The organism is Paraburkholderia sp. 31.1, from assembly GCF_014397645.1.
In the GTDB taxonomy this organism is placed as follows: domain Bacteria; phylum Pseudomonadota; class Gammaproteobacteria; order Burkholderiales; family Burkholderiaceae; genus Paraburkholderia; species Paraburkholderia tuberum.
Genome location: NZ_VZQN01000011.1, coordinates 56,508 through 168,229, shown reverse-complemented (window position 1 = coordinate 168,229; position 111,722 = coordinate 56,508). Strand labels below are relative to the sequence as shown.

The following is a 111,722-nucleotide window of genomic DNA, read 5'->3' as shown; positions in this document are numbered from 1 at the left end:
CGCGCAGCAGGGACGATGACACGCGCAGGTCAGGTTTCGGGGTGCGTAGCTGAGCATGAGCAGCGCGCGCTGTACAGCGGGCAACTGGTCGAGCCGATAGCGGATACGCGCGGCCTGCGCGGTGGCGTCGGTACCGGTCAGCACGGTGTCGCCCGATGGCGACTGGTGCAGGACTGCGAGCGATGACGTACCGCCGCGCGAAACCGCGTGCGCGAGCGCATCTCGCAGCGCGGCGGCGGTGCCAGAATAGACATCTTTCATGGACGGCGTGAGCAGGACGTGGAAGCGCGTAAACGCAAAAAACCCGCACAAGGCGGGTTCGGGGCGAAGTCGGGGCACTAGCTGACTTTGCGTATATTCGACCGTTTTTGCCGGTTGTCAAGAAAAATCAGCACGAGAGGCCGACGCACCGCGCGTCGGCCTGGAAGATTCGCGTGGGATCGCGCTAGTCGATTGCCCTCAGAATCAGCCGGTTTTCGTCGTGCTGGCACGCGTACTCTCGCAGCGCGTAATACCGGTCCACCAGATCGTCATAGTCGCCGCCCTGATCGTGGATCGTCCATATCAGCCGGTTGAGCACAAACAGGCTGATCGTGATTCCGGCCGCGTCAGCGCTCATTGACGCGTCGAACTGATTGCCCTCAATCCTCAATGTCATCCGTTCCGGCGCGCGGGGAGCCAGATAGAAACTGCCGTTCGATAGCTCGTAAAAATTCCAGGCCCCGCGCGCATACTCTGGCGACAGCTTGCCCGCGTAGGAATACACCAGGTTCTCTGCAACCGGCCATAAAAATTTGCCCAACATTTTCGGGAGAAACCTCGGGCGACCACTCTCAGGGACCAGCTTTGCAGCGATTCCGACCGGCTTTTTCCTCGCCATCTCACGCCCCCCTGGAAGCGACGACAGAGGTCTGCGCGACGCGCGCCAGGGGAACGATCGACGCGAGTACGCCGGAGAGCTCCTGAGTCTCCTGCGCGATCTCGTACGCAAGCTGGTAGCCCATCCAGGTCATCGGATCGTCGGCGAAGAACACCGCAAGACGAACCGCCGTATCAGCCGTCAACCGGCGCTTGCCTTCAATGATTTCGCGAATGCGGCGCGGCGCCACGCTGATCGATTTAGCCAGCTTGACTTCAGTCACGCACGCGTCGGCGATTCGCGCAGCGAGCGCCGCGCCGGCCGTTTGAGGAAGCGCCGTTGCGCTGCTGGACTGGCTCGATGCGGGCGGCGTCGATGCGACCTTCGCGGGAGCCTTGGCGGGGGGCGTCGGCGCGACCTTCACTGCCGGAGCCTTGGCGGCGGGCTTCGCCGCGACCTTCGTCGCCGGAGTCTTGACGGCAGGCTTCGCCGCGACCGTCGCTTTTGCCTTCGGCTGAACCACGCTCTCGGCCACCGCTTTTTTCGCCGGCGTGTTCGTTGCTGCGCGGGTCGTGTCGGTCTTCGTCGATTTCATCTGGATTCCTATCTAATAAGTGGATGATTACAAACAACTGCATACCCACCTTAAGGCGACCGCACAGGCCTGTCCAGAGGCAAACTGCGGCCGGCCGTCGATTTCTCCCGAGGCGGCGAGGATGCCGCGTTGATGGGCGAGGATTGCAACCGGGGCGGCAAGGATCGATCGTCGCCGGGCGAGGATTGCACCTGAATCGGCGAGGATTTAGTGTCCGCTGGCAAGGTTTGATACGCGGCTGATCGCGCCTCCCTGGTCTGCTCCCGAATCCATTCGAGGGCGGCGCGGTGCGCGTCCCGGTACGAGCGCGAAGGATGGTCGCCGCGCTCGATTCCCTGACGGTAGGCGCGGCCGATCCACGCCCTCAGATCGTTCGACAGCGCGTACCAGTGTCGGCGACACCCCCACGTATTGCGCCGGACGATCTGTTCGCAACCGGGCCACGGACAACGGTGCATGGTTATGTCCCGTCCGTTCGAAAAATTTCATCAAACACGGTACGCAGGTCCTCTCCCTTGCACGGCCTGTGTCCAAACCATCTCACCGCGAGCGCCGCACACCTGTCAGCCCGCCCTTTCCACTCGCCGCCGCGGCGGATCGCTTCTGCGCGCACCTGGTCAGCCAGCGTGACGCTCACGAGCGGCGCGCATTCGGCTACCGGGAATCTGTTCATGTTTCCCCCCTCAGTGCGTCGCCGCGCCGGATTGCTGACGCGGGTCGGGCGGTTCGGGACCGACCAACGCAGCACGCGCGATCCTCGCAATGTCCGGTAGCGTCATTGCACTATGCGTGCCTTCCGCAAGGTCGGCGATCAGCGCAAGCGCGTCACGCAGACGTGCCGCGTCATGCAATGCGCGGGCGCGTATCTGGTCGGAACGGATCATCCTTACCTCTCGTTGTCGCGGGTTCATGTCGATTCCTCCTACAACGCGCCGAACCCGAGTGCGCATTGCTGCGCGGCCAGCGGTTCGACAATCACCTCGGTGCGCGGGTTGGTGCGGTCGATACCGTGATAAACGTGTTTCTCGCGCACCTGCCGGTCGTTCATGTACACGCCCGCCTGCGCCAGTTCGCGCACCCGCACGCCGCTGACCTTCACATGCGTATAGCGGTTCTGCAGCACGTCCAGAATCACCGATTCGTCCAGGTCCGGGCGCTCGCTTGCGTAGAAAATCCGCAGCGTGACGCGAACGGGTCCGGTCAGCTGAACGCGGCACAGCGGTGGAATCTGTCGCAGCGCGTAGCGTTCGAACGCGAGTGCCTTCTCCGACCTGATCGACATAGGCCGCGACCTGATACGGCCCGCGTCGTCGCGATAGCGGCGCGACACGATCGAGCGGCTATTTGCCTTGCTCGCGGGCTCACCAAGGATCGTGAAGGCGATAGCGATCACAGTGTCGCCTCCTGCGGTTCCTCGTCGTCCTCCCCAGGCACGCGCGACGGCGGCACACCACCGCGCGCGCGATACGCCGCTTCGAACACGGCGCGATACTGCGCACGCTCCGCGGCCGGCGCGTCGGCCGCGTAGGCGCGGCCCACCGACGACACCACGGCATCGGCCGCGACCCGTCGCGCTTCGGCAGTCAGCGGTCGCCCGTTGCGCGCCGAGCCACGTAGCAGCATCGCGAACGCCCACCGAGGTGAAGGCGTTACGCCCTCGATCGGTGCAAGCGCATCGCGCATGCGCGCCATGCAGGCATCGACCGTTGCCGCGTCGGCCCGCTCGAAAAGAGGCAGACGTGCAGGCCCGAAGCTCGCGCGCTGCACGACCGGTACAGGCTCGCAGAGTTCGAGGAATCGCGGCAGATCAGGCGGCCGCTTCTCGCGCGCCAGCGCGATCACAGCCCGGCGCAGATCGTCAGGCGGAACGTTCGCGAGCGATTCGCCCCACACGCGTTTAACGAGGTCGAGATCGGCATCGGCCCACAGCGCGGTGAAACGCGCGCCGAACGTCGCCTGCATGCGCGCAAACAGGCTAACGATCCACGTTTCGGGAAGTGCCTTCACCGCCGACACGATGCGCCTCCGTAATGCCCCCTTCGATCACTCCGGACGCTGGCCCGCTGGTGCGGGTCAGCCCCTGCGCGACGCGACGGTTTTCCGCTTCGCGCTGCTGCAACGGAGTCAGCGCTGGCGGCGGTGCCTGCGCGCCGTGAGCATGGCCATGCAGCCAGGACGCTTCGAAGCTGCCCCAGCCGCGTGTGCAACACACACGCAGCACGTCATTCATCGAGAGCCCGGCCTTCTGCGCTTCCCGCAGCACGCCTGCAAAGGCCGTTTCGGTCGGCTTGAGCCGTTTCCCGCTGCGCAGCGTGAGCCAGTCACGCGCAATCTGCGGCTCGACACCCAAAGATTCGAGACGCGCCTGCGCGTCGAAGCGCGAAGCGCGTATGTTTTTGGTTTTAGGTTTTAAGGTTTTAGGTTTTAGATTTACTTCATATACGCACTTTTCAAATGTGCTAACGCTTGCAGCGTTACCTTCTGCGTTAGCTTGTGCGTTACCACGAGCGTTAGCATCTGCGTTACCCTCAGCGTTACCCTGAGAGTCCGCATTTTTATGCCGCGAGACACGAATCGCCGTCCGGGCCCGCCGCTTGGCCTTCGCGCCGGTATGCCATTCAAAATGCGGCATCGAAATGCCGTTATCATCGACCGTGAGCCAGCGAACGGAAATCATCGCGTCCGCAAATCCGGTCACGCCCGCTGTCGAATCGACTAACGCTCGGGTAACGCTTCGAGCGTTACCATCTGCGGTGTGTTCATCGAACCACCGCCACACACGAATCAGCTTGCCCATAACCGCGTCCCGGTCGAGCGAAAGGAATGCCGCGATGGCCCATACTTCGGGCTTGTCCGGCGTGCTGGATTCGATCTTGAGCCAACTCATGGCAGGCGCTGTATTCGGGTGTACGCACGCTCACGGCTGTTCCGCGTGCAGCTCAGCGGCGAGCGCCAGCACCATGTCGCTCGCCGGGATGCCTGACGCGTCACGCTGCAATGCGCGTCCGCGTTCTTCCTCGTCGCGCACTACGGCCATACCGCATTCGAGTTGCAGGCGGGTCATTGCCGAATCGCGCAGAAAGACCTTGAAAGCGCGTTCGTAGTCGCGCAGCGTGATTGGTGCGCGATGACGCGGATATAGCAGAGGGCGTAGAACGCACTCCTGAACGAAGCCGCTTTCGGCGCTGAGTCCCACCGGATGTGCCAGATGTTCCATGATTTCATGCTCCTGTGGTTGAGGTGGCCGCGCAATGAGGCACACCCTGCGCATTGAAGTACTTTTCCTCAATCAGTTGGTCGGTCTCGGCGTCAAGCGCGCTGCCGTGTGCAACCTTCGCTTCGCCTTCCTGCCGCAAGAGTGCGGCGTTGTAGCGCCGCTCGGCAAGCGTGAGCAACGCCCGCTTGACGTATTCGGTCCTGGCGTCACGTTCGACCGGATAGCGCGGTTGCAGACCAGCATTGAACAAAGCGCCTTGCTCGGTCGGAACTTCTTCGGTCCGATGCACGTTCGCGCGCATGGTGCTTTCCGCGAGCTTCACCATTGAGGCAGTGGAAACAGACCGCTCAGGATCACGGATCGCGTGTTCGAACTGTTCTTCCGAAAGCGTTGCGATCTTCTGCCAGTCGGACGCCTGCCGCTTTGAAACGCCTTGGTCAGCCAGTGTCGGCTGATCTTTGATTGGCGGTTCCATGTTGGCACCGCCAATAACTCCACGTCCGACAAGTTGGCCGCGAGTGCCTTCGGCCTTGGCCTGCTTTAACAACAGTTCGCCCGCGCGCCGCTCGGCACGCAGGCGGATTTCCGTAGCGCGCTGTTCGGCTTCGCGATTCTTCGCCTGCCGCGTATAGACTTGAAGGGCCAGCGCCTTGTCGCGAAGGTCTTTCACCTCGTCGGTCCGATAGCACTCCGCAATCGCGACGCACATCGCTTCATAGCGCGCATCGACAAGCGCACCGGCAAGCTCACGCCGAACCGCAATCACGGTATCGCGTGATGACTTCATGCGATTCGCGATGACCGTGTTCGTCGCGGACGGATCGGCTTGAATCGCGGCGCGGATCGCGTCGCGGTGTGCCGAATAGCTCGACGGATAACTTTTGCCATCGGTCCCGGCGACGCGTTCGACAGCATCAGGTGTATTCATCGCGGGTTACTCCGTGAGTGCTTCGGATTCGGCTACACCGTCCCTGCTGCCGGGCGATGATGTGCGTAGCTGGCGCGCGAGCAGTGCCCACCCCTGCGCAAAATCGGGCCGCAGCGTCCACGGCGTAACCTCCGGATCGTTCGCCACTGCCACGATGGAGGGCACGTATTCCAGCGGAACCATACGGGAGACGTGCAGCCAGTTGGCAATGTTCTGTTTCCTCACGCCGATGGCCTGCGAAAGCAGCAGATGCGATCCGCAGATTTCCACGGCGCGAATCAATGCATGCATACCGGGATAGCTGCGCGCAATGGCAACAGCTTCTATAGATCGCGTCATGGTTTCTACTCCCGAAAAGAACATCAGTCGTGCTGAACCATAGCCCCGGCAAACGGCCGATTCAAGCCAGTCAGTCCAGCTTTACAGCAATTCCGACTTTCGATATTGCGCTGCGTATTGACAAAATATCGATGGCCTAACACCGCGGGTTTGCGAAGAGAATGAGGGTTGAAATGAGGGTAACGATGAGGGTTGAAATGAGGGTAGCGGTGTGGGTCGAAATGAGGGTAATCGACCTTTTCAAATATTTTCACGAAATTTAGCGCTTGCCCCCCATCGCGCCGTTCTCCTATCGTTTTCTTCACGCCGCCGCCCACCCGGTAGCGGTCTTCTGTCAGTGAGTGAATCTATGAACGCGCGTGAAGAATGGTTGGCTTTGCGAAAGAAAGGTGTCGGCGGGTCCGATGCCGCCGCCGCGCTCGGGCAAAGCCCGTACACCACGGCGCTTGAACTGTACTACGACAAGATTGGGGAACAGGTGCCCCGCGACATCGACGCAGACGGACTTGAGCGTACCGACTTCGGTCGCGCGCTTGAAGGCGTGGTCGCGAGCCGCTATGCACACGTCTACAGCGTACATCTGCGGCGGCGGAACCAGATCATCCGGCATGCGCGATATCCGTTCATGCTCGCGAGTGTGGATCGCACGATTGATGGAATGAAGGCCGGACTTGAAATCAAGACCGTCGACCAGTTCGCGTACAAGCTGAGCGGTCTGTGGGGCGAGCCGGAAAGCGATGAAGTACCGCCGCATTACCTGCTGCAATGCGCGCATTACATGGCATGCCTTGATTACGCCGTGTGGTATCTCGCCGCACTCGTCGGTGGTCACAGGATGGTCCGCTATGTCATCGAGCGCGACCGCGAACTGGAACAGATGCTCATTGACGGTGAATGCCTATTCTGGACGCACGTCGAGACGCGCGAACCGCCGCCGCTCGATTACGAGCATCCGCACGCCATCGGCCTGCTCAGGCGTCTGTACACCGGTACCAATGGCGGGACCATCAATCTGCCCGAGGACGTGTATCACTGGCATCGCGTTCGCATGGATGCCGAGGAACACGTCAAGTCCTATCAGGCGGCGAGCGACGCCGCGCGCGCCCACATCCTGCACGCAATGGGCGAGGCCGCCATCGGCCGCCTGCCAAACGGTGGCGCGTACAAACGCAAGACGGTTCACCGTCCGGCATATCATGTCGAAGACTGCGATTACACGACGCTGACCTACTCCAGACCGAAGGCCGATACACAGGAGAAGGACGCATGAGTACCGACATTCAGCAAGTCCAGAGTGAACGCTTCACGCTCACGCCCAGCCTGTTGCAGCAGGTCGATCACCTGGCCGACATGATGGCGAACGGTGGCGTCGCCGTGCCCGAACATCTGCGCGGCAAGAAAGGCGCGTGCTTCGCGCTCACCATGCAGGCGATCCGCTGGGAAATGGACCCGTTCGCGGTCGCGGCAAAAACGCACGTCACGAAGAGCGGGCAGCTTGGATATGACGGCCAGCTTATCGCCGCGGTGGTCATCGCGCGCGCACCGATCCGCAACCGGCCCGAATATGAATTCGTTGGCGACTGGTCGAAGGTGATGGGCAAGTGCGAGGCCCGCAAGTCCGAGAAGTCGGGCGGCGAGTACTACATCGCGACCTATACCAAAGCCGAGGAGGAAGGGCTTGGTGTAATCGTCAAGGCGACATTCAGGGGTGAGACTGAACCCCGCACCGTACAGGTGATGATGTCCCAGGCCTATCCGCGCTTTTCCACACAATGGGCCACCGATCCGCAGCAGCAGATCTGCTTCCTTGCGATCCGCAAGTGGGCGCGGCGTCATACGCCAGATGTGCTGCTCGGCGTGTACGCGCCAGAGGAACTGGAGTTCGACGCGCCAGGGCCGCGCAATATGGGACCGGTCGATGAGGTCCCGCGCGAAGATGTGGTCGGCAACTCGCGCACCAGTAGCGTGAAGGCGAGCATGAAGAAGAACGTCACACGGCGCGAGAGCGCGCCCACGCTTGATGAAGTGCTGAAGGCCATCGCGGACGCATCGAGCGCCGATGAACTGACCGCCGCAGGCGAGCGCGCAACAGGATTGCGAACACATCAGGAAAAGGAGATTGCCCGCACCGCCTACGCCGACAAGCTGAACGCCGCAAGGGCAGCCAGGCGCGTCACGAAGAAAGGCGAAGGGGAAGATACGGGCGACGGCGCGCCACAGGCAGCAAGCGCCGATTTGCTCGTTGCAATGACCTTCGCGAAAGTGATGGATGCGCTGGAAAAAGCAGACTCGCCCGACGTGCTGGACGTGGCAGCCGATCTGATCCGCAACGTACCCGAAGAAGAACAGCGCGACGAACTGGAAGAGTTCTATATCGCAAAGCGCGACAGACTCCAGGGGGCGTGATGAACGGCTATTACCGGTACCGCGTTCGATGGACACACAAGGAGCGTTCATGATGAATTTCACGAGTCACGAAATTATGCTGGAGCACATCAATACGCGCACCGAGCATCACGGAGACGATGAGGTTCTCACGCTCGATCTGAAAATCACGTTCGACCTTCCGAACACGTCTCTTGACCAGCTATCGCCCACCCTGCGGTCATCGCTCTATGATCGGGACGATACCGGGGACATGATTGACCCCGACAACATGCCAAACCTGCGCAATCCGCAATTGGGTTTGCTTCGCTGGACGGGCAAATGGTCGCCTGTGCTGTTTGTGTTTGATGCGACCGACGACGAGGACGACGACCTGCGATTCCACGATGCAAAGCTGGACCGGCTCACGTTCCTTGCGAAACATGGCGGGACGTGCTCCTATAGCGCGCGCATTCAGGTCCATCCCGAAGATACCGACATAAGCGCCCGCATCCTTAACCGTCTGCATGCGCCCGACGCGCGCGGCACGCTTGAAGCGTCCGACGAAGCACTCAACGGCAGCGACGGGGATGATGGATGAGGGCCTGCCCTAGCTGCGGACACGCGGACAGTAGAAACGGGAGGATGCACCATGACTGACGTAACCAGCCCGATAGATGACCCGCACTCGGAAAGCCGGGCCATCCTGCAACACTCATGTGTTGTCGCTGTCATCTGGGAGCACTACACCATCACGGACACCCAAGGCAAACCGGCCACGCTCGCCATCGTTGATGAGCAGGGTAAAGTGCTCGATAGTGGGCCCGAGGTCCAACAGGAAATCTGGGACCTGGCAATTCTCGCCTACAGAAAATACCTCGTTGGCGAAGGCTATCTGCGGATTCACTCCACGCCTGAGGGTCTGTTTCAGGATAAGGATTGGTAAAAAAATGGTTGCCGCCCGGCAACCACCCACATAAAACACGACTACGCATCCCTATCTAATACGCGGCTTGCGCGACGGTCCCCGCGCTTTCAACATCGTGTCCGCGTGACCCTTGCTGACACCAACCAACTCGCCGGTCTGCCGGTTAATATCGAACCCAACCATTACGCCGCGCTTCGAAGTGAGCTGTACGTGGATGTGATCCCCCGAGAGGTCAAGCCCTTTCATGAACACTTCGATGCGCTCGAAGGTATCCTGTATCAGCTTCCGTGCCTGCATCCGCGCATCTTCATCGAGTTCCATCACCGCATCAACGAGCCTTGCCCATTCGTCCGCGCTCGACGGCTTCGCCTGTGTGTTGATCGAGAGTTCGCGTTCCAGTTCGCTCACGGCGCGTTCTGCGTCTTTCTTCTTTTTCTCCGTCTCGCGCATCAACATGATATAGCTCGCGGGTGTCGCTTCATCATCTTCGAGCAGTGCATCACTGAATCCCTTCAGCTTGGCTTCGAGATTAACCACGACTTTGCGTTTTGCAGCGAGTTGCAACATCAACGGGCTAACGGTATCGATGCCTTGCTGTAGGTGCGTGAGCTTTAGCGGATCAGCGCAGTAATCCATGATCGCCCGCTCGACCGACTCTGCTGAGCAACTTGTCACCGCAGCCAGGCAGTGTTTACCATTTCGCTGATATTGATGGCAGCGCAGACGGCGCGCGTACGCACGGCGCTTCCCTGCATCCGGCCTGTACCGATTCAGGTTCTGCGAACAGACGATTGCGCCGCAGTATCCGCATAGCGTGATACCCCAACCGGTCACGATAGACGTGACGATACCCTTACCCTTCCTGAAGCCCCGCTTCGCAGCCAGCGCCTGCAACTCATCAAACTCTGCTTCGGTCAGCAGTGCTGGATAGTAGCCGCGAAGGGTGTACGTCTGCCCGCCAGTGGTGATCACCTTATCACCGACCAGCGCCCGCGAACTGAGCGTGCGGTTGATGGCGGTAACGGGGTAACGTTCGCTCACCACCAACCCCTCTTCCGCGAGCCGCTTCGCAGTCCCGATACCACCATATCCGGCACGATAGAGACTCAGTGCGCGCCGCCACGCTTCGGCTCGCTCCGGTATAAGTTCAAACTGCGCGAGCTTGCCGGGATTATCGACATAGCGCACCCATGACGGGGCTTGTGTTGGGCTGCCAACCAGCCCGCGAAACGTCCCGTCAATCCATTGTTCGGCCCGCTTGCGAAAGGCATCCCCGACAAGTTGACTTTTACGGTCACTTTCTTCGTGCGCGCGAATCATCGACAGAACGCTATAAATCAGGCTCATCGGATCAGCGCGCAAACTTTCGGCGTTGTATTCGCGATTATCGGCGGCTGTAACAACGGTAATACCCGCATTCACGATATTCGCAAGCTGGGCTTGAGCATCAAGCGCGCTGGCCCGTGAAAGGCGGTCGAAGTTTTCAACGATGAGCACCGAGCCCCACGGAATGCGACCTTCCTCAACTGCTTTCAGGAATGTGCCGAGCGCTCCCTTTTTGACGTGCTTCTGGTGATACGCGCTCAGACCCTCATCGCGCATGGAAAGCGATTCGTCAAGCTCCAGGCCACGCGCGGCGGCCCACTTGGCGGCGTACTCTGCCTGACGCTCTGCGCTCGTACCGAGCGCCTGCTTTATTGAACTGAAACGGGTGTAGCTGTAGACCCTACCAGGGGGAGGCGACGGGTTCGATTTACGCGTGGATTGGTGTATTGTCGACATTTGGTTTCTACCATAAAAACAGCAGGAAACCTAAGTATATATTCGACAACAGCAACCTTCGCCGCGGTGTACCACAGCAGCGACCAGGTGAACACCGCGCGCCGCCCGAAGCGATCCGCGAGGAAACCGCACGCGATCGTGCCGATAAACAGGCCGCTAAACAGCGCGGCGATGAAACTCGCGACGCCGGTCGAGCCGAACAGGCCATGCGTGGTCGCGGTCAACATGCCGCTTTTCACGAGGCCCGGCGCGATATAGCCGGAGTACAGCAGGTCGTAGAGTTCGAAGAAGAAGCCGAGGCTCAGCAGCACCACGAGCTTCCAGACGGAGCGCGTGGCGGGCAAGCGGTCGAGGCGCGCCGAAATGCTGCCGGCGTCGAGCGATGCGTGGCCCGCCACCTGCGCGGGCGTGCTGCGCTCGGCGCTGCCGGCCGCGTCAGTGGAATGCGCCACGGTACCGCCGCTGCGCGCGACGGACCCCGCGGGATCGGGGAATGCCATGTTGTCTGTCTCCTTCTGTTGCGACTGCTTTTACGGCAGGGCTGATCGCTTACCGCGGCCGGTTCGATGCCGGCCTTGCGTCTTGTCGCGCGTCGCACGCGCCACGATGGGTCGGCCGGAGTCCGGCCAGCATTCTAGCCGTGCCCGCGTTGCAATTGTTCGAACGTGGTGATTTTCCCGGCCAGCGCGCTCGCCGCGACCGTGTACGGGCTCGCGAGCCAGACGTCGCCTGGTCCCGAACGGCCGGGGAAATTGCGGTTGATCGCGCTGATCGTCACGTCGTTCGGGTTGGCCGATTGTCCCGGTCCGCAGTTTGCGCACGAGCCGCAGCCAGGCATCACGAGCGTCACGCCCGCGCGCTCGAACACCGGCAGATAGCCCTGCTCCTCGCAATACGCGCGCACCGCCATCGTGCCGAATTGCAGATACAAACGCGTGCGCTCGGGCACCCGTAGGCCGTGCTCGACGCCCCAACGCAGCACCTCGTGATAGAAATCGAAGTCCTCGCGCTTGCCCGCGGTGCACGAGCCGCCGTACGCGATATCGATCGCGACGTCCTGTTCGAGCCGCGTCGCCGGCACGCCGTTTCCGGGGTCGCCCGGACGCGCGAGCATCGGTTCGATCGCGTTCGCATCGATATGGATCGTGTCGCAATAGGTCGCGTCCGCGTCGCTTTTCATCCAGCCTTCCAGCACGAAATCGACGCCGCGCCGCTCCTTCAGGAACGCGACCGTGCGCTCGTCCGGTTCGACGATGCCGGTAAAGCCGCCGAGTTCCGCGACCATGTTGGTCAGCGTCGCACGTTCGTCGATCGACATCGCGCGCACCGCCGCGCCGCCGTATTCGAACACGAGGCCGATCGCGCCGCCCGAGCGAATCGCCTCCATCCGCAGCAGATGCAGCACGACGTCCTTTGCGGTCACGCCGTCGCGCAACTGACCGTCGATCTCGATGCGCAGCGTCTCCGGCACTTTGCAGCGCACGTAGCCCGTGACCCAGCTATTGGCGATTTCGGTCGCGCCCGCGCCAAATGCGAGGCAGCCGAGCGCGCCCGAATGCGGCGTGTGCGAATCGGTACCGCATGCTACCTGGCCCGGCAGCGCGTATTGCTCGGCCATCAACGCATGACAGATGCCCTCGGAGCCGGGCACACCATCGAGCGCGCCGTGCGAGCGCACCGGGTAGCCGCGCGAAAACGACGTGTGGCCTTCCATCAGATTCGCGACGCCCGGCAACAGACCGTCGCGCACGTGAGGGATGCTCTGCGGCGCGAGCACCAGATGATCCTGGAACGCGATGATGTGATCCGGCGCATGCAGCGGCGCGGGCTTGCCGAACGCCCGATGCATCAGATGCGCGCACATGCCGGTGAAATAGTCGTGGCTGAAGCGCCAGTCGGCTGCGATGAACACGCCGTCGCCGCGCTGCGCGCTCGCGGTGCCCGGATGCAGATGACGGTCGATGATCTTCTCGACCAGCGTTCTCGGCTCGGCGCCCGGCGCCTCGTTCGGGGCATCGCTCGCGCGCTCGCCCGGCGCGGGCCACTCCGCAAACCGGCTATACGCGAGCAGCCCGCCGCTGCGGATGATCTGCTGCGTGAGCGAGTCGCGGCCTTTGAGGAATTCGTCGATCGGCACCGCTTCGCCTGCAAGCAGGCGATCGAGCACGGAAAAATCGGTCGTGGTCAGAATGCCGATGTTGTCGCAGTTCTGCTGATAGATACGCTCGAAGCTCTCGGCAACGATCAGGCGAATACCTGCGGACAACTCCGCGAGCGGGCTCGATTCGCGCGACGAGCCCTTGCCGTAGCGCTTGCCGGCCACCGTCACGCGAAAGCCGCCGTCCTTCACCGCATTGCGGCCGATCGGCAGACGCTCGCCGGCCTTGAAGCCGACGTACGGGTACTGGCCGAGGCGCTCGTCGTAGGTGAGCATTACGGTGACGGGCGTGATCTCGTCCGTCGACACGTTGTCGCGCAACGGCCCCGCCGTGTCGCGAGTGAAGTTTTCGCCGGCCAGTTGCGCCTCGATCACGGCCGGGTCTTGCGACAGGTACAGCACGCGGCCGTCCAAACGAATCGTATCGCTCATCACTGCATTCTCCTTGCGCTCACTATACGGCGCGCAAGGTGGATGCCGAAGTGCCGGTGCGGCAACGCTGCCGTCTCGTTTCGCGAATGCTCGATGGCGGAGCCGCGGCGCGCAGTGCGGGTGGTGGAATCGTCTAAGGCGGATTGCCGAGGAACGACACCAGCGCGGCCGCGCTCGCGCTCAACTGCTCGCGCGCCTTGAAGATGATGATCAGATGACGCTCCGCCCACGCATCGGCAAGCGGCAGCAGCCGCACGTCGAGCGTGTTCACGTAGAGCAGGCCGACCGGCTCGGGCACGATCGCGATGCCGAGCCCCGCATGCACCATCCGGCACAGCGCATCGAGACTGCTCACGCGCATCCGCACCTCGAGCTGCTGGCCCGCGCTCGCCGCCTGCTGCGCGAGCAAACGCGTGAGCGCGCTTTCGCTGCGCAAGCCGACGAAGCTGTCGTGCAACAGATCGTCGAAGTTCACCCGCGCCGCGCTGGCGAGCCGATGCCCACCCGGCACGAGCACCGCGAGCCGGTCCTGGCGGTACGGCACCTGCTCGAACGCCTCGCTGCCAGCAACCGGATTGCAGATGCCGAAGTCCGCGCCGTGTTCGTCGACGATACGCAGCACGTCCGCGCTGTTTTCTTCTTCGAGTTCGATCGCTACATCCGGGAACGCGCGGCCGAACGCGGCCACGTCTTCAGGCAGAAACTGCACGATCGACGACAGATTCGCAACCACCCTCACGCGTCCTTTGACGCCCGTCGAAAAGCGCGACAACTCCGCGCTCATCTGCTCGATATTGCCGATGATCGCGAGCGCGTAGCGCAGCACGGTCTCGCCGACCGGCGTCACGGTAATGCCGCGCGACTGCCGTTGAATCACCGGCAGGCCGATCAGCGCCTCGATCTCGGCGATGCGCCGGCTCACCGCCGACGACGCGATGAACTCGCGCTGCGCCGCGCGCGCGATATTGCGCTCCTGGCAAACGGCGACGAACAGACGCAGCGAAGTCAGATCGAGTTTCTTGAGCAGGTTTTCCATGGGACGAGGCGACGGATCTTACGACAATGGCGGCAGATCGCTGGAATCGTGGCCGTTATCGTCTCACGGCACGCGGTGTTGCGCCATTGCGCCGACAGCGGCCCTCACAGCGCATCATGAAAGATGATGCCGACCGTATGCCGATGTCCCGAGCGCAGGCGGCTCACGCCGTGCCGCAGATTCACGCGATACGGCCCGCGCGTACCCTGCACGGGCCGGCTGTTCACAGTGAACACGACCGCGTCGCCCTTCGCGAGCGGCACGACTTCGGCACGCGACTGCATGCGCGGACGCTGCTCGGTCATCACGAACTCGCCGCCTGTGAAGTCGCGCCCCGGCTCCGACAGCAGTACCGCAACCTGCAGCGGGAACACGTGTTCGCCGTACAGATCCTGATGCAGGCAATTGAAATCGCCCTCGCCGTATTGCAGGATCAGCGGCGTCGGACGCACCTGGCCGGCGTCATGGCAGCGTCGAATGAAATCCGCATGTTTCGGCGGATAGCGCACGTCGATGCCCATCGCCATGTTCCAGCGGTTCGCGACCGGCACGAGGTGCGGATAAAGGGCACCGCGCAAGCCGCCGACGAGCGACGGCAGCGGATACGCAAAGTACTTGTATTCGCCGCGACCGAAGCCGTGGCGCGCCATGACGACGCGGCTGCGATAAAGCGCGTCGCGTGTATAGAGCGCGCTCAGCGCGTCGCATTCGCGGGGCGTCAACAGTTGCGGCACGGCGGCGCAGCCGTACTGATCGAGATCGTGTTCGATCCGCGGCCAGTCGAGTGCGTCGACGCGGTGGTCGATCGTTTGGGTGGGAGCGATTGCGTTCATCGTCGATGACTGGGCGGCGCGGGCTCGTCGCCCGCGCCATCAAGGTAGGTAGCTCGATGAACTTAGTGTACGAGTGTGGTGGCGGGAAAACACTCCGGGTCTTGCGGTCAAATTCAGCCGCACTGCACGGACGGACGATTCACGCTACGCTGTCGGTTTCGTTGCGGCCGCACTTGCCGCCGCCGCATCGCACTTCATTCCGCCAGGACAACCATGAAACAGCAGCTCACCATCGATTTTGTTTCCGACATTGCCTGCCCGTGGTGCGCGATCGGCCTGTCGTCGCTGCAGCTCGCGCTCGCGCGGCTTCAGGACAAAATCGACGCGCGTATCGTCGTGCATCCATTCGAACTGAATCCGCAGATGGGACCGGACGGCGAAGACATCGTCGAGTATCTCGGCAAGAAATACGGCCGCACAGCCGCGCAGATCGCCGAAACGCAGGCGATGATCCGCGAACGCGGCGCGAGCGTCGGCTTCGATTTCGGTCCGCGCATCCGCACCTACAACACGTTCGACGCGCACCGCCTGCTGCATTGGGCCGGCCTGAAGGGCCACCAGTTACCGCTGAAGCTCGCGCTATTGCGCGCGTATCATGCCGACGGCAAGAATCCGGGCAATCATGACGTGCTGGTCGAAGCGGCCCAGTCGGTAGGACTCGACGCCAACGAAGCGCGCGACGTGCTGACGAGCGGCGCGTATGCCGATGAAGTGCGCGAAGCGGAAAAGAACAATCAGGAAATGGGCATTCAATCGGTGCCGTCGATCATTTTCAACCGCCGCTATCTGGTGACCGGCGGCCAGCCGGTCGAGCAATTCGTGCAGGTGATCGAGGAGATCGTGGCGAAAGAGACAGCGTAAGGTTCATCGTCGAAGCGAAGCGTGATGGACGGCCCATTCTGAGTACCTGGCTCACGCATGCACTCGCGAATGCTTGCGTGTTGTCTCTTCAACACATCTGAGCAAAGATAGCCTGGGTCCATTGTCCAAGCCGTCCCGGCTGCTTGCAACAGGTCTTTCTTATCCCACTGCACGCGCCTTAAAGCCGCTTACAGATAGCTGCAAACGTAGTCCAGCGTTTCAACCACATCGATATCGAAGCGGCTCTTGCCAGGCACCGAGAACGATTCGCCCGCGCCATAGGTCTTCCACTCATCGCTGCCGTCGAGACGGATGCGGCATTTGCCCGCCTGCACTTCCATCAGCTCCGGCGCGTCGGTGCCGAAGTTCAGCGTGCCGGGCAGGATCACGCCGAGCGTCTTGCGCGTGCCGTCGGCGAACAGCACGGTGTGCGACACGCACTTGCCGTCGAAGTACACGTTGGCTCGTTTGACAACAGAAACCTGGTCGAATTGCGTTGCAGCCGTCATGGCGGTCTTCCTCTGGATCATCGTGAATGGATGCGTTGCGGCCCGGTGGGCGCGGCAGACGGCGCGCGATCCGCGCAAGCCGCCCGCGCAGGGCGCCCTGCCGGGCGCGAGCCCGCCATCATACATGGCTATTGACGGCGCCAATACGGTAAAGTCTGCCAGAATCATATCGACACCCACACAGACTCATTCGACCCATGCGCTCTCCCGCTCCTTCCGCCGGCGCCGTATTGTTGTTGATCGATCTGCAACGCGCGATCGATCATCCGAGTTGGGGCGAGCGCAACAATCCCGCAGCCGAGACGCAGGTGAGCCGCTTGCTCGCGCATTGGCGTAGCCAAGGCTGGCCGGTGTGGCATGTGCGGCACGACTCGACGGAGCCTGGGTCGCACTATCGGCCGGGTCAGGCGGGACACGAATTCAAGGCGTCCAACGTGCCGTTGCCCGACGAACCGGTGATTGCGAAACGCACGAATAACGCGTTCATCGGCACGGGACTCGAAGACCGCCTGCGCGCCGCCGGCCACTCGACGCTGGTCGTGGCGGGTGTCATCACCAACAACTCGGTCGAGGCCACGGTGCGGATGGCCGGCAACCTCGGTTTCGATACCTATCTCGTGGCCGACGGCTGTTTCACTTTTGCACGGACCGACTGGCACGGAACGCCGCGCAGTGCCGACGACGTTCATGCGATGTCACTGGCCAATCTCGATCACGAGTACTGCACGGTCGTCACGACGGACGTGCTATTGGGCAACGGGCAAGCGCAATAGCCGCAACGTCGATCTGCTGCGCGGCGAGCGACAATCAGGTGGGACAGGAGGACTTGTGAGAAAAGACAGCGCGAGCACCCTAATTGGCGCCATTGCCGCGGCAGCGATTGCGATTGGCACTGCGACCTGTGCGAATGCGCAAACCAGTGGCGGCATGCCGAACGATGCTTCCGCGCAAAGCCAATCCATGGCGGCATCGCCGGCTCGCAACAGAACCGATAGCGAACTCGCGCGCGACGTGCGGCGCGCGCTCGCACGCACACCGAACCTGCATTCAACGTCGATTCACGTGCAGGCGCGCCGCGGTATCGTGACGCTGACCGGTTGGGTACCGCAGCGCGCTCAGGTGCAACGCGCGGGCAGTGTCGCGAGGTCGGTGCGCGGAGTCAGACAGGTGAATAACCATTTGAATGTGCGCACGAGAGGTGCCAGCGGTCACTAGCGCAAAACGAATAAAAGAAAGTACTCAGCCCGCCACGAATGCGGCGGGCTGAGTACTTTCTATCGGCCAATCAATCGATGCGTGCGAGTATTCGCCGCGGCGTTCCATTGCTGCACAACGCCGCCACGACTCGCGCAATACCTCAACGCCACATACGATAGCTGTAGACCGGCGCGCGATACGCATACACGCGCGGCTGCGCCCAATAGACCGGCGGACGATAAACCTGATAAGCGACAGGCGCGGCCGGTTGAACCACCGTTTCCACGACCTGCGGCATTTCATCGTATTGCGCCTGCGGATAAACCGGCACGTACTGCACGGGCGGCTGAGGATAGTCCTGCCGCACGTACACCGGCTGGTTGTCGTAGACCGGCTGCATCTGCGCGTAGGCCGGCGCCTGCTGATATTGCATTGGCGGCGGCGCATATTGCGGCTGCTGGTACACCTGCTGATATTGCTGTTGCGGCGGCGGTTGCGGCACCTGACGCTGCGCGTATTGGACCGGCCGCGGCTTCTGAGGCTGCGGCGGAATACTCGTGTACTTCGAGTTATCGTCTTCAGGAACGCCCGGCGGCAGCGGCGGCACGTCGACCCGCGCGACGTCGGTCCTGGCGGGTTGCCGCTGACCGTGATTGTGCGAGTCGATCATTGCCTGGTAATCGGCCTGATCCTGCTTGCCGCGGTTGATATAGCCATTGCGATACGCGCGGGCCACGTCCGACATCTTCGCATTCGGATCTTCTTTCATGCCGTCCGCATTGACCTTGTACTCGTTCGGACTGAGCGAGCCGGCCGGCACCTCGTCGTCGGACGCATAGGCCGCTTCGGGCCCGTCGGCCCACGCTGGATAACACTGCAGCGTTAGCACCGAAGCGACCGTCGTCACCCCGAGCCCCCAAAGCGTCGTTGTTCTCATGATCCACCTCGCGGCCGATTAAGAGTATTGAAAGCCGAAATTTTTACTTGCAGGCGTGGCTATTTGTCTGCGCGTGCAATTGTTATTTTCTAGCACATTCCTTTGACGTCGGCATTATTTTTTCTTTGCAAATGAGCGGTGTAGCGCACGAGTGACACGGCGGGTCCAAAGGCGAGTCAGGAGAAACCCTGAGAGTCAGAGTTGCCGAAATGGACCGTTTGGTACGGCGGCTCCGCACGCCGCCGCGGAGCGATTCTTTTCGCCCTGAATGACGTAGTAGCAACGCGGCCTTTTAGCGCGCCATGTCGTATCAAGCGCCACGCGACAACTCGGCTTTCCCTATTGCGCGCACTACCGTTCTCTGCTCGCGCGAAAGTCAAACAATTCGCATAAAGGACGGTCCGCAATTCACGTTGAATACCTTCCGAAAGATTCGCGGATTACGATTCACTTTATCTTTGCACGCGGCATTCGCTTTGCTGAATACGGACATTTCCGTCCTGTCCCGGAGGCAGCCCATGAAAGACACCGCCACGCCAACCGCCGCGGATCGGGTTCCACTGACCGCCGCGCCTGCATCGAGCGCCGGTGACGACGGCTCGCTGCCCCATCTGCGCGAGATTGCGTCGTTCGGGCACCAGGTGACCGGCGTCGCCGTCGCCGCGGACGGACGCATCTTCGTCAACTTCCCGCGCTGGACAGAAGACGCGCCGATCTCCGTCGGCGTCCTCACGCCCGATGGCGACGTCCGTCCTTATCCCGACGATCGATGGAACGGCTGGCGCAATGCCAGGCGTGACGAGTTGAACCCGCAGGATCGCTGGGTCTGCGTGCAGGCGATGCTGTGCGATTCCCGAAACAACCTGTGGGTACTCGACCCCGGCGCGCCGGCCCAGGCGTTCGTCGTGCCGGGCGCCCCTAAGCTGGTCCGCATCGATCTTGCGACGGATAGCGTCGTCGGCTGCATTGCGTTCACGCTCGAAATCGCGCCTCAGGGCAGCTACCTGAACGACGTGCGCATCAGTCCGGACGGCCGTTTCGCCTACATCACGGACTCTGGAACACGCGGCGCGATCGTGGTGGTCGATCTCGGCACCGGTCAAGCGCGCCGCCTGCTCGACGGGCATCCATCGACGCAAACGGATCCGGGCGTCACGGTCCATGCAGGCGGCGCACCATTGCGGCGTCCCGATGGACGCGGCGTCGAATTTGCGGCCGACGGCATCGCGCTCACTCGCGATGGACTGTATCTGTACTGGCAGGCGGTGAAGGGCAAAACGCTTTACCGCGTGCCCACCGAAGCGCTTCGCGATACCACGCTCGCGACCGATGAAGTCGGCAACCGCGTCGAGAAAGTGCTCGAGCATCGCCCCGCCGACGGGCTGCACATCGACCGGACGGGACGCCTGCTGATTACCGCAGTCGAAGAACACGCGGTGAAGGTATGGGACGGCGCGACATTGACGACGTTGCTGCACGAGCCCGGCCTGCGATGGCCGGATACGTTCGCGGAAGGGCCGGACGGCACGATCTACCTGACCGATTCACGCATTCCCGAGATGAACTGGTTCAAGCCGGGCCATCCCGACGCGCTGTCTTCGAGGTTGCTGATCATTGCCGACGCCGCTCCGTCAGCGGCGCCGAACACCAAACCGGGCACGCCGCCCGGCTCGCAAAGCGAAGCGGATCGGAACCGCTCACCCGACTGACGCCACACCGCCGCCGACCGTCCGCGCTGCCCGACGCACCGAGGCCGGGCCGGGAACGCGCCATGCTAGTGCAGGACAAGAGCTGGCGCGCGCCAGCGCGTCTGCCGTACATGCACGCGCCAAACGGCGCCAAGGGTCGAGGGATGATCGGCGAAACCTCATTCGCAACGCGCTGCCCGCCTGAAAACGGACAGCCGATGGAGAACGTCGCATGACGATCGGCTGCCCCGAATGCGGCGCGCTCGAAGACATCCCGCCGCTCACCGCCCATACCTACGCGCGTTGCCGCGCCTGTCACTTTCCGCTCGAGCGGCGTAGCGGCCGAAGCCAGACCGCGGCGCTCGCCTGCGCGAGCGCGACCTTCGTATTGCTGTTTCCGGCCAACCTCGCGCCCCTGATGTATGTCCATATGCTCGGCGTCGAACGCTCATCACTGCTGTCGTCGGGCATCGTGCAGATGTGGAACGATGGCTGGTTCATTCTCGCGGTACTGCTCGGCACCTTCGGTATCGTGCTGCCATTCATCCGCTTTGGCGGCCTCGTGATCGTCCTCGCCGCGCTGCGGCTCGGCCGGCGTACCAGAGGAATCGGCGCGCTGTTTCGCTGGACCACCTCGCTCGATATCTGGACCATGCCCGATGTCTATCTGGTCGGCTGCTTCGTCGGTTACGCGCGCGTGACGCAGAATCTGACCGGCACGATCGCCCCCGGCGGCTACTGCTTCATCGCCGCGGCGCTGCTGTCGATGCTCACGCGCGCGTCGCTCGACCGGAGAACGGTGTGGCGCGCGATCGCCGCGGAAAACGAGTTGCCGGAACATGAAGCGCCGCTGTCCTGCACGGTTTGCGATCTGGTCGTGCCGATGTCGCAGGAGGGGCGTCCGTGCCCTCGCTGCGCACTGACGTTGCGCGCTCGCAAAACCGACGCCGTCGTGCGCGCGGCCGCGCTGTCGCTCGCCGCGCTCGTTCTGACGATCCCGGCCAACCTCTTTCCGATGACCACTTCGATGCAACTCGGGCGGACCCACTCAACCCGGATCATCGACGGCGTCTACCAGCTGTTTCACGCTGGCCTGTGGCCGCTCGGCATTCTGATCATCTGTACGAGCATCGTCATTCCGGTGGCGAAGATTCTCGGCATGGCATGGTTCGTCGTCTCCGTTCGGCGCCGTTCGCGCCGGCATCTGCGGGTCAAGGCGCATCTGTACCGCCTGATCGACGAACTCGGCCGATGGTCGTACGTCGACGTGTTCACGATCGCGGCGTTCGTGCCGCTGATCGAGTTCGACGGCATCGCCTCGGCGAGACCCGCCATTGGCGCCACCGCGTTCGCGCTGGTCGTGTTTCTGACGATGGCCGCTTCGCGCGCATTCGACCCGCGCCTGATGTGGGACGTCCACCCGCGGAGCAAGCGATGAGCGGCACGCGTCCCCGTCGTTCGCAAGCTCAGGTGCGGCGCAGCGCGTGGCCCGGCTGGATCTGGGCGGTGCCGGTCGCAGCCTTCGCGATGGCCGGATGGCTCGGCGTTCGCGCGTTGATGCATCAGGGCGAGACGGTCACGGTAACCTTCGACAACGCGTACGGCATGAAGCCCGACGACACGATCGTCACGCTGCGCGGCGTGAAGGTCGGCGCCGTCTCGGAGATTACGCTCGCGCCCGATGGCCAACACGTGAAAGCCGAGCTCAAGATAGATCGCGCTGAAAAAAAATATCTGCGCAGCGAGACCAGGTTTTTCCTGCGCGGCGCCCACGTGGATCTCAACGATCCAGCGTCGATCAAGGCAGTGCTGTCCGGCCCCGAGATCGTGATGGAGCCCGGGCCCGGCGAGCCGGCATCGCGTTTCGACGGTGTCGATCGCCGCCCCGCGCTCGCGCCGGGGCACGGCCCGGTCGTCACCTATCTGGTGCGCTTCGACGGTGCGGTCGGCGACCTGAAGAGTGGTGCCGATGTGCAATTGCGCGGTTTCGACGTGGGCACCGTCACCAGCGTGCGCCTGAACTACGACGCACGCACGGGCGCGCTGAGCACCCCGGTGCAGATCGCGCTGAACCCGTCGCAGCTTGGCATCGTCGGCGCGCCGCCACCGGCCAACGGGGACTGGCGCCCGCTCGTCGATGGCATGCTCACCCGCCTCGTCGCCACAGGCTTGCGCGCGCGGTTGTCGCAAGATCCGCCGCTCGTCGGCGCGGACAAGATCAACCTCGACTTCGTGCAAGGCGCGCCGGTGGCGACGCTCGCCAGCGAGGACGGCCTGCCCGTCATTCCGAGTGTCGCCGCCGCGAATCTCGACACGACGATGGCCAAGGCCAACGAGGTGATCCAGAAAATCGACGATCTTCCGATCCGGCAAACCGGCGAACAGGTCCGCAGTATCGCCGCGCATATCGACGCGCTCAGTTCCTCGCCTCAGATCAAGGACAGCCTGACGCACATCGACCACTCGGTCGCGCAGATCGATCACACGTTGCAGCAGGTCTCGCCACAGATCGGTCCGCTCGTCGCGCAATTGCGCGAGACGGCGAACGCGGCCGATCGCACCGTTGCCGCGGCGAACCGGACGCTAGGCGGCGACGCGTCGAGCCAGAACGACCTGCCTGCCGCCATGCAGGAGCTGACCGACACCGCACGCTCGATTCGGGCACTGGCCGACTATCTCGACCGCCATCCGGAGGCGCTGATCCATGGCAGGCAGCAGGAGGCTCAATGATGACGAGGTCCACGTTCCCCGTCGGACGCGCCGTCGCGGCATCGCTCGCGACGAGCGTCAGGACGGCGGCGTTTGTCGTAACCGTCGCGGCAATGACGCTCGCCGGATGCGGACACAGCATACCGACACGCTATGTGACGTTGAACCCGATGCCCGCCGACGCGCCGCCCGCCACGGCGCCGATCCCACCGATTCAACTGACCGCCGTGCATATTCCCGCGGTGCTCGATCGGCTCGAAGTCGTCACGCTGGCTTCGCAGAACCGGCTGACGATCGACGATAGCGACCTGTGGGGCGCACCGCTCGCTCTGATGATGCGCAAAACGCTTGCCCAGGACTTGCTCACGCGGCTGCCCGCCGGATCGTTCGTCGTTCCGGATGCACCCGCGCCGCCCGGCACGCGCAGGCTGGTCGTCACCGTGCTGAATGCCACGGCCGACCCGAGCGGCACGCTGACGCTGCAAGCGGAGTGGACGCTGCTGGCCGGGCACTCGGATCAGGCGTCGCTGCGGCAGCAGGTGACGCTCGACTCCGCGATCAATGGACACGATGCGCTCGCGCAGGCGGCCGCGTTGAGCCGCGTTCTCGGCGATTTGGCCGACCGGATCGCGGCGTCGGTCCTCGCGCACTGACCGACGGCGTCGAGTTCGCTGCCGCGCCGATCACGCAGTACCGTTATCGCCTTTCCTTGTGGAAAGCCGGTTGAAACGCTGCTCGACCACGCGTGTTCCCCATTGCGTGCCTTCCGATTGTTCACTTAGCCGAAAGCCGAATGACTCGTACAGATGACGCGCCGCGTCGAGCCGCAGGATGGTCGCCAGATCTTTGGCGCTGATGCCCGGCGACATGCCGATCTCGATCACCGCATGCACGGCCGATGGCGCCAGATCGCTGTCGGCGATGCTCGTGCGCATGAAACCGAGTTCGCGGACCAGCCGACGGGAAAACTCGCGGAGTTCGAGAATCGTCGTGTCGCGGGGGTTGGCGGGGGCGTCAAATCGGATTGCCCAGCGGACAGCGCTGCCTTGATGCGCGCCTTGATGCGCGGCCTTTAAACGGCGTCGGGTACCTGACGAGTCTTCAGAAACGCTTCGAGCGTTTCGCCGCGCATGCTCGCGTACACGCCGAGATTGGTGATCTTCACCACACGCGCGAACTTCTCGAGCACGAAGAAAGACACCCCATAACGGATCAGACCGAGAATGACCTCGGAGAATCCGGGCGTGCGCGTGGTCACCGACGAAAGCGCATACGAGACGCTCGTGGCCGGTCTGCGAGCGGGCGACATCGATTTCATTCTCGGCGCGCTGCGCGACAACGACGCGACAAGCGGCCTGAAAAACGAGCGGCTGATGTCGGAAGACATGGTGGTGCTGGTGCGCCGCGGTCATCCCCTGACTCACGCGCACGATCTGACCATCATGGGTCTGCGCGACGCGCAGTGGATTCTGCCGCGCAGCAACGCGCCAGCGCGTGCGCTGTTCGAAACGCAATTCAAGCGGATGAAGGTGAAACCTCCTCTGCCGACCGTCGAGACCGCCGACCTCGCGGTGATTCGCGGCCTGCTGCTCGGTACCGACATGGCGGCGGCCTTGTCGGCGCAGCAGCTGCATCACGAGATTCAGTCCGGGCAACTGGTGGTGCTCGATGTACCGCTGCACAACACGCGGCGCGAGATCGGCCTGACGATGCGCGCGGCGGGCACGCCGTCACCGGCCGCGCGCGCATTGATCGACGCGATCCGGCTGTCGGTCGTCGATGTGACGCGCACCGTCAGTATCGGCGCGAACTGAGCACTTCCATTGATCAGGGCGACAAAGAGTGGAGGCTTCTTGCGTTGCGCCTGGTTCGTGCGTCCATGGGCATTGGAAAAGGACTTCGTCATAAACCTGCGAAGACGCGCACCGCATTGGACCGCCGCGCAAGGAACCGTGCCGGCTCCGGCACGAACCGCAAGCGGAAATAGCATAGCGAATGACGCGTTAATGAAGCATCGCCGTATCACGTGCGGCGACAATTCTCCGACAATAGAAGAGCGCGCACCTCACCACGCGGCGCCTCGACGACACCTGGAGAAAACGTAATGAACAAACGCCAGTTCCTGACCAGCGCCGCGGCACTGGGCGCGGCGGTCGCGCCCGCATTCGGCGCGAAGCGTGAGCACGCCGAATGCGGGTCGTCTCCGGTCGTCCTGACGATCTCCGGCGCGATCAAGCACAGCAATCGCGGCGCGCTCAATCCGGCTTTCGATCAACTGCTGGCGAAGCACCAGGTGAAGTTTTCGCAAGCGTACGGCGTCGATCTGCCGTGGCTCGCCAGCATGAAGACCGTGACGATCCATCCGACGATCGAATACGATGCGCACATGCATACGTTTAGCGGCCCGCTGCTCACCGACGTGCTCGCAAACGTCGGCGCGCCCGACGCGGGCAGCACGCAAATCGTCATGCACGCGGTCGATGGCTACGCGGTGTTGACGACGCTCGACAAGGTGCGCGAGTATCACTTCATCGTCGCGACACAAATGGACGGCAAGCCGCTGGCGCTCGGCGGCGTGGGGCCGTTATGGGCGATCTACGACGCCGATCAGATTCCCGAACTCGCGGCCAAGCCACTGAAGGACCGCTTCGAATTGTCGCCGTGGGGCCTGTATCACATGCAGCTCACAGAGGCGTCATAGCGCGCCGCCGAATCGCTCGACGCACGCCTGCCGCACGCGCTCGCCCACTGACCCAGCGCGAACGAACACGCACCGGCAGTATTGAACGCTTCGGCCCGCTGATCGTTCGGCAAGGCGGAATCGTCGAGCAGCGGCGCGACGAGGGGCAACGCGTCGGCGAACTGCCCGGCCGAACATAGCGCCACGGCTCGCTGGTTGTCGCCTCGGCCTCAGCGCCCGGGAATAAGCGCTGTTTCACCGTCTAATCCGCCGTTATGCCCGTCATTGCGAATGAAAGGATCGCGCGGTGATGCTAGAATCGCGCCCGTCTTTTCTTCGACGATCATGACTCGACACTCGCGCAACCACCTGACCGCATGGCTTGGCCTCGTCGCCATGTGGCTCGTCGTGTTCGCGCCGCTCGTGAGTCAGTTGCTCGAATCGGGCCGCGCCCACGAGCCGATTGCCGCGCTATGTTCGGCGCTTCACCCGGCTGGTGCAAGCAATGTGAGCGATGCGAGCGTCGTCGCTCAAACCAGCCCCGCGCCCGTGCATCTGAGCCACGACGATGCCTTCGGCGCCTGCGGCTACTGTCATCTGCTCGAACATCACGTCGCGATGCCGACGCTCGCCGCCGTCGAGCCGCCGGCCGCGCTGCCGCTGGCCGGCACCGCGCCGCCCACGTTGTCCACCCGCTTCACCCCGCTTGGCGCCTTCCCGTCGGGACGTCCGCGCGCCCCACCTGCCGTTTCCTGATCGCTACCGGTTCTGATCGCGCCTTCGTCGCTCACATCGACGAGGCCTGCGATCGCCTGTTCAATGCATCGAGGAAACGCTCATGTTCAACTTCGCGCTGCGAAGGCTCTCTTATTGCGTCCGCCGTGACGCTGTCTTTTCCGCTCATCGCGCGGTTCGTCGTTCCGTTCTTTGGCCCGCGCTCATGCCTGCCTTCGTGCCGGCTTTCGTTGCAACACCCACGCATGCCGCCGACGCAAACACCGACGCGACGCTGCCCGCCGTCAGCGTCAGTGCGAGCGCAAGCGCGAGCGCCGCACCGCGCGCCGTCGACCCGAACCTGCCGGCCTCCGTCGAAACCGTAACGCGCGATCAGTTCGCGAACTGGAACGTCGTCAACACCGAGGACGTGCTCAAGTACATGCCGAACCTGGCGGTACGCAAGCGCTTTATCGGCGATCTGAATTCGATCATCGCGGTGCGCGGCACCAGCAATACGCAGAGCGCGCGCGGCCTCGTCTATGCGGACGGCTTGCTGCTGAGCAACCTGCTTGGCAATAGCTATTCGTTTCCGCCGCGCTGGTCGATGGTGTATCCCGACGAAATCCAGCAGGTCGACGTAATCTACGGGCCGTTTTCCGCGCTGTATCCGGGCAATTCGCTCGGCGCGACCGTGCTGATCAGCACGCGCATGCCAAAGCAGTTCGAGGCCAACGCCGACGTGAAGGCATTCACGCAGCACTTCAGCCTGTTCGGCGTGAACCAGAGCTTCAACGGCAGCGAAGCGAGCGCGTCGATCGGCGATAGCATCGGCAAGTTCTCGTACCGGCTCGGCGTCAATCATCTCGAGAACACGAGTCAGCCGCTGCAATTCGCAACCCTCGCTAAATCGACCACGCCCGCCAAGGCCGGCGACACGCCCGTCACCGGCGCCTATTTCTACAACAACCAGACCAATGCGCCGACGGCCGTGCTCGGTGTGAACGGCGAAGGCATCGAGCACACGGTGCAGGACCAGTTCAAGCTGAAGATGCAGTACGACTTCACGCCGACGCTGCAGGGCGGCTTCACCCTCGGCTACTGGCACCAGACGTACAACAGCGAAACATCGACGTTCCTGCGCGACGCGGCCGGCAACCCTGTGTACAGCGGCAACGTATCGATCAACGGTTACCACTACACGATTCCGGCGGCCGCGTTTGCGCCGGGTGTCGGGCACAGCGAGAACTGGCTCTACGGCGTGTCGCTGAAAACGCGCAACGCGACCGGCTGGAACGGCGAGGCGATCGCCTCGTATTACGACATCGGCAATGGCGTCGCACGCACCGCGAATGCCGGCGGCCCGGGCAATGGCCCCGGCACCGTGCTGTTCAACGACGGCACCGGCTGGAAGACGCTGGACCTGCGCGGCACCTATACGCCCGCGACGAACCAGCCAGGACTGGCCAATCACGCACTGAGCGTCGGCTACCACTACGACAACTACTACGTCGACAACCAGACCTACAACACGCTGAACTGGCGCGACGGCGACGCGACCTCGTTCGCCAACGCGTTCACCGGCAAGACGCAGACGCAAGCTCTTTATGCGCAGGACGCGTGGCGCTTTCTGCCGCGCTGGAAGCTCGTCTACGGCGCGCGCTATGAAGACTGGCAAGCCTACGATGGCGCACAGTCGCTGCCCGGCACGACGATCGCGTACAGCGATGCCAGCCAGCGCCACCTTTCGCCGAAGGCGTCGCTATCGTTCGATGTCAGCGACGAGCTGACTTTGCGCGCGTCGATCGCTCGCGCGTATCGCTTTCCGACCGCGAGCGAACTGTTCCAGGGGCAAATCAACGGCTCCGCGATCGTCAACAACAATCCATATTTGCAGCCCGAAGACGATCTGTCGAAAGAGCTGAGCGCCGAATGGGCGCATTGGAATGGCGTGTTCCGCTTCTCCCTCTTTCAGGACGACGTGAAGAACACGATCTTCAGTCAGACCGACACCACCGTGATTCCGAGCGTGACGAACTTCCAGAACATCGGCAAGGTTCGCTCGCGCGGCGTCGAAGCAAGCTATTCGGGCGAGGACGTGTTCGTGCGCGGGCTCGATCTGCTCGCGAGCGTCGCGTACACGCAGTCGAAGATCCTCGAGAACGCACGGAATCCGGCCTCGGTCGGCAAATACTTCTACCGCATTCCGCTGTGGCGCGCGAATCTTGCCGCGACGTATCACTTCGACGCGCGCGCGGCGCTGACGCTCGCTGCGCGTTACTCGGGTCGTCAGTACAACACGCTGACGAATACCGACACGAACCCCAACGTGTTCGGCGGCACCAGCACCTACACGGTTGTCGACGCGAAGTTCACGTTCAAGCCGACGAAGCTCAGCGAACTCGGCATCGGCGTCGACAACCTGTTCGACGCGCGCTACTTCGTCTACCACCCGTATCCGGGCCGCACGTTTTATGTCGAAGCGAAGCTGCATATCTAAGCCTGATGCAAGACGCGGCAAACCGCTTGTCGCACACGAACCATCGACCCATTTGCCCGACGAGGATTTCATGTCCACGACTCGAACCGCCGAACGCGTGCGCGCGCAGAACGGTACAACCGCCGCCACGAGCGGCCCGACACATCCAGGCTATCGAACACTGTGGCGCTGGCATTTTTATGCGGGCCTCTTCGTGATGCCTTTTCTACTCGTGCTCGCCATCACCGGCACGCTGTATTGCTTCCAGCCGCAGATCGAGCCGCTGCTTTATCGACAGCAACTGGTCGTCGCACCACAAGCCGTGCCGAGGCTGGCCGACAACGCGCTGCTCGCGAAAGCGCGCGCGGCGATGCCGCCCGGCTCGATCGCGACGACCGCCGTGATCACCCGCGATCCGCAACGCAGCGCCGAATTCGTATTTCGTCTCGCGGACGGCTCGCAGCAGAGCATCTATCTGAATCCGTATAGCGGCGAGGTGCTGGGCACGCTGAGCGTCGAGCATCGCTTGATGCAGGTGGATCGCATGCTTCATCGCAAGCTGCTGCTCGGCAAGCCCGGCGAACTGCTGATGGAACTGGCCGCATGCTGGACGCTCGTGATGATCGGCACCGGCGTCGCACTATGGTGGCCGCGCGGCAAAACGACCGCGCGCGCGGTGCTGCTGCCGCGCCTGGCGCTGAAAGGACGTCCGCTATGGAAAAGTCTTCACGCGGTGATCGGCATCTGGCTCGCCCTTGGCGCACTTGCGTTCGTATTGACGGGGCTGCCGTGGACCGGCTCGTGGGGCAAACAGTTCAAGGCGTTCGCGACCGCGACGAAGCTTGGCGCTCCGCCGGGCGCGTGGGGCGGTTTGCCGTTGCGCTCCATCGTGCCGGGAACGCCCTCGGACCACCCGGGCCACGCGAGCGCCACGCTCGCGCATGCCAAGCGCGCCGACATGGACTCGATGCCCGGCATGGTCATGGACGACCTGCCGTTGCCGCTGACGCCGTGGGCCGCGGGCAACGCGAGCGTGCCCTCTTCCGCAGCCACCGACGCGGCGCAGCCTCTGTCGCTCGGGCATATCGTCGCGCTCGCCGCGTCGCTCGGTATCGCGGACGGCTACCGCATCGTGCTGCCGAGCTCCGCAGCCGGCGTCTACACGCTTTCCTATTTCCCCGCGAATCCCAAAGACGAACGCACGCTGTACGTCGACCAATACAGCGGCGCGATCCTGAAGGACATTCGCTACGGCGATTACGGCGCGATCGCGAAGGCCGTGTCGTACGGCACCTCGCTGCATATGGGTCGCTACTTCGGCGTCGCGAATCAGATACTGTGCGCGGCTATTTCGCTCGGCCTTGGCGCGCTCGCTGTGACCGGCTTCGTGATGTGGTGGAAACGTCGGCCGCAACGCTCGCTCGGCGTGCCGTCGCGCGAGCGCGCCGCGCCGCCGATGCGTGGCTGGACGACCGGCCTCGCGCTTCTCGGCGTCGTTTTCCCGCTGATGGGCGCAACGCTCGTCGCGGTGTGGCTGCTCGACCGGCTGGTTTTCGGCCGTGACTCACGACCGGAACCGAACGGCGTGGCGTGAGATCAAGACGAGCCGGGGCGCACCGCTTGTGCCTCACGAGCGTTTACGATATATTTTGCCCGCTTATGATCGATTCACGCCGAAATGGAGACGAGACCCATGCAGCGAACCCGGGAAGATGCGATCAACGGGCTACTGCCCGAGCAGCGCGAAGCACTGATTCTGGAGCGATTGCGCACGCATGGTCGCGTGCTCGCGGCCGAGCTGGCCGCCGAGCTGCAGATCTCCGAGCACACGGTGCGCCGTCATCTGCGCGATCTCGCGGATCAGGGGCACTGCAAGCGCGTGTACGGCGGTGCGCTACTGATGTCGCCCGCCGACAAACCCGCGGCGCTGCGCATGCATGAGGCCGTCGATCGCAAGGCACGCCTTGCCGCGGCGGCCGTATCGATCGTTCGTCCGAAGCAGATCGTGCTGCTCGACGCGGGCACGACGAACGTCGCGATCGCGTCGGCGCTGCCCGACAACGCCGGCCTGACCATCGTCACGAATTCGCCCGAGGCCTGCGCGCGGCTGCTGAACCGCCCCGGTATCGACGTGATCCTGATCGGCGGCCGCATCGCCGGCGGCGCGGCGGGCTCGCTCGGCGCGACCGCGCTGCTGCAGATCCAGCAGATCCGCGCGGACCTCTGTTTTCTCGGCGCCTGCGCCTTCGACCCCGACGAAGGCGTCGCCGTATTCGACGCAGAGGACGCCGAACTGAAACGCGCGATGGTCAAAGCGAGTAGCCAGATCGCCATCGCGCTGACTTCGGAAAAGCTCATGACAGCGGCGCCGTTCGCGGTAGCGCCTGTTTCGGCCGTCGATTATCTGTTCGTCGAAGCGGACGTGCCGGACGCGCGTGTCGCGAGCCTCCGGGCCGTCTGCGATAACGTGATGGCGGCGCGCCCATGAACTCACTCGTCAGGGAACGCATCGCAACGCTCGCCGTCTTTCTCGCCAACGGTTTCGGCATCGGCGCATGGGCGGTCGAGGTGCCGCGCATCAAGGAAAGCCTGGCGCTCAGCGACGCCTCGCTCGGCATCGCGCTGTTCTGCTTCGCGCTCGGCGCCATCGTTGCGATGCCGCTCGCGGGACAGCTCGCGCCGCGCGTCGGCAGCGGCCGCGCCACCGCGCTGCTCGGCGCGGCATTCGCGATCGCGTTGCCGTTGCCCGCGCTCGCGCCGGGCATGCTGACGTTGTGCCTGGTGCTGTTTGCGCTTGGCGCGTCGAACGGCGCGCTCGACGTGTCGATGAACGGACATGCGAGCGCGATCGAAACACGCTGGCGCGCGCCGATCATGTCGTCGTTTCATGCCGCGTGGAGCGCGGGCGGCCTGCTTGGCGCGGCGAGCGGCGCGATGTTGCAGAAAAGCGGCGTCGGCGTCATGGGCGGGCTGTTCGCGCCCGATCTGTTGATCGCGGCCCTGATCATTTTCGCCGCGTCGTTTGCGTTGCGCGATATCGGTCCGCGCGCGGCCGCCGCGTCGAGCGGCTTCGCATGGCCCGACAGCAGCGTGATGAAACTGGCGCTGCTCGCGTTCATGTGCATGCTCGTCGAAGGCGCGGTGGCCGACTGGAGCGCGGTGTACCTGCGCTCCACGTTGAACCAGGAAGCGAGCGTCGCCGCGATCGGCTACTCCGCGTTCGCGTTTTCGATGGCGGCCTGCCGGATCGCCGGCGATGCATCGGTGCGGCGCTTCGGTTCGAGCAAGGTGGTCGCGCTCGGCGGTCTGATCGCGCTCGCCGGACTCGCGCTCGTGCTGAGTCTGCCGACGGTGCTGACCGCGTGCGTCGGCTTCGCGATGGTCGGCATCGGTCTCGCGAATATCGTTCCGGTGATTTTCAGCGCGGCGGGTCGCTCGAGCGCGACGCCGGCGATCGGCGTGTCGATGGCGGCCACGTTCGGCTATGCGGGCTTTCTGGTCGGGCCGCCGCTGATTGGTTTCGGTGCCGGCGTGCTCGGCCTGCGCGCGGCGCTGGGCGTGCTCGTGATGGCCACGCTGATCGTGTCGCTGCTGGGCGGCAAGGCGGTGCGCGCCGCGCAACCCGCGTAGCCAGCGTTATTTCGCTTTCTTGTCGAGCACCGCAAGCGGCTTGCGAACGGGTAACGCATCGCGTGCCGCATGCTGACCCAATGGCCAGCTGAACGCGCCGAGCAGCGAGTTCGGCTGCGTACCATCGTCGAGACCGGTGGCGGGCCACTCGTGTTTCGCGGGCACCCAACGCGTGCCGAACACGTGATCCCACATCGGCAATAGCTGCGTGAAGTTGTGATTGAAATGCTCGGCGCGAATCGAGTGATGCAGCCGGTGATACTGCGGATTGTTGACCCACGTGACGTAGCGGCCAAGGTCCATGCGCAGATTCAGATGCGCGAAATAGTTGCCGAACATGAACACGAACGAGGTCGCACCGACGATCCACGGCTCGACCTTGAACAGTACGCCGACGAGCGGATAAAGCAGGCAGCCCTTGAGCAGCACTTCTATCCAATGATGCCGCAACGTGATCGTCACGTTGAAATCCACCGCGCTATGGTGCAGCGAATGCAGCTTCCACAGGATGGGCCATGTGTGCTGCAAGCGATGAAACGCGTATTCGAGGAAATCGATCGTCAGCAGCACGATCACGAACGAAGCGAGCGCGCCCCACCCGCGCGACACCAGCGCCACCATCCCGCCGCCGAGTGCATTGACGATCGCGACGCTCGCGGCCGCCGTCAGCGGCTTCGTGGCTTCCGCCAACGCCAGATACAAACCCGCGTACGCCATGTTCAGACGCTGCCCCGCGCGCGATTGCAGCAATGCGGCCGGCCAGCGACGCTCGAGCAACGCACCGACGCCCATCATGACCAGCACGAGCGCGTAGGCTTGCAGCCACAGGCTCGCGTGGTGCAGCAATGCGGGAAATGGGCTCGACGCTAACATGGAATTCCCTGATGCGGCGGTCGTTAGCATGATCTTCGCAGCCCGCCGGCCCGCGCGCAAGCGCCCTTTAGCGGGGGCCCGCCGCGAATTCGGCTTCACCCGCAAGCACGGAAAAAAAATGGCGGGGTCATCGCTTCACGCCGTCACGATCGCGAGCGGACGTTAGATGCAGCCGTATCGTCCGCTCGCGTCGTCGTTGTTTGTCGACATCCGTTTGCTATTGGCCCCGCCGCACCTCGCAAGTTGCGCCAAGCTCCCCGGGCGCGAATCGCGAAGACTTTTGCTGCCGTCGGCATTTGTTCACTGCGTGAAATCCCGGCTGCAACATATGTAGTTCTTGTGCATTCGTCATTGCAATGGCTATGCCATGCTGGGATGAAGGCTTGCTACGTATGGAGAAATGCCTGCCGGGGCAGTTCGAAGCGGGCCTGATCGCACGCGATGCATCGGAAATGAGACGCCGCGGGGATGCCCCGACGCCTTCGTGCTGGCTCGCACACGTCGTTCGACGCGCGCGGGAATACCCGAACGCGCATTGACGGACCAAGGTTTGCGACCCGTACCAGTCAACATGCCGACACGTCATGCGACGAAAGCGCGCCTGAATCATGCGGACCGGCGTGTCGCAAAGTTGCGACGGCCAGCGGCTTACAGCAGCGCGGTCAATTGCGCGACACGCGACTCGAACTGCCGTAATTCATCGCCGGCAAGCGACCTCTTCCGCGGCAGGTCGACCTTGAGCGGATCCTGCGGCACATCGTTCACGGTGTACGCGGGAGCTTGCGCAGCGGGCATGACCGGTGCGGGTGCCGACGCCGGTATCGGCACGCGGGCAACGGCCTGCGTCGAGTCCTTGCTCAGGAGCGACGCGTCGGGGTCGCCGTTGCGCGACCGGGTTACGACAACGAAGCAAGCATGTTCGACAGCCGTCGGACATGGGCCTTGAACGCGTCGCTCGTTTCGCGGTTCGTGGTGGGATTCAGATGCGAGCTTTCGGCGAGTTGCGCCTGCTCGTGAAAGTCGTTGGCGATCCTGCGCTTGATATCGTCGGGCAGCGACCGCACGATGGAGACCAGCAAAGCCTCTTCGGCATGCAGCATGCCGAGAATCGAATGTGTGTCCATACGGGAACCTCCGTGGGGAACAGCGTCGGTGCCGGCCGGCAGTGGCGCCGGCGCTCCTCATGTTACCCCGTTGGTTCCGCGTCGTTGGTCGTGCGCGTTACTCGGCGATCGAATAGCGCGACGGGCGAGCACGCGGCTGCTCCGCCTCACGCTCGACGCGCGGACTCGCGCCGCGGATGAACAGGACCGCGCAAAACGCGACCATGGCCCAGATGCAAAGAATGACGGTCAAAGCGCTCATGTCAGTTTCCGGTACTTCGGGATAGTACGGTGATGCTGCTGCGTAGGCTGTCAATGCAGCGTGGACCGCTCGGGCGCACCGAACAGCAGCTCATCGATCAGGGCGGTCGTGAACGTCAGCTGCGTTTCGAGCGATTGGCGCGCGGCTTGCGCGCCCGCTTCGTCGCTCCGGGCGACGGCCGCGTGTGCCTGCGTGGCCAGACGCACGATGGCTTCGGAACCGCGTTGCAGTTCGCGCATCGCGCGGTCGTCCGGATCCGGCGTCGGCTGATCCCGTTCCGAGGTAGTGAGTTCCGGCAGGTCGGCGTCGAACCGGCGGGGTTTGTTGTGACGGGAAGACATCCGGGGCTCCTGACGGAAAAGCGCGATACGCGCGACGGGACGAACCCAGTGTGCGCCGCCCCCCCGCGCTTCAAGCTTCAATTCACCGAACAGAAGCCGAATCTGAAGCCAATCCGGGGGGCTTCGGGAAAAACGAGGGTTTTTACCGAGCAATTAGCGCAGGTGGGCCGCAAATCCCGTCGCCGGGGCGTTGGAATTCGCGGCAGCGGCAGGAAAACGTCTACCTTGCCGGCGCGGAAAAGACTTTGAGCGGCCTCAAGCTGCCGGAACAACATCGATGCGCAATGCCTCGCCGCCAGCGGCAATCGCCAGCAGGTGATCGACGTTCGGATGCGCGCCCGGACGGTTGCGCGCGTCGGCCGTATGCTCGGCAAACAGCGCGAGGCCGTGTTCGGCCGCCTTCGCGTCGAGCGTGCCGAACACGCCGCGCAGGTAGTTGTACAGCGCGAGCGAGCCCTGCTTGCCAGGTTTGTTCTCGATGCTAGCGACCACGGTACCGCTGCCATTGACCAGATCGATGCGTGCGATGCCGTCGATCGCCGGCATTCTGGCGAGATTTTCCTTGAAAACGTTGCTCGGTTCGATCATTGAAACCACTCCTTCCGTTCTAAAAAATGCATGGCGGCCCGTATCTTATCCGATGGGCGGCGAGCGGGCGAATTGGTGGCCACGACGGATCGGCACGCGCATCTGATACCTGGTGTACTTCTCCTGTACGACCAACCCGTTCGCGTTGACGGGCGGCGCCAGCCGCACGCTGACGTGGACGCTGAAGTACGCTGATCCGGCCTGATAGCGGCAGGCGCCTTCCTTCCTGTTTTCAGGCAGGAAGGCCTCGTTCGATGGTTGATACGGGTAGCAGCCATACCCGTAGCAGAAGTTGGACCTCGCGAGCGAAGTCGGCGAAGGCAAGCGGCCTCTCGATAGTGCGCGCGCGGCGTTGAATGCCGTTATGCAGCGGGTCAACCCGGCGTCAGCTGAAAAGCGTTGATCGAGAAGTCAGCGTGCGAGCAGCGGTTCGCCGCGCCGAAAAAAAGCCCGCTTCCGCGGGCAACCCTTCTCTACGCAGCAGCGCCACGCGTGAACAGCATCACCCCTTCGTCGCGCCAAACGTCAGACCCGCGACGAAATGCTTCTGCATCGCAAAGAACATCATGACCGATGGCAGCGCCGCCAGAATCGATCCCGCCGAAACGAGATTCCACGCGGTCGTCCACTGCCCTTTCAGCGCGGCCACGCCGACCGTGATCGGCGCGGCGTCATCGCCTTGCGTCAGACACAAGGCCCAGAAATAGTCGTTCCACACGAACGTGAACACGAGGATCGCCAACGCCGCGAGCGCGGGACGAATCAGCGGCAGCACGATCCTGAAGAACACGGTCCACTCGTTTGCCCCTTCGATGCGCGCCGCCTCGACCAGCTCGAATGGCAGCTGCTTGATGAAGTTGCGCAGAAACAGCGCGCAAAAGCCGGTCTGGAACGACACATGAAACAGAATCAGCGCGCTCACGGTATTGAACAGACCGAGTTGCAACGACAGATCCCGCACCGGAATCATCAACACCTGGATCGGCACGAAGTTGCCCGCGACGAACGTCGCGAACAACGTCGAATTGCCGCGAAAGCGATAGATCGCCAAGGCAAAGCCCGCCATCGCCGCGAGTGCGATCGAACCCACTACGGAAGGAACCGTAATCAGCACGCTATTCCAGAAGTAATGCAGCATCGGCGACGTCGTCAATGCCTCGCGATAGTTATCGAACATCGCGAAGTGCTTCGGCCATCCCCAGTAATTGCCCTCGCTCAGTTCTTCGGTCGAACGCACGGACGTGACCAGCACCGCGATCATCGGCAACAGCCAGATCACGAGTGCAATCGGCAACGTCAGTTTGTATGCGCGGCGCGTGGCCGGCCTCCATTTGTCGATCGGAATCGGAAACATCAGCGGCTCCTCATTGCTCGGCGCGCAGCATCCGCCGCAGGTGATAGACGATGTACACGAGCATGATGCCGAACAGCACCACCGCGATCGCCGCCGAATAGCCGATGCGGTAGTACTTGATCGCCTGGTCGTACATGAAATAGGCGAGCACCGTCGAGCTTTCGAACGGACCGCCGCCCGTCATCACCGAAATCAGATCGAAGCTGCGCAGCGCGCCGATGATCGTCACGACGATCGCCATGAACGTCGTAGGCCGCAACTGCGGCAGGATGACATGCCAGAGCATCGACCAGCCCTGCGCGCCTTCCATTCGCGCAGCTTCGATCTGCTCGGCGTTCAACGTGGTCAAGCCGGTCAGATAAAGAATCATGCAGTACGCGGTTTGCGGCCACAGCGCCGCGAACACGATGCCGAGCGTCGCATAGCGCGGATCGCCGAGCACCGGCACGCCGTGGCCGAGCATCATCGCGAGCAGGCCGAAGGTCGGATCGTAGAACCATGAAAAGATCAGTCCGACCACGACGCCCGACAACACGAATGGCGCGAAAAACAGCGACTTGACGATGCGGATGCCCGCCACCGCCTGATTCAGATACAGCGCGACGGCGAGGCCCATCGGCGGTGCGAGCAAAAACAGCACGAGCCAGATCAGGTTGTTCTTGAGCGCCGTATAGAACGTGGGCGTATGAACCAGCTCGATATAGTTCGCGAGGCCGACGAAGGTCGGCTCGGTCATCCCATCCCAGTTGAAGAAGCTCAGACGGATCGTCGAGAGGATCGGCCACACCACGTACACGGCCACCATGAAGCAGGCCGGCGCGAGAAACAGGAACGCGGCGCGCCGCTGCCGCCGTGCGGTCGGCGTCGGGCCGCGCCGGCGCGACGCGACCGACGCGCCGCTCAGCGCACCGCTCGACGCCGGCAAGCCCGGGCCGCCGGGTTCAACAGGACCGTCGACGCTACGACGGCTGACGGAATGCGACACGATCAATCTCCCGATCCAATCCGATGCATCGGACAGCGGCCTTGCGGCCGCCGCCGCTCACTTCTTGTAGATACGCTGACGCGTCTGCTCGAGCTGCGCGAGGATGTCGTCCAGTTTCGACGGATCGGAGACGAACTGCTGCATCCCCTTCATCCCTTCGTCGGCCATTTCCTTCGTCATGTCGCGATCGTAGAACTGCGCAATGCCGCCCTTCGTGTTCGACAGGATCTGGAAGCCGATCTTCGAAATCGGATCTTCAGGCTCCGGCGATTTGCTGTTCGCCGACAACGAGCCGAGTCCCTTTGCGAGTTGCGCACCGATCTGAGGCGTCTCGACGAACGCAAGGAACGTGTGCGCATCGGACTTGTTCTTCGCTTTCGACGGAATATGCAGCGATTCGACCGGTCCATCCTCGGCGGTCGGCACCTTGGAGTCGATGATCGGGAACTGGAAGTACCCCATTTGCGGCTTCACGTTGTCCGGGAAACCCGCCGCAATGAACGTCCCCATCAGCATCATGGCAGCCTTGCCCTGGAACAGGAACGGCTGCACCGCGTCGAGATCGTAGGACAGTGAATTGTTGATGAAGTAGCCGTCGTCGATCAGTTGCTTCCACGTCGTATAGACCTTCTTCACGCGCGGATCGGTGTACGGAATTTCGCCGGCCATCAGCTTCTGGTGAAACGCATTGCCGTTCAGGCGCAGATCGAGATAATCGAACCAGCCGGCCAGCGTCCAGGCATCGCGGCCCGCCACCGCGATCGGCGCAATGCCGGCGGCCTTCAGCTTTTTCGCGGCGTCGAGAAACTCGTCCCACGTTTTCGGCTCGCCCTTGATGCCGGCCTTCTCGAACAGGTCCTTGCGATAGAACATCCCCCACGAGTAGTACACGGTCGGCGCGGCATACTGCTTGCCCTTGTACGACGATGCTTCCTTCGTCGACGCATACATGTCGTTCCAGCCGTTCTTCTGCCAGTCGCCGGTCAGATCCTCGAACAGGCCACGCTGCGCGTAATACGCCATACGCTCGCCGTCGTGCCAGTTGACGATATCGGGCGCGACAGTCGAAAGCCAACCCGGCAACTGAACCTTGTAGGCTTCCTCATCGATGAACGATACCTTCACGTCGATCCCGGGATGCGCCTTCTTGAACTCGTCGACCACCTGCTGCCAAACCGCGCGCTGGCTCGCGCCCTTGTACGCGATGTTCATCGCGAGCGTGGCCGCCTGCGCGGTGCCGACGACCGAGGTCCCCGCGGCAACCGCGGCCAGCGCGAGCGCCAACAGAATCTTGCGTGGTTTCAGTTTCATCCTGACTGTCTCCTTCTTTCCATGGTTTTTACGTCGTTGTCGCTTCTATATCGAATGACTGCGTGGAATTGCCAAGGCCAGACTTCTATTGCGAGCGGTAGACCGCTACCCCTTGCGGCGCCACCTCCCGGGAGCCGATCACGAATGCGTCGTCGGAAATGTCGTCGAGCGTGTGGGTGCTATCGCCATAGTTGAACACATACGTCAGTCCGCCGCGACGGCTGATGCGCACGCTGTCGCCGAGTGCCTGCGTTTCGAGGCCCGCTTCCTGCGCGATGCGCGCGAACAGGCGCACGGTCAAGGCGTCGTCGAACAGGCTCGCAAAGTAGTGATACGCGCCGCTTCGCACGTACGCCGGATGATCGTCCGCGAAACGCGCGCGCACGTCGAATGAAGATGATGCATCGCTGTCGATGAAATCGCGCCAGTGTCGCGCGAAGCCCTCGGCGGCACCGCCCTGCTGTTCGAGCACCACGGCTTCGGTCACGTTCGGCCGCATCGATTCGACGCGCCACACGCGCAGCGGCAGCACCGACGTCAATGCGCCCGGCGGCAGATTCGCCGGAATCCGCAGCTCGCGCGTCTTCGATCCGGTGCGTGGACCGAGCACGACCTGCGCGCCCGAGCGCGCGAGACGTTCGGCGAAATCGTCGGGCACGACCGGCAGCGGCGGCACGACGACGAGGCTATAACCATCGAACGATGCATCGGCCGGCACGACATCGACGTCGAGTCCGAGCGTGCGCAAAGCCGAGTAGTACTCGAATGCGAACCGCGGATAGTGAAAGTCCGCGCCCTGCGGATGAATCTCGAACAACCACTTCGCTTCATAGTCGTAGACGAGCGCGACTTTCGAGCGGATCGACGCATTGGCATCGGCGTTCGCGGCGAGCACCGCGTGAATTTCCGACGCCACCCGCGATGCTTCATTGCCGCCGACGTCGAGCCGGTTGTCGGGCGTATTGAGGCCCGCATGCATCTGCTCCTGCGCGAACGGCGCCTGACGCCAGCGGAAATACGACACGCAGCCCGCGCCGTGGGCGAACGCTTCCCAGCTCCACAGCCGCACCATGCCCGGCAGCGGCGCCGGATTCCACTGCGCCCAGTTCACCGGTCCCGGCTGCTGCTCCATCACCCAGAACGGCAGCTTCGACATGCCGCGATACACGTCGTGATTGAACGACGCGAAGTCCGGATGACCGCTGCGCAACCAGCGCGCCTTGATGTCCGGCGCGAACCACTGCTCTTCGAGCGCGCCGAGCGGATAGCTGTCCCACGTTGCGACGTCGAGATCGGCCGCGACCTTGTAGTGATCGAACTCGGTGAAGAGCTGCATGAAGTTGTGCGCGACGGGCCGCCCCGGCGAATGCGCGCGAATGATCTCGACCTGCATGCGGTTGTAGCGCGCCACTTCGTCGGATGCGAAGCGCCGGTAGTCGAGACGATGCGAAGGATGCGCCTCGGTCACGGTGCCGACCGGCGCGTCGATTTCTTCGAAGCCGCGGTACTCCATGCTCCAGAACACTGTGCCCCACGCCTCGTTCAACGCCTCGATCGTGCGATAACGCGCCTTCAGCCACTCGCGAAAGCGCGCGACCGCGGCCGGCGAATAGCTGACCACCGTGTGATGACAACCAAATTCGTTATCGGTCTGCCAGAAAGCGACCGCCGGATGCTTGCCGTAACGCTCGGCCACCGCCGTGCAAATACGACGCGACGCCTCGAAATACGCGGGCGACGAGAAGTCGTAATGACGCCGCGAGCCGAACGCGCGCGGACGTCCATCGGCGCCGACCGGCAGGATCTCCGGATGACGATCGATCAGCCACTTCGGCGGCGTCGCGGTCGGCGTACACATGACGACCTTCACGCCAGCCGCGCCGAGCACGTCGACGGCGCGATCGAGCCAGCCCCAGTCGTATTCGCCGGGAGTCGGCTCGATCCGGCTCCAGGCGAATTCCGCAATCCGCACCTGCTCGATGCCGAGCGCTTTCATCCGGCGCGCGTCGTCGTCCCACATCGACTCGGGCCAGTGCTCCGGGTAATAACAGACTCCAAGACGCATCCCTATGTCCCCAGTGTTTTTCAAGCGTAGTGTTCGACGGATTCGAGCGACGCGGCCGCGAAACCGTCCTCGGTAAACAGATGACAGGCCGTGCGCGACACCCGCAGGCTCGCGCGATCGCCTGGAGCGAGGCGCGTGTTACCGGGCGCCTTGGCGATCAGAACGGCGCCGCCGGGTTGATCGAGGTGCACGTAGCTGTGTTCGCCAAGCTGCTCGACGAGCGATACGGTGCGCGCGAGCACGCCGTCTTGCGACGCGGCCGCATTCGTCGTGGCCGATGCATCGACGAACTCGAGATGCTCGGGACGCACGCCGAGCGTGACCGGCTGCGCTGGCTGCAATCCGGCGCTGCCGACCGGCACACGCACGTTCTCGCCGGTGTGATCGAGCGTGACGAGCACGCCCTGCGCATCGAGTGACGCCACCTTGCCCGGCAGGAAATTCATTCGCGGCGAGCCGATAAAGCCGGCCACGAAGCGGCTTTTCGGGCGGTGATACAGCTCGAGCGGCGCGCCGATTTGCGCGATGCTGCCGTAACGCTCGGTGTCCTTGCCCGAATGCAGCAGCACGATCTTGTCGGCGAGCGTCATCGCTTCGATCTGATCGTGCGTCACGTAGACCACGCTCGCCTTCGCAAACTGCTTATGCAGACGCGCGATTTCGACGCGCGTTTGTCCGCGCAAGGTTGCATCGAGATTGGACAGCGGTTCGTCGAACAGAAACACGCCGGGCTCGCGAACGATCGCGCGGCCAATCGCGACGCGCTGCCGCTGCCCGCCCGACAGCGCCTTCGGCTTGCGCTCGAGCAGTGCCTCGAGTTGCAGGATGCGCGCGGCTTCACGCACCTTGCGTTCGATTTCATCCTTCGGGGTCTTCGCGAGTTTCAGGCCGAACGCCATGTTCTCGAACACGCTCATGTGCGGAAACAGCGCATAGCTCTGGAACACCATCGCTACGCCGCGCTGCGCGGCCGGCACGTCGTTGACCATCTTCCCGCCAATCGACAGGTCACCGTCGGTCACATCCTCGAGCCCGGCGATCATGCGCAACAGCGTTGACTTGCCGCAACCCGACGGGCCGAGAAACACGCAGAACTCGTTTTCGCCGATGTCCAGATCGACGTTGCGGATCACCGGCACACCGTCGCCATACGCCTTCTGCACGCCTCGTAACGAAATGCTCGCCATTGCATCGACTCCGTGATTTAATCGGTGCGAAGTCGGAGATTAAGCGCTTAATCAGCATGACCGAAAAATCGATCGCAAGGCGATCGTTGGTCTGTCTCCGATATCGTTTTGTACGTTGTTCGATGACAGATGTTGCCGCGCCTCGCGCCGCGACGCAAATGTCGGACAGCCATCCCAAATACTGACCATATCATGCCCACACTCAGCGAAGTCGCGCGTCATGCCGGCGTCACGCCTGCGACGGTGTCCAACGTGCTGCGCAAGCGCGGCCGCGTTGGCGAAACGACCCGGCAACGCGTGCTCGAGGCAGTCGCGGCGCTCGGCTATCGCCCGCATCTCGCCGCACGCGCGCTCGCCGAGGGCCGCGCGCCGACGCTCGCGCTTATGGTGTCGAGCATCGCGAATCCGTTTTATCCGGAGTTCGCGCTCGCGGTCGAACGCGCTGCGCGTACGAGCGGCCACTTCGTGATCATCTGCAATACCAACGACGATCCGCTAAGCGGCCGCGCGTACCTCGACCAGATCGCCGGCACCTTGTCCGAAGGCGTGCTCGTGACCAACGCGAACCTCGATTTCGCCGATCTGCACGAGACCGAAGCGCGCGGCACGCCGGTCGTGCTGTGCATGTGGGAGCGGCCCACCGAGCCGCCCGGGCTGCCGTGCGTCGCGGTCGATTTCCGGCTGGCCGGCAAGCTGGCCGGCGAGCATCTGCTCGAGCTCGGGCATCGGCGCTTTGGTGCGATCGTCGGCAGCAAGGTGTCGGGCATTCACGTGGCGCGCTTCGAAGGTTTCGTCGACGCGTTGCGCGCGGCCGGTGTGACGAGAAATCGCGTGCGACACGCGGCCGACACGATCCACGGCGGCTACCTGGCGGCCCGCGCGCTGCTCGAAGCCGATCCGCAACTCAGCGCGATCTTCGCGACCAACGATTTGCCTGCGCTCGGCGCGATGCACGCGGCCGCGGATCTGGGCCTGCGCGTGCCGCACGAACTGTCCGTGATCGGCATCACCGACATCCAGCTCGCGCGCGAGTCGCGCCCCGCACTGACGACGGTGGCGGTGCCGACGGTCGAGGTCGCCGGACTTGCAGTGGAACTGCTGCGCGAGCTGATCGAGACTTCGTACGGACAGCCGGGACGCGTCGAGCGGGACATGCCGGCGCCCGTGCCGATGCGGATTTCGTCCGAGCCGAAACTGGTCATGCGCGCGTCGACGGCCGCACCGCGTTCGCGTTGATGTGACGGTGACAGCCGCGCCGCAACGTTGCAGTTCGTAGCAGTTCGTAGCAGTTGGACCAGGCTCGGCCAGCTTGCCGCGCGTCAACTCGCGTGACGGGGCCGGCGCGCACCGACCGCCAACGCAATACAGGCCAATCCCGCGGAAACCGCCGCGAACGCGACGTTCGCCCACAAATGTCCGACCCGGGTCGACAGCAGCGCTATGCCGACCGCCGGCAACGAGTTGCCGGTGTAACAGCAGAGCAGATACGCCGATAGCAATTCGGCGCGTTGGTCCGCGGGCGCGATCCGGTTGATCTCCTGCAAGCTGCCGCGAAACCCGAGCGCGGCTGCGATGCCGCACAGCGCCGTCGCCGCGCTCAGCACTACGATCGACGCGACGACCTGCGCCCACAGCAGCAACGCGAGACTCGGCGGCAACAGCCACAGTCCGGCGAGCATCGCGGTGCGAGCGGCGAGTTTCGACGTGACCATCACGGTGATCGTGCTCGCGGCGAACAGTTCGGCGACGAGCGCCCCGCTCAGCGCGGGGCTGTGCAGATGCATGCTGTTCGCGATCAGATTGGGCAACAGCGCCGCGAAAAAGCCGAGCAGCGCGAAGGTCGCGAATGCGGTGACGGCAGGCACGACGAATGCCACGCGCAATTGCGCGGGCACGCCGATGCGTGGCGCGAACGACACCTGTGCAAACGTCCGGGCACGCGCCTGGACCGTTTCGCATGCGAGCGCCGCCAACGCCGCGGTGACCAGAAGCGTCAACAGATAAACGACGAACACCGTGCGCAATGGCCAGGGCGCGAATTGCGCGAGCAGACCAGTCAGCAGCGGTCCCACTCCGAGCCCGGCCAGATTGACCGCCGCGGCAAGACGGCTGGCGGGCGCCTTGTCGGCGCCGGCGTGCAATTCCGCGATCCACGCGGTCGCCGTGGCGGCACCGACGCCGATCGCAAGGCCGCTCGCCGCCCGGGCGACGAAAAGCCACGTCGCATGCGTGGCGAACAGAAAACACGTTGTGCTCGCGGTCGCGGCTGCGAGCACGAGCAGACTGACCGATCGGCGCCCGGCCTGGTCGGACACGCGACCGAATAGAAACAAAGCGCCGAGATTGCCGATCACGTAGGTCGCGTACACGAGCGTGATTGTCAGATCGGACAAGCCGAACCGGCGTTGATAGAGCGGATAAAGCGGCGTGACCATCGTGCTGCCCGCGTACAGAACGCCGATCACGAGGGCGGCGGCGATCAGCGATGCGCGGGAGCCGAGTCGTCGCTGCCACCAGTGCGAAGGCATGGGTCTCTCCGAAAGGTTCGCATTCTGTCGACGCGAGCAAGCGCTGTTCCGCCGCAACCGCTCGCAAACATTCATCGCCCACTGAAAAAGCGCGTTACGCACCACGAATTGCGTTGAAAAACCACCGCTGACATTTCAACCCGCTTTCAGACGGGCCAGGACTTTCCCCAAGCCGAGAAGCGCCGCTTCGCACTGCAGCACAGCGCGAAAGCATTACCACACAAGGCTCTCAGTCTGCACGCGGTTCGCGGCGCGGCGAATTTCCGCGTTCACATTTCCTTGACGAGCAGTCGCGGGCCTGCTGTACTAAATCAACCAAAGTGATTTAGGCGATTTCCTTCGGACCACATTACGTCGAAGCGTCATCGTCAAACGTCAAGCCCGCAGCTTCGCAGTTTCGATCTATCTGCAGTCCCATACGTCGTTGCCAATAACCGGAGGAGCGTCTCATGAATCTGAATTTCCACAGGCGTCCTGTCGCCAGGACAATCGCGTCGATGTGCGCCGCGGCCGCGGCGCTGTGGTGCGCAAGCGCGAGTCAGGCCGCCGACCAGCCCGTCATCGGCCTGATCACGAAGACCGATACGAACCCGTTCTTCGTCAAGATGCGCCAGGGCGCGGACGCGGCCGCGTCGAAAGACGGCGCGAAACTGATCACGGCCGCCGGCAAGTTCGACGGCGACAACGCGAGTCAGGTCACCGCGATCGAAAACATGATGACGGCCGGCGCGAAAGCAATCCTGATCACGCCGAGCGACACCAAGGCGATCGTGCCGAGCATCAAGAAGGCGCGCGCGGCCGGTGTGATGGTCATCGCCCTCGATACGCCGACCGATCCGCAGGACGCAACCGACGCCCTGTTCGCCACCGACAACTTCAAGGCCGGCGTGCTGATCGGCAAATACGCGAAGGCCGCGCTGAACGGCAAGCCCGCGAAGATCGCCACGCTCGATCTCGCGCCGGGCGTGTCGGTCGGCGTGCTGCGCCACAACGGCTTCCTCGAAGGCTTCGGCGTCAAGGAAGGCGACCCGTCGATCGTCTGCAGCCAGGACACCCGCGGCGATCAGGCGAAAGGCCAGACGGCAATGGAAAACTGCCTGCAGAAAGCGCCCGACATCAACGTGGTCTACACGATCAACGAACCGGCCGCGGCCGGCGCGTATCGCGCGCTGAAGGCGGCGGGTAAGGACAAGGGCGTGATGATCGTGTCGATCGACGGCGGTTGCGAAGGCGTGCGCAACGTGAAGGCCGGCGCGATCGCGGCGACCTCGCAGCAGTATCCGCTGAAGATGGCCGCGCTCGGCGTCACCGCCGGCGTCGACTACGCGAAGACCGGCAAGAAGGTGTCCGGTTATCACGACACCGGCGTCACGCTGATCACCGACAAGCCGATGTCCGGCATCGACAGCAAAGACACGAAGTTCGGCCTCGACAACTGCTGGGGCAACAAGTAACGCGCATTGCACAGCGGCCCGTTGCGCGTCGCACCGGGCCGCCAATTGATTTGCAGCGTGACCTTCATGTCACGCTCATGTACCGAGGACTGCCATCATGTCGACCCCTTCCGCGCCCGCCGGCCGGCCGCGCCCGTCTTTCACCGAGCACCTGCCGTCGCTGTCCGAAATCGGACCGCTGATCGCGCTGGTGCTGGCCTGCGCATTCTTTGTCTCGCAGAGCAGCCGCTTTCTATCGTTCCAGAACCTGTCGCTGATCCTGCAACAGACAATGGTCGTCGCGGTCATCGCGATCGGCCAGACACTGATCGTGCTGACCGGTGGCATCGATCTGTCCTGCGGCATGGTAATGGCCTTCGGCTCGATCATCATGACGAAGTTCGCGGTCGTGCTCGGCGTGCCGCCGATCCTCGCGATTCTGTGCGGCATCGGCGCCAGCACCTTGTTCGGCTTACTGAACGGTCTGTTGATCACGCGCATCAAGTTGCCGGCGTTCATCGTCACGCTGGGTACGCTGAACATCGCGTTTGCGCTCACGCAGATCTACTCGAACGCGGAAAGCGTGTCGAACCTGCCCGATGCGATCATGTTCCTCGGCAGCACGTTCAGGCTCGGACCGGCGGAAGTCACGTACGGCACCGTGCTGACGCTGCTGATGTATCTGGGCACGTGGTTCGTGCTGCGCGACACGGTGCCCGGCCGGCATCTGTACGCGCTCGGCAACAACGCCGAGGCCGCGCGACTGATGGGCCTGTCGTCGCAGCGGATTCTGCTGACCGTCTACACGCTTGCCGGCGCGATCTACGGCATCGCCGCGCTGCTGTCGGTAGCGCGCACCGGTGTCGGCGATCCGCAGGCCGGGCAAACCGAGAACCTCGACAGCATCACCGCGGTCGTGCTCGGCGGCACGAGTCTGTTCGGTGGACGCGGCTCGATCGTCGGCACCTTGCTTGGAGCGCTGATTGTCGGCGTATTCCGTAACGGCCTGACGCTGATCGGTGTTTCCTCGGTGTACCAGGTATTGATCACCGGCATCCTCGTGATTCTCGCGGTCGCCGCCGATAAACTCTCGCACCGCGGCCGTTGATCCCGCACAGGAGCCCTGTCATGTTGACCTCCGCCTCCCCTTCCACGTCCGCTGCGATGCCGGTTCTGCAGGCACGCGGGCTCGTCAAACGTTACGGCAACGTGATCGCGCTCGACGGTTGCGATTTCGAAGTGCTGCCCGGCGAAATCCTCGCGGTGATCGGCGACAACGGCGCGGGCAAATCGTCGCTGATCAAGGCGCTCTCGGGCGCCACGGTGCCCGACGAAGGCGAGATTCTGCTCGACGGCAAACCGGTCAAGTTTCGCAGTCCGCTCGATGCGCGGGCACAAGGCATCGAGACCGTATACCAGGAACTCGCCGTCGCGCCGGCGATGAGCATCGCCGAAAATCTGTTTCTCGCCCGCGAATTGCTGAAGCCCGGCTGGCGCGGCTCGCTGTTCAAGATGATCGACAAGCGCCGCATGCTCGACGAAGCGACCGCGGCCATGAAGGATCTGCAAATCGGCATCCGCTCGATGCGCCAGGCGGTCGAAACGCTGTCCGGCGGCCAGCGCCAGGGCGTCGCCGTTGCACGCAGCGCGGCATTCGCGCGCCACGTGGTGATTCTGGACGAGCCCACCGCCGCGCTCGGCGTAAAGGAAGGCAACATGGTGCTCGAACTGATCCGGCGCGTGCGCGAGCGTGGCCTGCCGGTGATTCTGATCAGCCACAACATGCCGCACGTGTTCGAGATCGCGGACCGCATCCATATCCAGCGGCTCGGCCGGCGCGCGGCGCTCGTCAATACGAAGGACGTGCACATGTCGGAAGCGGTCGCGATCATGACCGGGGCGAAGGAAGCCGACGTGAAGGCGATCGCATGACGCGCCGCCCAATCCGCTGAGCCACGAGGCCGGTACACGACAATGGACACCCCCAGCACCAGCAGGCGTTCGCCGGTCAAACGCACGGTCGGTTCGAATCAGGTCGGCATGCGGCAATTCAACGAGCGCATCGTGCTGCAAACGATCCGCTTGCATGGACCACTGCCGAAGGCCGAGGTCGGCCGCCTCACGCGTCTTTCGATGCAGACGGTGTCGATGATCGTCGACCGGTTGATCGCCGACGGCCTGCTCGAAAAGCACGCGCGCGTGCGCGGCAAGATCGGCCAGCCGTCGGTGCCGATCGCGTTGTGCGCGGACGGCGCGTACACGATCGGTATCAAGGTCGGACGCCGCAGTCTCGACGTGCTCGCGATGGACTTCGCCGGGCGCATCGTATGCCGCGACGTATTCGAGTATGCGTATCCCGATCCGCGCGCGCTGTTCCCCGCGCTCGAAAACAAACTCGCGCGCGTGAACCAGACGCTCGGCACGAAGGCGGGCAAGGTGGTCGGCGTCGGTGTCGCGGCGCCGTTGTGGCTCGGCGGCTGGCGCGACTTTCTCGGCGCGCCGCCCGACGCGCTCGACGCCTGGAACGACATCGATCTGCGCGCGCGCATCGCGACGATAACCGGCCTGCCCGTCGAGTTCGCCAAAGACACCACGGCCGCCTGCGCGGCCGAACTCGTGATGGGCCAGGGCCGCGGCATCCACAACTTCCTGTATCTGTTCGTTGGCACGTTCATCGGCGGGGGTCTCGTAATCGACGGACGTCTGCATGGCGGTCCACACGACAACGCGGGCGCGGTCGGTTCGATCCCGCTGCGCGAAGGCGGCGCACGCAAACCTGCGCGGCAGTTGCTGCACGCGGCATCGGGCTTCGTGCTCGAACGACTGTTCAGCGATGCGGGCGCGCCGGCGGCCGCGGCGCATGATCATCGCGCGTTGTCGCCCGAGTTGTGGCGGCATACCGAGCGATGGCTCGACAGCGCGTGCCCGGCGATCGCGAATGCGCTAACCAATGCGGCCGCGTTGCTCGATCTCGAAGCCGTCGTGATCGACGGCGAGTTCGACCGGCTACTGCTGCGCGAGATCATTCGCCGCACCGAGCGCGTGCTCGATCGTTTCGAATGGGAAGGGATGGTGCGGCCGCAATTGCTCGAAGGCGCGATCGGCGCCGATGCCCGCGCGATGGGCGGTGCGATTCTGCCGCTATATGCGCATTTCGCGCCGGTGCATGAGCTGTTCCTGAAGCCGGCGGCGTCGGAGGCAGGTTATGACGAGCGGTGAGCGATTCACTGCGCGGCAACTTTCGTCGCCGCGGGCGTCGATCCCGCCGGCGCCGCCGTCACGGTTTTCTGAACCGGCTTGTCGAGCAACGGCTGCAACGCCGGCGCCATCGACTTGAGCAACTGCACCGCCAGCGCACTCGTGAAGTCGTAACGCGCGGCATACGGCTCGTGCACCCACGCGGTCAACGTGCCGTAGAAGCGGTCGCCGAGCGCGAACACGAAGGTCGCGCTGCGATTCACCTTGCGCGACTCGATCAACCGCGCGCCCTTCGCGTACACGTTCAAGCGCTGATCGCCGGTGCCGGTCTTGCCATAGACTTCGAGCGTTTCGCCGTTCGGGAACGTCATGCCTTGCGCGAGACGCCTCGCGGTGCCACCCGTCACGACGTCGCGCAACAGCATCCGCACCTCCCCGGCAATCTCCGGCGACACCTGCTGCTGCGGCGCGACCACCGCGCGCCTGAAATGCGTTTCGTACGGCGTGTCCTTCGCGAAGTCGATTTGCGTCAGCGTTTCGGTCGGCACCTTGTTGCCGCCGTTCGTGATCACGCCGATCAGTTGCGCGAGCGCCGCCGGACGATCGCCCGACGCGCCGATCGCCGCCGCATACGACGGCGTCAGCGACGCGAACGGATAGCCGAGCGCCTGCCAAGATTTGCCGATCGCGTCGTAGGCGCGCAGCTCGACCATGCGCTTGATGCGGTGATCCTGGGTCACGTGATAGCGCGTCTTGAAGAGCCACGAGTAAGTCGACAGGCGGACGTCCTGGCTCGCGGCTTCGATCTGCGCAAGCGTCGCATCCGGATGCGAGCGCAGGTAGTTCAGCGTCCATAGTTCGAGCGGATGCACACTCGAAATATAGCCGCGGTCGTTCAGATTGAAGCGGTTGATGCCGTACTTGTCGTACAGATTCGCGAGATCTTCGTCGTCGAGCATCGAAGCCGCCGGCGTGTTCTTCAACGCCGCGTACATCAACTTGTTGAACCACGCGTTCGATTGATCCGGCGCGACGCTGCGCAACGCGGTCGCCACTTTCGGGGGCGACTTGCGCACCCCGAGCAGCAATAGCGTGATCTGCTGATCAGGCGTCTTGCCGTGGTACTTCGTGTAGAAACGCTTCATGTACACGCGGCTTTCCTGATCGGCGAAACGCGTCAGGTACATCTTGCGGGTCGCCGGATCGCCGAGCCATTGCGACGACGGCCCGGTGGTCTGCACCATTTCATAGTGCACGATATCGCGCATCAGCCGCACGAACACGAGGTTCACCGAATGCTGGAACGCGCGATGCACGGTCAGGATGCGGCTGTTGTCGTCGGACTCGAAGTTCGTGAAGGTCTGCGCGCCGCCGCCCGTAAAGAACGTTTCGCCCGGGCTCGCCGAGTATTTACGCTCGACCGCGGCGTCGAGCATAGGCTGCAGCGAATGGTCGCGCGTGTGCAGCAGATAGTCGATCGCCCAGCGCGTCAGCCGATCGTTCGGATCGGGCGTGATCGCCTTCAGCTGGGCATTGCTCAGCGATGCGTACCGTGTGTGCAAATCGGTGACGATCTGCAGATACGTGATGACGGTGCGCAGTTTCGCGGTCGAGCCGAGGTTCAGGCGCGCGCCGGAATTGATGTCGAACGGCTGGTTCACGCTATCGGTCTGCACGCGCACGAGGTTCGCGTCGCCGTGCCGCTCGAACAGCGTGAAGCTGTAGGCGATATGCGACGGATCGTCGGACCCGCGCAACATTTCGTAGCCGACGAGACCCGCGGCCTTCGCGCCGTCTTTCGTCGCGGCGGCGGCGAGGCGCTCGGCAACGGCTTGTTGCACGTCATTGTTCAGCGTGCCTGTCGCCTGCACGTCGAGGCGGTCCAGTTCATAGAAACTACGCACGCCGAGCGCGGCGAGCAGATGCGAGCGCATCGACGTGACGGCCTTGCGCGACACGAACGAACCGAGATCCGGTGTGCTGCGCGGCGCGCGATGCAGTTCGACGTGCGCCGCCAGCGCCGCGTCGCGCAACTGCTCGGTGATCACGCCGCCACTCGCGAGCAGCCGCATGTAGCTGTCGGTCAGCCGTTCGAGCTCGGGATAGCCGCGCTGCAGAAAAAACGACGGCGCGCGCTGCGCGATCATCAGCGACAGCACTTCGCGAAACGCCAGACCCTGGTCGGGCAGATTTGCATCGGTCGACGGCGCCTTCAGCAGCCGGTTGGTCTCGCGGAAATCACGCCCATACCAGGCGGCGAGCCCATCGCCGATACCGTTGATTTCGCCGACGCCGGGCTGCGCGGCAAGCGGCACCGAGTTCAGATAATGGACCACGATCTGTTCGCGCGCGGGCAGCGTTTGCGGTCCGTTCAGATAAGCGCGCACCGACGCCGACGCGATTTGCCGCAGCTTTTCCGGGGGCGTCGCGGTGCGGCCCCCCGCCGAGTGACGGAATTTCTCGATCTGCGTCGCGAGCGTGCTGCCGCCGGGCGTCTGCTGATGACGATCGAACACGCGCGCGCCCTGGTCGACGAGCGCGCGGCTGAAGCGCCCCCAGTCGATCGCCGGATTGCGGTTCGGCTGATCCGGATCGAGCAGATAGCGGTCTTCGATGAACAGCAACGAGTTCACCACGAGCGGCGGAATCGCGCCGAAGCTGTCGTACACGCGACCGGGAAACTGAGCGCTGTATAGCGGCACGCCGGTGCCGTCGAACAATTGCAGGCCGGCCGTGTCTTTTTCGTCGTAAGGCAGGAACAGGCCATCATCGGCTAGCGAAAGCATGCGTTCTGAATCGCGCGCCTGCGAGCTGATTTCGAAGCCATGTTGCAACAGACGCTGCTGGATAGCCGGCAACAGCGCGTAGCCGAGGCGCGCGTCGTACGGGCCCTTGTCGGCTTGCGGAAAGCGGATGGAATGACTAGGACCGTCGGTGACCGAAAAAGCGACGTCGCGGGTCAGCTCGGAAAGGTACCGCGCCTGCAGTCGCGAGGTCTCGATCTCGATCTGCACGAGCCGCGCAATCAGCGCCACCGCGAGCAGCAAAAACGCGCCAAGCCCCCATTTGAGCCAACGCCAGCTCCGCACGGTCACGGTGCTGGTCACGCGAAGCGGAAACCGAAGCGGTGGCCGATTCATGGCTGCTCTCCCCGAGCGATGGCCAGGGGGTCGAGCCTGGCTCAGTTCATTCAAAGCAGTGTAGCTCGGAACGAGAAACCCTCATCGGTTCGGATTGATGCGACAGTGTCGCGGCTACAACACCTGCTGGCGTCGGATGACAAAACGCGAACCGGCATGAGATATTGAAGCTCTTTTCACACCAATAACAAACCGCCTTTTCGGGCGGTTTTGCCGTTTCTGGCGGGCCTTGCCGAAAGAAAGTCGCTTTTTGGCTGGCATTCTTACCGGCAACCGGGCGGACGGCTGGGCAACTTGTTTACGGCGCGCCTAAATTCGCGCTTTCGTCTGTGCACGCAACAGCGCGATAAACCGTTCCGCCGGCGGCGACAGCACGCCGCCCTTGCGCGTGACGATGCCGAACGTCTGCGATGGCGATTTGAGCCTGACCGGCACGACGCGCAGCATCTTGTGCCGCACGAACGGCCCAGCAATTGCACTCGGCAGCAGCGAAACGAGTTCGGCGCTGCTTTGCAGCAGTGCAACTGTCACGAATGTGGAAGCCGTCGAAATCGGATTGTCGGGCATCTCGAGGCCGGCGAGATCCATCTCGCGTTCGAGCAGCGCATGCAGCGGCATGTGTGACGGATACATGACCCAGCGATGCCCGGCGAGATCGCGCAACATCATCTCGCGGCGCGGCAACGGCGCATGCTGATAACCGACCACCACCGCCAACGGCTCGTCGCCGAGCGGACGATACTGATACTTCGACGGATCGGCCGCGACCGCCGCTCGGCCGACCACCAGATCGAGCCGTCCGTCGTCGAGCTGCGAGAGCATTCGTGCGCTGGTGTCCTCGACCACTTCGATCGCCAGACCCGGTTGCGCCGCATGCAATTGATTCAGCGCGGGCACCACGCAGTCGGGAATCGCGCCCATGATCGCGCCGAGCGCGAGCCGCCCGCCGCGCCCCGAACGAATTTCGGCGACGTCCTGGCAGAGCGCGGTCAGGTCCGACGTCACGACGCGCGCATATCGGATCACGCAATGACCGAGCTGGTTCGGGATCATGCCGCTTTTCGAGCGCTCGAAAAGCGGCGCGTCGAGCATCGATTCGAGCTCCTGCAGCGCCTTGCTCGCCGCCGATTGCGTCATCGACATCACGCCGGCCGCTTTGTGCAGCGATTTGTGATCGTCGAGCGCGATCAGCAGATGCAGCTGCTTCATGCGCAGCTTCGACAACAGGACGTTGAGCGTGTCTTTCATCGGTGGGGTGAGTCGCAAAAGCGATCACGATATGGAAACAATTCAATATACCCGCGAGGCCCAGCGCCGTATAGTCGCCGAAGGAGACATTCATCCAGTTGCGCCGCCCGTTCGCGGGCTCGAGCGCAATCCTTCCATCCCCGTACGGACCACATCGCCATGAGCCAAGCGTCACACTCTCCCGCCCTGCGCGGCGTCTTCCCCGTCGTGCCGACGATCTTCGACGACGCCGGGCGTCTCGACCTCGAAGGCCAGAAGCGCTGCCTCGATTTCATGATCGACGCCGGCTCGAACGGCCTGTGCATTCTCGCGAACTTCTCCGAGCAGTTCGCGCTGTCCGACGACGAGCGCGACACACTGATGCATCTCGCGCTCGAACACGTCGCGGGCCGCGTGCCGGTGATCGTCACGACCACGCACTTCAGCTCGTACCAGTGCGCGGAGCGCAGCCGCGCAGCGCAGGCCGCGGGCGCCGCGATGGTGATGGTCATGCCGCCGTATCACGGCGCGACGATCCGCATCGGCGAGCGCGGCATCTACGAGTTCTATCGTACGGTGTCCGATGCCATCCAGATTCCGATCATGATCCAGGACGCGCCGGTCAGCGGCACGCCGTTGTCCGCGCCGTTCCTCGCTCGTATGGCACGCGAGATCGACAACGTGTCGTACTTCAAGATCGAAACGCCGCAGGCCGCGAACAAGCTGCGCGAGCTGATCGAACTGGGCGGCGACGCGATCGTCGGTCCGTGGGACGGCGAGGAAGCAATCACGCTGATGGCCGACCTCGATGCGGGCGCGACCGGCTCGATGACGGGCGGCGGTTATGCCGATGGCATCCGCCTGATCGTCGACGCCTATGCGGCCGGTGATACCGAGGCCGCCGCCGCGCACTATCAGCAGTGGCTGCCGCTGATCAACTACGAGAATCGCCAGGGCGGCCTCGCATCGTGCAAGGCGCTGATGAAGGAAGGCGGCGTGATCGGTTCGGACGCGGTGCGTCACCCGCTGCCGCAGATGCATCCGGCGACGCGCGAAGGGCTGTTGAAGATCGCACGCCGGCTCGATCCGCTGGTGTTGCGCTGGGGTCGATAACGCAGAACGAAGCGCGGCGGGGCGCCTGTCGACGTGCGGGCTCACGCGGGCTGGACGGGCACACGCGATTGCCGCTAACCTAGGGCGTGTCCACAAGCTCGCGCCCCATGCAAAGTTTCTACGAAGCCACCGTCACCCGCTCCTCCGCCTGCGCGCCGCTCAACGGCCGACGCAGCGCGCACGTCTGCATCGTCGGCGGCGGACTTGCGGGACTCTCCACCGCGCTGGGACTCGCCGAACGCGGCGTCGAAGACGTCGTCGTGCTCGAGGCGCAGCAGGTCGGCTTCGGCGCATCGGGACGCAACGGCGGCTTCGTGTTCGGCGGCTACAGCCTCGATTGCGCCGAGCTGCTGAAGACGCTCGGGCCGACTCGCGCGCGCGAACTCTATGCGCTGACCACCGACGCGGTCGAGCTGATGCGCAAGCGAATTGCGCGCTGTCGGATCGATTGCGACGCGACCGATGCCGGCGTGATCCTCGCGAACTGGTTCGACGAACCTGCGCGTCTCGAAGCGCAACGGCGTCTGATGCGCGATTCGTTCGGCGTCGACTGGGAACCGATCGCTGCCAACCAACTCGCCGCGCAACTGAAAACGAGCCGCTATCACGGCGGCCTGTTCGAGCGCAACGCGTTCCATTTTCATCCGCTCAAGTACGTTGTCGGCGTCGCCGCGGCGGCCGCGCAAGCGGGCGTGACGATACACGAGCGCTCGCCGGTCGTCAGCTTGCGGCGCGACGGCGCGGGCTTCGTCGTCGAGACGCCGCAAGGTGCGCTCGACGCGCGTCACGTCGTGATGGCGGGCGGCGGCTATGCACGCAACGTGTACGCGCGCGTCGAGCGCGCGGTGCTGCCTATCGCCACCTACGTGATGGCAACGGAGCCGCTCGGCGAACGCTTGCACGACGCAATCGCCACACGCGCCGCGATCTATGACACCCGCTTCGCGTTCGACTACTACCGCCCGTTGCCCGACACGCGCATCCTGTGGGGCGGCCGCATTTCCGTGCGCGACCGCGAGCCCGAGGCGATCGCGCGTCTGTTGCGACAGGACCTGCTGAAGGTCTATCCGCAACTGCGCGACGTGCGCATCGAGCACGCATGGGGCGGCCTGATGAGCTACGCGCGACACAAGATGCCGCAGATCGGCCAAAGCACGGACGGCGTCTGGTACGCGGTCGGTTTCGGCGGACACGGCATGGCGCCGACCACGGTGTCGGGCGAACTGCTGGCCGCGGCTATCTCCGGTGAACGGCCAGTGCCCGACGCGTTCGCGACCTTCGGCCTCACGCGCACGTACGGCGCGCTCGGCCTCGCGGCCGCGCAGCTCACGTACACCGCAATGCAAACACGCGACGCACTCGCCGCGCGCCGCCGGCCCACGCGCCCGGTCGCGTAAGCGCCACGCAAGCTCCTTCCAGATGCCTTCGTCGATGCCCGGGACCCACGCCAGAGGCCCATTTCGCCATGCTAGAATGCGCCGTCACTGCCGCTCGAAACCACAATGAAAAAGGGAAGCAAGGCCGCCGAGCCTGATACCAACGGCATCGTGTCTGGCACGCCGCACGCCGACGCGCGACGTACCGGCGCCAGGCGTACCGACGCCCCGCGTGTGGACGCCCCACGCAAATACGATCCCGAGCAGACTAAGCGCAACATCCTCGACGTCGCGACCCAGGAGTTCTCCGCGATGGGGCTGACGGGTGCCCGCGTCGACGCGATCGCGGAACGCACGAACACCACCAAGCGCATGCTGTACTACTACTTCGGCAGCAAGGAAGGGTTGTACCAGGCGGTGCTGGAAAAGGTGTATGGAGACATTCGCGCGCTCGAACAGGACCTGCACATCAGCGAACTCGATCCGGTCGAAGGCATGCGCGCGCTGGTCGAATTCACGTTCGACTACCACGACCGCCAGCGCGATTTCGTGCGCCTCGTGACGATCGAAAACATTCACGGCGCGAAGTACGTCGAGCAGGTCAAGACGTTCAAAGGACGCAACGTCACCGTGATTCACACGATCGAGGATCTGCTCGCGCGCGGCATCGCGGCGGGCCAGTTCCGCAGCGACATCGATCCGATCGATCTGCATCTGATGATCAGCTCGCTGTGTTTCCATCGCGTGGGCAACCGGCATACGTTCGGCACCGCGTTTGGGCGCGATCCGTCGCATCCGCGGCTGCGGGCGCGGCATCGGGCGATGATCGTCGATGCGATCTTGCGGTTCGTGAAGAAGGACGATTGACCCGGTTGCGCGGCGACCGGCTGAAATGGAAACGGGATGTGGTGAAAGCCACATCCCGTTTTTTATCGCTTCGAGAAACGCAGCCCGTTCAGCGGCTTACTGCCCCGGCAAACCGGTGACGGCAGTCGCCGTGGTCGCCGCCGCACCGCGACGACAACCGGGGATTCGAAGGGAACTACGACCGTCACATGAAGCGACGGCTCGGCGGAAAGACTCAATCCACCAGCACGATCCGCTTGATATCGCCGACGACGAAGATATACGACAGCGCGCCGATCAACGCGATGACACCGATAAACACCAGCGCGCCCACGAACGAACCGGTCGCCGCGACGATCAGGCCCACCACGAGCGGCGTCACGATACCCGCCAGGTTCGCGGCGAAGTTGAAGATGCCGCCGGTCACGCCGAGCAAGCCCTCGGGCGCGATATCCGACACCAGCGTCCAGCCGAGCGCGGCCATGCCCTGCGCGAAGAACGCCACCGACAGAATCGCGATCACCACGACGTTGCTCTCGACATAGTTGGCGAGAATGATCGTCGACGCGAGCAGCAGACCCGCGATGATCGGCAGCTTGCGCGCGACGTTCGGCGATTTGCCACGGCGCAGCAGCCAGTCGGAGAACACGCCGCCGAACATCACGCCGATCGAAGCCGCGATGAACGGCATGATCGCGAAGAAGCCGATCTTCAGCCACGCCATATGACGTTCGGTGGCGAGATACGTCGGGAACCACGTGAGGAAGAACACCAGCGTCGAATTGCCCGCGAACTGGCCGAGGCAGATGCCGGTCAACTGGCGATGCTTGAGCAGTTGGCCAATCGTGCCCCATTGGAAGCCGCTCTTCTTCGATGCCGCCGTATCGCCTGCACCCGCGGCTGCACCCGCGGCCGCACCCGCGACATCCTTGTTGCGTTGCGTGAGACCGCCGCCCGCCTCGATATAGTCGAGCTCTTCCTGATTCGCCGACGGATGATCGCTCGGCTCGCGATACAGCAGCCACCACACCACGCCGAACGCGATACCGACGCCGCCGACCACGAGGAACAGCGAGCGCCAGCCGAATGCGCCCATCAGCATGAACAGGAACGGGCTGAAAAACGCGAGGCCGATATATTCGCCGACCGTGTAGGTGCCGGTCGCCATCGCGCGCTCGCTTTGCGGAAACCACGTGGCGACCACGCGGCTATTGGTCGGAAAGCATGGCGCCTCCGAAACGCCGAGGCCGAGACGGAAGGCGAACAGCCCGCCGATGCTCCCCACGAGCCCTTGCGCGAGCGTGCAGAGCGACCAGAACGTCATCGACAGGAAGTAGGTGAGCTTGCTGCCGAAGCGGTCGAGAAACAGGCCGCCCGGAATCTGCGAGGCCACGTAGCTCCACGAAAACACCGAGAACAGCAGGCCCATCAGCGCGGCGTTGATGCCGAGCTCCTTCGTCAGCTGCGGTGCCGCGATGCCGAGCACGGTGCGGTCGAGATAGTTGATCATCGTGCCGACCGCGAGCAGCGCGAGGATCTTGTAACGGGCTTTCGAACGGCGCGCGGGGCTCGCCGCGTTGTTCTGCGCGGGCGAGCCCGCGGAGCTGGATTGGAACGATTGCGTCATGGCGTGCTTGTCTCCTCGATCAGCTTGGGTGCCGGTCTCTACGCGGCCGGTTAGCGTTGCAACAACGATTGAAAGTGGGTGTAGACGCGCTCGGCGTCCGGCTCGAGGCCCGTGAAAATACGCATGGCGTCGACCGCCTGGTAGACCGCCATGCCGCCGCCACTCAGCGTGCGGCAGCCAAGCGCCTCGGCCGCCTGCAGCAGCGCGGTGCGAATCGGGAAATAGACGATGTCGGCGACCCACAGGTCGCGGTGCAGCAATTCGGCCGGCAGCGGCAGGCCCGGCATTTTAGCCATACCGGTCGGGGTAGCGTGAATCAGGCCTTGCGCGGCGCCGAGCGAATCTTCGAGCGACGTGCCCGCGCTGACCCTGGCTTTCGGGAAACGCGCCTGCAACTCGTCGGCGAGCGACTGCGCGCGGGCGGCATCGACGTCGAACAGCGTCAGCGACTGCGCGCCCATGTTCAGCGCCGCATGCGCGACCGCCGCGCCGGCGCCGCCGGCGCCAAGCTGCACGACGCGTTCCAGCGACACGTCCGGCAGGCCGCGCTGGAACGCACGCGCGAAGCCGGACCAGTCAGTGTTGTGACCGATGCGCTTGCCGTCCTTGAACAGCACGGTGTTGACCGCGCCGAGCGCGCGGGCGTCGTCGGACAGTTCGTCGAGCAGCGGAATCACCGCCTGCTTGCACGGATACGTGATGTTCAGGCCGTTGTAACCCATCCGTTCGGCCGCCGTCAGCAGCTCCGGCAGCGCGGCGGTGTCGAGCTTCTGCGCATCGAGATCGATGCGTCGATAGACATAGTGCAGTCCGAGCTTGCTGCCCTCTTCCTCGTGCATCGCGGGCGTGAGCGAACCGCTGATGCCCGAGCCGATCAGGCCGACCAGAAAGGAGTGGGGAGTGGCCCGCAAGCTCGCCTGCGCATTGGCCAACGCGGCGATCTGCGCGTCGGTCCGGGAATTTCCCCGAGTGTTCGCTTGAGTGTTCGCTTGAGTGTTCGCTTGAGTGTTCATTTCGCCGCCCTATTCTTAAGAATCGTCGCCATCCGTTCCAGCGCGAGCACATAGCCCTGCGTGCCACAGCCGACGATGATCGCGTCCGCCACCGCCGACACGTACGAGTGATGCCGGAACGCTTCGCGCCGATGCACGTTCGAGATATGCACCTCGATGACGGGCTTTTCGATCGCGCTCAATGCGTCGGCGATCGCGACCGACGTATGGGTGTAAGCGGCCGGATTGATCACGATGCCGTCGATCTTGGTGCGCGCCGCGTGCAGCCAGTCGATCAGCTGATGCTCGGCGTTCGACTGGCAGAAGTCGATCGCGAGGTCGAGGCGCTCGCCCGCCTCGCGGCACAGCGTCGCGACGTCGTCGAGCGTTTCCGCGCCATAGATGGCCGGCTCGCGCGTGCCGAGCAGATTGAGGTTCGGTCCGTTCAGGACCAGTACGGAGGCAAAGCTCATGACAACGACTCCCGCAAAATAAGGCGCGACTCGAACCGCGGCACCCGCGGCGGTTCTTCGACGCATGGCGAAGTGTGCGCGCATCGGCCGTCGTCGTCATTCGGGGTTTCTACGAATTTGTACCATCTAGTTAGTTTGTATAGACTATCGAAACTCCCGGATAGTGTGGGGTATTCTGGCCTGCGTCTTGCTTCAGTGCGTAACGAACTAGCTCATTTTTGCGCATTGCAGCAAGCCCGGCAGGCCGCGCCACCAGGCGCGCCGCCGCGGTTTTTCTCTGAGTTTCCCCCTCGTTTGTCCGTTTTTGCAGGAGCCGTTCATGCAACGTTCGATTGCCACCGTGTCGATTAGCGGCACCCTCGTCGAGAAGCTGAGCGCGATCCGCGCGGCGGGTTTCGAAGGTGTCGAAATCTTCGAGAACGACCTGCTGTATTTCGACGGCTCGCCCGCCGACGTGCGCCGCATCGCCGACGACCTCGGCCTGAAGATCATGCTGTTCCAGCCGTTTCGCGATTTCGACGGTGTCAGTCCCGAACGGCTCGAGCGTAATCTCGACCGCGCGAAGCGCAAGTTCGACGTGATGCACGAGCTAGGCACCGACCGCATCCTCGTGTGCAGCAACGTGTCGCCGGACACGATCTGCGACGACTCGCTGATGATCGACCAGTTGGGCGCGCTCGCCCGCGCGGCCGAAGCGGCTGGCGTGGTCGCCGGTTACGAAGCGCTCGCCTGGGGCAGGCACGTAAAGACCTATCGCCACGCGTGGAAGCTTGTCGACGCCGTGAATCATCCGAATCTCGGGCTCGTGCTCGACAGCTTTCATACGCTGTCGCTGAACGACACGCCCGACGCGATCGCCGACATTCCTGGCGAGCGCATCGCGTTCGTGCAGATCGCGGACGCGCCGAAGCTTGCGATGGACGTGCTCGAATGGAGCCGCCACTACCGCTGCTTCCCCGGCCAGGGCGACTTCGATCTCGCGAACTTCACCGCGCAGGTTGTCAAAGCTGGCTACAAGGGCCCGCTTTCGCTGGAAATCTTCAACGACGGCTTTCGCGCCGCCCCCACCACGATCACGGCCGCCGATGGCCATCGCTCGTTGTTGTTCCTCGAAGAGCAAACTCGCGCGCTGCTCGAAGAGCAACAACAGCCGCGCAAAACGACAGGCGGCCTGTACCGCTCGCCCGCCGCGCCCGCGCACGTCGGCTATCAGTTCCTCGAATTCGCGGTCGATCACACCACGCGCGCGCAGCTAGCCGACTGGCTCGGCAAGCTGCGCTTTCGCCAGGCCGGCCAGCATCGCTCGAAGGACGTAACGCTGTATCAGCACGGCGCGGCCTCGATCGTGCTGAACGCCGAGCCCGATTCGTTCGCGAACGCGTTTTTTCAGCAGCATGGTTTGTCGCTGTGCGCATCGGCGTTTCGTGTCGATGACGCGAGCCACGCATTCGAGCGCGCGGCCGGCTTTGGCTACGCGCCGTTCTCCGGCCAGATCGGGCCGAACGAGCGCGTGCTGCCGGCCGTGCAGGCGCCGGATGGCAGTCTCAACTATTTCGTCGACGAAACGCCCGATCAGCCCACGCTGTTCGAGGCCGATTTCGTGCTGACCGACGTCAACGGCCCGACCGAGGTGGGACCGCTCGAGCGCATCGATCACGTGTGTCTGTCGGTGCCGGCGAGTGCGCTCGATACGTGGGTGCTGTTTCTGCGCACCGCGTTCGGCTTCCTGGCCGAGCCGGGGGTGCTCGTTCCCGATCCGTACGGCCTCGTGCGCAGCCGCGCGCTGCGCAGCCCCGACGGCTCGGTGCGGATCGCGCTGAATGCATCGGTGGATCGCCATACGGCGGTGGCCGAGGCGCTGCACACGTATCACGGCTCCGGACTGAACCACGTCGCGTTCAGCACCGGCGACATCTTCAGCGCTCTCCCCGAGTTCGTCGCCGACGGCGTGCCGATCCTGCGCATTCCGCGCAATTACTACGACGACCTCGCGGCCCGCTACGCGCTGTCCGACACGCTGCTCGAAGCGATGCGCGCGAACAATATCCTGTACGACCGCGACGAACGCGGCGGCGAGTTTTTCCACGCTTATACGGAGCAACTCGACCAGCGCTTCTTCCTCGAGATCGTCGAGCGGCGCGGCGGCTATGACGGCTACGGCGCGGCCAATGCGGCGGTGCGGCTCGCGGCGCAGGCGCAGCGGCGCAAGTAACGGGCGGACACCGGAGGCACGACGGCGGCTTCGTCATTGGAAGTCGCCGCGTCGATACGGATTTCGTCTTTTCAGGCGCGCGACCTGCGTCCCCGATCGGGGCAGGCTCGCCGTCTCGATATAATGGCGCCTGCTCAGCCGAATCGCCGAATCAACGCCAGGAGAGATATGAAGAAGTTCGCTGCAGTCCTGTCCCTTTCGCTACTGCTCAGCGCTTGCGCGTATTTTCAGAAAGACCCGGATTCCGGCGAACCCGTCACGGACACGACGACACAGCGTTCCGTCGACGACGTGGTCGCCTGTCTGACGCAGATGGCCAATCATCACAACGCCGCGTTCAAGTCGACCGGGATCCCGCAGGGTCAGATGCTCGACTTCGGCGACTCGAACGTCGTCAAGGTACGCAGCGACAACGGCGCGACAACTTACCGTTTCTATGCGGGCAAGCGTCATGTAAGCAACCTGTGGATCGAATCGGCAAGCAAAACCTGCGCGCCATAAGGCTTTGCGGCGCATAAAGGCGACGTTGCAGGCGCCGGAATCTGATCCATTGCAACGTTCATGTCACGGTGTTACAGGACAATGGAGTCTTAAGAATCGTTTAAGACTTCGTCCGCAAGATCCCCGGACATGTCCCCGCACGAGGTGCGCTCCATGAATCAGCCCGAAATCAACACCAACGAAACACCGGCCAAACGGCCTACTATCCTGCGCCGTCTGTTGAGCCATCACGAACTCGCGACGCTGCTGCTGCTGCTGCACGCGCCGATCGATGCATCCGCAAAACCCGAAATTCCGCAGCTTTACGAAGCAGGTCTCGTCGAGACCGTTTCGAACGATGCGGGCACGCCGCATATCCGTCTGACGTCCGAGGGTAATGCGGTGTTGCGAGGGCTTGGGGTGAAGTAAGCAGATCGGCTCGCGACCCGGTCATCTGAGGCCGCGTCAGCGCTTTGCGTTGACGCGGCTTTTTTCTATTCAGGCACAGCCACTGAGCGTGGCCTACGTTTTTGGCGATAGATCAGACCGCCGCGCTTCTGCATCAGTTTCGTAGACATGCGAGGCATCTTTAAGAACGCTCCGATTGTCTGGCACCGACGTACACGCAATAGTCATTGCTCCGCCACCTCAGGGAATTCTGGAGCAAAAACCAATGACTGTAAGCTGTATCTTCGAGCTCAATCGGAAAGAAACATCACGATTCGTCTGTTCAGGCTTTGGCGCGGTCGAGGCCTATTCAGGTCAGAGAACCGGCAGGGACAATCCCGACAATGTCGCGGATGTGGATGTCGGCCCGATACCTCCCGGCACGTACTACCTGATTGACCGCCAATCCGGCGGACGCATCGGGGGACTAAGGGACTTTATCGGTGAACACTTCGGAAGTAGTGATCGGCACAAATGATTCACGCTGTGGAATCCTCACGGCGGCGACGTGACGATGATTCAAGGCATCCGGCGGGGTCAATTCCGCCTTCATCCCGAAGGGTCGAGGCATCTAAGCCAAGGTTGCATTACCGTAAAAGATCTGGCTGGCTTTGAGCGGCTGCAGCGCTATATCCGTCGGACTTCGCCAACGCTGCCAATACCAGGAACTAACATGCGAGCTTACGGGCGAGTAGAAGTGCGATGAGAGACGCCCGATTGCTTCGATGGTGCATCAGTGCACTTGGGATATGGGTCGCATTAGGCACTGCACTCGCATGGAGCACGCAACAACTATCGTTCCAGATACCGTTATGGTTCGCTGGTTCCGTTCGATGGCTACTGCGTTGCCTATATCCCAATTGGGAGCCCGACGCCTACGATGTCGAAGCTTGGGGCAACTTTGTGCTGATCGTTTCGGGATATATCGTCGCCATCGCATTAGTAGTGCCGGCAAGCGTCATCGCATGGCGGCGAGCACATTGAGCACGCTCGTCAAAATGGAATTCGGCCGCGTCAAGCCTTTCAAGCCTGCCATACCCCATACCCCGCCTCGCGCAGCCCGATCGCCAATTCCACTTCCATATCCTGCGCGCCGCGATAAGGCATCGGGTTGAACACGTCGTACAGTTCGGGCATCAGACGCAGGCCGTAATCGCGCACATAGCGATTCGCCTGAATGCCCGCCTTGTGCCGATCGAAGCGCAAGTCCGGGTCGAGCCCCGTCATGCCGACGTACACGCACGGCTTGTCGAAACGGTAACCAGGATTCGCGCGACGAAAGCGCGCCTCGTTCCACACCTTGTCGTCGAGCGCGACGACGTACACGTAGTAGTGATGCGCGCGACCCGCCATGACACGCCCGACGCCGTTCAGCCGCGCAGCGTACCGTGCAGCAACATCCGGTATTCGGTCGGTGTGACGCCGACGGTCGCCTTGAATTGCCGTGTGAACGCGCTGTGATCGGTGTAGCCGCAACGCGCGGCGACGTCGGTGACCTTGTCGTGCGACACCAGCAGCGCGGTCGCCGCGTCGAGTCGCGTTTTCAGGAGCACCTGGCGCGGCGTCAGATGAAACACCTTGTGAAAGTAGCGCTCCAGCTGCGCGACCGACATGTCCGCCATCGCCGCAAGCTGCTTCAGGTTCAGCGGCTGCACGTAATTCTGCTGGATCGACTGCACGACGGCGGCAAGCCGGCTGTAGGCCGGATGGCTGCTTTCGTCGGCTTTCAGATCGCGGGAGATGCCGGCGAGGCCGACCACCTTGCCCGTCGCATCGCGCAACGGCTGTTTGCAGGTCAGGCACCAGCCCGGTTGACGGCCCGGATACAGATGCAGTTCGAGCTGATCGAGCATCTGGTTGCCGACGCCGATGATCGCCTTGTCCTGCGCGGTATAGATGCGCCCGAAGCGGCGCGGAAACACGTCTTCCGCGGTCTTGCCGAGCAGCGCGGCCTTTTCCTTGAAGCCACAACGCGAAGCGAGCGTGCGGTTGACGAGCGCATACCGCGCGTCGGCGTCCTTGACGAAGAACACGACGTCCGGCATTGCATCGAATACCGGCTCGAGCAACCTGAAATGCGACAGCATGCCGGACAGCGTCGTATCGTCAGTTTCGAGCGGATGCGCCAGCGTGTTCATCGTGCGGTTCCGTGGCTGCGTGCCTGGTTGATTGCGTTAGGTTGCGTTCGCGGATCGCTGCGCCGGTGCGGCCGGGCAGCCTGCTCGTGCGGTTGATTGCGGTCGATTATAGAGCCGCGCGTCGCCCGCCAATATCTACCGAGGGTAAGCGCGGAGCCGTCATGGCGCCGCAGTCGGCGGTTCGGCGGCGCTCATCAGCGTGCCGATTTGCGCCGGACTGAACGGCGGACGCGCCGCGGCGGCCGGCCAGCCGAAGTACAGGCTCGCAGCCGCCCCGCAGATGCGCCCCTGGCAAGGGCCCATACCGCAGCGCGTCTGCAGTTTCGCGTCACGCCAGTCGGCGCAGCGGCGCACCTCGCCGACGCTCACGTCCTCGCAACGGCACAACAGCGTCGCGTCGGCGGGCGGCGTGCGCGCGGCCTCGCCCAATGCGAACGACGCCGCGACGCGCGCGCCAAAGCCCCGCCAGCGAGCGCGTTGCGCGACCAGCGCCGCCAGCGCGGCGCGTTGCGCGCTCGCCGCGCCGCTCGCCACGAGACCGGCGATCTCGCCTTCCGCGCCAGCGAGCTCAGCGCCGCCGACGCCCGTGCACTCGCCCGCTGCATAAACGCGTTCGAGCGAGGTGCGCTGTCCCTCGTCGATGACGATTTCGCCCGCGTCGTTGATCGCGCAGCCGAGCGCCTGGGCCAGCGTGACGTTCGGCAGCAGTCCGAAGCCGCACGCGACGCGGTCACAATCGAGCGTCACCTCGCGTTCACCGCGCCGGATCGTCACCTGTTGCACGCGCTGCGCGCCACGGGCTTCGCTCACGATGCTGCCGGTCCAGTAGCGCAGTCCCGCGAAGCCGCGCGTGAGGCTGATCGCCTGACGCAGCTTCGCGGGCTCGCGCAGCAGCGACACGCCGAAACGCGCGACCTCGGCCGCCGATGCCTGCTCGACCACCGCGATCACGCGCGCGCCGGCCTCTCGCGCGGTGGCGAGCGCGGCCATCAGCAGCGGGCCGCTGCCGGCGATTACGATCCGTTCGTCGCGCACCGGCATGCCGCCTTTGATCAGCGCCTGCAATGCGCCCGCGCCGGTCACACCGGGCAAGGTCCAGCCGGGAAACGGCAGAAGACGCTCGCGCGCGCCGGTCGCAAGGATCAGTCTGTCATAGGTGATCGACACGCCGCCGTGTTCGGCGGATTCGAGCAGCAAGCCTTGCGCGCCGAGCGGCGCGATCACGCGCGTCGATGGCCAGTAAGTGAAGTTTTGCTGCGATTGCAACGCCGCGAGCAACGCCTGCAACGCTGCTTGAGGCGGATAGGCGGGCCCCTGGCGCCAGACCTGGCCGCCGGCGCGCGGATTGTCATCGATCTGCGCGACCGTCGCGCCCGCCTGCGCCGCCGCCCGCGCGGCATTGAGCCCGGCCGGACCACCGCCGATCACCACGATGTCGAAGTGCTGCGTCATGCGTGTACTGTCCCGTTTCGTGTCTGCACGCGCTGGCCGTCGCGGCATAGCGTCTGGCACGCGAGCGCGTGCGCGCGACCGTCGATCGTGACGCGGCACTCCTGGCACACGCCCATCCCGCACAAGGCTTCGCGCGGCTCGCCCTTGACCGACAGCCGCGAGCCGCGCACACCCGCGATCGCGAGCGCCGCGGCTATGGTCGTGCCGGGTTTCACTTCGATGCTGCGGCCGTCGACGGTCAAACGGATGCGGGCCGCGTCAGTGTCGGTCATGAGCCACCTGCTCTGCAAAACGCACCGGTAGATAAGGTTCGCACGGAATCGGCGCGGCATGGCCCGCGATCTGCGCCGCGAGCAGTTTCGCGGTCGCGAGCGAGGTCGTCACGCCAAGCCCTTCGTGGCCGACCGCGAGCCATAGGCGGGATGCGGAGCCAGAGCAGACGTCGGGCGCGAACTCGCCGGCCGGTCCGATCAGCGGCAGGCCGTCCGGCGACGCGGCGCGAAACCCCGTCCACGCGCGGATGCCGCTGAGCGCCGGCAACCGCGGCAGATACTGCGCGGCGCGTTGCAGCATCCGGGCGAGCACCGGCATTTCGACGGCGGGATCGGTTGTTTCGAACTGGCGCGACGAGCCGATCAGCAGTTGCCCGGTCGGACGCGGCTGTGCGTTGAACGCGACCGACGTGCCGGTCGCGTGATGCGCGCTCTTGATATAGCCAAGTTCGAGCAGTTGATGACGGATCAGCCCCGGGTAGCGGTCGGTGATCAGCAGATGGCCTTTCTTCGGCTGCAACGGCAGCCACGGCAACAATTGCGCCGCCCCGAGGCCGTTCGCGACGACCACGTGCGCCGCGCTGGTGCGCTCGCCGCACGCCAGGGTCACGCCACCCGCACCGACCGACGCGACCGGCGCTCCAGGTCGCACGCTGATATTCGCCGCATGCGGCGACTGCGTGAGCAGCCATTCGGCGGCGGTCGGCGCATACACGATGCTGTCGTGCTCGATGCGCAAGCCGCCCGCCATCGACGGTGCGAGCGCCGGTTCGCAGGCGCGCAGTTCGGCCGAGTCCAGCAATTGCGCGGCGACGCCTTGGCTCTCGAACGCCGCCTGCATTGCGCGGGCGGCTTGCCGTTCTTCGTCGTCGGCTGCGACCCACAGCGTGCCGCAGCGCGCGAACGCGTCGCGCGCGCGCAGCTGCGGCGCGAGCTCGAGCCATAGCTCGCGCGAATAGCGGCTCAGCGCGAATTCGGCAGGCGAGTCGTTCATCACGACGATATGGCCCATGCCGGCCGCCGTCGCGCCGCCGCCGATGCGCTGCGCGTCGAGCACCTCGACGCGCATGCCGAGCGCGGCCAGTTCCGCGGCGCACGCGGCACCGACGATACCCGCTCCGATGATCAGCGCGTCCGGGCTCATGCGGTCCGGATACCCCACGCGAACGGATCGCGCTCGTCGAAACACAGACACCCTTCGGCCATGATGTGCGCGTGACCGGTGATGGTCGGAATCACGTGGACGCCGTCGCCCGCCGTGCGATAGCTCGCCTCGAACACGCTGCCGATGATGCTCTCCTGGCGCCACACCGCGCCTTCGGCAAGCTTGCCGTCGGCCGCGAGACACGCGACCTTCGCGCTCGTGCCGGTGCCGCACGGCGAGCGGTCGTACGCATTGCCGGGACACAGCACGAAGCTGCGGCTGTCGAGGCCCTCGCGCGAACCCGGTCCGAACAGCTCGATATGGTCGATCAGCGCGCCGTTCGCGCCGGTGATGTTCTGTGCGATCAGCGCGTCGCGAATCGCCGAGCTGAAAGCCGTCAGGCTCGCGATGTTCGCGGCTTCGAGCTCGTGCCCATGCTCGGCGACGAGGAAAAACCAGTTGCCGCCCCAGCCGATGTCCCCGGTCAGTGCGCCATAGCCTGGCACGTCGACCTGCACCGCCTTGCGGTGGCGATACGCGGGCACGTTGCGCACCGCGACGCCGCCGTCTTCGTTCAGCGTCGCCTCGACCATGCCGACCGGCGTTTCGATGCGGTGTCGTCCCGGCCCGATCCGCCCCATGTGCGCGAGCGACACGACGAGCCCGATGGTGCCGTGCCCGCACATGCCGAGATAGCCGACGTTGTTGAAGAAGATCACGCCGGCCGCGCAAGTCGGATCGTCGGGCTCGCAGAGCAACGCGCCGACCACCACGTCCGAGCCCCGCGGTTCGGTGACGATGCCGGCGCGCCAGTCGTCGAAGCGGGTGCGGAACACCTCGAGCCGTTGCGCGAGCGTGCCGCCGCCCAGATCCGGGCCACCCGACACCACGAGGCGGGTGGGCTCACCGCCGGTGTGCGAGTCGATGATGTTGAGGGTTTTCATGTCGCCCATGGTAGGAATCGCGGGCCGGTGGGTCTTGGTGCGCGTACGCGCGGATTGAGACGATTTCGGCATAGCGGCGCGATGCGTGAGCCGCCGCGCGCGCGGCGCGCGAAACGTCCCGCTATTCGGTATCGGCGTCGATGACCCTCGGCGCAAACGCGGCAACCCGGCTAACCGATACGGACACATAAGGAGAACGAACACCGCTGGCGAGCGCAACGGGCTGCAACGCGGATTTCAGCATATACCTGGCCGTGGCGACCTCATGCCGTGCGCGCCGACTGCGAATCTTCACTCCCTGAGCACATGGTCGTGAAGCTGCAGCAACCGGTAGCCGCTTCTGTATACCGGCTGCAGCCGGAAACCATTGTGCGGCTCGATCGCGAGCAGCAGACGCAGCCGTGACACGTGACTGTCGATGGTCCGCGTGAACTCGCGCAGTTCGCGGCCCCACACCGTCGCGAAGATATGGTCGCGCGACATCACGCGATCGACGTTGGAAAAGAACAGCGCCGCGATCCGGTACTGGATGGGCGACAGCGGCACCGGCTCGCCGCGCAGCGTGACCGCCCGGCCGATCGTGTCGAAGCAATAGGGGCCGATCTCGAAACAGGTCGCGGCGCTGAAACGCTCCGGATACGCGCGCCGCAGAAGCGCCGCGACTCGCGCGCGAAACACGGCGTCCCGCAGCGGCAACGCGAGGTAATCGTCGGCACCGCCGGCGAGCGCGCGCACCATGCTTTCCTCCGAGCCGTCGTTCGACACGAACATGATCGGCACGTGCTCGCCTGCCACGCGGCGCACCGAGTGCAACAGGTCCGCGCCGGCGGGCCGCATCTCCTGCCAGTCGAGCACCAGCAGATCCATCGTGGAGCGCACGAGCGACCTCGAAAACGCAACGCCGTCGTCATAGACCGCGCAGAAATGGCCGGCTCTCACCAGACTAGATTCAATGGACTGACGCATGACCGGGTCACGCTGAAGAACTGCAACGCGCATGGGATAGACTCTCGACAAGGACATGCAGGCCATTCTCCGAGCCGCACCCCGGTCCCTCCCTTCGGAGCATTCCGATTTTCCGCCGCTTTTTTCGCCCAACTGGGCGCTTCCGCAGGACTTCCGCTTTCATCCTGTAAAATCCGCGCCGGCCTCCGTCGTCAGCGCGCCCGCCCTATCAGGACGGCGCGCCCGTGTCCCGTGCTCTACCCAGCGCCTGCCGCACTTCTCGCCCGACGACCGCCGTATGTCCACGCGTCTCCCGCGTGGCTCACAATTCATCAAAAGACATGGCAATGCAAGCGACAAATCTGGGTGGAGCGCAGGCTGTCACCCCCCGCCCGCTTGGGCACAGCGATTACAAGACACTCGGTCTCGCCGCGCTCGGCGGAGCGCTCGAGTTCTACGACTTCATCATCTTCGTTTTCTTCGCGCCGGCGATCGGCCAGCTGTTCTTCCCGGCGGCGATGCCGGACTGGCTGCGTCAGGTGCAGACCTTCGGCATTTTCGCGGCCGGTTATCTGGCGCGGCCGCTCGGCGGCGTCATCATGGCGCACTTCGGCGACCTGTTCGGCCGCAAGCGCATGTTCACGCTGAGCGTGCTGCTGATGTCGGTGCCGACGCTGCTGATGGGCCTGATGCCCACCTACGCGAGCATCGGCGTGCTCGCGCCGGTGCTGCTATTGCTGTTCCGCGTGATGCAGGGCGCGGCGGTCGGCGGCGAAGTCCCGGGCGCATGGGTGTTCGTCGCAGAGCACGTGCCCGGGCGGCACGTCGGCTATGCGTGCGGCACGCTGACGGCCGGCCTCACGGCGGGCATTCTGCTCGGCTCGCTGATTGCGTCGGCGGTCAATCGCCATTTCACGCCGGCCGATATTTCCGAATATGCGTGGCGTGTTCCGTTCCTCATCGGCGGCGTGTTCGGTATGTTCTCGGTCTATCTGCGCCGCTGGCTGCACGAGACGCCGGTGTTCGCCGAACTGAAGCAACGCAAGGCGATCGCCGCGGAAGTGCCGCTGAAGGCCGTGCTGCGCGATCACGGCCGCGCGGTGATCGTGTCGATGCTGCTCACCTGGATGCTGTCGGCGGCGATCGTCGTCGTGATCCTGATGACGCCGACGCTGCTGCAAAAGCAATTTCACATCGAGCCGGCCACCGCGCTGCTCGCGAACTGTGTCGCGACGCTGTGCCTGACGATCGGCTGCGTGGTGGCGGGTTCGATCGCCGGACGCATTGGCGCGGGTCGCACGATTTTCGTCGGCGGCATTGCGCTTGCGATCACGTACTACGTGATGTTTCGCCAGTTGGCCGTCGATACGTCCCTGCTCGTGCCGCTGTATGCACTGGCCGGACTTTTCGTCGGCGTGATCGGCGCGATTCCGCTCGTGATGGTCCGCGGATTCCCGCCGGTGGTGCGCTTCTCGGGCATCTCTTTCTCGTACAACGTCGCGTATGCGGTGTTCGGCGGTCTGACGCCGATCGCCGTATCGCTGATGATGAAGTCGAACCCGCTGGCCGCGCCGCTGTACGTCGCGGCGATCTGCGTGCTGGGCGCGCTGACCACGCTGTTCATCAAGGATGCGCCGCGGGCGCGCTGATCCGGCGACATCCATACTTCACGCCACGCCGAAACGTGGCGCGCGGGATCGGGCTTACGATGCAGTCATGAACTCATCCACACCCTCCTTTTCGCCCGCCCTCGGTCGCGTTCTCGCGACCGTCAGCGTCGGCTTCGTGGTCACGCAACTCGACGTGACCATCGTCAACATCGCGTTGCCACGAATCGGCGCGGACCTGCACGCGAACGTCGCGGGCCTGCAATGGGTCGTCGATGCATACACGCTCGCGTTTGCGGTGCTGATGCTGTCGGCCGGCGCGCTCGGCGACCGCTTCGGCGCGCGGCGCATGTATGCGTGCGGAATCGTGCTGTTCGCGCTCGCGTCGCTGGCCTGCGGGCTCGCGCTCGACGCCCCGATGCTGATCGCCGCACGCGCGGTGCAGGGCATCGGCGCGGCCGCGATGCTGCCGAATTCGCTCGCGCTGCTGAACCAGTCGTTCGGCCACGAACCGAAGCTGCGGGCACGCGCGGTCGGCCTGTGGACCGCCTCCGGCGCGATTTCGATCGCGGCCGGGCCGGTGGCTGGCGGTCTGCTGATCGCCGCGTTCGGCTGGCGCAGCATCTTTCTCGTCAATCTACCGATCTGCGCGGCCGGCCTGCTCGCGACACTGCTGTGGATTCCGCGTCCGCAAACCTCGCAACGCGGCGTGCCGGCCGCCGCTCGCGGCAACACCGGCGCGACGCCACGCGGCATCGATCTCGGCGGCCAGTGTCTCGCGATCGTCGCGCTAACCGCGTTCGTCGCCGCGGTGATCGAATGGCGGCCGCTCGGGCTCGCGCATCCGCTGGTCGCCGGCGGCTTCGTGCTGGCGCTGCTGGCGGCGGGTGCGTTCGTGTTCGTCGAAGCGCGCGTCGCGCGCCCGATGCTGCCGCTGTCGCTGTTCGGCACGCGCACGTTCAGCGCGGCGGTGCTGTTCGGCGTCTGCGTGAATATGACCTATTACGGCATGGTGTTCGTGCTGAGCCTTTACCTGCAGCGCGTGCGCGGCTACACGCCGTTGCAGGCGGGCCTCGCGTTCCTGCCGCTGACGGGCGGCTTCCTGATCTCGAACGTCGCGAGCGGCTGGGTGATCGGCCGCCTGGGAGTGCGCGTGCCGATGATCCTCGGCGCGATCACGGCCGGTCTCGGCTATGGTCTGCTGCATCTCGTCGACGCCGAGACGCCGCTGATTGGCCTGCTGCTGCCGTTTTTGCTGATTCCGTCGGGCATGGGACTCGCGGTGCCGGCGATGACCACGGCGGTGCTCGCATCGACCGAAGCGCGGCGCGCGGGCACGGCGTCGGCGGTATTGAACACGGCGCGCCAGGCCGGCGGCGCGGTGGGTGTGGCGGCCTTCGGCGCGCTCGCGGGCGGTGCGGCCGCGACGCAGATCGTGCCGGGGATGCAAGCGGCGACGGCTATTTCGGTGGGACTGCTGGTGCTGGGTCTCGTGCTCGCGTGTTTCGTGCATCCGGAGCCGCACGCGGCGGCATCGTCTGCGCGCCGCGCGCGCGCCGCGAGCAAGTAAGCGGTGTGTAATGCAGGCGCCTACAGCGACGCCTCCTGAATCGTGCCGGTAGCGATTGCGCGCTCGATCAGGCCTTCGTTGCGCGCTTTGGCGATCGCATCCGCGAGCAGCTTTTCCGGGTCCTCGATGTCCGCCTTCAGCGTGCCGATGAATCCGGACGCATCCAGAACCACCAGCGTCTTCGCCGACTCGGCGAGGCTGATGATCACACGATGCGGCGTCGGCCCTTCGCCGAGACTCGCGCACAGTTGCGTGAGCTTGCCGCCGATCATTTGCTCGAAGTTCTGAATCATCATCTGCTCCCATGATTGGCGCGGATTGGAAATCCTGCTGTGTAGCAGGATGCGGGCCGCGCCGACTGCGCGCGCTCACGCTTTACAGCCCGCCGAGTCCGCTGCGGGGCGCGCGCGCGTTGTCGATGCTCAGACGCCCCGCGCCGGTAACGAACAGCAGCAGGAAACCGCCCGCGATTCCGATGTTCTTCCAGAAATGAATCACCATGTCGTGCTGCAACGCAGGGTCGGTGATATTCCAGAAGTCGTGGCCGAGCACCGCCGTCGCGACCGTATACGCCGCCATGACCAGCGCGAGCGGCCGTACCTTGAAGCCGACCACGAGCAGCAGGCCGCCGAGCACCTCGATCGCGGTTGCGATCGGCGCGGCGATCTGCACGAACGGCACACCTTTCGAATGCAGGTAGCCGACGAAGCCCGCATAGCCCAGCAGTTTCATCACCCCGCTCCACAGGAACAGCACGGAAAGCGCAAGACGGGCGATGAAAATAATGCCGAAATCGACGGGACGCGACATGGGGGGACTCCTGTAATGAATAAGCAGCAGACCCGAATGGACGGGCTCAGTTCCCCGCCTCGCCCCTGAGCATATGAGCAATGGCCGCGATTTCCAAGCCCGCTCAAGCTGACGGATACGTGGCGACCTCGATCAGGTTGCCGTCCGGGTCGCGGCAATACACCGAGGTCATCTTGCCGCGCGCGCCGTCGCGCTCCACCGGCCCCGCCTCGATAGCGACGCCTTGCGCAAGCCAGTGCGCCTTGACGTCGTCCGGGCTTGCGGTGGTCACGAAGCACAGGTCCGCCGTGCCCGGCACCACCTGGCGCGACGTGAACCAGGCGATGGTATCGGCCGACGCGGGACGCAGATTGATCTTCTGATTACCGTAGTTCATCGCCACGCGCGTGCCGGTGCGCGACGCGAACTCGGTGCGTCGCATGCCGAGCATCCGCGCGTACCACGCCGCGCTCACTTCGACGTCGGCGACGTTCAGAACGAGATGATCGAGACTGGCTAGCTGGAAGCTCATGGGTTTGTCGTGATGAATCGAGAAAGGTGGTAGCGACTATACGCGTGGCGCGTCCGGCGCGAGCAACACGCCCTTCGTGAATACGAAGCAGCCGTAGCCGCGCTCCTCGCCCGTCGCGATCACACAGTATGCCTGGCGCGCACGCTCGTAAAACGCGAACCGCTCGATCGACACGAAGGGCACCTCGCGCCCCTCGCCCGCGTTGACCTCGGCTTGCGCTTCGCGCTGCACCGCGGGAATCGTGTACGGCTCGCCAACCACTTCCATGCGCGACGCGGGATGCTCGATAAAGGTGTCGAGCGGCAGCACCGACAACACCGCGCGGATCGCGCGCGGCGAACTGACGCCGTCGAGACGCAGCGGCTTGCCGAGCACGGTATCGCGCGCGACGGCGTCGGCCGGGAAGTTGGCGTCGCAGATCACGAGCTCGTCGCCGTGGCCCATCGAGCGCAGCGCGTGCAGGATATCGGCGTTCAGTAGCGGGTCCAGATTTTTCAGCACGGGGTCTCCAGGTCGTTCGGTTGGGAACATGCTGAGGGGGTGAGGTCGTGAGCTTTGCGCAAGACGATGCGTGTCACGCTTCATCCGCACGACGCTTCATCCGCACGACGATCGATTGTAGCAAGCGCGCCGGACGTCTTGCGGCGCTGCGCTCGCACCGCATTGCCAGCGCAGCCATCCGACCAAAGCGAGCAGCACGAGCCCCGCGCCGCCGAGCACCGGCTCGCGCCAACCGAGCAGTGCGATGAACATGAACGCCCGCGCGCCGCCGAGCAGCGCGAAACCGGCGATCGCGCTCGATAACGCATCGAGCGCGGTCGCGACGCGCAGCAACGCGAGATGGACTTGTGCGGGCTTGGCAGCGGCGGGATCGTGCATGATCGTCTCCGTGAAAGACGCCTCAGGCGGCGCCGGGGGTTTCGTCGAGAAAACCGGTGACCGCTTGCAGACGCCCATGCGCGTCCACCACGCCGAAGTCCGAGCCCTTCACGATCGCCTCGCCCGCGGGGGTCGTCAGTGCCCACGAGAAGCGCAGGCGATTCGCGAAGCCGTCGACGTCGGTCGTACGGCGAAACGTGTGATGCGGAAAACGCTCATGCACCGCGCGGATCATGGCGTCGATGCCATCGTGGCCCGCGCCCGCCAGCAGCGGGTCGCGATAGTCGGCATCGGCGCTCCACGTTGCCGCGATCAACTCGCAACGACGCGCGCCATCGGTCTCGTTCCAGGTATCGAAATAACGGTCGATCAAATCGGTATGCGCATTCATCTCGAACTCCTCGATTGACAGGACTGAGCACTTCGCGCGGCATGCGCATCGCATGCGGCGGGCTCGGAATGAAGATTGACGGCTCGCGTGCATTGCGTCGATTACGTGAGAGGTAATCAAGCGGATGCAGCCTTCGCTGTCACGCAGCGCTTTTCACTGTTTTTCTCGCCAAATAGGTCATTCGGCCGAGTCGTCAAAAAACCTTCGCACCGCTAACCTCAAGTGACTCATCGAAGCCCGCCGACGACATCGCGAGGCGGGCAATGCAATGAACAGGAGGACCGCTTGGACCGCTTTATCGAGACGCTTTTCTCGCTTGCACGACCGTATCCCCGGAGATACAATCATCCGCAGATCGAAACACCGCGCGTGTACACGATCAACTGCACCGAAGAGTTCGACCGTTGGCTTCACGGCCTCACCGACATCAAGGCGAAGGCGCAAATTCTCGTGCGGATCCGCCGCGCGGAACGCGGGCTTTTCGGCGACGCGAAGTTGCTGGAAAACGGCGTGTTCGAGATGCGCATCGATTGCGGGCCGGGTTACCGGGTCTACTACGCGCGCGAGGAACGCATGATGTATCTGCTGCTCTGCGGGGGTAACAAGGCCACGCAGCAGGCGGATATCAGGCATGCCGGAGCAATGTGGACAACCATCAGAAAGGAACGGTCATGAGCAAGATCAAAACGGCACGCTTCGACGCATCGAAGTACCTCGACAACGACGAAATGGTCGCGGCCTATCTGAACGCCGCCCTCGACGAAGGCGACTCCGATCTGCTGCTCGCCGCCATCGCGGATATCGCCAAGGCACGCGGCATCACGAAGATCGCCGCCGCAGCGGGCCTGGGCCGCGAAAGCCTCTACAAGACACTCGCGCCCGGCTCCAAGCCACGCATGGACACGGTCCTCAAACTGGCGAGTGCGATCGGCGTCAAATTCACCGCCGTGCCGTTGCGCCTGGTCGCCGCCTGAGCCGGGCACGCGTCTCGTTGACTGAAATTGGCGGGGCATTACCTCTCAGGTAATCGATTGCTTGCACGCTTTGACTATGATCGGTGGCATGAACACACTCTCTATTGCACAAGCGGCTCCATCATCCGCGCCGATCGGCACTCGGGCGGTCGGCGAACTTCTCCGCGAATGGCGGCAGCGGCGGCGCATGAGTCAGTTGCTGCTCGCCACGGAGGCTGACGTTTCGACCCGCCATCTGAGCTTTGTCGAATCGGGGCGCGCGCTACCGAGCCGGGAAATGGTCATGCATCTCGCCGAGCGCCTCGACGTGCCGTTGCGCGCGCGCAATGCTCTGCTCGTCGCGGCCGGTTACGCGCCGCTGTTTCGCGAACGTCCCCTCTCCGACCCGCAGCTCGCCGCCGCGCGCGAAGCCGTCGAACTGGTGCTCAAAGGACATGAGCCCTACCCGGCCCTCGCGATCGACCGGCACTGGACCATCGTCGCGACCAACAATGCGATTGCGCCGTTGTTGAGCGGCGCGAGTCCCGAACTGTTGAAGCCACCGGTCAACGCACTGCGCCTGAGTCTGCATCCGCAAGGCATTGCGGCGTCGATCGTCAACTGGCATGCGTGGCGCGAGCATGTGCTGGGCCGCCTGCAACGGCAGATCGACGTCAGCGGCGACGACACGCTGAGCGCACTACGCGACGAACTGGCCGGCTACCCCGCGCCGCCGGATGCAGACGCCTCGACGCTGGACGATGCAGTCCTCAACCAGATCGCCGTGCCATTGCGGCTGCGTACACCGCTTGGCGTGCTGTCGTTTTTCAGCACCACCACGGTGTTCGGCACGCCCGTGGACGTTACGCTGTCGGAACTCGCCATCGAGGCGTTCTTTCCGGCGGATCAGCAAACCGCGTCCGCGCTGCGCGAATTTGCCGAACACCAGCGCGGCTAGCCGCTCGCGTACCTCGACTCCACTCACCACGAATAAGTGAGATGTCCGTCAACGCCGACACCCTGCTGATCCGCCAACTCGGACCCGCCGACCGGGACGCCTATTTCCAGCTTCGTCTGCGCGGGCTGACGGCGCACCCCGCTTCGTTCGGACAAAGCCACGACGAAGCGCTGGCGAAAGGCGCCGGGCAGCATGACGCGACACTGCAGGCCTCGGAGACGGAAGGCACGTTTCTGCTTGGCGCGTATGCGTCGGCCGACGCTCCGCTGATCGGCGTCGTCGGTCTGCTGCGTAATAAAGCCCACAAGGAGCGGCACAAGGCGAACGTGGTCGGCATGTATGTCGCACAGGAAGCGGCTGGTCGTGGGGTCGGGCGCGCGCTGCTCGGCGAGTTGCTGACGCGCGCGGCGCGCGTCGACGGTTTGCGACAGGTGCAGCTAACCGTGGGTAGCCGCAACGACGCGGCGCGCAGGCTGTATGAATCGCTCGGCTTTCGCAAATATGGGTGCGAAGGCGGCGCCTTGAACGTCGACGGGGTGTTCCATGACGAGGATCTGATGGCGCGATTCCTCGCATAGCGCCCTCGGAATCATTGACAACGCCTCCTTGCGGCCATTCCCGGCGCCTCGTCAACGTTGTAATGTCGTCCTATTGCGCCGACATCATGTCAGGCAGCCTGCACGGCACTGGCTTCTCGCAGCCTCCGTCCGCAACGTGATCGGTACGCGTCTGCGACCGCTGTTCGGTCTCGGGGTCGAACGCGTGCGACAGACCGGCTGCCCATCCTCATCGAGCCGTTACAAATCCGGCCCTCCCGTTTGCGTAGTTTGTAACGGGGGACGCTTCATACGGTTACAGGCTCCATCCGTCCCTCACGCGCCACCCAGCACGAGTATTTATTACCGTCCATTCCATCGCTTTCTGTTCCTTTCTAATCCAAAACAAATTTACCGATCGCCGCGCAGTGCGGACGCACGTCTCGGACAGTCGCGCAGGATGTCCATCCAGCAAGGGTTTTCATGGAATAGAGGCCAGTGTCGAAAGGCTATAAATTCACCTGGCATCATTCATTACAACGGCGTGAAAAACTTACCGAAAAATGATGTAGTTTTTTGAGATATTTTTTTGAGAAAGGATTGATTTCTGGTTTTAGCCTACATACAATTCGTCCCGAGCTGTTACGAAATGTAACGCCTTGTATCAAATGTTCGCTGGCTGTAGCAAGTAGCAACATGTAGCCGGAGGCCACGTTGCCGGCGAGGCAGAAAAGACATAACGGCGCAAAGCCGACATAGTAATTCGGGGCTTCGGAAACAGACAACATGGACCGTAGCAGCGAGACGCTGGATTCAATCCGCGAGATCAACTTGTCTTACATCATGCTCGCGCAACGCATGTTGCGCGAGGACAAACCGGTCGGAATGTTCCGGCTGGGACTGTCGTCGGAACTGGCTGACTTGCTTGCCGGGCTGTCGCTCGCGCAAATCGTCAAGCTGGCCGCTTCCGACCAGCTTTTGTGCTTCTTCCGCTTCAACGACCACGCGATGCTGTCGGCGTTGACCCAAACGACGAAGCACACCGCAATTGCACCGACCCACACGGCGATCCTGCTTGCAGGCCAGCCCGCCGAGCAATTTGCCTGATCGAGGTGACTGCAATGCTCAAGCGAAGCCTGACCGAAGATGCACAGGAAGTATTTCGCGCGATCGCACTGATCGAGCTCGGCGCCCGCATGCAGGTGCTCGAGAGCGAGTTGACGCTGTCGCGCGACCGTATGATCCGCCTGTATCGCGAGGTCAAGGGCGTATCGCCGCCCAAGGGCATGCTGCCGTTCTCGGCGGACTGGTACATGACGTGGCTCGCGAACATTCACGCGTCGCTGTTCTACAACACGTACCTGTTCCTCAAGAACGAAGCGCGCTGCTCGCATCTGGATGCGCTGACCAAGGGCTATCGGCTGTATCTCGAACACTGTCAGCACAGCGAAACCGAGCCGGTGCTCGATCTGACGCGCGCGTGGACGCTCGTGCGTTTCTTCGACGCCGACATCCTGCAGTTGACCAGATGCTGCCGCTGTACCGGCAAGTTCGTCGCGCACAAGCACGACCTGCAGCACAATGTCGTGTGCGGCGCCTGCCAGCCGCCGTCGCGTGCCGGCAAGACGAAGAAGGCAGCAGCCGCGCGCCGGGAAGCGCTCGATGCGGCGCAGGTTGCGCAGGCCGCTTGACCGATCGATTCGCCGTCGCGAGACGCGCTCGACCCGATTCAAACCGAAGCTCACATGATTCCGCGCAGTGATTGAACTGCGCGGATTTTTTTCGCCTTCGCGCCGGGCAAACCGGCGTGCCGAAGGCCGGTCGTTCAGATCAACCGGCCAGCCCCACCGTCTGGGCAACGAGCCACAGATTCGCCGCACTGATCGCAACAAACAGCGTCCACACGAGCAGGCGCGTCGGCAGCGTGTTGGCGAATTCGCCCATCAGCGATCGGTCGCTCGTCATGCGGATCAGCGGATAAAGCGCGAACGGCAGTTGCAGGCTCAGCACGACCTGACTCGCGACGAGCAGTTGGCCAACCGCGCCATTGCCGAGCATCCGCACACCGATCAGCGCCGGGATCAGCGCGAGCGCTCGCGTGATGAAGATCTGCGTGACCTGGTCGTGGCCCGTCGCGTAAAACGCGGCGGCCGCGAGAATCAGGATCGCCATGTTGATCAGCGCCGCGATCACGAGCGATGCGATCGTGTCGATGCGTGACATGCCGATCGCCGAGCGGATGCTGGCCGGATCGCGCTTCACCGCGCAGGTCTGCAGCACGATCGACGAGTGCAGATACAGGTTATGCGGCATCACCGTCGCGCCGAGAATGCCAAGCGTCGTTGATGAGGTCGATGAAGCGCTTGCCAACAGGCTTAGGAATTCAGCGCTTCGCCACCCGCTGCTGCGCTGACACCGATGCGGCTCCGGCCGTAGAGCCGGAAGCCGCAGCCAGCGAAGCCGCCGCGCCGCCGGAAGCACCAACCGGCACCGGCGCCGCCCCCACCGCCGTATCTCCCGCCGTCACATCGCCCCAACCGCCACCGAGCGCGCGAATCAGATTCACGGTCGCGACCGCCTGCGTGCCCGCCAGATGGCTCGCCTGCAATTGCGACTGCAGCACCTGCCGCTCGCCATCGATCACGTCGAGATAGCTGACCGCGCCCTCCGTGTACTGCGTGCGCGACAGATGCGCGGCGCGCTGCGACGCATCGACCGCGTCGTTCTGCTCGCGCATCTGATCGTCGAGCAAGCGCAGATCGGCAAGATTGTCCTCGACTTCACGGAACGCCACGAGCACCTGCTGGCGATATTGCGCGACGTCCTCGTCGTACTTCGAACGGGCCTGCGCGAGATTGGCCTTGCGGCGGCCGCCGTCGAAGATCGGCATCGTCAGTGCGGTACCTGCGAACGGACCGAGGATGAACGCGCGGCTCGACCACATGAACAGATCGCCGAGCGTCGCCGATTCAAAGCCGAACGCGCCCGTGATGTCGAGCTTCGGGAAGAACGCCGACTTCGCGAGCCCGACGCGCGCATTCGCTGCCTGCATCGCGCGTTCGGCTGCCGCGATGTCCGGCCTGCGTTCGAGCAGCGCCGACGGCAAACCCGGCGGCACGCGCACCGCCACCGGCGCGAGCGGTTCTTCCGCGAACGAGAAATCGGCGGGCGGCTTGCCGAGCAGAATCGCGAGGCTATGCTCCGAGGCCGCCCGTTGCCGCGCCACGCCGACCGCATCGGCACGCGCGCTCGCGAGCTCGTTACGCGAGCGCGACAGATCCAGCTCGCTGATATCGCCTTCCTTGAAGCGCCGCTCGACGAGCTTCAGCGTGTCCTCGCGCAACGCGACGGTGCGGCGATACAGATCCTGGTCGGTGTCGAGCTCGCGCAACTGGAAGTAGTTCTGCGCGACATCGGCCTGCAACGACAACTGCACCGAGCGAAACAGCGCTTCGCTCTGCTGCTCGTCCGAGCGCGACGCGTTCACGTTCGAGCTGACCCGCCCGAACAGATCGGCCTCATACGACGCGCCGACCTGCGCGCGCCAGATCGTGCCGGTCGTGCCGCCCGCGCTGTCCGGCAGGAATTGCGACGCCGCCGACGCACGCTCCCGGGTCGGGCCGAAGCCCGCGTCGAGCTTCGGGAACCAGTCGGACTTCGCCGCCTGCGTGACCGCACGCGCCTGCTGCACGCGCGCGGCTGCGGCCTTCAGGTCCTGGTTCGCGGCGGCGGCCTGCTCCTCGAGCGCGTCGAGCTGCGGGTCGCCGAACACCTTCCACCATTCGCCACGCAGGGCGTCGTCGGCGGGCTGGGCCGGCTTCCACGTGCCGGTGTTTTGCGCCGGCGCGGCCGAACCAGCCGCCACGCCCGACGCAGCCGCAGCCGACGTCGCCATCGCGGGCGCTTCCTTGAACGCCGCCGGCGTATCGACGTCGGGCCGCTTGTACGTCGGCTCGACCGAACAAGCGGCCAGCAGGGCGATCAGCAAACCGCTCGCGGCCGCGCGGCCCCATCCGCGCAAAGAGTCAAAGCGAGATTCAAAGCGTTTCATTGTTGTTTTCTCCTCAGACGTCCGTAACGGGCGCGCCGTAGCGCGGCGCATCCTTCTGCGCGACGTGAATCGTCCCGCCCGCGAGCGAACGCAGCACCACATAGAACACCGGCGTCAGCATCAGGCCGAACAGCGTGACGCCGAGCATGCCGAAGAACACTGCGACGCCCATCGCGTGACGCATCTCCGAGCCCGCGCCGCTCGACAACACCAGCGGCACCACGCCCATGATGAAGGCGATCGACGTCATCAGAATCGGCCGCAGACGCAGACGGCTCGCTTCGATCGCGGCCTGCAGCGGACTGCGTCCGTCGTGTTCGAGCTCACGCGCAAACTCGACGATCAGGATCGCGTTCTTCGCGGACAAGCCCACCAGTACCATCAAACCGATCTGCGTGAAGATGTTGTTGTCACCACCGGTGAGCCACACGCCGGTCAGCGCGGACAGCACGCTCATCGGCACGATCAGGATCACGGCGAGCGGCAGCGTCAGGCTTTCGTACAGCGCGGCGAGCACGAGGAACACCAGCAGCACGCTGATCGGGAACACCCACATGCCCGCGTTGCCGGCGAGGATCTGCTGATACGTGAGGTCGGTCCACTCGAGCTTCACGCCGCGCGGCAGCACCTCGGCGGCCACGCGTTCGGCCGCGGCCTGCGCCTGTCCCGACGAAAAGCCGGGCGCCGGGCCGCCGTTGATGTCGGCCGCCGTGTAGCCGTTGTAGCGCACCACCATCTCCGGTCCGTAGGTCGGCGTCACCGTGACGAGCGACGACAACGGCACCATCTCGCCCGCCGCGTTGCGCGTCTTCAGTTGCAGGATGTCGTCGGCGCGTTGACGGAACGGCGCATCCGCCTGCACGCGCACCTGATACACGCGACCGAAGCGGTTGAAGTCGTTCACGTACAGCGAGCCCAGATAGATCTGCATCGTGTCGAACACGTCCGTGACCGGCACGCCGAGCTGCTTCGCCTTCACGCGATCGAGATCGACGTTCAGCTGCGGCACGTTGATCTGATAGCTGGAGAAGGTCGGCCCAAGTTCGGGCGTTTGCGCCGCGCGCTTCACGAATGCTTCGGCAGCCTTGTTGAGTTCCGCGTAACCGAGCGCGCCGTGATCTTCGAGCTGCATCTTGAAGCCGCCGAGTGTGCCGAGCCCGAGCACCGGCGGCGGCGGGAACACCGCGACGAACGAGTCCTTGATCGCGCCGTACTGCTGGTTCAGCGCACCGGCAATCGCGCCTGCCGAGAGCTTCTTGTTGCCGCGCTCCTTGAACGGCTTCAGCGTGACGAACACGATGCCCGCGCTCGAACTATTCGTGAAGCCATTCACCGACAGACCAGGGAAGGCCACCGCGCTTTCGACGCCCGGCTGCTTCAGCGCGATCGCGCTCATATCGCGGATCACCTTCTCCGTGCGATCGAGCGAGGCACCGTTCGGCAACTGCGCGAACGCGATCAGATACTCCTTGTCCTGCGCGGGCACGAAGCCGCCCGGCACGACCCGCGCCACCAATACGGTTGCACCGATGAGGATTGCGTACACCGCGAGCATCGCGCCCTTGCGGCGCAGCACGCCGGTCACACCACGGCCGTAGGCTTCCGAACCACGATGAAAGACCTTGTTGAAACGCTTGAAGAAGCCGCCGAGCACACGGTTCATCACACGCGTCAGCCAGTCTTCCTTCTCGCCGTGGCTGCGCAGCAGCAGCGCGGACAACGCCGGCGACAGCGTCAGCGAATTGAACGCCGAGATCACCGTCGAGATCGCGATGGTCATCGCGAACTGCTTATAGAACTGGCCCGTGAGACCCGTCATGAACGCGAGCGGCACGAACACGGCGACGAGCGTCAGCGCAATCGCGATGATCGGCCCGCTCACTTCGCGCATCGCCTTATAGGTCGCATCGCGCGCACTGAGCCCGCTTCCGATGTTGCGCTCGACGTTCTCCACCACGACGATCGCATCGTCGACCACGATGCCGATCGCGAGCACCATGCCGAACAACGACAACGCGTTGATCGAGAAGCCGAACGCAAGCAGCAGGGAGAACGTACCGACGATCGACACCGGCACCGCGATCAACGGAATGATCGACGCGCGCCACGTCTGCAGGAACACGATCACGACGATCACGACCAGCGCGATCGCTTCGAGCAGCGTATGGATCACCGCCTCGATACTCGAACGCACGAACTGCGTCGGGTCGTAGACGATCCGGTATTCGACGCCGGCCGGCATGTCTTCGGCGAGTTCCTTCATCGCCGCGCGCACCTGCTCTGAAATCGCGAGCGAGTTCGCACCCGGCGCCTGATTGATCGCGAGCGCGACCGCGGGCTTATTGTCGAGCAGCGAACGCAGACCATATTCCGACGCCGCGAGCTCGATCCGGGCGATATCGCGCAGATAGGTCACGCCGCCGTCGGGCGCGGTCTTCACGATGATGTCGCCGAATTCGCCCTCGGTCTTCAAACGGCCGCGCGCGTTCACCGACAACTGCAACTGCGTGCCCGGCACCGACGGCGACGCACCGATCACACCGGCCGCGACCTGGATGTTCTGCTCGCGGATCGCATTGACGACTTCGGTCGCCGTGAGACCGCGCTGCGCGACTTTCTGCGGATCGAGCCAGATACGCATTGCGTAATCGCCCGAGCCCCACAGCTGCACTTCGCCGACGCCCTGAATCCGCGCGAGCCGATCCTTCACGTTGAGCAGCGCGTAATTGCGCAAATACGTCATGTCGTAGCGATCGTTCGGCGAGATCAGGTGCACGACCATCGTCAGCGTCGGCGAACTCTTGATCGTCGTCACGCCGAGCCGCTGCACGTCTTCCGGCAGACGGGGCAGCGCCTGATTGACGCGGTTCTGCACGAGCTGCGTCGCGAGGTCGGGATTGGTGCCGAGCTTGAACGTGACCGTCAGCGTCAGATTGCCGTCGCTATTCGCCTGCGACTGCATGTACAACATGTTCTCGACACCATTGATCTGCTCTTCGAGCGGCGCGGCGACCGCTTCGGCGATCACCTTCGGATTCGCGCCCGGATACTGCGCGTGCACCACCACCGAAGGCGGCACCACTTCCGGATACTCGGAAATGGGCAGCTTGAACAGCGAGATGATGCCCCCGAGCAGGATCAATACCGATAGCACGCCTGCGAAGATCGGGCGATCGATGAAGAATTTGGATATGTTCATTGGAAGCTCTTAACGTTGGAGCATGCGCGTTGGAGCATGCGGCTCACGAATTGCCTTTCGCGCCGGCCTCGGCCTTGGCACGCGACTGCGCGAGCGCTGCGCTGTTCGGGTCGTCGTCGGTCGTCATCGGCACCATGTGCGCGCGCACCATGTCGCCTGGACGCACGCGCTGAACGCCGTTGACGACGATCCGATCGCCCGGCTTCAAGCCGTCCTTGACGACGCGCAGATTGCCTTGCATCGAACCCGTCGTGATCCCGCGATAAACGACGTGGTTGCCCTGATCGACGACCAGCACGAACTTCTTGTCCTGGTCGGTGCCGACCGCGGCATCGTCGATCAACAGCGCCGGATGCGGTGCGCTGCCCCCCACCTTGAGGCGCGCGTAGAGGCCCGGAATCAGCGCGCCGTCCGCGTTGTCGAACTTCGCGCGCACGCGGATCGTGCCCGACGACGTGTCGAGCCGGTTGTCGACCGACTCGATCGTGCCGCTGCGCGAGTAGCCGGATTCATCGGCGAGACCGAGTTCGACCGGCACCTTGCTGCCGTCCTTCGCGCGGCTCAGGTATTGCAGGTAGGTCTGCTCGTCCGCGTCGAACGACGCGTAGATCGGCGATACCGACACGAGCGTCGTCAGCGGCACCGAACTGGCGCCCGCCGCCACCACGTTGCCGACCGTGATCTCCGCACGCGACACGCGGCCCGACACCGGCGCGACGATCTTCGTGTAGCCGAGATTGATGCGCGCGGTTTCCAGCGCGGCTTGCGCGGCCTTCAGGTTCGCGCTCGCCTCGCGCGCGGCGTTCTGCTTCTCGTCGTAGTCGCGTTTGGCGATCGCGTTGTCGACGATCAGCCGTTGCGCGCGTTCCCAGTCGCTTTGCGTGTAGCCGGTGCGTGCCTGCGCGGCCGCGAGCTGCGCTTGCGCGCGATCGACTTCGGCCGCGTACGGACGCGGATCGATCACGAACAGCGTGTCGCCCTGCTTCACGAGCGCGCCGTCCTTGAAGTTCACTGACACGATCGTGCCCGGCACCTGCGAACGCACGTCCACTTTCTGCACGGCTTCGAGACGGCCCGAATAAGACTGCCAGTCGGTGATCGTCTTCTGCACGACGGTCGCCACGTCCACTTCCGGCACGATGGTGGGTGCGGCCGGCGAGCTCGCATCGACACGAATCGCGCCGAACGTGCCAAGCCCGGCAAGGACTACGACGACCACGGCGGCTAACGCCACGCGGCGGCGGGAAAGAGGAAGGATAGTCATGTGTAGCTCCCGGTATCGTTGATTGAATTTCTGTTTATCGATGAGCGCGCGCGTCGAAGCGCCACTGGAAAAAGCGCACCGCTTCCTGCAAAGCGGGCGGATGATCGGCGAGCGCCGCGTGCGACACACTCGGAAAGCGCACCACCTGGGTCTGCACGCCCGCGTCGATCAGATTGCTTGCATACTTCTCGGCCTCGACGTGCAGCACGTCGTTCTGCGCGGTCGCGATCAGCGTGGCCGGCAAGCCGGCGAGCCGCGACGATTCGAGCGGTGCCGCATACGGATGCATGCGCTGAGACGCTTGCGGCAGATACGCGCGATAACACGCGGCGCACTCGCGCGCGGTGATGTCCGAACCGAGCCGCCGCTCGTCGCCGAGCCGCGTCAGGCTCGGATCCAGCATCGGGCCGAACAGCGCCTGCGCGCTGATCGGCACGTCGCCACGATCGCGCGCGATGAACGCGAGACAATTGGCGAGTTGGCCGCCCGCGTCATGGCCCGCCACGCCGATCTTTCTGCTATTGCCACCAAATGCCCGTGCCCGCGTCTGCACCCACAGCGCCGCGCGATGCGCGTCTTCCGGCGCGGCTGGAAATGGAAACCGCGGCGCGAGCGAATAGCCGACCGACACCACGAGCGCCGGTAAGTGTTCCGCGAAATACCGCGCGGCGAAGTCCGCGCACTCGATCGAACCCTTCGTAAAACCGCCGCCGTGAAAATAAAGCAGCACCGGCAACGCGGTTTTTTTCGTCAGCCGATACAGGCGCAACGTAATGGGTTGAGCGTACCCATCGATATCCACGTCGGTGACTTCAAGCGTTGCGTCATTGGCCTCAGCGCCAGTGTCTTCGGCGGAAACGCCGGTGGAAAAAGGCGGGTACGGCGATTTGAATGCATCCATGTCGAGCCGCGCAAATGCGCATAGAACTTCAATGGTGCGAATTGTGGGTTCGGCAGACTCGCAAATAAATGCCTATAATCCGGCAACACAATTCGGTGCCTTTGAACAATCCCGTTGTGATTGTTTTCGCGGACTCCATTCCCGCCTGTGCACCAGCCCCTTCTGGAGGTTTGCAATGGACCGGCTTCAGGCCATGCAAGTGTTCACGCGCGTCGTCGACACCAACAGCTTTACCCGCGCAGCGGAAACGCTCGACCTGCCGCGCGCATCGGTTACTACGATTATTCAGAACCTCGAAGCATTTCTCGGCACGCGGCTGATGCACCGGACCACCCGCCGTTTGTCGCTGACGCCCGATGGCGCCGCGTACTACGAGCGCTGCGTGCGCATCCTTGCAGATGTCGAAGAGACCGAGGCGAGTTTCCAGAGCGGCAACAAGAAGCCGCACGGCAAGCTACGCATCGACATGCCGGGCTCGATTGGCCGTCTGCTCGTCATTCCGTCGCTGTGCGAATTCCACACGCGCTATCCGGACATCGATCTGCAACTGGGCCTGACCGACCGGCCCGTCGATCTGCTGCAAGAAGGTGTCGATTGCGTGGTGCGTGTCGGCGCGTTGCAGGATTCGTCGCTGGTCGCGCGCCGCATCGGTCTGTTCGAGGGCGTGACCTGCGCGTCGCCTGACTACATCAAGCGCGCGGGCGTGCCCGCTTCGCTCGAAGATCTCGACAATCACAAAGCCGTCAACTACTTCTCGAGCCGCACGGGACGCACGCTCGACTGGGCGTTCCTGGTGAACGGCAACGAAGTGGAAGTGAAGATGAAAAGCATCGTGTCGGTCAACGACGCGGATGCCTACGTGACCTGCGGACTCGAAGGCTTCGGCCTGATTCAGCCGGCGCGCTTCATGGTGCTGCCGCATCTGGGCTCGGGTCAGCTCGTCGAAGTACTGCCGGACTTGAAACCCTTGCCGATGCCGATTTCGGCAGTCTATCCGCACAGTCGTCATCTGTCGCCGAAAGTCCGCGTTTTCGTAGACTGGATCGCGGAGCTGTTCGATCGTTGCCCATTGCTGAGCGGACGCGGCACTCTCGACGCCACCTGCACGAAGCGCACATTCGAGCAGCGCGAGTCCGCGCCGGCACTCGACACGCCGGTGATGACCGAATGGGTCGCATGAAGTACGGGCGGTGAAACAGTGAATTCCAGCCGCGGCGCCAATGCCGCGGCAACCGTGCAATCGCACGGCCCCGGTGAAGGAAGCCTCGCTCGCGATTGTTCCCGAATCGCGACAATTCATTTCGCAAAACCGCGATTTATCCACACCGCGTCGACGTCTACATTTCACCCTGTCGCAGCGCCATCGCGCTGCCAATGAATCGACAGGAGTGAATCATGAAACGCAATCTGTTGGCAGGCCTCGCTCTGTCGCTGCTCGTCAGCGTTCCGGCATTTGCGCAAGGCGGCGGCGGTATCGGCCGCGCGGGAACGTATGACACGCAACCGGCGCCGACCGCTAGCACGAAGACACGCGCCGAGGTCAAGGCCGAACTGGTCGCCGCGTATCGCGACGGCTCGCTGCCCTCACTGAATCGCACCTCGTATCCGGACAAAGGCCTGATCGGCCAGACGCAAGCCGCGCGCATCGCGTTGCAGGAAGGAACGAACGGCGAAGTGACGCGCGTTGCGGAGGGCCAGTAACGAGTTAGAAGAAGTTGATTCAGAACCCGGCGCGCTTGCGGCGCAAAACTGCGCGCCTCTTCATCAAGGAGCACATCGTGACACCATCGGAACTCGACAACTGGAATACCGACACGCCCGTGTGGACACCGTATCGCCCGATACAGCATTGAGCGTTGGCTGTCGTTCACGGCACTCGGCGTCATGCGCCCGCGAAGTGGCTTCGCGGGCGCATTCGCATTGAAGCGATCGAAAGCGGGTGCGGCCCGTGACGACGCGCTTGCCGTCGTTTCCCTATAATCGAACTTCCTTCCCTCGCAGCGGGTTTGTGCGCTTCACTATAGGAGCAACACGATGGATTATGTGAAACTCGGCCGCACCGGCCTCGATGTATCGCGTCTCTGTCTCGGCTGTATGAGTTATGGCGTACCCTCGCGCGGCACGCACCCCTGGTCGCTCGACGACGAAGCCGCGCGGCCTTTCATCAAGCAGGCGCTCGATCACGGCATCAACTTCTTCGACACGGCCAACGTCTATTCGGACGGCACCAGCGAGGAAATCGTCGGCCGTGCGCTGAAGGACTTTGCGAAGCGCGATGAGATCGTGCTAGCCACCAAGGTCAATAGCCGCATGCATCCGGGCCCGAACGGCGCGGGGCTGTCGCGCAAGGCGATCATGGCGGAGATCGATAACAGCCTGCGGCGGCTCGGTACCGACTATGTCGACCTGTATCAGATCCATCGCTGGGACTACGGCACGCCAATCGAAGAAACGATGGAAGCGCTGCACGATGTCGTGAAAGCCGGCAAGGCGCGCTATCTCGGCGCGTCGTCGATGTACGCGTGGCAGTTTGCCAAGGCGCTGCAGGTGGCCGAGCGCAATGGCTGGACGCGCTTCGTGACGATGCAGAACTACGTGAATCTGCTGTACCGCGAGGAAGAGCGCGAAATGCTGCCGCTGTGCGAAAGCGAAGGCATCGGCGTGATTCCGTGGAGTCCGCTTGCCCGCGGACGCTTGACGCGCGACTGGGACACCGAAAGCGCGCGCTCGGAAACCGATGAATTCGGCCGCACGCTGTACGCGCACACGCAGGAAGCGGATCGGCGTATCGTCGAGCGGGTCAGCGAGATCGCGAAAGAGCGCGGCGTGCCGCGCGCGCAGGTTGCGCTAGCGTGGGTGCTGCAGAAGAAGCCGATTACCGCGCCGATTGTCGGTGCTACCAAACTGCATCATCTCGACGATGCGGTTGCGGCGCTCTCGTTGAAGCTCAGTGACGACGAAGTTCGCCGGCTCGAAGAACTGTATGTGCCGCATGCGGTGGCGGGGTTCAAATAAACGCTGTGAAGCGTACTGGCATCCAGTCGGGACGGGCGGAATGACCCGCGATTGCAGCGCACGTCGCTTCGCCTCATCTCGCTTCCGCTCGCCTCCTCTCGTCCGCGGGGTTCACGACCCGATTCATGCCCGAGTGGAGAAGTCTTCTTTAATTGCGCGGCACATCCGGTTCGAAGAACACCCAGCGCACCTGAGGAAACGTGGCCTGCAGATCGGCCTCGATGACGTTGATCGCATCGACCATCGCGCGGCCGCTCGCGTAGTCGATCATTTCCGCCTGCACCGCCACCACCACGTGACGCCCCCACTGCAGCGTGATCAAGTTGATGATGCCGCGAATCTCGGGACGCGCACGCAGATGCGCGTCGATGGCGCTGCGCACTTCCGGGCTCGCCGATTCGCCGACGAGCATCGACTTCACTTCACGCGCGACGAGCCACGCGATCGTCATCAGCAGAAAACCGATCCCCACCGAGCCGAGCGCGTCATACACGGGGCTGCCGGTCACCATCGTCGATAGCACCGCGACGAAGGCGATCGCGAGACCGAATAGCGCGGCGATATCTTCGCCGGCCACGACCAGCAGATCCGATTCGCGCGTCTCGCGAAACCAGTGCCACAAATTTTTATCCGGATGCGTCTTGCGAATCTCCTTGACCGCGCCCCACAACGATAGCGATTCGAGCACCACCGACACACCGAGCACCGCCAACGCGACGAACGCATATTGCAACGGCTCGCGCGCAATCAGTCGATGCACGCCCTCATACACCGAAAACGCACCGCCGACGAAAAACAGCAGCAACGCAACCAGCAGCGAATAGAAGTTGATTTCGCGGCCGCTGCCCATCGGATGCAAAGGGCTCACCGGCTTGCGCGCTTCGCGCAGTCCGAATAGCAGCAGCAGTTGATTGCCGCAGTCGGCGGTGGAGTGAATCGCTTCGGCGAACATCGATCCGGAGCCGGTAAACGCCGCCGCGGCGAACTTGCAGACGGCGATGCCGAAGTTGGCGGCGAGTGCGTAGAAAATGGCTTTCGGCGATTCTTCTTTCATCTGCTGGCGGGGGTCGGTGAGTGGGCTGGGTATTGTTGGGTATTGCACGAGCGAAGTGATCGGCAAGTACTCGATATTATGGATGACAACGACACACCCGGTCGCAGGAATCGGACCTGATGTGCCGTCGTGCCGCCAGTTCCTCAGGCGTCCTTTGCACCATTCGTGCGGCTCACGCCCTCTCGAGCGCCGCCATCTCCCGTACGACAACCAGCAGCACCGAAAGACTCGCGCCGCCCGTCGCGCGCAGATCGGTCAGCAGACGCGTATAACGCTCGAGCTGTGCCGCGCGTTTGTCGCGCCACGCTTGCACCAGCGAATCGGGCGTCGACGCATCGGTCGCGCCGGCCAATGCGCTCGTGGTCAGCGCGCGCTTGAGCCGCGCGAGTTCGGCGAGCGCCGATGCGCGCGCGAGCATGTCCCAATGCGTCGGCGCCGGCAACGAGGCGGCGCGCTCGCTGATCCAGCTGTAATTCAGCAACGTGCCGAGCGCGAAGTAGACGCCCGCGACCTGTTCGAGATTGCGCCCGCACGTCGACGCGACTTCGGCGATATCGAGCAGAGCGGCCGACACCTCGCCGCTCGCGATCCGCACCGCGAGATCGCTATCGACACCCGCATCGACGAACACCCGTTGCCGCTCCGACAACGCTTCGAGGTCCGCGCCAGGCAACAGCGCCGGCCATTGTGGCGCGAGACGCTGCGCGGCGTCGCGACAGCGCGCGAGCAGGCCGGTCACATCGTCGCCGGCCGCGCCCGTTTGCAGATGCCGCAGGAACCACAGCGCCGAACGTTCGACGAGCCGCGCGACCTCCGCGAACATGCGTGCCTGCACGTCGTCGGGAACGCGGTTGTCCAGCGCGTCGATGCTGCGCCAGATCTGATCGAGATCGAACACGTCGCGCGCCATGATGCACGCGCGCACGATGTCGCCGGGCTCTGCATCGGTCTCCTCCATCAGCCGATGCACGAACTCGCAGCCGACGCGATTCACGAGCGCATTGGTCAGATGCGTCGCGAGGATTTCACGGCGCAGCGGATGGCGCTGCATCGGTTCGCGGAAACGCTGCTGCAGAGGTTTCGGAAAGTACTCGATCAACATATCGCTGACGAGCGGATCTTCCGGCATCGACGATTCGAGCAGCGCGTCATAGAGCCACATCTTGCTGTACGCGAGCAGCACCGCGCGCTCGGGTGTCGTCAGTCCCTGCTTCGCGGCCGCGCGCTCGGCGATGTCCTCGTCGGTGGGCAGAAACTCGATCACGCGATTGAGCCGCCCCGCCTTCTCCAGATAGCGCATCAGGCGCGCTTCGGCATCGAGCAGCTCCACGCCAAAACGGCCCGCGATCGACAAAGCCTGGGTCTGATAGTAGTTGTCCGTCAGCACGAGCAGACCGACTTCATCGGTCATTTCGGCAAGCAACGCATTGCGCTGCTTCTCCGTCATCTCGCCGTCGGCGACGACGAGGCCCAGCAGAATCTTGATGTTGACCTCGTGATCCGAGCAATCGACACCGGCCGAATTATCGATCGCATCGGTATTGATGCGGCCGCCGCGCTGCGCGAACTCGATGCGCCCGAGTTGCGTCAAGCCGAGATTGCCGCCCTCGGCCACGACCTTGCAGCGCAGATCCGCGCCGTTCACGCGGATCGCGTCGTTCGCGCGATCGCCCGCCTGCTGATTGGTCTCGCGGCTCGCCTTCGCATAGGTGCCGATGCCGCCGTTGTAAAGCAGATCGACCGGCGCCTGCAGAATCACGCGCATCAGCTCGGCCGGCGAGAGCGCCGCCGCGCTGATCCCGAGCGCCGCCTGCACCGCCGTCGACAGCGGAATCGTCTTCGCGCTGCGCGGGAACACGCCGCCGCCGGCCGAGATCAGCGACGGATCGTAATCGGCCCAGCTCGAACGGTCGAGCATGAAGAGCCGCGCGCGCTCCGCCATGCTCGCCGCGGGATCGGGATTCGGATCGAGAAAGATATGGCGGTGATCGAACGCGGCGAGCAGCTTGATATGCGGCGACAGCAGCATGCCGTTGCCGAACACGTCGCCCGACATGTCGCCGACACCGACCACCGTGAAGTCCTCGCTCTGCGTGTCGACGCCGATTTCGCGGAAGTGCCGCTTGACCGACTCCCACGCGCCGCGCGCGGTGATGCCCATCTTCTTGTGGTCATAGCCGACCGAGCCGCCCGACGCGAACGCGTCGTCGAGCCAGAAACCGTATTCCTGCGAGATCGCATTCGCGTAGTCGGAAAACGTGGCCGTGCCCTTGTCGGCGGCGACGACCAGATACGGGTCGTCGGGATCGTGGCGCACCACGTCTGGCGGTGGCACGACGTCGGTGCTCGCCAGATTGTCGGTCACGTCGAGCAAGCCGCGCAGGAAGGTCTGATAGCACGCGACGCCTTCGCGCATCCACGCATCGCGCTCGCTCTGCGGCGGCGGATTCTTGACGACGAAGCCGCCCTTCGAGCCGACCGGCACGATCACCACGTTCTTCACCATCTGCGCCTTCATCAGGCCGAGCACTTCCGTGCGGAAATCCTCGCGCCGATCAGACCAGCGCAGGCCGCCGCGCGCGACGCGCCCGCCTCGCAGATGGACGCCCTCGACGCGCGGCGAATAGACCCAGATCTCGAACATCGGTTTCGGCTCGGGCAAGCCGGGCACCTGGGCGGGATCGAACTTGAACGACAGATACGGCTTCGGTTGGCCCAGAGCGTCATGGCGGTAGTAGTTGGTGCGCTTGGTCGCCTTGATCACGCCGAGGAACTGCCGCAGGATGCGGTCTTCGTCGAGATTAGGCACCTGGTCGAGCGCGCTGTCGATCGTCTCCAGACAAGCGTTGACGCGGGCCTCGCGTACCGCGCCGAGCGCCGGATCGAAGCGCGCGATGAACAGGTCGACGAGCATGCGCGCAATCGCCGGATTGCCGGTCACCGCGCGTTCGATATACGCGTCGCTGAACGTCGAACCGACTTGCCGCAAATACTTCGCGTAAGCGCGCAGAATCGTCACCTCGCGTGCATTGAGCTGCGCGCGCAGCACGAGGCGGTTGAAGTCGTCGCTTTCGATCGTGCCGGTCCACACCTGCTCGAACGCCTGTTCGAACAGATCCTTGACCCGCTCGATGTCGAACTCGGTATCGTCCGCGAGTTCGAGGCCGAAGTCGTGGATCCACGCGGGCGTCGCACCGGGCGCCTCGATCAGATAAGGCCGCTCTTCGTCGACGCGCACGCCAAGATGTTCGAGCATCGGCAAGCTGCGCGACAGTGCGATCGGCAGCCCCGCGCGATACACCTTGAAACGGAACGCGCGCGGTCCCGATTCGATCGGCCTGTACAGGTTCATCGCGAGCCGCTCGCTGCCCTGCACGCGCTCGATCAGTTCGATATCACGCACGGCCGTGCGTGCCGGATAGTCGTCGCGATAGCCGGCCGGGAACGAATCGGCGTAGTGCTGCAGCAAACGGTTGCCCTGCTCTTCTCCGTACGCGTCGAGCAATGCGTCGGCCAGATCGTCCTGCCAGCGTCGCGCGACCTGCACGAGGCGCGCTTCGAGCTCGCGTGTGTCGACGCTCGGCATGCCGCCCGCCTTGGCATGGACGACGAAATGAATTCGCGCGAGCGTCGACTCCGACAGCAGCGGCGTGAATTCGACGTTCTCACCATTGAATGCGTCGGCGAGCAGGTTCGCGATGCGCTGCCGCAGATCGGTGTTGTACTTGTCGCGCGACACGAACACGAGGCACGATACGAAGCGATCGAATCGATCGCGCCGCACGAACAGCCGCGTGCGCTGATGCTCCTGCAAACGCAGCACGCCGAGGGCGGTGTCGTACAGCTGGTCCTCGTCGGCCTGGAACAATTCGTCGCGCGGATAGGTCTCGAGCACCGTCACCAGCGATTTCGCCAGATGACCTTTCGGCAGGAATGCGGCGCGTCTGACGATATTTGCGCATTTGCGCCTCACGATCGGAATCTCCGCGGCCGACACGAAATAAGCGGTCGACGTATACAGGCCGATGAAGCGCCGCTCGCCCGTCACCTTGCCATCGGCGCCGCTCAGCTTGATGCCGACATAGTCGAGATAGCCGGGCCGGTGCACCGTGGCGCGCGAATTGGCCTTGGTCAGAAAGATCGGCGACGACCCGGAGATGATCTCCGCGGCCGCCGGCGGCAACGGCGTGACTTCCGCCGCGCCGCCCGGCTGCTGCGCATCGCGCAGAATGCCGAGACCGGAGCCCGCGACCGCCCGCAAACCGAAGCCGCCGTCGTGCTGCACCAGTTCGTAATCACGGTAGCCGAGGAACGTGAAATGATCGGCGACCATCCATTCGACGAACGCGCGCGCTTCGACGCCCTCGGGACCGCTTTCGCGCGCCTTCATATCTTGAATGGTCTGCTTCGCGCGTTCGATGATCTTCGGCCAATCCTCGACCGCCGCGCGCACGTCGCCGAGCACGCGCGCGATGTCGTCGCGCAATGCGTCGAGTTTTGCGGCATCGCCACAACGATCGACCTCGAAATGGATGCACGAGGTCAGATGCGAGCGCGTATCGCCGGCTTCTTCGGCGCCTTGGCTCACGCGCGCGATGCTGCCGTCCGGCGCGCGCCAGACCCGAAATACCGGATGGACGACCGAATGCAGCGCGAGCCGATGCCGGTTGACCGACATCGAGACCGAATCGACGAGGAACGGCATGTCGTCGTTGACGATTTCGATCACCGTGTGATCGGAATGCCAGCCATGCTGTTCGAGGATCGGGTTATACACGCGCAGCCGCTGCTCGCCCGGCACGAAGCGCTGCGCGGTCTGCCAGTGGGCCAGCGCCGCGCCGTACAGATCGGCGATCGAGCGGCTTTGCAGATCGCCCGCGTCGACGAAATCGTAGTAATGCCGCAGGAAGGGTTCGACGATATTGAAGGCCGGCTCCGGCAACCGCCCCCGCGCGAATTCGACAACATCGTTCAGCAGGTGTGTGACGGCTTCTTCGTTCTTTGCTTGCATGATCGACTCCCCTGGCTGGCGGCAATGGTGAGTATCGCGTGATTCGCAGGCAACGTCTGACTTGGAATTATGCGCCTGCCGTACGCGATACGGCCGTTTCGCGCAGTCAGGTAATACCCGCTGACCGGTCGTCGAAGAATCGCCAGGCCCTGGCATCGCTGCGGCGCGGCAACGCCGTGCGCGGCTCAGCGCGCGGGCTTTGCGGGCGCCGGTGCCGGCGCGGCCGCATCGCTATTCTCGGCGCGCTGGGTGAGCCACGCGCGAATCTGCGCGGCCGTCCACGCGGGATCGTCATGCGGTAGATCGTGGCCGGCCCACGGATGCTTGCGATGCGGCGCGCCCCACGCCGCCGCGAGCTTCGCCGAACAGACCGGGTTGACGAGCCCATCGGCTTCCGACGACAGAATCAGCAGTGCACACTCCGGCGCGGCGGGCGCCGCGCTAAAGCACGCGGCCGCCCACAATTGCCGCAGCGCATTCGCGCGGCTCACCGGCGCGCTGCGGCGAATCGCGGTCCAGGCAGCGAGATCCGCGCCCAAGGTGTGGAGGTTATTGCACGTGAGTCGATGGATGCCGCTCTCGGCATCGGCGGCATCGCTCCAATGCGCCGCGACGCCGAGCAGACCAGGCCACGCCGACGGCCGCAGCCGCTCGTGCATGCGGCTGAATGGCCGCATGCTCGTATTGATCAGCACGAGCCGTTCGATCTCGCCGGGATGACGCTGTGCCCAGTGGCTCGCGACCATGCCGCCGAGCGACATCGCGAGCACGTTGTAGGGGCCCGGCACACCCGTTTCGAGCGCTGCCTGCCGCACGAATGCGACCATGCCCGCGACGCTCGCGGGCGCGCGCCGCCGCACGTATTCACCGTTGCCAGGCAGATCGAGCAGCAGCAAACGCAAGCCGGTCGTGCTCGTTGCGGCTGGGGTTGCATCGCGCAAGCGATCGCCCGAAATTTGACCCAGGGTTTCGCGCAACGCCGCCGGCAAGCGCCCCCAATGCCGCGTTTCCCGCGTCAGTCCGCGCAGCAGAATCCACGTGCTCATACGCGATCCGGCCCGTACCAGTGATCGAGCGCGCTTTGCAGCAACTGCTCGCGACGGTTGCCTTGCGGCAGCCAGCGCTGCGCCGAAAACGCCGCGCGCGCAAGGAAGTCGAACAGGTTCGCATGGCGCCGCAGCACGCGCGCGGTGCGATGCTCCATGACGGGATTGAACATGCCCTGCCGCGAAAACAACTGCCGCGGGTTTTTCTTGATCCACAGCCACGAGCCGAGTTCGAGCGTCATCGGCAGAAAGACGTTCGGCGCCGGCGTGCGGTCATACGCGTAGTCCCACAGATCGCCGTGCAGCAGATACTGATGGCTTTGCGGCTCGAACGTGTAGCCGTGATGCGGATGCGCGTGTTCGAACATGCTCTTCAACACGTACATTTCGGGCAGATGCGGCATCTGCCGGCGGGTTCGGGCGTACGGAAACCAGATGCTGTCGCTCCAGCCGTAGCCGGAATGGCAATCGAGTGCGATGCTCAACGGCCGCGCGGCGAGCTGCGTCTCGACTACATGCAGCAGCGCGGCCGCCTCGACCTCCATCGGCTCGCCCGCGCGGCCGCGATACCAGGGCAACCACGCGCCGACGCGCTGGCCGCCCGCCAGCAGCGGCACGCGCGCGTCGGCGTCTTGCGGTGCGTTGCGCATCAGGTCGACGCCGCGCGGATTCGCGCGCGTCGCTGCCCACATGCCGCCGGGATTCGCGATCGGTAAAAAGATCAGCCGGATGGACTGCAATTGCCGCACCAGCAATTCGTCCCATTCGAGCCGAGCGAGCAGCGCGCGCATATAGTCGAGGACGAGTTGCGAGCCGATTCGCTCGAGCCCGTGAATGCCGCCGAAAAAACCAATGGCTGGCGCGAGCGGATCGGATGAACCGATGCTCGCGGTGTAGACGGAAAAGCGCCGGCCGCGTACCTCGGTCTCGCAGACCGCGCGGATTTCGAAGCTCGCCCTGCCCTGGTCGAGTATCGACTTGAGATCTTCATATTCGGCAAAACTGTCCGGAAGAAAGCTCAAAGGAGTCGGCATGACGGCGTGACCGGAGTGTCGGGATTATTAAGGAGGGCCGGAAAACCCGCACTATAGCCTGGCTGTGTGTCAGCACGCGCGAGCGCGCACGTGTGCACGCGAATCGTGTCATCCGTATGTCACTTTCCGTTTGAATCACTGACTTCGCAATGACTTCGTTTTGCCATCCTGACGACACATGACACAGCGGAAAACGCGACGCACAAAGATGTAGTCGTCTAGACGTTGCGATGCCTTCACTCAACCGTCACAGTCGCTTCCTAGAATGAGCCCACACCTGCCGGCAGTGGCCGCATGCAAGAGGGAATACAGATGGAAGCGATCCGTGAAGCTATTCGAATCGAGCGTTTGAGCAAGACGTTCGGTAACGGCCGCAAAGCGCTCGACGAAATCGATCTGCGCGTCGCGCCCGGTGAAATGGTCGCGCTGATCGGCGCGTCCGGCTCGGGAAAATCGACGTTGCTGCGGCATATCGCGGGCTTTACCGCGTCGGACGCGCAGCCGTCGCAAATCGAGATTCTCGGCCGGCCGATCCAGCAGAACGGCCGCATCGTGCGCGAGGTGCGCAGCATTCGCCGCGACATCGGCTTCGTGTTCCAGCAGTTCAATCTGGTGAACCGGCTGTCGGTCGAAACCAACGTGCTGATCGGCGCGCTCGCGCGCCTGCCGTGGTGGCGCCGTCTCTCCGGCCGCTTCCCGCGCGCGGAACGCGCGCTGTCGCGGGCCGCGCTGCACGAGGTCGGAATCGGCGAATATGCGCGCGAGCGGGCCGCGAACCTGTCGGGCGGTCAACAGCAACGTGCCGCGCTCGCACGGGCGCTCGTGCAACGTGCGCAAATCGTGCTCGCCGACGAGCCGATTGCCTCGCTCGATCCCGAGTCGTCGCGCCGCGTGATGGACATGCTGCAAGCGCTGAACGTCGAGCACCGGATCACGGTGCTGGTGTCGCTGCATCAGGTCGACGTCGCGCTGCAGTACTGCGCGCGCACGGTCGCGCTGCGTCGCGGCAAGGTGGTCTACGACGGCCCTTCCAGTGCGCTGACACCGGCGCTGCTAAAGAAACTCTACGGCGGCGATGCGCGCGAACTGCTCGACGACGCGACGCACGACGCAGACGAAACTCACGACGAGCCTGACGCCCCCGACACCGCCGCCGCGCGCTACGCGTTCGCGTTGAACGCCGCGCCGTCGAACTGAACCGCGCACGCTGTCGCGCGCTTTTGATTCTCTCCGTCCACTCAACCGGATCTCAACCGATGAAATTCCTGCGCTCCCTGATCACGCTCGCGGCCGGCGCTGCCGCTTTCGCCTGCATCGCCGCGGCCCACGCCGAGGACATCAACCTCGGGATCATCTCGACCGATTCGTCGGCGGTGCTCAAGCAACGCTGGGAACCGCTGATCGATGACATGAAGAAACAGACCGGCCTGAACGTGAAGGCATTCTTCGCGACCGATTACGCGGGCATCATCGAAGGCATGCGCTTCAACAAGGTGCAGGTCGGCTATTTCGGCAACGCGTCGGCGATCGAAGCCGTCGATCGTTCGAGTGGCGAAGTATTCGCGAAAGCGCAGCACGCGAACGGCGACAGCGGCTACTACTCGCTGCTGATCACCAACGTGAACAGCCGCTTCAAGACGCTCGACGACGTGTTCAAGGACACGAAGAGCGTGACGCTCGGGTTCGGCGATCCGAACTCGACGTCGGGCACGCTGGTGCCTGGCTACTACCTGTTCGCGAAGCACAACGCGCCGGTCTACACGTCGTTCAAGAGCGTGCTGCCGTCGAGCCACGAAGCGAATCTGCTGGCCGTCGTCAACAACAAGATCGACATCGCGACCAACAACAGCATGATGATGGAAACGCTCAAGCGCGAGCATCCGGACAAGTTCGCGCAGGTGCGCGTGCTGTGGACCTCGCCGCTGATTCCTTCGGACCCGCTCGTGTGGCGCAAGGATCTGCCGGAAGCGACGAAGGACAAGCTGCGCAAGTTCTTCCTGAACTACGCGAAAACCGATTTGCACGAAAAAGCGGTGATGGCCGGCATCACCGAGTACAGCGGCTTCGAGGCATCGTCGGATCGGCAACTGCTGCCGATTCGCGAGATCGTGCTGTTCCAGCAGAAGCAGAAGATCGAGAACGATGCACATCTGTCCGATAGCGACCGCAAGACGCAATTGGCCGCTCTCGACGCGAAGCTGAGCGCGCTCAGCAACGCACAGTCGAAGCAATGAACTCCGCCGATCTGAGCACGTCGCCCGCGCGCGCGAGCGAAGCGGCCGCCGCGCAGACGGCGCAGGCGAAAGATCGTACCGGCAAGCGCAGCTGGTGGTCGTTGCTCGGCTGGATCGCGGTGCTCGCGGTGCTCGGCGGCGCATGGCACGGCGCCGACATGCGGCCGCTCGATCTGCTCAGCGACTCGGCCAACATGGGCCAGTTCGCCGCGGACTTCTTCCCGCCCGACTTCACCGAGTGGCGCAGCTACGTGCACGAGATGTACGTGACGCTGGCGGTCGCAATCTGGGGTACCGCGCTCTCCCTCGTCTGCGCGGTGCCTTTCGGCCTGATGTCAGCGCACAATCTCGCGCCGCAGTGGGTCGTGCAGCCGATGCGCCGCCTGATGGACGCATGCCGCGCGATCAACGAAATGGTCTTCGCGATGCTGTTCATCGTCGCGGTCGGCCTCGGGCCGTTCGCCGGCGTGCTCGCGCTGTGGGTGCATACGACGGGCGTGCTCGCCAAACTGTTCGCAGAAGCGGTCGAGGCGATCGATCCGCGCCCGGCCGAAGGCGTGCGCGCAACCGGCGCGACGCGCCTCGACGAAATTGTCTATGCGGTGCTGCCGCAAGTGCTGCCGCTGTGGATCTCGTACGCGCTGTATCGCTTCGAGTCGAACGTGCGCTCGGCGATGGTGGTCGGCATGGTCGGCGCGGGCGGCATCGGCGTCGTGCTGTACGAAGCGATCCGCTCGTTCAACTATGCGCAGACGGCCGCGGTGATGATCATGGTGATCGTCGTCGTGACGGTGATCGATCTCGGCTCGGCGTGGCTGCGTGAACGGGTGATCTGAGGATGGCGCGCGTTCGCGCGCGCGGCACTGAGCAGCCGGATTCAAAACGCCATTCCGGCCTTGTTGCTGCCCGTGCCGGCGCCGGCCGCGTGGCCGTATATCGTTGCGTCGGCAGTGCTCGAATGGGCTATCTGCTCGCGTTGATTCGCGCGAACAGAAGCGGCGATTTCGGTCAGGTCTATCCGATTGCGCGCGGTCTTTCGCCGATGCTCGTGTTCGTCGGCGCACTCGTGTTCGCGGGCGAGGTGCTGAAGCCGCTCGCCGCGCCCGGCATCGCGCTCGTGTCGTGCGGCATCGTCTCGCTCGCCTTTCGGCGCTGACGAGCAGGTTGACGAAGCCGAAATCGTAGGTCGCGCCCGCACCGCAGATGCGCTGCTGGTCGGTGCTCGCGCCCGTCGGGCTCACGACGAACGGTGAACCGAAGCCTCAGCCCGTGCTGTCGGCCGCGCCGCTCGTCAGATTCGACGGTATCGCGTTGCTGCACTTCGGAAGTGACGTTAGTTGTACACGCTGCAATCAACGCGTGTAATTCACCACCGGCACGGAATACGAAGTCGGCGCGAAATCGGTGCGGCCACCGCGCTGCGACGAGCCATTCGACGGCGCACCGTAGCCGCTATTCTGCGCAGCCTGGTTTTGCGCCGCGACCTTTGCTTCGGCCGCCTGGATATTGGCCGGATAGTCGATCACGTTCGCATTGGACGGATCATGACCGGCCTTTTCGAGTTGAATCAGTTCGGTGCGGACCTGGGCGCGCGCGAGCGGCTGATCGGCCGGATTCGACTGGGCAAACGCCGCGAGCGGCGCGGCAACGAGAGCGGCGATAGCCCCTGCTTCGATCAGCGACCTGATTGACTTCATGATTTCCAACCTCCCGAGATGGCTTCATGCGATTGCCGCGGAGCCTGGTGCGACCATCGGCCATCCGCAGCGGTTAAGGCAGTTTAGAAGCCGGTCGAGCCACGTAGTAAGCCCTGAACCATGAATTCACTGTTGCTATAGCGGCCACAATTCGAGGCCACCACGTTCCGGCGCAGCCTCAACGCGATGCACTACACTGATAACGCCCAACGACGCGCCGCAGCCATCGCATTCGATCGAGGAGGTAGACGCCCATGTCGCATCCCGTTGCCCTGCCCTCTTACCGCGACGGCGTGCGTGCCGAATGGGTCGATTACAACGGCCACATGCGCGACGCGTTCTACCTGCTGATCTTCAGTCTCGCGGTCGACGGGCTGATCGATCTGATCGGCCTGCCCGATGCGGTGCGCAAAGAGCGGCATCGATCGATCTACACGCTCGAAGCGCATCTCAACTATCTGCATGAAATCAAACAAGGCACGCAGGTCCGTGTCGACATGCGCGTGCTCGGCTACGACGCGAAACGTATTCACGTGTATGTCGAAATGTTTGCGCTGGACACGACGCAAAGCCAACGCACCGGCCCCGTCGCCGCGGGCGAGCAGATGCTGCTGCACGTCGATACCAGCGGACCGCGCGGCGTTGCTTTCGATCCGGACGTCAAAGCGCGCGTACACGAACTCGCGCAAGCCCATGCGGCATTGCCGCCGGCGCGTTTCGCGGGACGTGTGATCGCTTTGCCATGCGCAGCGCAAACGGGAAACACTACTCAAACGGAGTGACCATGCTCGAGCCGGAAATCGCCGCCTTTATCGAACGAGCGAGCGCGCTCTATCCGTCGCATCACGCGGCGATGACGCCGCGCGAGCAGCGCGAGCTGTATGACCGCTACGCCGCGACGTTGACGCCGCCACTGCCCAGCGAACTCACCACACGGGACGCAAGCTTTCGCACCGACGCGGGCCATGCGATCCCGCTACGGCTCTACCGGCATCCAGCGAAGGCAAGCGAACACGGCACGATCCGCGGCACGGTGCTGTATTTTCATGGCGGCGGCTTCGTGCTCGGCTCGCTGAACAGTCATCAGATGGTGACGGCGCGCCTCGCCGCCGACACCGGCCTCGACGTGATTGCGGTCGACTACCGGCTCGCGCCTGAGCATCGCGTGCCGGCCGCGCACGACGACTGCCTCGAGATCACGCGTGCCGCGTTGAACCACCGCCTGCCGTTCGACCTCCCAGAGCGCGCCGCATTGCAACTCGCGGGCGATAGCGCCGGCGGCACGCTCGCGGCAAGCGTCGCGCTACGCCTGCGTGACGAATGTGCGAGCGGGGTGCGCGGCATCGCGCTCGTCTATCCGATGCTCGGCACCGAGCCGCAATTGCCCGCGCGCGACACCGAGTCCGATGCGCCGATGCTGACGCTCGCGGACGTGCATAAGTTTCGCGACGCTTACTGGGGAAAAGGAGAGGAAGCCGACCCAACGCCCGGCCCCGCGTGGACGATCCCGCTCGCCGCAACCCGCTTCGACGAATTGCCGCCGACGCTGGCCATCGGCGCCGAGCACGACCCCCTACGCGACGACGCGCGCGTGTTCGTCGAGCGCATTCGCGAAGCTGGTGGAGATGCCCGGCTGCTGGTCGGCACGGGGCTCGTGCATGGATGCTGGCGCGCGCTTGAAACAAGCCCCGGCGTGCAGGCCATGCACAGGGCTGTATGCGAATTTCTCCGCGAAAACGCACGCCATTAGCGCGGCGATACGCACAGCCGCGCCCGGCGCGTCATCGCGGCTCAGCGATTGCGGTCGCTGCGCCACTGCGCGAACGTGACGAGATCGAGACCGACCTCGGCCGGCTCTATGCGGGTCCAGCTGAAGAACGCGTCGTCCCAGCCAGGAATGCTTTGGGGCGTCAGCGATCGGAACTTCATGCCGCCACGATACGCAAGGTCCGGCCAGAACAGCGGCATCACCTCGCGCGTGGCGAGCTGGCGCAGCAGGTCGGACGGGCCACCCTCGTCGGCGACGATCTCGCCCTGCGAGATCCAGTCGTTCTCGGCCCACGCGACGAACACGCTCGGGTTGCCCGCGGCGTCGAACATCAGGATCACGTTCTGCTCGGGCCGCCAGTAATACTCGACGATGCCCTGAGCGGCCACCACTTCGTCGATCATCTTGCGCGTGCGCGGATCGCAGTAGGTCATGCCGTTTTCGCCGAGCGCGAGCCAGCCCGACTCCGCGCAATGGCGGCTTTTGGCGTCCTTCAGGAAATGCGTGAGGCGATTGGCCGAATCGGCGTCGGTCTTGCGCAGGTACAGGTCGACGATGCCGGCGTTGAAGGCCTTCACCGCGACGGTTTCATCGGCGACGCCGGTAAGCAATACCTTCGCGCAACGCAGGTGCGAGATCGACGACAAAAACTCGACGCCGCCGATGCCCGGCATGTCGTAGTCGACGACGACCGCCGCCACTTCCTCGAAGCGCGACGGCTGCGCGACGATGTCGCGCTCCGCCGAGGTCTCGACGAAGCGCTCGACGCCCGGTTCGCTCAGACACGCCGACGCCGCCGCGAATTCGAGCGAATTCTCGCGTGCGTGCTGGCGAATATAGTTGAGGGCCGCTTGCGGACGCGTGAAAAACAGGTTCGTGTAGGTGCCCGGGAAGAAACGGCGGAGCGCGTCGAGGTAGCTGTCGTTGTCGTCGACGAAAACCACTGTGGACGGATAAAAAACGGGAGGTCGAATAAAGTTGTTCATATCTTCACGTGTTTCTCACGCCGCCGCGAATGCCCCCCGACCGACCGGTCGGTCGATCTGACGTTTCGCCAAGCGACTGCCCAAGGAATGCCGGGCGATGCCTCGCCCGCGGGTCCGCATGATCAATGGGTTCTTGTCGCTACTACCGGTGACCGCCTGCCGTCGCTGTTCGCGCGTCTCGGGTGGCGCAGCCTGGCGCGGGCCTGCCGGCATGTGCGCTGCGAGCCAGTCGCTGCAAGTCGCTTTCACACGCCGGATAATCGAACCGTGGCTGCCGGTCGTCTGCAATGGTTCGTATAGTACAGGCTCCACGCATTGGCGGCACAACTTAAATCGCATTCCTGCAGGCGCCGGCCGCGCAATTGCGGGGGACTAATTGGTCGAAAAAGAAAATCGCGGCATGCGGAAAAAATGTCCGCTTCCGTCGTGCCGGCGAATGGCTTTAGCGGCAAGCGCGCGCCGTTCGTGCCAGGTCCGTTCGGACATCAATCATCGTGACGCGCCGCAATATGCCGACAAGAAGCGTCGATGTCGAAATGGTCGTTTATCATCAGTCAATCGCAGTTGCTTAATGGTTGTTGCTTAGATATGACGAATACCGGCAAGATGATGATAGTCGGGCTGCTCGTGGTCGATGCGGGCGTCGCCGGTTATCTGCTGTACCCCAGGGACGATCAGGCGCCGGCCGTGACCGGCGCGGTGACCCGCAGCGTCACCGGCGCGGTGGAATCGGAACCGCAGACCGATGCGACGCGTGCCGCTGGCGCCAGCGTGAAGCCTGCGCAACCCGTGAGCCCGCCCGCGCCGCAATCGGCGCTGCCGCAAATGGAGTCGGCCACTCCGGCTCCGGGCGCCGCTCAGGCGCCTGCTGCGGCGCCTGCTGCGGCGCCCGCCCCCGCCCCGTCCCTGCCCGCCACAGCGGCCGCGCCCGTGCCGAGCGTCACGCCCCAGTCGAGCCAGACCGCGAGCGGCCGCATCGATAACGCAGCGCCGCCCGCCGCCAATCCGGCCGCAGGCACGCACGCCCTGTCGAAGTCGCAGTCGTACGCACAGGAAAAAGCTCAACCGAGGCCGCAGTACGGGCCGCGCATCGACCAGACCCATGCCCGCCGGCGCGACGACACGCACCCGAATGGCGCCAACCCGGTCGCCGCGATGCTGACGGAGCAACTGGTCAAGGAATCGGCGAAACCCGACCCGTCGCTGCCGATGCCGTCCGGCGTCACCGTGCCGTTGCAGTCTGCCAGTCCCCCGGGGGCTGGCGCGGGTAGCGGCCGCGGCACGAATCCGGTCGCGTCGGCGATGACCGATCGGCTCGTCCGCGAATCGTCGAAGGTGGGACCGACGCAGTCCGCCGCGGAGCCGCCCATCATCAAACCCTGAGCGACGCGAGGCTCACGGCCGCGACGCCACCTCGTCGAGGTGCGCGAGCAGATCGGCCGGATCGTCGTAGACGCGCAACGCCCCCGCGCGCTCCAGTTCCTCGGTGCCATAGCCACCCGACAGCAGGCCGACACCGAGCGAGCGGCAGCGGCGGGCCGCAAGCATGTCCCAGATGCTGTCGCCGACCACGACCGTGTGCTCGATCGACACGCCGAGCCGCTCGGCCGCGGCGAGGAACAGGTCGGGATCGGGCTTCGCGTATTTGACGTCGTCGCGCGTGACGACGACCGCCTTTGCCGGATCGACGCCGAGCGCCGCCAGATTCAGCGCGGCGGTTTCCATCCGCCCACTCGTCGCGACGGCCCACGGCGTGCCGGCCTGGGTCAGCGCGTCGAGCAGTTCGCGCGCGCCCGGCAGCGGACAGACCTGGGCGCGCATCCGCTGATAGGCGGCCGCATGCGCGTGCCGCAGCCGTTCGGCGCGTTCGACGCTGATCTCGCCGTGTGTCTCACGCAGCAACTGGTCCGTGAACAGCCCACCGCTCATGCCGATCTTGCGATGGATACGCCAGACGGACAGCGGGATACCTTCGCTGTCGAGCGCCTCTTTCCACGCCAGCACGTGCTGATAGACGCTGTCGACGAGCGTGCCGTCGAGGTCGAAAAGAAAGGATGTCTGGATGCGCATGCCGGCCTCCGGTGATGATGGGTTCAATCACTATGCCATGTGTCGATGAAACGGCCAGGGCGGCTCGTCGCCCTTGACGACGCTCACGGTCTCTACACGATGTGCGCAAATTCCCACAGATGGGCGCGTATTTACCCCGATTTCGCTTTACCACGGTCTCACGTTCGAGACGATGTACTCGTTCAGCAAAGGCCGGCAACTTCGCGAACCACCGCTCGTACGGCTTCGGCCTTTCGTACGCGCAGGGCCCCGCCGGCCGATTCGGTGTTGTCGCACGCGACTCTCAACACGCTGCCGCCGACGTCGACGAATACGCGAGTCGCGGTGACGGTCGGCATGCGTCACGCGTTCTGATCTCGCGCGGCGCAGGCGTGGCGCGCCGCGACAGTGCGATGCCCTCACGACTGCGCCGCCGCGATCACCTGCGACGCGAGCGCATGATGCTGGCCGCGTCGCGAGCGGATTGCGTGAATCTCCTCGATCACGCCGTCCGCGCGGCCGAGCCAGCGCAAGCCCCTCGATAACGTGAGATCTTCGGCGCCGAGCTCGGCGAGCGGAAACACGCCGAGCCCGCGCGCCGCGAACACCGCCATCAACGCGCTGTCCTCGAATTCGCCGACGACGCGCGGCCTGATTCCCTGAGACTCGAACCATCGGTCGAGCCGCGCGCGCAGCGCGCCGTGACGGGTCGGCAGCAGCACGGGCAGGTCAGCGAGACAGAGCGGAAAGCCGTCGCGCGCCGACTTGCGTACGACCTGCGCGGGCCCGTACCAGTCGACCGGCGAGCCCGCGACGCGCTGGCTCAGCACGCGCAGATCCGCGCCGTGCGGCGCCGGCTGACAGGCGAGCACCAGATCGAGCCGATGCAGCGCAAGCTCCGACAACAGCTGCGCGGGCTCCCCCTCGTGACACAGCAGCCTGAGCGACGGCGTGGCCAGCACCGGCGCGAGCAACGCATGCGCGGCGAGCTTCGAAATCCCATCCGACAGCCCAACCGCAAGCCGCACCGAGTCCGCGCCGCTCGCTTCGCGCATCTCGTCGAGCAACGCCTCGCCCAGCTGGAAGATTTGCTCCGCGCGATCGAACGCCTGCTCGCCGGCCTCGGTCATCGCGACGCCGCGCCCGGCCGGCTTCAACAGCTGGCGCCCAAGCGCTTTCTCGAGCTCGCGCACCTGCGCGCTGATCGTTTGCACGGCCATGTCGAGCCGCCCGGCCGCTCGCGCAAAGCCGCCCTCCTTCACGACGATCCAGAAGTAGTACAGGTGACGATAGTTGAGCATGCTGATCCGATACTTCGAAAAATCCGAAACGTCGTTCAGGTTATCACTGGTTCATTCGAACCGCGAATAGGCCCATGATGGCGGTTCCGCCGCTCGCGGCGCACTCGATTCCGCCACCTCATGGACTCCCTGTTCGCACTCGTTGCCGATCCCGCCGCGTGGGCCGCGCTCGTCACGCTGATCGTGATGGAGATCGTGCTCGGCATCGATAACCTGATCTTCATTTCGATCCTCAGCAACCGCTTGCCGGAAGCGCAACGCCCGCGCGCGCAGCGCATCGGGCTGCTGCTCGCGCTGGTGATGCGGCTGCTTCTGCTCAGCACCATCGCGTGGATCACGAAGCTGACCGCGGTCGCGTTCACGCTGTTCGATCATGGCTTTTCGTGGCGCGATCTGATCCTCGTCGGCGGCGGCCTGTTCCTCGTGTGGAAGGCGACCACCGAAATCCGTCAGCACATGATCCCCGATGACGAACTCGCCGCGAAAACCAGCTCGACCGTGCAGTTGACCGTGGCGGCCGCGATCGGCCAGATCATCCTGCTCGACCTCGTGTTTTCCGTCGACAGCATCATCACCGCGGTCGGCATGACCGAGCACCTGCCGATCATGTTCGTCGCGGTGATCGTGTCGATCATGGTGATGCTGTTCGCGGCGCAGCCGCTCGCGCGCTTCATCGATCGCAATCCGACCATCGTGATGCTGGCGCTGAGCTTCCTGCTCGTGATCGGCATGACACTGATCGCCGATGGTTTCGGCTCGCACGTTCCGAAGGCGTATATCTATGCGGCGATGGCGTTTTCCGCGTTCGTCGAGGCGATGAACATGCTCGCGCGGCGCGCGAAAACGAAACGTCTGGCAAGCAGCGAGGAGTGATGCCGTGATGAAATGCCCAATCTGCAAAACGACCGATCTGCTGATGACCGAGCGCCGCTCGATCGAAATCGATTACTGTCCGGACTGCCGAGGCGTATGGCTCGATCGCGGCGAACTGGACAAGTTGATTGCGCAGGATGACGGCGACGGCTCGCGGCGCGGCGAGCGTGCCCTGGGAAGCGAGCGGCAGCGTTACGAGGAGCGTCGCGACGAACATCGCGGCTATCAAAAGAAGCGCTCGATTTTCGATGTGTTCGACTTCGACTGAACGCTTCGGCGGCTTGGCGCACGCAAATTCCAACCGCCGTTAGCGCATCAGCGCGCCTATCAGCGCGCCTTCTTGCGAACGCCCTTGCCGGTCGTCGCGCCGCGCGGCGCTTCCTTGTCGAGCGATGCGCCGCCGTTCATCTGCTCGAGCCACGACAGCGTATCGACATACGACAGAAATTGCTTCAGATATTCCGGCGACAGCTCGCGCATCAACGACAGCGCGCGATGTACGAGGCTGCTCGAATTGAGCGGCCCCGCGTTGCCTGGCACCTGCGCGAGCGACTGGCGCAACTGCTTTTCGGTGCGCAGTTTGGACCAGACTTCGCGGAAGTAGTCGACTGCGGGCAGATCGGGATAGGCGGCGGCGTGCGGAGCATCGGCGCGCGCGTGGTGGCGGGCGAGGCGTTCGATCAGCGCCGCGAGCGTGGCGTCGTTGGCCGCGTCGGCTTCACCGGACGTGGCTTGCGACGCGCTCTCGTCCGCAGCGGCACGCTCGACCTCGGCCGTATAGTCGGCCAGCAGTCCTGCCAATCGTTGCTCGAGCACTCGTCGCGGCTCGCCGCTGTGCTGTGCCGCGCGCCGCGTAAGCGCGTCGAGCAGATGAAAGCGCACCGGATCGAGCCGAGCCGCGCCGCTCGCGCGCCATGCATCGAGCCTCGCGCGAGCCGCATGGATCGCGTCGTCAAGCACCGGACTTCTCCGCTGCCGCCGCACTCGACGGTCGCGGCACCGGCGCGATTTCGACGCGGCGGTTTTTCGCGCGGCCGGGTTCGTCGGCATTCGAACTGACCGGCTGCTCCGAGCCGAACGCCGCCGCAAACAC

The 111,722-nt window shown here is 64.2% G+C and carries 112 protein-coding genes and 7 pseudogenes (2 of these 119 cut by a window edge); 52 read left to right on the top strand and 67 right to left on the bottom strand.

The genetic code is table 11. The features are described 5' to 3' along the window. The 10 genes from F6X37_RS10995 to F6X37_RS10950 form a co-directional block, all read right to left on the bottom strand. Nucleotides 1–261: the 5' end (the start) of a hypothetical protein gene (locus F6X37_RS10995; RefSeq protein WP_187611285.1), read on the bottom strand. The gene continues 357 nt to the left of window position 1, outside the view; 261 of the gene's 618 nt are visible here — the first part of the coding sequence; the start codon lies at nt 259–261; the stop codon falls past the left edge of the window. Between the two features lie 184 nt (nt 262–445). Then, nucleotides 446–880 carry an antirestriction protein gene (locus F6X37_RS10990; RefSeq protein ID WP_187611284.1) on the bottom strand — a complete coding sequence of 145 codons (435 nt, stop codon included), beginning with the start codon at nt 878–880 and terminating at the stop codon, nt 446–448. 1 nt (nt 881) lies between these two features. Further along, on the bottom strand, nt 882–1,394 hold the full coding sequence (locus F6X37_RS10985; RefSeq protein WP_222944818.1) for a HigA family addiction module antitoxin: 513 nt from the start codon (nt 1,392–1,394) through the stop codon (nt 882–884). Nucleotides 1,395–2,137: 743 nt separating this feature from the next. After that, a complete protein-coding gene (locus tag F6X37_RS10980) occupies nt 2,138–2,338 on the bottom strand; it encodes a hypothetical protein (RefSeq protein ID WP_184060356.1) in 201 nt (66 codons plus the stop codon). Nucleotides 2,339–2,376: 38 nt separating this feature from the next. Continuing rightward, on the bottom strand, nt 2,377–2,847 hold the full coding sequence (locus F6X37_RS10975; protein ID WP_262419856.1) for a RusA family crossover junction endodeoxyribonuclease: 471 nt from the start codon (nt 2,845–2,847) through the stop codon (nt 2,377–2,379). Further along, nucleotides 2,844–3,461 (bottom strand): hypothetical protein, encoded by a 618-nt coding sequence (locus tag F6X37_RS10970; protein ID WP_187611282.1) that lies wholly within the window; start codon nt 3,459–3,461, stop codon nt 2,844–2,846. The genes F6X37_RS10975 and F6X37_RS10970 overlap by 4 nt, the downstream gene beginning before the upstream one ends. Next, nucleotides 3,430–4,341 (bottom strand): hypothetical protein, encoded by a 912-nt coding sequence (locus F6X37_RS10965; protein WP_187611281.1) that lies wholly within the window; start codon nt 4,339–4,341, stop codon nt 3,430–3,432. Before F6X37_RS10965 ends, F6X37_RS10970 begins: the two co-directional genes overlap by 32 nt. A 30-nt stretch (nt 4,342–4,371) precedes the next feature. Next, nucleotides 4,372–4,671 carry a hypothetical protein gene (locus F6X37_RS10960; protein ID WP_187611280.1) on the bottom strand — a complete coding sequence of 100 codons (300 nt, stop codon included), beginning with the start codon at nt 4,669–4,671 and terminating at the stop codon, nt 4,372–4,374. Nucleotides 4,672–4,675: 4 nt separating this feature from the next. Further along, a complete protein-coding gene (locus F6X37_RS10955) occupies nt 4,676–5,599 on the bottom strand; it encodes a hypothetical protein (RefSeq protein WP_187611279.1) in 924 nt (307 codons plus the stop codon). A 6-nt stretch (nt 5,600–5,605) separates the two neighbouring features. Continuing rightward, nucleotides 5,606–5,938, bottom strand: a complete 333-nt coding sequence (locus tag F6X37_RS10950; protein ID WP_187611278.1) for a YdaS family helix-turn-helix protein — start codon at nt 5,936–5,938, stop codon at nt 5,606–5,608. A 211-nt stretch (nt 5,939–6,149) separates the two neighbouring features. On the opposite strand from F6X37_RS10950, the gene F6X37_RS10945 reads away from it, so the two are divergent. From F6X37_RS10945 to F6X37_RS10930, 4 genes are read left to right on the top strand one after another with little or no spacing between them, the layout of a single operon-like run. Beyond that, nucleotides 6,150–7,208 (top strand): lambda-exonuclease family protein, encoded by a 1,059-nt coding sequence (locus tag F6X37_RS10945; RefSeq protein ID WP_316251955.1) that lies wholly within the window; start codon nt 6,150–6,152, stop codon nt 7,206–7,208. After that, entirely contained in the window at nt 7,205–8,344 is a 1,140-nt protein-coding gene (locus F6X37_RS10940) for a recombinase RecT (protein WP_187611277.1), read from the top strand. Before F6X37_RS10945 ends, F6X37_RS10940 begins: the two co-directional genes overlap by 4 nt. Before the next feature lie 49 nt (nt 8,345–8,393). Continuing rightward, nucleotides 8,394–8,903, top strand: a complete 510-nt coding sequence (locus tag F6X37_RS10935) for a hypothetical protein (RefSeq protein WP_187611276.1) — start codon at nt 8,394–8,396, stop codon at nt 8,901–8,903. A gap of 51 nt (nt 8,904–8,954) precedes the next feature. Then, nucleotides 8,955–9,248 carry a hypothetical protein gene (locus F6X37_RS10930; protein ID WP_187611275.1) on the top strand — a complete coding sequence of 98 codons (294 nt, stop codon included), beginning with the start codon at nt 8,955–8,957 and terminating at the stop codon, nt 9,246–9,248. Between the two features lie 51 nt (nt 9,249–9,299). Here F6X37_RS10930 and F6X37_RS10925 read toward each other — a convergent pair whose 3' ends face one another. From F6X37_RS10925 to F6X37_RS10905, 5 genes and pseudogenes are all read right to left on the bottom strand, one after another. After that, nucleotides 9,300–11,012 carry a recombinase family protein gene (locus F6X37_RS10925; RefSeq protein WP_187611274.1) on the bottom strand — a complete coding sequence of 571 codons (1,713 nt, stop codon included), beginning with the start codon at nt 11,010–11,012 and terminating at the stop codon, nt 9,300–9,302. Nucleotides 11,013–11,059: 47 nt separating this feature from the next. After that, nucleotides 11,060–11,512, bottom strand: a pseudogene (locus tag F6X37_RS10920) (MFS transporter); the annotation flags it as partial. 134 nt (nt 11,513–11,646) lie between these two features. Next, the gene (locus F6X37_RS10915; protein WP_187611273.1) at nt 11,647–13,602 is read right to left on the bottom strand and encodes an aconitase family protein; all 1,956 of its coding nucleotides are present in this window, start codon (nt 13,600–13,602) and stop codon (nt 11,647–11,649) included. 133 nt (nt 13,603–13,735) lie between these two features. Beyond that, nucleotides 13,736–14,638: a LysR family transcriptional regulator gene (locus F6X37_RS10910; protein WP_187611272.1), complete on the bottom strand. Its 903-nt coding sequence runs from the start codon at nt 14,636–14,638 to the stop codon at nt 13,736–13,738. Between the two features lie 104 nt (nt 14,639–14,742). Continuing rightward, nucleotides 14,743–15,471 (bottom strand): 2OG-Fe(II) oxygenase, encoded by a 729-nt coding sequence (locus tag F6X37_RS10905; RefSeq protein WP_187611271.1) that lies wholly within the window; start codon nt 15,469–15,471, stop codon nt 14,743–14,745. A gap of 213 nt (nt 15,472–15,684) precedes the next feature. Between F6X37_RS10905 and F6X37_RS10900 the strand changes: the two genes are divergently transcribed. Continuing rightward, nucleotides 15,685–16,332 (top strand): DsbA family oxidoreductase, encoded by a 648-nt coding sequence (locus F6X37_RS10900; protein WP_187611270.1) that lies wholly within the window; start codon nt 15,685–15,687, stop codon nt 16,330–16,332. Nucleotides 16,333–16,520: 188 nt separating this feature from the next. Here F6X37_RS10900 and F6X37_RS10895 read toward each other — a convergent pair whose 3' ends face one another. Next, on the bottom strand, nt 16,521–16,841 hold the full coding sequence (locus tag F6X37_RS10895) for a pyrimidine/purine nucleoside phosphorylase (RefSeq protein ID WP_008917257.1): 321 nt from the start codon (nt 16,839–16,841) through the stop codon (nt 16,521–16,523). Nucleotides 16,842–17,038: 197 nt separating this feature from the next. Between F6X37_RS10895 and F6X37_RS10890 the strand changes: the two genes are divergently transcribed. Together F6X37_RS10890 and F6X37_RS37595 are read left to right on the top strand one after the other, a co-directional pair. Continuing rightward, nucleotides 17,039–17,614 carry a cysteine hydrolase family protein gene (locus F6X37_RS10890; RefSeq protein WP_187611269.1) on the top strand — a complete coding sequence of 192 codons (576 nt, stop codon included), beginning with the start codon at nt 17,039–17,041 and terminating at the stop codon, nt 17,612–17,614. After that, nucleotides 17,529–18,056, top strand: a complete 528-nt coding sequence (locus F6X37_RS37595; RefSeq protein ID WP_316251954.1) for a BON domain-containing protein — start codon at nt 17,529–17,531, stop codon at nt 18,054–18,056. Before F6X37_RS10890 ends, F6X37_RS37595 begins: the two co-directional genes overlap by 86 nt. Before the next feature lie 142 nt (nt 18,057–18,198). On the opposite strand, the gene F6X37_RS10880 is transcribed toward F6X37_RS37595, so the two are convergent. Then, on the bottom strand, nt 18,199–18,975 hold the full coding sequence (locus tag F6X37_RS10880) for a hypothetical protein (protein ID WP_035471695.1): 777 nt from the start codon (nt 18,973–18,975) through the stop codon (nt 18,199–18,201). A 518-nt stretch (nt 18,976–19,493) separates the two neighbouring features. Between F6X37_RS10880 and F6X37_RS10875 the strand changes: the two genes are divergently transcribed. The 4 genes from F6X37_RS10875 (at nt 19,494) to F6X37_RS10860 (ending at nt 24,025) form a co-directional block, all read left to right on the top strand. Next, nucleotides 19,494–20,684, top strand: a complete 1,191-nt coding sequence (locus tag F6X37_RS10875) for an L-dopachrome tautomerase-related protein (RefSeq protein WP_187611267.1) — start codon at nt 19,494–19,496, stop codon at nt 20,682–20,684. 211 nt (nt 20,685–20,895) lie between these two features. Continuing rightward, on the top strand, nt 20,896–22,101 hold the full coding sequence (locus F6X37_RS10870) for a paraquat-inducible protein A (protein ID WP_187611266.1): 1,206 nt from the start codon (nt 20,896–20,898) through the stop codon (nt 22,099–22,101). Further along, complete coding sequence (locus F6X37_RS10865; RefSeq protein WP_187611265.1) at nt 22,098–23,393, top strand: MlaD family protein; 1,296 nt, start codon at nt 22,098–22,100, stop codon at nt 23,391–23,393. The genes F6X37_RS10870 and F6X37_RS10865 overlap by 4 nt, the downstream gene beginning before the upstream one ends. Further along, on the top strand, nt 23,390–24,025 hold the full coding sequence (locus F6X37_RS10860; RefSeq protein WP_187611264.1) for a membrane integrity-associated transporter subunit PqiC: 636 nt from the start codon (nt 23,390–23,392) through the stop codon (nt 24,023–24,025). The genes F6X37_RS10865 and F6X37_RS10860 overlap by 4 nt, the downstream gene beginning before the upstream one ends. A 165-nt stretch (nt 24,026–24,190) precedes the next feature. On the opposite strand, the pseudogene F6X37_RS10855 reads toward F6X37_RS10860, so the two are convergent. Beyond that, nucleotides 24,191–24,397, bottom strand: a pseudogene (locus F6X37_RS10855) (MarR family transcriptional regulator); the annotation flags it as partial. Nucleotides 24,398–24,444: 47 nt separating this feature from the next. Further along, nucleotides 24,445–24,594: pseudogene (locus tag F6X37_RS37590) on the bottom strand (protocatechuate 3,4-dioxygenase); the annotation flags it as partial. Between F6X37_RS37590 and F6X37_RS10845 the strand changes: the two are divergent. Together F6X37_RS10845 and F6X37_RS10840 are read left to right on the top strand one after the other, a co-directional pair. After that, nucleotides 24,593–25,186, top strand: a pseudogene (locus tag F6X37_RS10845) (LysR substrate-binding domain-containing protein); the annotation flags it as partial. The pseudogenes F6X37_RS37590 and F6X37_RS10845 sit on opposite strands and share 2 nt — an antisense overlap. Nucleotides 25,187–25,476: 290 nt before the next feature. Continuing rightward, on the top strand, nt 25,477–26,073 hold the full coding sequence (locus tag F6X37_RS10840) for a molybdopterin-dependent oxidoreductase (protein WP_187611263.1): 597 nt from the start codon (nt 25,477–25,479) through the stop codon (nt 26,071–26,073). Here F6X37_RS10840 and F6X37_RS10835 read toward each other — a convergent pair. After that, entirely contained in the window at nt 26,046–26,258 is a 213-nt protein-coding gene (locus F6X37_RS10835; RefSeq protein WP_187611318.1) for a hypothetical protein, read from the bottom strand. The two genes, F6X37_RS10840 and F6X37_RS10835, sit on opposite strands and share 28 nt — an antisense overlap. 139 nt (nt 26,259–26,397) lie before the next feature. Here F6X37_RS10835 and F6X37_RS10830 point away from each other — a divergent pair, with 139 nt between their 5' ends. The 5 genes from F6X37_RS10830 to F6X37_RS10810 all read left to right on the top strand — a co-directional run bounded on the left by F6X37_RS10830 (nt 26,398) and on the right by F6X37_RS10810 (nt 32,875). Continuing rightward, nucleotides 26,398–26,808: a DUF2946 domain-containing protein gene (locus F6X37_RS10830; protein WP_018423374.1), complete on the top strand. Its 411-nt coding sequence runs from the start codon at nt 26,398–26,400 to the stop codon at nt 26,806–26,808. Between the two features lie 184 nt (nt 26,809–26,992). Beyond that, nucleotides 26,993–29,266: a TonB-dependent receptor gene (locus F6X37_RS10825; protein WP_410451215.1), complete on the top strand. Its 2,274-nt coding sequence runs from the start codon at nt 26,993–26,995 to the stop codon at nt 29,264–29,266. Nucleotides 29,267–29,336: 70 nt separating this feature from the next. Further along, entirely contained in the window at nt 29,337–30,839 is a 1,503-nt protein-coding gene (locus tag F6X37_RS10820) for a PepSY-associated TM helix domain-containing protein (protein WP_187611261.1), read from the top strand. A 99-nt stretch (nt 30,840–30,938) separates the two neighbouring features. Continuing rightward, on the top strand, nt 30,939–31,733 hold the full coding sequence (locus F6X37_RS10815; protein WP_187611260.1) for a DeoR/GlpR family DNA-binding transcription regulator: 795 nt from the start codon (nt 30,939–30,941) through the stop codon (nt 31,731–31,733). After that, complete coding sequence (locus tag F6X37_RS10810) at nt 31,730–32,875, top strand: MFS transporter (protein WP_187611259.1); 1,146 nt, start codon at nt 31,730–31,732, stop codon at nt 32,873–32,875. The genes F6X37_RS10815 and F6X37_RS10810 overlap by 4 nt, the downstream gene beginning before the upstream one ends. Nucleotides 32,876–33,058: 183 nt before the next feature. On the opposite strand, the pseudogene F6X37_RS37930 reads toward F6X37_RS10810, so the two are convergent. Next, nucleotides 33,059–33,496 (bottom strand): annotated as a pseudogene (locus F6X37_RS37930) (sterol desaturase family protein); the annotation flags it as partial. A 250-nt stretch (nt 33,497–33,746) separates the two neighbouring features. On the opposite strand from F6X37_RS37930, the gene F6X37_RS10800 reads away from it, so the two are divergent. Continuing rightward, nucleotides 33,747–33,914: a hypothetical protein gene (locus tag F6X37_RS10800; protein WP_187611257.1), complete on the top strand. Its 168-nt coding sequence runs from the start codon at nt 33,747–33,749 to the stop codon at nt 33,912–33,914. Nucleotides 33,915–34,396: 482 nt separating this feature from the next. On the opposite strand, the gene F6X37_RS10795 is transcribed toward F6X37_RS10800, so the two are convergent. The 11 genes from F6X37_RS10795 to F6X37_RS10745 form a co-directional block, all read right to left on the bottom strand. Beyond that, nucleotides 34,397–34,543, bottom strand: a complete 147-nt coding sequence (locus F6X37_RS10795; RefSeq protein WP_262419854.1) for a hypothetical protein — start codon at nt 34,541–34,543, stop codon at nt 34,397–34,399. Nucleotides 34,544–34,644: 101 nt separating this feature from the next. After that, complete coding sequence (locus F6X37_RS10790) at nt 34,645–34,872, bottom strand: hypothetical protein (RefSeq protein WP_013092139.1); 228 nt, start codon at nt 34,870–34,872, stop codon at nt 34,645–34,647. A 97-nt stretch (nt 34,873–34,969) separates the two neighbouring features. Beyond that, nucleotides 34,970–35,113 carry a hypothetical protein gene (locus tag F6X37_RS10785; protein ID WP_167368704.1) on the bottom strand — a complete coding sequence of 48 codons (144 nt, stop codon included), beginning with the start codon at nt 35,111–35,113 and terminating at the stop codon, nt 34,970–34,972. Between the two features lie 50 nt (nt 35,114–35,163). Continuing rightward, on the bottom strand, nt 35,164–35,454 hold the full coding sequence (locus tag F6X37_RS10780; RefSeq protein WP_187611256.1) for a hypothetical protein: 291 nt from the start codon (nt 35,452–35,454) through the stop codon (nt 35,164–35,166). A 255-nt stretch (nt 35,455–35,709) separates the two neighbouring features. After that, entirely contained in the window at nt 35,710–36,042 is a 333-nt protein-coding gene (locus F6X37_RS10775; protein WP_187611255.1) for a DUF2322 family protein, read from the bottom strand. Nucleotides 36,043–36,087: 45 nt separating this feature from the next. Continuing rightward, nucleotides 36,088–36,366 (bottom strand): hypothetical protein, encoded by a 279-nt coding sequence (locus tag F6X37_RS10770; RefSeq protein WP_187611254.1) that lies wholly within the window; start codon nt 36,364–36,366, stop codon nt 36,088–36,090. 178 nt (nt 36,367–36,544) lie between these two features. After that, nucleotides 36,545–37,396 carry a carbohydrate ABC transporter permease gene (locus F6X37_RS10765; protein WP_187611253.1) on the bottom strand — a complete coding sequence of 284 codons (852 nt, stop codon included), beginning with the start codon at nt 37,394–37,396 and terminating at the stop codon, nt 36,545–36,547. A gap of 10 nt (nt 37,397–37,406) precedes the next feature. Further along, the gene (locus F6X37_RS10760; protein ID WP_184064375.1) at nt 37,407–38,381 is read right to left on the bottom strand and encodes a carbohydrate ABC transporter permease; all 975 of its coding nucleotides are present in this window, start codon (nt 38,379–38,381) and stop codon (nt 37,407–37,409) included. A gap of 57 nt (nt 38,382–38,438) precedes the next feature. Then, entirely contained in the window at nt 38,439–39,692 is a 1,254-nt protein-coding gene (locus F6X37_RS10755; protein WP_090806886.1) for an ABC transporter substrate-binding protein, read from the bottom strand. Nucleotides 39,693–39,777: 85 nt separating this feature from the next. Next, nucleotides 39,778–41,757 (bottom strand): beta-galactosidase, encoded by a 1,980-nt coding sequence (locus F6X37_RS10750; RefSeq protein ID WP_187611252.1) that lies wholly within the window; start codon nt 41,755–41,757, stop codon nt 39,778–39,780. A gap of 20 nt (nt 41,758–41,777) precedes the next feature. Then, complete coding sequence (locus F6X37_RS10745; protein WP_187611251.1) at nt 41,778–42,944, bottom strand: ABC transporter ATP-binding protein; 1,167 nt, start codon at nt 42,942–42,944, stop codon at nt 41,778–41,780. Nucleotides 42,945–43,136: 192 nt separating this feature from the next. Between F6X37_RS10745 and F6X37_RS10740 the strand changes: the two genes are divergently transcribed. Continuing rightward, entirely contained in the window at nt 43,137–44,180 is a 1,044-nt protein-coding gene (locus F6X37_RS10740; protein ID WP_187611250.1) for a LacI family DNA-binding transcriptional regulator, read from the top strand. Nucleotides 44,181–44,263: 83 nt separating this feature from the next. Here the strand turns inward: F6X37_RS10740 and F6X37_RS10735 are convergent, their stop codons facing one another. Next, nucleotides 44,264–45,472, bottom strand: a complete 1,209-nt coding sequence (locus tag F6X37_RS10735; RefSeq protein ID WP_187611249.1) for an MFS transporter — start codon at nt 45,470–45,472, stop codon at nt 44,264–44,266. Nucleotides 45,473–45,921: 449 nt separating this feature from the next. On the opposite strand from F6X37_RS10735, the gene F6X37_RS10730 reads away from it, so the two are divergent. The 4 genes from F6X37_RS10730 to F6X37_RS10715 all read left to right on the top strand — a co-directional run bounded on the left by F6X37_RS10730 (nt 45,922) and on the right by F6X37_RS10715 (nt 50,124). Continuing rightward, on the top strand, nt 45,922–46,926 hold the full coding sequence (locus F6X37_RS10730; protein WP_187611248.1) for a sugar ABC transporter substrate-binding protein: 1,005 nt from the start codon (nt 45,922–45,924) through the stop codon (nt 46,924–46,926). Between the two features lie 97 nt (nt 46,927–47,023). Further along, the gene (locus F6X37_RS10725) at nt 47,024–48,013 is read left to right on the top strand and encodes an ABC transporter permease (RefSeq protein WP_090806896.1); all 990 of its coding nucleotides are present in this window, start codon (nt 47,024–47,026) and stop codon (nt 48,011–48,013) included. 20 nt (nt 48,014–48,033) lie between these two features. Continuing rightward, nucleotides 48,034–48,837, top strand: coding sequence for an ATP-binding cassette domain-containing protein (locus tag F6X37_RS10720; protein WP_222944817.1), 804 nt, complete (start codon nt 48,034–48,036; stop codon nt 48,835–48,837). A gap of 42 nt (nt 48,838–48,879) precedes the next feature. After that, nucleotides 48,880–50,124 (top strand): ROK family transcriptional regulator, encoded by a 1,245-nt coding sequence (locus tag F6X37_RS10715; protein WP_187611247.1) that lies wholly within the window; start codon nt 48,880–48,882, stop codon nt 50,122–50,124. Nucleotides 50,125–50,129: 5 nt separating this feature from the next. Here the strand turns inward: F6X37_RS10715 and F6X37_RS10710 are convergent, their stop codons facing one another. Beyond that, on the bottom strand, nt 50,130–53,243 hold the full coding sequence (locus F6X37_RS10710) for a transglycosylase domain-containing protein (protein WP_187611246.1): 3,114 nt from the start codon (nt 53,241–53,243) through the stop codon (nt 50,130–50,132). A 309-nt stretch (nt 53,244–53,552) separates the two neighbouring features. Further along, a complete protein-coding gene (locus tag F6X37_RS10705; RefSeq protein WP_187611245.1) occupies nt 53,553–54,491 on the bottom strand; it encodes a LysR family transcriptional regulator in 939 nt (312 codons plus the stop codon). A 159-nt stretch (nt 54,492–54,650) separates the two neighbouring features. Here F6X37_RS10705 and F6X37_RS10700 point away from each other — a divergent pair, with 159 nt between their 5' ends. From F6X37_RS10700 to F6X37_RS10690, 3 genes are all read left to right on the top strand, one after another. After that, nucleotides 54,651–55,583, top strand: a complete 933-nt coding sequence (locus F6X37_RS10700) for a dihydrodipicolinate synthase family protein (RefSeq protein WP_187611244.1) — start codon at nt 54,651–54,653, stop codon at nt 55,581–55,583. Between the two features lie 107 nt (nt 55,584–55,690). Further along, on the top strand, nt 55,691–56,980 hold the full coding sequence (locus tag F6X37_RS10695) for an NAD(P)/FAD-dependent oxidoreductase (RefSeq protein WP_187611243.1): 1,290 nt from the start codon (nt 55,691–55,693) through the stop codon (nt 56,978–56,980). A gap of 105 nt (nt 56,981–57,085) precedes the next feature. Next, entirely contained in the window at nt 57,086–57,826 is a 741-nt protein-coding gene (locus F6X37_RS10690) for a TetR/AcrR family transcriptional regulator (RefSeq protein ID WP_090806910.1), read from the top strand. Between the two features lie 214 nt (nt 57,827–58,040). On the opposite strand, the gene F6X37_RS10685 is transcribed toward F6X37_RS10690, so the two are convergent. Genes F6X37_RS10685 through aroQ form a run of 3 tightly spaced genes read right to left on the bottom strand, consistent with a single transcriptional unit; the run spans nt 58,041 to nt 60,897 of the window. Next, nucleotides 58,041–59,432, bottom strand: coding sequence for an MFS transporter (locus tag F6X37_RS10685; RefSeq protein WP_187611242.1), 1,392 nt, complete (start codon nt 59,430–59,432; stop codon nt 58,041–58,043). Nucleotides 59,433–59,482: 50 nt separating this feature from the next. Then, on the bottom strand, nt 59,483–60,445 hold the full coding sequence (locus tag F6X37_RS10680; protein WP_187611241.1) for a shikimate dehydrogenase: 963 nt from the start codon (nt 60,443–60,445) through the stop codon (nt 59,483–59,485). Next, nucleotides 60,442–60,897 carry a type II 3-dehydroquinate dehydratase gene (aroQ, locus tag F6X37_RS10675; RefSeq protein ID WP_187611240.1) on the bottom strand — a complete coding sequence of 152 codons (456 nt, stop codon included), beginning with the start codon at nt 60,895–60,897 and terminating at the stop codon, nt 60,442–60,444. Before aroQ ends, F6X37_RS10680 begins: the two co-directional genes overlap by 4 nt. 319 nt (nt 60,898–61,216) lie before the next feature. On the opposite strand from aroQ, the gene F6X37_RS10670 reads away from it, so the two are divergent. The 4 genes and pseudogenes from F6X37_RS10670 (at nt 61,217) to F6X37_RS10655 (ending at nt 64,742) form a co-directional block, all read left to right on the top strand. Further along, nucleotides 61,217–63,109 (top strand): bifunctional sugar phosphate isomerase/epimerase/4-hydroxyphenylpyruvate dioxygenase family protein, encoded by a 1,893-nt coding sequence (locus tag F6X37_RS10670; RefSeq protein WP_187611239.1) that lies wholly within the window; start codon nt 61,217–61,219, stop codon nt 63,107–63,109. Between the two features lie 168 nt (nt 63,110–63,277). Next, complete coding sequence (locus F6X37_RS10665) at nt 63,278–63,610, top strand: hypothetical protein (protein WP_090806920.1); 333 nt, start codon at nt 63,278–63,280, stop codon at nt 63,608–63,610. A gap of 153 nt (nt 63,611–63,763) precedes the next feature. After that, nucleotides 63,764–64,018 (top strand): hypothetical protein, encoded by a 255-nt coding sequence (locus F6X37_RS10660; protein ID WP_090810191.1) that lies wholly within the window; start codon nt 63,764–63,766, stop codon nt 64,016–64,018. 244 nt (nt 64,019–64,262) lie between these two features. After that, nucleotides 64,263–64,742 (top strand): annotated as a pseudogene (locus F6X37_RS10655) (DUF2778 domain-containing protein). Between the two features lie 317 nt (nt 64,743–65,059). On the opposite strand, the gene F6X37_RS10650 reads toward F6X37_RS10655, so the two are convergent. From F6X37_RS10650 to F6X37_RS10620, 7 genes are all read right to left on the bottom strand, one after another. Continuing rightward, on the bottom strand, nt 65,060–65,389 hold the full coding sequence (locus F6X37_RS10650; protein WP_187611238.1) for a hypothetical protein: 330 nt from the start codon (nt 65,387–65,389) through the stop codon (nt 65,060–65,062). Nucleotides 65,390–65,406: 17 nt separating this feature from the next. Then, nucleotides 65,407–66,174: an AraC family transcriptional regulator gene (locus tag F6X37_RS10645; RefSeq protein ID WP_090806925.1), complete on the bottom strand. Its 768-nt coding sequence runs from the start codon at nt 66,172–66,174 to the stop codon at nt 65,407–65,409. Between the two features lie 159 nt (nt 66,175–66,333). Further along, nucleotides 66,334–67,626, bottom strand: a complete 1,293-nt coding sequence (locus F6X37_RS10640; protein ID WP_187611237.1) for an NAD(P)/FAD-dependent oxidoreductase — start codon at nt 67,624–67,626, stop codon at nt 66,334–66,336. Further along, nucleotides 67,623–67,898, bottom strand: coding sequence for a (2Fe-2S)-binding protein (locus F6X37_RS10635; protein ID WP_187611236.1), 276 nt, complete (start codon nt 67,896–67,898; stop codon nt 67,623–67,625). The genes F6X37_RS10640 and F6X37_RS10635 overlap by 4 nt, the downstream gene beginning before the upstream one ends. Then, nucleotides 67,885–69,042, bottom strand: coding sequence for an NAD(P)/FAD-dependent oxidoreductase (locus F6X37_RS10630; RefSeq protein WP_187611312.1), 1,158 nt, complete (start codon nt 69,040–69,042; stop codon nt 67,885–67,887). Before F6X37_RS10630 ends, F6X37_RS10635 begins: the two co-directional genes overlap by 14 nt. Continuing rightward, nucleotides 69,039–69,995, bottom strand: a complete 957-nt coding sequence (locus F6X37_RS10625; protein WP_187611235.1) for a 4-hydroxyproline epimerase — start codon at nt 69,993–69,995, stop codon at nt 69,039–69,041. Before F6X37_RS10625 ends, F6X37_RS10630 begins: the two co-directional genes overlap by 4 nt. Nucleotides 69,996–70,277: 282 nt before the next feature. After that, nucleotides 70,278–70,985, bottom strand: a complete 708-nt coding sequence (locus F6X37_RS10620) for a response regulator transcription factor (RefSeq protein WP_187611234.1) — start codon at nt 70,983–70,985, stop codon at nt 70,278–70,280. 293 nt (nt 70,986–71,278) lie between these two features. On the opposite strand from F6X37_RS10620, the gene F6X37_RS10615 reads away from it, so the two are divergent. Beyond that, complete coding sequence (locus F6X37_RS10615; RefSeq protein WP_187611233.1) at nt 71,279–72,580, top strand: MFS transporter; 1,302 nt, start codon at nt 71,279–71,281, stop codon at nt 72,578–72,580. Between the two features lie 67 nt (nt 72,581–72,647). After that, nucleotides 72,648–74,108, top strand: a complete 1,461-nt coding sequence (locus F6X37_RS10610; protein WP_187611232.1) for an MFS transporter — start codon at nt 72,648–72,650, stop codon at nt 74,106–74,108. A gap of 20 nt (nt 74,109–74,128) precedes the next feature. Here F6X37_RS10610 and F6X37_RS10605 read toward each other — a convergent pair whose 3' ends face one another. The 6 genes from F6X37_RS10605 to F6X37_RS10580 form a co-directional block, all read right to left on the bottom strand. Then, the gene (locus F6X37_RS10605; protein WP_090810195.1) at nt 74,129–74,401 is read right to left on the bottom strand and encodes a hypothetical protein; all 273 of its coding nucleotides are present in this window, start codon (nt 74,399–74,401) and stop codon (nt 74,129–74,131) included. 82 nt (nt 74,402–74,483) lie between these two features. Continuing rightward, nucleotides 74,484–74,918, bottom strand: a complete 435-nt coding sequence (locus F6X37_RS10600) for a DoxX family protein (RefSeq protein WP_187611231.1) — start codon at nt 74,916–74,918, stop codon at nt 74,484–74,486. A 103-nt stretch (nt 74,919–75,021) separates the two neighbouring features. After that, complete coding sequence (locus tag F6X37_RS10595) at nt 75,022–75,429, bottom strand: VOC family protein (protein WP_187611230.1); 408 nt, start codon at nt 75,427–75,429, stop codon at nt 75,022–75,024. Nucleotides 75,430–75,465: 36 nt separating this feature from the next. Further along, nucleotides 75,466–75,930: an RbsD/FucU family protein gene (locus tag F6X37_RS10590; protein ID WP_187611229.1), complete on the bottom strand. Its 465-nt coding sequence runs from the start codon at nt 75,928–75,930 to the stop codon at nt 75,466–75,468. A 96-nt stretch (nt 75,931–76,026) separates the two neighbouring features. Beyond that, nucleotides 76,027–76,308 (bottom strand): hypothetical protein, encoded by a 282-nt coding sequence (locus tag F6X37_RS10585; protein WP_187611228.1) that lies wholly within the window; start codon nt 76,306–76,308, stop codon nt 76,027–76,029. 22 nt (nt 76,309–76,330) lie between these two features. Continuing rightward, nucleotides 76,331–76,699, bottom strand: a complete 369-nt coding sequence (locus F6X37_RS10580) for a nuclear transport factor 2 family protein (protein WP_187611227.1) — start codon at nt 76,697–76,699, stop codon at nt 76,331–76,333. Between the two features lie 285 nt (nt 76,700–76,984). On the opposite strand from F6X37_RS10580, the gene F6X37_RS10575 reads away from it, so the two are divergent. From F6X37_RS10575 to flhC, 6 genes are all read left to right on the top strand, one after another. After that, nucleotides 76,985–77,374, top strand: a complete 390-nt coding sequence (locus F6X37_RS10575) for a type II toxin-antitoxin system RelE/ParE family toxin (protein WP_187611226.1) — start codon at nt 76,985–76,987, stop codon at nt 77,372–77,374. After that, nucleotides 77,371–77,673: an addiction module antidote protein gene (locus F6X37_RS10570; RefSeq protein WP_187611225.1), complete on the top strand. Its 303-nt coding sequence runs from the start codon at nt 77,371–77,373 to the stop codon at nt 77,671–77,673. The genes F6X37_RS10575 and F6X37_RS10570 overlap by 4 nt, the downstream gene beginning before the upstream one ends. A gap of 88 nt (nt 77,674–77,761) precedes the next feature. Then, nucleotides 77,762–78,610 (top strand): helix-turn-helix domain-containing protein, encoded by an 849-nt coding sequence (locus F6X37_RS10565; protein WP_187611224.1) that lies wholly within the window; start codon nt 77,762–77,764, stop codon nt 78,608–78,610. Nucleotides 78,611–78,651: 41 nt separating this feature from the next. Then, complete coding sequence (locus F6X37_RS10560; protein ID WP_187611223.1) at nt 78,652–79,188, top strand: GNAT family N-acetyltransferase; 537 nt, start codon at nt 78,652–78,654, stop codon at nt 79,186–79,188. Nucleotides 79,189–79,932: 744 nt separating this feature from the next. Continuing rightward, nucleotides 79,933–80,253, top strand: coding sequence for a flagellar transcriptional regulator FlhD (gene flhD / locus F6X37_RS10555; protein WP_090807045.1), 321 nt, complete (start codon nt 79,933–79,935; stop codon nt 80,251–80,253). Nucleotides 80,254–80,267: 14 nt separating this feature from the next. Beyond that, nucleotides 80,268–80,837 carry a flagellar transcriptional regulator FlhC gene (flhC, locus tag F6X37_RS10550; RefSeq protein WP_018423439.1) on the top strand — a complete coding sequence of 190 codons (570 nt, stop codon included), beginning with the start codon at nt 80,268–80,270 and terminating at the stop codon, nt 80,835–80,837. Between the two features lie 139 nt (nt 80,838–80,976). Here the strand turns inward: flhC and F6X37_RS10545 are convergent, their stop codons facing one another. Genes F6X37_RS10545 through F6X37_RS10525 form a run of 5 tightly spaced genes read right to left on the bottom strand, consistent with a single transcriptional unit; the run spans nt 80,977 to nt 88,561 of the window. Then, a complete protein-coding gene (locus F6X37_RS10545) occupies nt 80,977–81,627 on the bottom strand; it encodes a divalent metal cation transporter (protein WP_316251953.1) in 651 nt (216 codons plus the stop codon). Then, the gene (locus tag F6X37_RS10540; RefSeq protein ID WP_187611222.1) at nt 81,530–83,197 is read right to left on the bottom strand and encodes an efflux transporter outer membrane subunit; all 1,668 of its coding nucleotides are present in this window, start codon (nt 83,195–83,197) and stop codon (nt 81,530–81,532) included. Before F6X37_RS10540 ends, F6X37_RS10545 begins: the two co-directional genes overlap by 98 nt. A gap of 13 nt (nt 83,198–83,210) precedes the next feature. Then, nucleotides 83,211–86,396: an efflux RND transporter permease subunit gene (locus F6X37_RS10535; RefSeq protein ID WP_187611221.1), complete on the bottom strand. Its 3,186-nt coding sequence runs from the start codon at nt 86,394–86,396 to the stop codon at nt 83,211–83,213. 43 nt (nt 86,397–86,439) lie between these two features. Beyond that, on the bottom strand, nt 86,440–87,660 hold the full coding sequence (locus F6X37_RS10530) for an efflux RND transporter periplasmic adaptor subunit (protein WP_187611220.1): 1,221 nt from the start codon (nt 87,658–87,660) through the stop codon (nt 86,440–86,442). A gap of 34 nt (nt 87,661–87,694) precedes the next feature. Then, nucleotides 87,695–88,561 (bottom strand): alpha/beta hydrolase, encoded by an 867-nt coding sequence (locus F6X37_RS10525; RefSeq protein ID WP_187611219.1) that lies wholly within the window; start codon nt 88,559–88,561, stop codon nt 87,695–87,697. Between the two features lie 175 nt (nt 88,562–88,736). Between F6X37_RS10525 and F6X37_RS10520 the strand changes: the two genes are divergently transcribed. The 4 genes from F6X37_RS10520 to F6X37_RS10505 all read left to right on the top strand — a co-directional run bounded on the left by F6X37_RS10520 (nt 88,737) and on the right by F6X37_RS10505 (nt 91,576). After that, nucleotides 88,737–89,741, top strand: a complete 1,005-nt coding sequence (locus tag F6X37_RS10520) for a LysR family transcriptional regulator (RefSeq protein ID WP_018423444.1) — start codon at nt 88,737–88,739, stop codon at nt 89,739–89,741. Between the two features lie 215 nt (nt 89,742–89,956). Then, nucleotides 89,957–90,262, top strand: coding sequence for a DUF4148 domain-containing protein (locus F6X37_RS10515; protein ID WP_187611218.1), 306 nt, complete (start codon nt 89,957–89,959; stop codon nt 90,260–90,262). A gap of 14 nt (nt 90,263–90,276) precedes the next feature. Next, the gene (locus F6X37_RS10510; RefSeq protein WP_187611317.1) at nt 90,277–90,414 is read left to right on the top strand and encodes a hypothetical protein; all 138 of its coding nucleotides are present in this window, start codon (nt 90,277–90,279) and stop codon (nt 90,412–90,414) included. 181 nt (nt 90,415–90,595) lie between these two features. Further along, nucleotides 90,596–91,576, top strand: coding sequence for an aldo/keto reductase (locus F6X37_RS10505; RefSeq protein WP_018423448.1), 981 nt, complete (start codon nt 90,596–90,598; stop codon nt 91,574–91,576). Between the two features lie 148 nt (nt 91,577–91,724). On the opposite strand, the gene F6X37_RS10500 is transcribed toward F6X37_RS10505, so the two are convergent. The 4 genes from F6X37_RS10500 to F6X37_RS10485 all read right to left on the bottom strand — a co-directional run bounded on the left by F6X37_RS10500 (nt 91,725) and on the right by F6X37_RS10485 (nt 99,721). Beyond that, nucleotides 91,725–92,630 (bottom strand): cation diffusion facilitator family transporter, encoded by a 906-nt coding sequence (locus tag F6X37_RS10500; protein WP_090807058.1) that lies wholly within the window; start codon nt 92,628–92,630, stop codon nt 91,725–91,727. 172 nt (nt 92,631–92,802) lie between these two features. After that, on the bottom strand, nt 92,803–97,641 hold the full coding sequence (locus F6X37_RS10495) for an NAD-glutamate dehydrogenase (protein WP_187611217.1): 4,839 nt from the start codon (nt 97,639–97,641) through the stop codon (nt 92,803–92,805). A 185-nt stretch (nt 97,642–97,826) separates the two neighbouring features. Beyond that, nucleotides 97,827–98,687, bottom strand: a complete 861-nt coding sequence (locus F6X37_RS10490) for an alpha/beta fold hydrolase (protein WP_187611216.1) — start codon at nt 98,685–98,687, stop codon at nt 97,827–97,829. Further along, nucleotides 98,684–99,721: a M14 family zinc carboxypeptidase gene (locus F6X37_RS10485; RefSeq protein ID WP_187611215.1), complete on the bottom strand. Its 1,038-nt coding sequence runs from the start codon at nt 99,719–99,721 to the stop codon at nt 98,684–98,686. Before F6X37_RS10485 ends, F6X37_RS10490 begins: the two co-directional genes overlap by 4 nt. Nucleotides 99,722–100,033: 312 nt before the next feature. On the opposite strand from F6X37_RS10485, the gene phnC reads away from it, so the two are divergent. From phnC to F6X37_RS10465, 4 genes and pseudogenes are all read left to right on the top strand, one after another. Beyond that, nucleotides 100,034–100,918 carry a phosphonate ABC transporter ATP-binding protein gene (phnC, locus tag F6X37_RS10480; protein ID WP_187611214.1) on the top strand — a complete coding sequence of 295 codons (885 nt, stop codon included), beginning with the start codon at nt 100,034–100,036 and terminating at the stop codon, nt 100,916–100,918. A gap of 59 nt (nt 100,919–100,977) precedes the next feature. Continuing rightward, nucleotides 100,978–101,955, top strand: a complete 978-nt coding sequence (gene phnD, locus F6X37_RS10475) for a phosphonate ABC transporter substrate-binding protein (RefSeq protein ID WP_187611213.1) — start codon at nt 100,978–100,980, stop codon at nt 101,953–101,955. Continuing rightward, nucleotides 101,952–102,791 carry a phosphonate ABC transporter, permease protein PhnE gene (phnE, locus tag F6X37_RS10470; protein ID WP_187611212.1) on the top strand — a complete coding sequence of 280 codons (840 nt, stop codon included), beginning with the start codon at nt 101,952–101,954 and terminating at the stop codon, nt 102,789–102,791. Before phnD ends, phnE begins: the two co-directional genes overlap by 4 nt. A 60-nt stretch (nt 102,792–102,851) precedes the next feature. Continuing rightward, nucleotides 102,852–103,108, top strand: a pseudogene (locus tag F6X37_RS10465) (EamA family transporter); the annotation flags it as partial. A gap of 199 nt (nt 103,109–103,307) precedes the next feature. Here the strand turns inward: F6X37_RS10465 and F6X37_RS10460 are convergent. Beyond that, complete coding sequence (locus F6X37_RS10460; protein WP_187611211.1) at nt 103,308–103,652, bottom strand: DUF4148 domain-containing protein; 345 nt, start codon at nt 103,650–103,652, stop codon at nt 103,308–103,310. A gap of 254 nt (nt 103,653–103,906) precedes the next feature. Between F6X37_RS10460 and F6X37_RS10455 the strand changes: the two genes are divergently transcribed. Further along, nucleotides 103,907–104,434: a thioesterase family protein gene (locus F6X37_RS10455; protein WP_187611210.1), complete on the top strand. Its 528-nt coding sequence runs from the start codon at nt 103,907–103,909 to the stop codon at nt 104,432–104,434. 2 nt (nt 104,435–104,436) lie between these two features. Further along, nucleotides 104,437–105,402 (top strand): alpha/beta hydrolase, encoded by a 966-nt coding sequence (locus tag F6X37_RS10450; RefSeq protein WP_187611209.1) that lies wholly within the window; start codon nt 104,437–104,439, stop codon nt 105,400–105,402. A gap of 41 nt (nt 105,403–105,443) precedes the next feature. On the opposite strand, the gene F6X37_RS10445 is transcribed toward F6X37_RS10450, so the two are convergent. Further along, nucleotides 105,444–106,406, bottom strand: a complete 963-nt coding sequence (locus F6X37_RS10445; protein ID WP_187611208.1) for a response regulator — start codon at nt 106,404–106,406, stop codon at nt 105,444–105,446. Between the two features lie 588 nt (nt 106,407–106,994). On the opposite strand from F6X37_RS10445, the gene F6X37_RS10440 reads away from it, so the two are divergent. Further along, nucleotides 106,995–107,789: a hypothetical protein gene (locus F6X37_RS10440; RefSeq protein ID WP_187611207.1), complete on the top strand. Its 795-nt coding sequence runs from the start codon at nt 106,995–106,997 to the stop codon at nt 107,787–107,789. A 12-nt stretch (nt 107,790–107,801) separates the two neighbouring features. Here F6X37_RS10440 and F6X37_RS10435 read toward each other — a convergent pair whose 3' ends face one another. The 3 genes from F6X37_RS10435 to F6X37_RS10425 form a co-directional block, all read right to left on the bottom strand. Then, a complete protein-coding gene (locus F6X37_RS10435; RefSeq protein WP_018423463.1) occupies nt 107,802–108,476 on the bottom strand; it encodes an HAD family hydrolase in 675 nt (224 codons plus the stop codon). Between the two features lie 182 nt (nt 108,477–108,658). Then, nucleotides 108,659–108,814, bottom strand: coding sequence for a hypothetical protein (locus tag F6X37_RS10430; RefSeq protein ID WP_187611206.1), 156 nt, complete (start codon nt 108,812–108,814; stop codon nt 108,659–108,661). A 60-nt stretch (nt 108,815–108,874) separates the two neighbouring features. Next, nucleotides 108,875–109,756, bottom strand: coding sequence for a LysR family transcriptional regulator (locus F6X37_RS10425; RefSeq protein ID WP_187611205.1), 882 nt, complete (start codon nt 109,754–109,756; stop codon nt 108,875–108,877). Nucleotides 109,757–109,876: 120 nt separating this feature from the next. On the opposite strand from F6X37_RS10425, the gene F6X37_RS10420 reads away from it, so the two are divergent. Both F6X37_RS10420 and F6X37_RS10415 read left to right on the top strand, forming a co-directional pair. Then, complete coding sequence (locus F6X37_RS10420; RefSeq protein WP_187611204.1) at nt 109,877–110,629, top strand: TerC family protein; 753 nt, start codon at nt 109,877–109,879, stop codon at nt 110,627–110,629. 7 nt (nt 110,630–110,636) lie between these two features. Continuing rightward, the gene (locus F6X37_RS10415; RefSeq protein ID WP_187611311.1) at nt 110,637–110,897 is read left to right on the top strand and encodes a zf-TFIIB domain-containing protein; all 261 of its coding nucleotides are present in this window, start codon (nt 110,637–110,639) and stop codon (nt 110,895–110,897) included. A 59-nt stretch (nt 110,898–110,956) separates the two neighbouring features. On the opposite strand, the gene F6X37_RS10410 is transcribed toward F6X37_RS10415, so the two are convergent. Together F6X37_RS10410 and F6X37_RS10405 are read right to left on the bottom strand one after the other, a co-directional pair. After that, the gene (locus tag F6X37_RS10410; RefSeq protein WP_187611203.1) at nt 110,957–111,589 is read right to left on the bottom strand and encodes a DUF2894 domain-containing protein; all 633 of its coding nucleotides are present in this window, start codon (nt 111,587–111,589) and stop codon (nt 110,957–110,959) included. Next, a protein-coding gene (locus F6X37_RS10405; RefSeq protein ID WP_090807091.1) for an OmpA family protein crosses the window boundary here: on the bottom strand, nt 111,582–111,722 show its final stretch. It continues 513 nt past the right edge of the window; 141 of the gene's 654 nt are visible here — the last part of the coding sequence; its start codon lies off the right edge, out of view — the gene reads right to left on this strand; the stop codon is at nt 111,582–111,584. The genes F6X37_RS10410 and F6X37_RS10405 overlap by 8 nt, the downstream gene beginning before the upstream one ends.

Bases quoted from the DNA above. Each gene is read 5' to 3' on its own strand.
- F6X37_RS10990 (WP_187611284.1), bottom strand. From the start codon at position 880: ATGGCGAGGAAAAAGCCGGTCGGAATCGCTGCAAAGCTGGTCCCTGAG.
- F6X37_RS10980 (WP_184060356.1), bottom strand. From the start codon at position 2,338: ATGATCCGTTCCGACCAGATACGCGCCCGCGCATTGCATGACGCGGCA.
- F6X37_RS10965 (WP_187611281.1), bottom strand. From the start codon at position 4,341: ATGAGTTGGCTCAAGATCGAATCCAGCACGCCGGACAAGCCCGAAGTA.
- F6X37_RS10960 (WP_187611280.1), bottom strand. From the start codon at position 4,671: ATGGAACATCTGGCACATCCGGTGGGACTCAGCGCCGAAAGCGGCTTC.
- F6X37_RS10955 (WP_187611279.1), bottom strand. From the start codon at position 5,599: ATGAATACACCTGATGCTGTCGAACGCGTCGCCGGGACCGATGGCAAA.
- F6X37_RS10950 (WP_187611278.1), bottom strand. From the start codon at position 5,938: ATGACGCGATCTATAGAAGCTGTTGCCATTGCGCGCAGCTATCCCGGT.
- F6X37_RS10940 (WP_187611277.1), top strand. From the start codon at position 7,205: ATGAGTACCGACATTCAGCAAGTCCAGAGTGAACGCTTCACGCTCACG.
- F6X37_RS10935 (WP_187611276.1), top strand. From the start codon at position 8,394: ATGATGAATTTCACGAGTCACGAAATTATGCTGGAGCACATCAATACG.
- F6X37_RS10930 (WP_187611275.1), top strand. From the start codon at position 8,955: ATGACTGACGTAACCAGCCCGATAGATGACCCGCACTCGGAAAGCCGG.
- F6X37_RS10925 (WP_187611274.1), bottom strand. From the start codon at position 11,012: ATGTCGACAATACACCAATCCACGCGTAAATCGAACCCGTCGCCTCCC.
- F6X37_RS10915 (WP_187611273.1), bottom strand. From the start codon at position 13,602: ATGAGCGATACGATTCGTTTGGACGGCCGCGTGCTGTACCTGTCGCAA.
- F6X37_RS10910 (WP_187611272.1), bottom strand. From the start codon at position 14,638: ATGGAAAACCTGCTCAAGAAACTCGATCTGACTTCGCTGCGTCTGTTC.
- F6X37_RS10905 (WP_187611271.1), bottom strand. From the start codon at position 15,471: ATGAACGCAATCGCTCCCACCCAAACGATCGACCACCGCGTCGACGCA.
- F6X37_RS10900 (WP_187611270.1), top strand. From the start codon at position 15,685: ATGAAACAGCAGCTCACCATCGATTTTGTTTCCGACATTGCCTGCCCG.
- F6X37_RS10895 (WP_008917257.1), bottom strand. From the start codon at position 16,841: ATGACGGCTGCAACGCAATTCGACCAGGTTTCTGTTGTCAAACGAGCC.
- F6X37_RS10890 (WP_187611269.1), top strand. From the start codon at position 17,039: ATGCGCTCTCCCGCTCCTTCCGCCGGCGCCGTATTGTTGTTGATCGAT.
- F6X37_RS37595 (WP_316251954.1), top strand. From the start codon at position 17,529: ATGCGATGTCACTGGCCAATCTCGATCACGAGTACTGCACGGTCGTCA.
- F6X37_RS10880 (WP_035471695.1), bottom strand. From the start codon at position 18,975: ATGAGAACAACGACGCTTTGGGGGCTCGGGGTGACGACGGTCGCTTCG.
- F6X37_RS10875 (WP_187611267.1), top strand. From the start codon at position 19,494: ATGAAAGACACCGCCACGCCAACCGCCGCGGATCGGGTTCCACTGACC.
- F6X37_RS10870 (WP_187611266.1), top strand. From the start codon at position 20,896: ATGACGATCGGCTGCCCCGAATGCGGCGCGCTCGAAGACATCCCGCCG.
- F6X37_RS10865 (WP_187611265.1), top strand. From the start codon at position 22,098: ATGAGCGGCACGCGTCCCCGTCGTTCGCAAGCTCAGGTGCGGCGCAGC.
- F6X37_RS10860 (WP_187611264.1), top strand. From the start codon at position 23,390: ATGATGACGAGGTCCACGTTCCCCGTCGGACGCGCCGTCGCGGCATCG.
- F6X37_RS10840 (WP_187611263.1), top strand. From the start codon at position 25,477: ATGAACAAACGCCAGTTCCTGACCAGCGCCGCGGCACTGGGCGCGGCG.
- F6X37_RS10830 (WP_018423374.1), top strand. From the start codon at position 26,398: ATGACTCGACACTCGCGCAACCACCTGACCGCATGGCTTGGCCTCGTC.
- F6X37_RS10825 (WP_410451215.1), top strand. From the start codon at position 26,993: ATGCCTGCCTTCGTGCCGGCTTTCGTTGCAACACCCACGCATGCCGCC.
- F6X37_RS10820 (WP_187611261.1), top strand. From the start codon at position 29,337: ATGTCCACGACTCGAACCGCCGAACGCGTGCGCGCGCAGAACGGTACA.
- F6X37_RS10815 (WP_187611260.1), top strand. From the start codon at position 30,939: ATGCAGCGAACCCGGGAAGATGCGATCAACGGGCTACTGCCCGAGCAG.
- F6X37_RS10810 (WP_187611259.1), top strand. From the start codon at position 31,730: ATGAACTCACTCGTCAGGGAACGCATCGCAACGCTCGCCGTCTTTCTC.
- F6X37_RS10800 (WP_187611257.1), top strand. From the start codon at position 33,747: ATGGAATTCCCTGATGCGGCGGTCGTTAGCATGATCTTCGCAGCCCGC.
- F6X37_RS10795 (WP_262419854.1), bottom strand. From the start codon at position 34,543: ATGCCCGCTGCGCAAGCTCCCGCGTACACCGTGAACGATGTGCCGCAG.
- F6X37_RS10790 (WP_013092139.1), bottom strand. From the start codon at position 34,872: ATGGACACACATTCGATTCTCGGCATGCTGCATGCCGAAGAGGCTTTG.
- F6X37_RS10785 (WP_167368704.1), bottom strand. From the start codon at position 35,113: ATGAGCGCTTTGACCGTCATTCTTTGCATCTGGGCCATGGTCGCGTTT.
- F6X37_RS10780 (WP_187611256.1), bottom strand. From the start codon at position 35,454: ATGTCTTCCCGTCACAACAAACCCCGCCGGTTCGACGCCGACCTGCCG.
- F6X37_RS10775 (WP_187611255.1), bottom strand. From the start codon at position 36,042: ATGATCGAACCGAGCAACGTTTTCAAGGAAAATCTCGCCAGAATGCCG.
- F6X37_RS10765 (WP_187611253.1), bottom strand. From the start codon at position 37,396: ATGTTTCCGATTCCGATCGACAAATGGAGGCCGGCCACGCGCCGCGCA.
- F6X37_RS10755 (WP_090806886.1), bottom strand. From the start codon at position 39,692: ATGAAACTGAAACCACGCAAGATTCTGTTGGCGCTCGCGCTGGCCGCG.
- F6X37_RS10750 (WP_187611252.1), bottom strand. From the start codon at position 41,757: ATGCGTCTTGGAGTCTGTTATTACCCGGAGCACTGGCCCGAGTCGATG.
- F6X37_RS10745 (WP_187611251.1), bottom strand. From the start codon at position 42,944: ATGGCGAGCATTTCGTTACGAGGCGTGCAGAAGGCGTATGGCGACGGT.
- F6X37_RS10740 (WP_187611250.1), top strand. From the start codon at position 43,137: ATGCCCACACTCAGCGAAGTCGCGCGTCATGCCGGCGTCACGCCTGCG.
- F6X37_RS10735 (WP_187611249.1), bottom strand. From the start codon at position 45,472: ATGCCTTCGCACTGGTGGCAGCGACGACTCGGCTCCCGCGCATCGCTG.
- F6X37_RS10730 (WP_187611248.1), top strand. From the start codon at position 45,922: ATGAATCTGAATTTCCACAGGCGTCCTGTCGCCAGGACAATCGCGTCG.
- F6X37_RS10725 (WP_090806896.1), top strand. From the start codon at position 47,024: ATGTCGACCCCTTCCGCGCCCGCCGGCCGGCCGCGCCCGTCTTTCACC.
- F6X37_RS10720 (WP_222944817.1), top strand. From the start codon at position 48,034: ATGTTGACCTCCGCCTCCCCTTCCACGTCCGCTGCGATGCCGGTTCTG.
- F6X37_RS10715 (WP_187611247.1), top strand. From the start codon at position 48,880: ATGGACACCCCCAGCACCAGCAGGCGTTCGCCGGTCAAACGCACGGTC.
- F6X37_RS10710 (WP_187611246.1), bottom strand. From the start codon at position 53,243: ATGAATCGGCCACCGCTTCGGTTTCCGCTTCGCGTGACCAGCACCGTG.
- F6X37_RS10705 (WP_187611245.1), bottom strand. From the start codon at position 54,491: ATGAAAGACACGCTCAACGTCCTGTTGTCGAAGCTGCGCATGAAGCAG.
- F6X37_RS10700 (WP_187611244.1), top strand. From the start codon at position 54,651: ATGAGCCAAGCGTCACACTCTCCCGCCCTGCGCGGCGTCTTCCCCGTC.
- F6X37_RS10695 (WP_187611243.1), top strand. From the start codon at position 55,691: ATGCAAAGTTTCTACGAAGCCACCGTCACCCGCTCCTCCGCCTGCGCG.
- F6X37_RS10690 (WP_090806910.1), top strand. From the start codon at position 57,086: ATGAAAAAGGGAAGCAAGGCCGCCGAGCCTGATACCAACGGCATCGTG.
- F6X37_RS10685 (WP_187611242.1), bottom strand. From the start codon at position 59,432: ATGACGCAATCGTTCCAATCCAGCTCCGCGGGCTCGCCCGCGCAGAAC.
- F6X37_RS10680 (WP_187611241.1), bottom strand. From the start codon at position 60,445: ATGAACACTCAAGCGAACACTCAAGCGAACACTCAAGCGAACACTCGG.
- aroQ (WP_187611240.1), bottom strand. From the start codon at position 60,897: ATGAGCTTTGCCTCCGTACTGGTCCTGAACGGACCGAACCTCAATCTG.
- F6X37_RS10670 (WP_187611239.1), top strand. From the start codon at position 61,217: ATGCAACGTTCGATTGCCACCGTGTCGATTAGCGGCACCCTCGTCGAG.
- F6X37_RS10665 (WP_090806920.1), top strand. From the start codon at position 63,278: ATGAAGAAGTTCGCTGCAGTCCTGTCCCTTTCGCTACTGCTCAGCGCT.
- F6X37_RS10660 (WP_090810191.1), top strand. From the start codon at position 63,764: ATGAATCAGCCCGAAATCAACACCAACGAAACACCGGCCAAACGGCCT.
- F6X37_RS10650 (WP_187611238.1), bottom strand. From the start codon at position 65,389: ATGGCGGGTCGCGCGCATCACTACTACGTGTACGTCGTCGCGCTCGAC.
- F6X37_RS10645 (WP_090806925.1), bottom strand. From the start codon at position 66,174: ATGAACACGCTGGCGCATCCGCTCGAAACTGACGATACGACGCTGTCC.
- F6X37_RS10640 (WP_187611237.1), bottom strand. From the start codon at position 67,626: ATGACGCAGCACTTCGACATCGTGGTGATCGGCGGTGGTCCGGCCGGG.
- F6X37_RS10635 (WP_187611236.1), bottom strand. From the start codon at position 67,898: ATGACCGACACTGACGCGGCCCGCATCCGTTTGACCGTCGACGGCCGC.
- F6X37_RS10630 (WP_187611312.1), bottom strand. From the start codon at position 69,042: ATGAGCCCGGACGCGCTGATCATCGGAGCGGGTATCGTCGGTGCCGCG.
- F6X37_RS10625 (WP_187611235.1), bottom strand. From the start codon at position 69,995: ATGGGCGACATGAAAACCCTCAACATCATCGACTCGCACACCGGCGGT.
- F6X37_RS10620 (WP_187611234.1), bottom strand. From the start codon at position 70,985: ATGCGCGTTGCAGTTCTTCAGCGTGACCCGGTCATGCGTCAGTCCATT.
- F6X37_RS10615 (WP_187611233.1), top strand. From the start codon at position 71,279: ATGCAAGCGACAAATCTGGGTGGAGCGCAGGCTGTCACCCCCCGCCCG.
- F6X37_RS10610 (WP_187611232.1), top strand. From the start codon at position 72,648: ATGAACTCATCCACACCCTCCTTTTCGCCCGCCCTCGGTCGCGTTCTC.
- F6X37_RS10605 (WP_090810195.1), bottom strand. From the start codon at position 74,401: ATGATTCAGAACTTCGAGCAAATGATCGGCGGCAAGCTCACGCAACTG.
- F6X37_RS10600 (WP_187611231.1), bottom strand. From the start codon at position 74,918: ATGTCGCGTCCCGTCGATTTCGGCATTATTTTCATCGCCCGTCTTGCG.
- F6X37_RS10595 (WP_187611230.1), bottom strand. From the start codon at position 75,429: ATGAGCTTCCAGCTAGCCAGTCTCGATCATCTCGTTCTGAACGTCGCC.
- F6X37_RS10585 (WP_187611228.1), bottom strand. From the start codon at position 76,308: ATGCACGATCCCGCCGCTGCCAAGCCCGCACAAGTCCATCTCGCGTTG.
- F6X37_RS10580 (WP_187611227.1), bottom strand. From the start codon at position 76,699: ATGAATGCGCATACCGATTTGATCGACCGTTATTTCGATACCTGGAAC.
- F6X37_RS10570 (WP_187611225.1), top strand. From the start codon at position 77,371: ATGAGCAAGATCAAAACGGCACGCTTCGACGCATCGAAGTACCTCGAC.
- F6X37_RS10565 (WP_187611224.1), top strand. From the start codon at position 77,762: ATGAACACACTCTCTATTGCACAAGCGGCTCCATCATCCGCGCCGATC.
- F6X37_RS10560 (WP_187611223.1), top strand. From the start codon at position 78,652: ATGTCCGTCAACGCCGACACCCTGCTGATCCGCCAACTCGGACCCGCC.
- flhD (WP_090807045.1), top strand. From the start codon at position 79,933: ATGGACCGTAGCAGCGAGACGCTGGATTCAATCCGCGAGATCAACTTG.
- flhC (WP_018423439.1), top strand. From the start codon at position 80,268: ATGCTCAAGCGAAGCCTGACCGAAGATGCACAGGAAGTATTTCGCGCG.
- F6X37_RS10540 (WP_187611222.1), bottom strand. From the start codon at position 83,197: ATGAAACGCTTTGAATCTCGCTTTGACTCTTTGCGCGGATGGGGCCGC.
- F6X37_RS10535 (WP_187611221.1), bottom strand. From the start codon at position 86,396: ATGAACATATCCAAATTCTTCATCGATCGCCCGATCTTCGCAGGCGTG.
- F6X37_RS10530 (WP_187611220.1), bottom strand. From the start codon at position 87,660: ATGACTATCCTTCCTCTTTCCCGCCGCCGCGTGGCGTTAGCCGCCGTG.
- F6X37_RS10525 (WP_187611219.1), bottom strand. From the start codon at position 88,561: ATGGATGCATTCAAATCGCCGTACCCGCCTTTTTCCACCGGCGTTTCC.
- F6X37_RS10520 (WP_018423444.1), top strand. From the start codon at position 88,737: ATGGACCGGCTTCAGGCCATGCAAGTGTTCACGCGCGTCGTCGACACC.
- F6X37_RS10515 (WP_187611218.1), top strand. From the start codon at position 89,957: ATGAAACGCAATCTGTTGGCAGGCCTCGCTCTGTCGCTGCTCGTCAGC.
- F6X37_RS10505 (WP_018423448.1), top strand. From the start codon at position 90,596: ATGGATTATGTGAAACTCGGCCGCACCGGCCTCGATGTATCGCGTCTC.
- F6X37_RS10500 (WP_090807058.1), bottom strand. From the start codon at position 92,630: ATGAAAGAAGAATCGCCGAAAGCCATTTTCTACGCACTCGCCGCCAAC.
- F6X37_RS10495 (WP_187611217.1), bottom strand. From the start codon at position 97,641: ATGCAAGCAAAGAACGAAGAAGCCGTCACACACCTGCTGAACGATGTT.
- F6X37_RS10490 (WP_187611216.1), bottom strand. From the start codon at position 98,687: ATGAGCACGTGGATTCTGCTGCGCGGACTGACGCGGGAAACGCGGCAT.
- F6X37_RS10485 (WP_187611215.1), bottom strand. From the start codon at position 99,721: ATGCCGACTCCTTTGAGCTTTCTTCCGGACAGTTTTGCCGAATATGAA.
- phnC (WP_187611214.1), top strand. From the start codon at position 100,034: ATGGAAGCGATCCGTGAAGCTATTCGAATCGAGCGTTTGAGCAAGACG.
- phnD (WP_187611213.1), top strand. From the start codon at position 100,978: ATGAAATTCCTGCGCTCCCTGATCACGCTCGCGGCCGGCGCTGCCGCT.
- phnE (WP_187611212.1), top strand. From the start codon at position 101,952: ATGAACTCCGCCGATCTGAGCACGTCGCCCGCGCGCGCGAGCGAAGCG.
- F6X37_RS10460 (WP_187611211.1), bottom strand. From the start codon at position 103,652: ATGAAGTCAATCAGGTCGCTGATCGAAGCAGGGGCTATCGCCGCTCTC.
- F6X37_RS10455 (WP_187611210.1), top strand. From the start codon at position 103,907: ATGTCGCATCCCGTTGCCCTGCCCTCTTACCGCGACGGCGTGCGTGCC.
- F6X37_RS10450 (WP_187611209.1), top strand. From the start codon at position 104,437: ATGCTCGAGCCGGAAATCGCCGCCTTTATCGAACGAGCGAGCGCGCTC.
- F6X37_RS10445 (WP_187611208.1), bottom strand. From the start codon at position 106,406: ATGAACAACTTTATTCGACCTCCCGTTTTTTATCCGTCCACAGTGGTT.
- F6X37_RS10440 (WP_187611207.1), top strand. From the start codon at position 106,995: ATGACGAATACCGGCAAGATGATGATAGTCGGGCTGCTCGTGGTCGAT.
- F6X37_RS10435 (WP_018423463.1), bottom strand. From the start codon at position 108,476: ATGCGCATCCAGACATCCTTTCTTTTCGACCTCGACGGCACGCTCGTC.
- F6X37_RS10430 (WP_187611206.1), bottom strand. From the start codon at position 108,814: ATGCCGACCGTCACCGCGACTCGCGTATTCGTCGACGTCGGCGGCAGC.
- F6X37_RS10425 (WP_187611205.1), bottom strand. From the start codon at position 109,756: ATGCTCAACTATCGTCACCTGTACTACTTCTGGATCGTCGTGAAGGAG.
- F6X37_RS10420 (WP_187611204.1), top strand. From the start codon at position 109,877: ATGGACTCCCTGTTCGCACTCGTTGCCGATCCCGCCGCGTGGGCCGCG.
- F6X37_RS10415 (WP_187611311.1), top strand. From the start codon at position 110,637: ATGAAATGCCCAATCTGCAAAACGACCGATCTGCTGATGACCGAGCGC.